Origin of the sequence: Pseudovibrio ascidiaceicola, assembly GCF_900114245.1 — a bacterium.
Lineage (GTDB): Bacteria > Pseudomonadota > Alphaproteobacteria > Rhizobiales > Stappiaceae > Pseudovibrio > Pseudovibrio ascidiaceicola.
The window spans coordinates 57,672-173,014 of record NZ_FOSK01000007.1; the positions used below are offsets into that span (position 1 = coordinate 57,672).

Sequence of the window (115,343 nt, forward strand, 5' to 3'; positions counted from 1 at the left end):
GGTCCGGCGCAAGGGCGATGATCCGCAAGTGGGCTTCTTCTCGCATTATTTCAAAGATGGTGCTGCCACGCGTGAGGCTTGGGAGGGTGACTGGTTCCATACAGGCGATATTGTTCGGCGAGATGAGGATGGTGACTTCTTCTTCGTTGATCGCAAGAAGAATGTGATCCGGCGTAGCGGCGAGAACATTGCAGCGGTGGATGTGGAGTCCGTCTTAATGCAGCATCCTGATATTGAGGCGGTTGCTGTTTGTCCTGTCCCAGACGCCATTCGCGGGGATGAGGTGTTTGCCTCTATTGTCTGGCGCGGCGAGAAGACGAAGGATGCCGCAGAAGCGATTGTGCGCTGGGGATTGGAGCGTATGGCCTATTACAAAGTGCCCGGTTACATCGCGTTTTGCAGCTCATTGAAGCTAACGGGAACGCAGAAGATCCAGCGAGCTGCGCAAAAACAGATGGCGCTGGAGCTGCTTGAAAAGTCAGAGGCATTCGACACCATCCACCTGAAGCGGAGGCAGTTGGTTTCATGATCAAGCCACGCAAACGCATGGGGTATGACGGGGTTGTCGTGGCAGCACCTGCCAGCACGCCCTATGAACGTTATTCAACAGAGACCGCGCATTGGTGGATTGCCAAAGCGCTGCGACAGTCAATCCAAGCTGCAGGACTTACACCACACGATATCGACGGGTTTTCTGTCGCCAGTTTTTCGCTGTTTCCCGACACAGCTGTGGGTTTGACGCAGCATTTGGGGCTTGTTCCGCGTTGGCTGGATCATATTCCGCAGGGCGGCGCCAGTGGGCCCAGTGCACTGCGCCGGGCTGCTCGTGCCGTGCAATGTGGAGATGCTTCTGTTGTGGCATGTGTAGCGGGGGATACCAACCACGTGGATAGTTTCCGGCGCATGCTTTCCAGCTTTTCACGGTTTGCTCAGGATGCCTCCTACCCTTATGGCGCTGGCGGGCCGAATGCCTGTTTTGCGCTATTAACCGACTATTACATGCGTGAATTTGGCGTGGGCCGTGAAGATTTTGGGCGGATCTGCGTTTCTCAGCGAGACAATGCTTTGCGCAATGAGAATGCGGTGATGAAGAAACCGCTCAGCATGGATGCGTATTTGGCGGGACGTGAGATCAGTGATCCAATCACCTTGTTTGACTGCGTGATGCCTGTGGCGGGTGCTGAAGCTTTTCTGGTGATGCGTGAAGAAGATGCCGTTGCTGCGGGTATACCGCATGCGCATATCAGCGCGACCATTGAGCGGCACAACGCCTTTGCCGAAGATCCCATTCAGATGCGCGGCGGCTGGGAGATGGATATTGATGAGCTTTATGGCATGGCAGGGCATGGGCCAGAGCGCGTGGATCTGCTGCAGACTTATGATGACTATCCGGTCATCGTAATGATGCAGTTGGAAGACCTTGGCTTTTGCGCGAAAGGCGAAGCAGCGCGGTTTATAGCGGACAAGGACCTGACAGTTTCCGGTGATTTTCCGCATAACACCTCTGGCGGGCAACTTTCTGCTGGTCAGGCCGGGGCAGCTGGTGGGTTTATCGGTCTGGTGGAGGCAATCCGGCAGGTGACGGGTACCGCAGGGGCAACGCAGGTGGAGAATGCCAAGCGAGCCTTGGTTTCCGGCTTCGGGGTGATCAACTACGACCGCGGCGTGTGCACCAGTGCCGCACTTTTAGAGGGGGTGAATTGATGGTGATACCGCTTCAAAAGCCACCGAGAAAGAACCCGCAAGTGCGCACCCGTGTGCCGACCTTGCCTTCGCATCATCGTAGCCGATCTGCGTTGTTTATGGCGGCGGCAGCGGCTGAAGGCAGATTTATGCTGCAGGTCTGTGCGGAGCCGGAGTGTTTGGCAGTTCAATATCCTGCGCGGGATGCTTGCAGTTCCTGTTTGTCGGACCGGTTGATCTGGCAGGATGTGTCTTCGCGCGGAAAACTGATTGCGACATCCACCGTGCGTACGAGCACCAATATCTACTTCAGAGAGCGCACGCCGTGGCGGCTTGGGACGGTGCATCTGGAGATTGGCCCCTCCGTAATGTGTCACCTTCACAGTGAGGTGACGGTGGGGGATGAGGTGCAGCTGATTAATCGGCTCGATAAATCCGGGCAAAGTGTTTTGCTTGCCTTGCCGATGGAGAAAGCCCCGTTGCAGGAGGATGATATGCAGCTTCGCGAGCTTACGTGCGATCCGAAGTTTCGGCGCATTCTGATTACGGATGCCCGCAATCCGAATGCCTATGCGCTGGCAAAGAGCCTGCTGGAGGCTGGAGCTTCTGCGGTGTTTATTGGAGAGGCTGAGAGTTGGCGTCCCTACCCTGACCGCTCCAAACTTGAGTCTCTTCAAGGTGTTGAGCTGGTTTCTTTAGATGTGACTGACACTTCCTCCGTTCAGGAGCTTGCAGGCGAGTTTGGCGGCAAGGTCGATATCCTGATCAACAACGCCCGCTTTGTACGCCCCGGTGGCATTCAGGGCCGCGGTGATGTTGGCTTTGCTATGGATGAAATGCAGGTCAACTATTTCGGCATGATGCGTCTTGCGCAGGCCTTTGCCCCAGCCATGGCAGGTCGCAGTGCAGATGGGGTGAACAGCGCTGTCGCGTGGGTGAATGTGCTCTCCGCTTATTCGTTGGTGAGCAACCCCGGCTTTGGCAGTTTCTCAGCCTCAAGTGCAGCAGCGCATTCGCTCTCACAGTGTTTGCGGGCGGAGATGGCGTCCTCTGGTGTGCGGGTGGTGAATGTTTATTGTGGGCCGACCGAGGATGAAGGGCATCAGCCGCTGCCTCCTCCCAAGGTTCCAGCTTCGACGCTGGCAAGGGAACTGGTGAAGGCGCTGCAAGCGGGACTGGAGGATGTTTATGTGGGCGACATTGCCAAGGACATCCGCCGCAAGTTCATGGAGAGCCCGAAGGTGCTTGAAAAAGAAATGACAAGTCTGGAGGCGCTGTAACCATGGAAGCCTTGAAAGAGAAATTGGAGAACCCGGTTGAGCTGCTGAGCTCTGCTTTGCTTTCCGGTGATGTGGAAGTGGTGGACCTGACGCATACGCTTGATCCGGATTTTCCGGTGATCGTGCTACCACCCGAGTTTGGGCAGTGCGCGCGCTTTCGCATGGAAGAAATCTCCGCCTATGATCATCGCGGTCCGGCGTGGAAGTGGAACACCTTCACTTGCTCTGAGCACACAGGTACGCATTTTGATGCGCCGATCCATTGGATTTCCGGACGGGATCTGCCCAATAACACGGTGGACTCCATTCCCCCTGAACACTTTGTTGGGCCAGTGGTGGTGATCGATTGCTCTGAAGGGTCGGCGCAGGATGATGATTTTGAACTGACACCGGAGATTATTGCTGCTTGGGAAGCTGAGCATGGGCGCATTCCGGCGGAAAGCTGGGTGTTTATGCGCACGGACTGGAGTAAGCGCCACGGGGCCGCTTATCTAAATATGCGCGATGACGGGCCGCATTCTCCCGGGCCAACGCCTGAGGCCGTTCGATTTCTGATTGAGAAACGCAACATTCGCGGGTTTGGCACTGAGACTGTGGGGACGGATGCGGGCCAAGGTGCGCATTATACGCCGCCCTATCCAGCACATTTTTATCTGCACGGGGCGGGCAAGTATGGCTTGCAGTGTATGTGCAATTTGGACCAGTTGCCTGCCACGGGAGCTATGATCTTATGTGCGCCGTTGAAGATTAAAAACGGGACAGGCAGCCCCTTGCGTGTTCTGGCGCTGGTGCCGAAGGGAGGTCGTTGATGTCTGGTAAATTCACAGCGGTCATTACAGGCGGCAACAAGGGCATTGGGGCTGCGCTTGCCAAGGAAATGCTGGAGGCTGGTTACACGGTCATTTGCCTTTCTCGCCGGGAACCGGAGTTTACGCATCCCAAACTGCATTTCCATCAGACGGACTTGCTGGATCAGGCGCAAGTGAGCGCTGCTGCTGAGGCGATTGCGACTGAGCATGAGGTGACGCATCTCATTCACAATGCGGGGCTTATCTTCCCCAACCTGATTGAGGATGCCGAGGCTGAGGATATTGCCGGACTTGCCCAACTTCATCTGGGATCAGCGCTGACGCTGCTCAAGGCCTTCTTGCCGAGCATGAAAGCCAATCAATTTGGACGAGTGTTGTTTAACGGCTCCCGTGCTGCTTTGGGCGCGAAGACACGGACGGCCTATAGTGCCTCGAAGGCCGGGATGATTGGGATGGCGCGGACGTGGGCGCTGGAGCTGGCGCAGCATCAGATTACGGTGAATGTGATAGCGCCTGGTCCGGTGAAAACAGATAACTTCTGGGGCATCATTCCCAAGGGCAGTGAGCAAGAGCAGAAACTGGCAGATGGCATTCCTGTTGGGCGCATTGGCGCGGTAGAAGACATCACCAATGCCTTCCTATTCTTTGCGGACCCGAAGTCCAGCTTCATCACCGGACAAACGCTGTTTGTCTGTGGTGGGATGAGTGTGGGGACTGCTCTACTATAACTGCGTGCAGTTGAAGTTCTGAATCAGATTCAGGTCATGCGCCTAGTTATTTGATGCCGCAGAGTCAGGCGTCTTCGGCGTGGGATTTACTGCGCCATCCCAACAGGTGGGCGCCTGCGCCCTGACTTTTCAGCTTATCTTCTGGGTTGAGGAGGTGGCAGTCTGTCATGGACAAGCAACCGCAGCCAATACATTCGTTGAGACCTTCGCGCAAGTCCTGCAGTTCAGCGATGCGTTTGTCCAGATCATCCTGCCACCACGTGGAGAGTTTGGCCCAATCCGCTGCTGAGATCTTTTTCTCGTTAGGCAGCTGATCCATGGCCGCTTTGATCTCTTTAAGCGGTACACCCAGTTTCTGCGCGGCTTTGATCACCGCAATCTTACGCAGGACAGCAGCGGAGTATCTTCTGTGGTTCGCGTTGTTGCGCCAGGAGCTGATGAGCCCTTTTTCTTCGTAAAAATGTACCGCTGAGACGGCGATGCCACTGCGCTCTGCGACCTGCCCGACGGTTAGTCCTTGCAAAGAGACCATTGTCATTCCTTTACTTTTCGCCTTGACCTCAACATTACTTGAGGAATTAGAAGAGATCATGGCAGTAATCAAGACCCAATAAGGAATGGCAGATGAACAAGATTTACGCGGACCTGTGGCAAGTCCCAATGGAAAAGCGGTTTGGAACACTCCTCTCGCATGCATATTTTCTGAAAACACCAGATCGAAACATCCTTATCTCAGCCTTTGAAAATTTGAGTGAGGCGGCTCAATTACGCGAGCTTGGAGGGATCGATGAGCATTACCTCACACATAATCACGAGATTAGTGAAGGTTTAAGTGAAATAAAACTCATCCTTGGTTCAACGCTGATCGGGCACGAGAACATCCAGAAGTTCTTTAGTGGTGACGTCCAGCCTGACTTGCTTTTGCAAGGTTCAAGGCCATTTGTGGGCGCAGACGGGTTTCAGGCGATCTATACACCGGGGCATACGGACAACAATCTGTGCTTCTATTATCCCTCGCCCGCTGGCAAAAATTACCTCTTCACCGGTGACACGATCTATTTGGATAACGGGCGTTTCAAAACACTGATCATGTCCAGTGATGGCGGTAACAAGCAAGAGCTTGCGGCCTCTTTGAGAAACCTGCGAGAGCTGCCGGTGGATGTGATCTTGTGCAGTGTTGCCATGGGGAACTATGAGATTGTCGAGGTCACTCAGCCAGAATGGCACGCTCTGATGGATGAGAAGATTGCAGAGCTGGAACGTTGATGCAAAAAAGCCGGAGTGTTTCCACCCCGGCTTTGAACTCGTGTTTTCCTGAGACTTACGCGATGCGCATTTCTGAGGAAGGATCAAATGGGATCGCTTTATCCATGTTGATCGCAAATGGCACATCCTGCCCGGCAACGACCTGTGCATCCGCACGCATGCGTGCGTTACAATCTTTGCCGCCGAGAGATGACATCACGTAGGTATCAGAACCAGCTGGCTCCGTTACGATGACGCGGTTTATGATCTGCTCGATGTGGTTTGCCTTACGATCAGCGCCTTCAGGATCGGTGATCGCTTCTGGGCGGATGCCCAGCACGATTTCCTTCTGATCAAAGCCTTTCAAAGCTTCGGTCGGATTGGAGAACTTGAGATTCACCTGATCACTGAGGCCCGTTGGAAGCTGTGCGAAGATGCCATCTCCATTCGCAACCACCTTAGCTGGAACAAGGTTCATGCTTGGAGAGCCCATGAAGCTGGCGACAAACAGGTTTGCCGGATTGTCATAGATCTCTTTTGGCGTACCCAGCTGCTGCACGTACCCGCCGTTCATGACAGCAATGCGCGTGGAAAGCGTCATTGCCTCAATCTGGTCGTGGGTCACGTAAACGATGGTCGTTCCAAGCTTCTGGTGCAGCTTCTTGATCTCTGTGCGCATATCAACGCGCAGTTTCGCATCAAGGTTGGAGAGCGGCTCATCGAACAGGAACACGTCCGGATCCCGCACAAGCGCCCGGCCCATGGCCACACGCTGACGCTGACCGCCGGAAAGCTGGCCTGGCTTGCGGTCCAGCAGCGGTTTGATCTGCAGCATCTCGGCAACGTCGCTCATTGCCTTTTCACGCTCAGGCTTAGCAACGCCATGCATTTCCAGACCAAACGTGATGTTCTGACCGACTGTCATGTTCGGATACAGAGCATAGGACTGGAACACCATAGCGATGTTGCGCTTGGACGGGTGAACCCCGTTCATGGTCTGCCTTTTGATGGCGATGGTGCCGGAGGTGATATCCTCCAGACCGGCAATCATGTTGAGCAGAGTGGATTTTCCGCAACCAGACGGCCCGACGAGCACGAGGAATTCCCCTTCCTGCACGTCGATATCGATGTTGTGAAGCACCTTGGTTGAGCCGTAAGACTTGGTCGCATTGTTGATTTTCAGAAAGCTCATAGGTCTTATCCCTTCACCGATCCGGCCATCAGGCCTCTTACGAAGTAGCGGCCAGCCACAATGTACACGAGCAGTGTCGGTAATGCGGCGAGGATCGCTCCGGCAAAATGAACGTTATATTCTTTGACGCCCGTTGAAGAACTGACGAGGTTGTTCAGCGCAACCGTCATTGGCTGGCTATCCAGATCAGCAAACGAGGCACCGAACAGGAAGTCGTTCCAGATGTTGGTGAACTGCCAGATGACAGAGACAACAATGATTGGACCGGAACTTGGCAGCATGATGCGCCAGAAGATGCGGAAGAACCCTGCCCCATCAATCTGAGCTGCACGGATCAGCTCTGTCGGGAACACCTGATAGTAGTTCCTGAAATACAGAGTGGTGAAGCCGAGGCCGTAAACCACATGTACCAGCACCAGACCCGGTGTTGACCCTGCGATACCAAGGAAGCCAAGCACACGTGCCATCGGGATCAAAACGATCTGGAATGGAATGAAGCAGGCAAACAGCATCAGACCGAACAGAATGGTATCACCCTTAAAGCGCCACTTGGTCAGCACATAACCATTCAAAGCACCCAGAACGGTTGAGATCGTGACTGCCGGGAACACCATTTTGAGGGAGTTCCAGAAGTACGGCTTCAGACCTGTTGGCTCTACGCCAATCTGTGCGCTGTTCCAGGCTTTAAACCAGGGTTCCAGCGTGAAGACCTGAGGCAGTGACATCATATTTCCGCCAGTGATCTCTGAAAGAGGCTTAACGGAGTTGAGTACCATAATGCCAAACGGCAACAGGTAGAATGTCGCGAACAGGATCAGCATCAGGTAAATGAATGCGCGGGTGATGCGCCCTGTGCTTATGGCATTATCTGTCGAGGCTACGGACATTATTTTTTCTCCCGCAGTTCGGCATAAAGGTAAGGCACCATAATCGCAGCGATGGTCATGAGCATGATAACAGCGGAGCTGGCGCCGATGCCCATCTGGTTGCGGGTAAAGGTGTAGGAATACATGAAGGTTGCCGGTACTTCCGTCGCTCTACCCGGTCCACCGCCCGTCAATGCCACGACAAGGTCGTAGGACTTAATTGCAAGGTGAGACAAGATCACGAACGCTGACAGGAAGGCTGGACGCAGTTGCGGGATAATGATCCGGCGATACATGTTCCAGTTGGATGCCCCGTCAATTTGAGCGGCCTTCAGGATTTCATTGTCAATGCCGCGCAGTCCGGCCAGGAACATGGCCATAACGAAGCCACTTGTTTGCCAGACAGCTGCAATCACAACCGTGTAGATGGCGAAGTTCCGGTCTTTGATCCAATTGAACTCAAAGCTCTCCCAGCCCCACAAATGCATTGTGTGCTCAAGGCCGATGCCCGGATCGAGAAACCACTTCCATGCCGTTCCCGTTACGATGAAGCTGAGCGCCATCGGATACAGGAAGATTGGACGCAAGAATCCTTCGCCGCGGATCTTCTGGTCCAGAAAAATCGCAAGACTCAAACCAATGGCTGTACAGATTGCGATATACAGACCTGCAAAAATGCCAAGGTTTTTGATGGCAATGGACCAATGCCGTAGCCGGAACAGCTTTTCATAGTTCTCCAGCCCGACCCAGTCATAGACTGGCAGAATACGGCTTCCCGTGAAGGAAAGGTATACGGAGAAAATGATAAATCCATAGACAAAGACCAAGATCAACGCCAACGAGGGTGATAACACCAGTTTTGGAATGAGATTTTGGAGTCTTGTCCGCAGGTCCGGTTTTACTGCCGTTGGCATCGCATAGTCAGCGGCCATGGCAACGGATGAGTTGGTCTGGTCGACCATGATCCCTGCCCCCAGATTTTATGTTGTTTTGGGAAAAATGGGGCCAACACATCGTCGGCCCCACTTAAAATTACTTAGCGATGGAGACAGCGTCTACCAGCTCATCAACAGCGGTAGCGGAATCGAACTCACCGTTAAAGTGTGCTGTTACAACGTCATAAATGGCGTTTTTAACAGATGCTGGTGCAGAGTGGCCGTGTGCCATGGAACCGTAAAGGTTGCCGCTTGCAGCAGCTGCAGCCAGATCTTTCATGCCCTGTTTTGCACATGCATCAAACGCTTCGTCGGAAACGTCGGTGCGTGCAGGAACGGAGCCCTTCACCACGTTGAAGGCAGACTGGAAGGCAGGAGACAGGATTGCGCTTGCAAGAGCTGCCTGCTCTTTAGACACTTCACCGCCCTGATCGAACATAGCGAACTGGTCAGCGTTGAAGGTTACCTTGTCCTGAGTACCAGGGAAACGGAAGCAGAGGAAGTCTTCGCCTGGCTTTTTGCCAGCACCGAGGAACTCACCTTTTGCCCAGTCACCCATCATCTGGAAGCCAGCTTCACCGTTGATGACCATTGCAGTTGCAAGGTTCCAGTCACGACCAGAGAAGTTGTCGTCTACGTTTGCGCGCAGAACAGACATGCGATCAAACGCTTCCTTCATGGTGTCGGAACCAAGAGCAGCTTCGTCCAGATCAATGAATGCAGCTTTATAGAAATCTGCACCACCGGTGGCCATGACGATTGCATCAAACAGAGTTGCGTCCTGCCAAGCCTGACCGCCGTGTGCGAGCGGCGTTACGCCAGCTGCTTTCAGCTTCTCAAGCGCTGCTGTGAACTCTTCCCAAGTGGTTGGTGTTGCAATGCCGTTTGCGTCCAGCACTGCTTTGTTTGCCCATACCCAGTTGGTTGAGTGTACGTTTACTGGCGCAGCAATCCACTTGCCATCGTACTTTGCAAAGCGCTGAAGCGCAGCAGGTACAACTTCGTCCCAGCCTTCTTTAGCTGCAACAGCGTTGAGGTCTGCCAGAGCGCCTTCTTTTGCCCAGTCCTGAATGTCGAAACCAAGCATCTGAACTGCAGTTGGCGCGTTACCAGCGGTTACGCGTGCACGCAAAACAGTCATTGCGCTTTCACCGCCGCCGCCAGCTACAGGCATATCTGCCCAGCCAATGCCCTGTGTTTCCAGATCCTGCTTGAGAACGTTAAGTGCAGCTGCCTCGCCGCCTGCTGTCCACCAATGCAGGACTTCCACGTCTGCTGCCAAAGATGGAGCAGCTGTTGCTGCCAACAGAGCCAGAGCCGATGTGGTTTTTACTAGTAGTTTGTGCATGTGTTGCCTCCCGATCACAACTTAAAATTTCTACACAAAAATACGACTAACATAGTACTTATAACGTTACAAATATCGGATCTGTCAATGCAAAAAGTGAACCCATTGACTTGAATGATCTTTTTTGTATCAAATGATACTCACCTATTTTGTTGTATCGTTATAACGAAGATCTAACTGATTTACGGGAGGTAACTGGCTTCACATGTCGACACAAAAACCGCCAAATTCCTCCACTCATTCCACCTCGAAACCTACGCAGAAGACAATTGCGGAGATCACCGGCCTTGCGGTGACAACTGTCTCGCGAGCGCTTCAGGGTGACGAAAAAATTGCACAGGCAACCCGGCTGCGCGTAAGTAAAGTTGCTGAAGAAATCGGCTATGTTCCTGACCGCGCGGCGCAGAGATTACGCACCGGAAAGACTAAAGTAATCTCACTGATTCTTGACCCCCATAACGAAATTCTGGGGTTTGGGAACTCGTTGATCACTGGTGTGGCTCATGCATTGGCCGGGACTGACTACCACCTGAACGTGACACCGCAGTTCCTTGGTGGTGATCCGATTGAGCCTGTTGAGTACATTGTTCGCAACAAGTTGGCGGATGGAATCATCTTCTCACGGACGCGGCCTTTTGATGAGCGGGTGCGTTTTTTGAGGGAGCGCAGCTTTCCGTTCACCACACATGGGCGCACTGAGTTCGGCTATCAACATTCCTTTGTGGATTATGACAACGAGAAATTCGCGTACGAATCTGTCTTGCGGCTGATGCAAAAAGGGCGGCGTAGGATTTGCGTTATTCTACCGCCCAACCATTTCACGTTCCATCAGCATCTGAATTACGGGTACATGCGTGCTATTCGGCAAGAAGGTTTGCAGTGCTACATTCCTGAGGGCATCAATCTTGATTCAGATATGCCGGAGATCTTTGAATGGGCGCAGACGATTGCCCGAACAAGCGATGCTCCTGACGGGTTTATCTGCCCAGGTGAAACCTCGTTCCTTGCGATTGCGAACGGGTATCGGCAGGCAGGAAAAGAGCGTGGGCGGGATTTTGATGCGGTTGTGAAATCAAGTTCACAAACGCTGCATCAGATTGATTCACAGATCGACAATATCAGTGAAGATATTCGGCAGGCCGGTGCTTTGCTGGGGGCAAATCTGCTGAAGACGATGCTGCACCCGGACGGTCCGTTTGAGCAGACCATCCAGGATCCAGATATCACATTCCCAGCTCTCAAATCCTATCAGGACTGAGTTCTCAAGACGCGACTTTCCGCGTTTCCTCTTCGATCCAGAGGTCATCGCCTTCTGGATAGGTAAAACCTGTTTCTGCGGCCAGCTGCTTTAGGAAGCCGATCATGTAGTCAGTGCGTTCGCGCGCGACTTCACGGCCTTCTTTGGTCTGCATGGTTTTATGCAGTTTGAGCAGTTTGAGCGCGAAATGATCGACACCAAATGTCTTGTCGTCGAGGTCGCGTTCGCTGGCGAAGAGGTCGCCACCATGGAACAGATTGGAGTTCATGGTTTTGGCGATATAGAAAGTGCGGGCAATGCCGATTGCGCCGAGTGATTCAAGGCGATCTGCGTCCTGAAGGATTTTAGCCTCAATGGTTTGCGGCTCGATTTCAGCAGAAAAGCTATGCGCTTCAATAGCGTGTTTGATTTTCTCGATGTTCTCGGCACAAACACCCAACTCGATCAGGATTGGCTCAGCTGCATCTGCTGAGAGCTTGGAAGCCTTTGCGCGATCCGGTGAGTTCTTGGGAACATTGACCAGATCATGCAGGTAGGCAGCTGCGATCAGCACCTCTTCATCGCCCTCACCGCGACGTTGCGCAATGTCCAGTGCTGCCAGTTTCACACGGCGCGCATGGTACAGGTCATGGCTGGCATCATCACTCTGATCATGCGCTTTCAGCGCCGCTTCCAAATTCTTCTCGAACTCAATCATCGGAACTCACAGTTATAAAATGAGCTCGAAACCTACGTCAGGTCAGTGTGCATTTCGAGGCAAAACTGATCTGAACCCCCGATAAAATTGCAAGGTCATTGGGCAAGGTCGTGGCTCGCTGCGCGCATGATACAAACAAGCATCACAGCGAGGCCACTGTACCAAATTAGCGCTCTTTCGCACTTGCTGCGTGGTTCATGACATTGAAGATGTAATTTTGCTCAACTGTGCCGTCAAACAGGTGTGCCCATGGGCCTCTTGCATAGACGGCGACATCCTCTCCTGAATGCGTTTCTGACGGGGTTGGAAGCAAGGATTGTTGTTTGAAATCAGGATCTGTTGCCTCTTCCTGTGACAGCACTGAACGGGTACCGAACCAGTTGTTTTCTTCTGTCAGGATTGAACCGGGACCGTTCAAATAACTGGCGACAGAATATGGTTTTCCATCCAGCATCAGGTGCATTTTATTGGTGTGTTTGACGCCGTTGTTGTCGATAGCCATGCACAGCCCGTTGATCGGCGTACCGCGTCCGCAATAGCCGTTGAACGACAGAGTGTGGGCGTGATCTGCTGTGACGATGATCAGAGTGTCCTGATCGCTTGTCATCTCTTTGGCCACGGCGACAGCTTCCGCAAACGCAACACCGTCAGTCAGGGCGCGATATAGGTTTCCGGCGTGATTGGCGTGATCGACACGACCACCTTCAACCGTGAGATAATAGCCGTTTTCATTATCTTGAAGTGCTTCAATGGTCCATTTCACCATATCAGCCAAGGAGGGTTGGTCTTTTCTATCATACTCATACTGCATATGACCTGCTGCAAAAACGCCAAGAACAAGCTTGTCAGCAGAGGGATCAAGGTTGTTGAAGGAGGCCTCATTCCAAGCGTAAGACACGCCAAGCGCCTTGGCTTCTTCGATCAGGTTGCGCCCATCTTTGCGATTGCCAGCGGTGCCCTCGATGGTTTTTCTGCTTTCAGGCAGCATATGGCGTTGCCCGCCTCCAAAGGCGACATCAATGGTGCCATTCTTGATCTGCTCAATCAGCTGTGCAGCGATGTCTGGCACATCGCACCCCTCAGGTAGATCAGAGTCGTCTTCGAACCTGCGACTGGCGACGTGGGCATAGGCTGAGGCTGGTGTTGCATCCGTGAGGCTTGCCGTTGAGATGATGCCGACCGCCTTGCCTTCTGCGGCCATCACTTCTGCAATGCTCGCGATACTGGCGCTTTCAACGGCTGAGCAGTCGCCAACATTCAGTGTTTCATCCACCCCGAGGACACCGGCTTTGGTCTTCACGCCTGAATGGAATGCTGTTCCGGTGCCTGCGGAGTCTGGTGTTTGCGCATTTACATTGTAGGTTTTGACCAAGGCGCTGTGAGGAAATGTTTCTTGTGGCAACACATTTTCTTCACCCAGCAATCCGTTCTGCTGGCCTTGGAATATCCGCGTTGCATAGTTTGTCGAAATTCCGTTGCCATCTGCAATCATCAAAATGATGTTTTTGGCCGGTTTCGTGATTGGCTGTTGAGCAAGTTTGCTCTCAATTTCCGCCTCTGCTGCCTCAAACCATCTGTTGTTTTTTTGAGGAAAATCAGTCTCTGCCCAAGCATAGGATGCGGAACAGGCCAGCAGGAGCGCAACAAGTGGCGTTTTCATTTCAAATCCTCAAAAGGTGATGTTTCGGGCGCAGTGTGTACTTTACAATTCTTAGGGTTCGATATGCTGAACAGGAAGAATTCGAGTTATTTTTCTTCTTGATTGCAATGGCCCCAGCTTCCGCTGCGACAATCCGGCGCAATACGTATTTTTGTGTAGATCAGCAGAGTTGTCTGCTTCACACTTGGCCTTTCTGGCTTGAAGACCAAGAGGGGCATGCTTTGGGTAAGGTTGACGATATGTTGGAAGAGGCATGCGCTGTGCAGCAACTTCCGGAACATCCACTACGCCAAGCCATTCTTGCTGAAGTTCATGCGCGTCCCTTCGTCCCCATGCACGGTGAATGGCAAATTCTGCAATACGCCTTCATGGTCGACCAAGATAAGAAGCAAGCAGAACAGCAAGCTCTGCTTAGGTTTACATCAGAGGAAACAAACCCGCCTTCTAGGACCTCAGAGCACTATCTCCATCAGACTTTCAAAGATTATTCTTTACGTTGGGAGCAACACAGCGAGTTTTCTACCTATGCCGTGGAACGGCCTTTACCCTCAAGCTTTCACGCACAAGATCTAACTCTCTTTACCAAGGGCCTGATTGATCCTCCTGGGGAGTTGATTGCAGCCGTTCAGTTAACGATAAAAGCCGCAGCTGAGCCGGAGGCTGGCGATCTGTCCGAAAAATTTGACCTTGCGAGCTTGAGTGTTTCCCAAATCATTGAAGGACGCGCAACGCTGGTCACCGACTTCAAAGCCGGTGATGATGGCATTGTTTCATTTCTTCTGCTCGATCATGGGCTGTCTCCTCTGGAACTGGGAGCGACCGTGCGACGTGTTCTGGAGCTTGAGACGTACAGAACCCTTTCGTTATTGGGGCTTTATGAAGCACGGAAGCAGCAAACCGTTGTAAGCCGTATTGAGCAGGAACTCATGGGCATTACGGCTCAACTGCGCAATTCAGGAGACGCAGAAGCGCATTCTTTATCGCACAATGAGGAACTGCTGGCAGACCTTTCTTCTCTTGCGGCAGATTTGGAAGCTTCTGCGATGGAAAGTCTTTTTCGGTTTGGAGCGACACGGGCCTATTCCGATATTGTCAGGCGGCGCCTGGATACTCTTGGGGAGAGTAAGGTCTCGGGTTATGACATGATCGGACGTTTCCTCAACCGGCGGCTGGCCCCCGCCATGCAGACATGCCGTGCTATTGAAGAGCGGCAAGCCAATCTATCACGAAAGCTGACACGGGCTGTTGGGCTTTTGCGCGCCCGGGTTGATGTGGAGCTTGAACGGCAGAACCGGGACTTGCTGAAGTCCATGGATCAGCGTGCGAAGTTTCAACTTCGACTGCAACAGACGGTGGAAGGGCTTTCGATTGCAGCGATTTCCTACTACGTCATCAGCCTGATCGGTTACGCTTTGAAAGGCGCGAAGGCCGTTGGCTCCCCACTTGATCCGGCTGTTGGTATGGCCGCGTCTGTTCCGCTGGTGGTTGGTGTGCTCTGGTACGCCCTGAGAAGGCTGAAAGCAGCACATTAAAGCATGATGGCGACGGCGCTATCGCCGCCATCATGAACACTTACAAATAAGCAGCAGAGACCAGCCGTTGTGTGTATTCGGTCTGAGGTCGATGCAGAACGTCCAGTGTATTGCCAGCTTCGACAACGTTTCCGTGCTGCATAACCATGACGTTGTGACAGAGTGTTTTGACCACCTTCAGATCATGACTGATGAAGAGATAACTCAGCTTTAGCTTCTCTCGCAGATCTTTCAGCAGCTCGATAATCTGTGCCTGAATGGAGAGATCCAAAGCAGACGTTGGCTCATCCAGTAAAATGAACTTAGGCTTTAAAACGATAGAGCGTGCGATCGCGATCCTCTGACGCTGACCACCTGAGAACTCATGAGGAAAGCGGTCCATAGTGCTGCGTGGCATCTGCACAGCGTCCAGCGCATCAGCCACCATGGCCTGCCGTTCTTTATGGCTTCCACCAATGCCGTTGACCTTGAGCCCCTCACCCACAATCTCGCCTACAACCATGCGAGGATTAAGCGAGGAGAACGGGTCTTGAAAAACAACCTGCAGGTCAGTCCTTAGAGGCTTCAATTCTTTTCTGGTGAGATTATCGATCCGGTTTCCGTCAAAGGTGATTGCTCCTGAATCTGCTTTCAAAAGCTGCAGAATAGACATGCCTAATGTGGATTTTCCGGAGCCAGATTCTCCGACTATACCAAGCGTTTCACCAGACCTGATGTTGAGGGAGATATCGTTGACGGCCACCAGCTCTTTGGTTTTGCGCCTGAACAAGCCACCATGTTTTGAAGTGAACGTGACACGGACCTTATCTGCATCCAACAGCTCGTAAAGGCCCTCCTCCAGTTTATCTGGCACACCGGACGGTTCACTTTCAATCAAGTGCCGGGTGTATGGATGAGATGGTGTCTCGAAGACCTCTTTTGTGCTTCCGGTTTCAACAATCTTTCCTGCGCGCATCACACAGACACGATCACTCACCTGCCGCACCACATTCAGATCATGTGTGATAAGAATAATCGCCATACGGTGACGTTCTTGCAGCTCTCGCATGAGTTTGAGGATTTCAGCCTGGACGGTCACGTCCAGCGCTGTGGTTGGCTCATCTGCAATGAGCAGGTCAGGCTCGTTTGCCAGTGCCATCGCAATCATGACACGCTGGCGCTGACCACCGGAAAGCTGGTGCGGATACTGGCTGAATCTGGCATCAGGGTCCGGAATTTTCACCTCTTCCAACAGCCGGAGCGTTTCTTTTTTAGCGTCTGCCTTGGAGATCTTGCGATGTGAGCGGATCATCTCAATGATCTGGTCTCCAATCCGATAAACCGGATTGAGGCTTGTCAGAGGCTCTTGGAAAATCATGGAGATGCGGTTGCCGCGGATCTTTTGCAGTTCCAGCTCACTCATGGCTGTCAGGTCACGATCCTCAAAGCGGATCTGCGAGCCGTTGGCCAGTGTCGCGTTTTCGGCGAGCATTCCCATGATTGCGCGGGCGGTAACCGATTTGCCGGAACCTGACTCCCCAACAATGGCCAGTGTTTCGCCTTTTGCCACCGCATAGCTCACCCCTTTCACTGCTTCCACGGTTCCGGTCACCGTTTTGAAGGTGACGGCCACATCGCGGATGGTGAGCAGGTCTTTGTGTTGTGATTGGTCGATACTAGGCATTGCTGTAGGGATCCATTGCATCACGAAGGCCATCGCCAGCGGCGTTGAAGGCGAGTACGGAAACGATGATCATTGCGACTGGCGCCATCATCCACGGTGCAGCGCTGAACGACTGGAAGTCGAGGATCTGGTTGAGCATGCTGCCCCAGGAGACCATCGGCTGCTGAATGCCCACGCCCAGGAACGACAGGAAGCTCTCCAGTAGAATGATCTCCGGCAGCTGGTAGGTTGCCCAGACAATGATGTGCGAAGATGTGTTGGGGACGATATGCGCACTGATGATGCGGCAGCTTGAGGCGCCAACGGCTTCTGCTGCGCGGACATATTCCAGATTGCGCATGGAGAAGACTTTGCCGCGCAACTCACGGCAGAGATCTGCCCATCTGAGCAAGACGAGGATGCAGGCGAACATGATAAAGATCGTCACCGGCTCCGCACGGCGTGGCAACAAGGCGACCAACGCCAGATAAAGCGGGAGGTCCGGGAAGGCCTTGATGAACTCGACCATTCTCTGAACAATGAGATCATACAGGCCGCCGAAATACCCGGAACTCACCCCAAGGATAATCCCGATCACACAGGCAGATCCCATCACCATGAGTGCCATGAGCAATGTTATGCGAGTGCCAAAGATCATGCGTGAGTAAACGTCACGGCCCAGATTATCGGTGCCAAGGATATGGAACTTACTTCCATCTGTTGTGCCAAACAGATGTGTTGTGAAGGTGAGACCCAGAAACTGCCAGGGTTCCCCTTCTACAAACAAAGCGACATGCGAGATTTTATCAAGATCAGGCACAAACGTGATCTCAAAGGTCTGCATGTTCATTTCTTCTTTGAAGCCCGTGACATACGGTGTCGTTAGGCTGCCATCTGGAGTGAATATATGCAGAGCTTGTGGGGGCGAGTATAATGCCGCCCGATTTGCTGTTTGCGCTCCGTATGGAGCGATGAAGCCAGCAAAGATTGCGGTCAGAAAGATCAGCATACAGGCGACAAAGCCAACCATGCCGTACTTGTTTCGCACAAAGCGGCGAACCACGAGCCCCCAGTAAGAAATGGAGGGGCGGTCTTGTGCCAGTTGCTGCGCGTCTACGCTGCCGTGTTCGATTGCGTCAGTGTCGATCTGGGTCATCACGCATTTCCTTCCATTGCAGCTTGGCGGACACGCGGGTCGATGAGAGCGAGCAGCAGGTCGGCAACCAGATTTCCGACAACCATTATGGTGGCGACCAACATGAAGATCGCAGCAACCACATACATATCGCGCTCGGCAACTGAGGAGAGGATCAGCGGACCAATGGTTGGAACGCCCAGTACGATTGCGATCTCGATCTCACCTTTGACCATGTACTCAAAGCGACTGCCGATGTTCATGATGACAGGGTGCAGCGCATTTGGAATGGCATGCACCAGAATGATGCGGCTGCGAGACAGGCCTTTGGCGCGAGCTGTTTCGATGTATTGAGATTTCATCACATCCAGCAGGTTGCCGCGCATCATACGCAAGGTATAGGCCTGCCCGGCCCAGATAGAGATGAGCAAGATTGGCCAGACGTGTTTGAAGAAATCCCAAAGCTTATCGAGCGACCAGTAGTCTTGCAGCAAATACTCGGGTGATTGCAGTGCTCCGATGTAAGGAGAATGCCAGACGAAGGCCAAATAATACAGGATGATCAGCGAGATAACGAATTTCGGAATAACAATGCCGAGGAAGGCAACGATTGTCGAAATGGTGTCGCCGAGCTTGTACTGGTTCATGGCTGCGTAAACACCAAGAGCACCGCCAATAAATTGAGCCAGTACCATTGCAGTGAAGGCCAGAGCGAGTGTGCGTGGCAGACGCAGGCCGATGACTTCTGTGACCGGCTTGGAGAAGAAGAACGAGTCTCCGAAATCGCCAGCGGTGACGATGCCAACAATCCATCGCCAATATTGCACGACAACGGGCTGATCTAACCCTAGCTGTGTGCGTAGCATTTCTGCCTGAGGTTCCAAAACTGCACGCGATTGTCCGGTTTGGGCGGCTGTTGTCGACATCCACATGTCAACATAATCGCCCGGAACGGCTTGTATGATCGCGAAGGAAACTATGGAGATCCCAATCAACAAGACCAGTGTTGCAGCTGCACGTTGCGCCAAAAAGCGTAACAAGCCCATTTATCTAGCCCTCCCAGCTATTGAGCATTTATTGCTTATTGTGTTGGAAGGCGGGCCAGAATTGACCCGCCTTGCCTGCCTTAGTACTCAGCGATCGTTCCTGGGAGGAGTTCTTTCAACTGCTGATCTTTTGGTGTCCAAAGACGCTCACGCACGACACCATCTTCTGCCCATTCGAACATGTTGACGGGTGTGCCCGGATGCGCGTTCCTGATGCGTTTGTTGACGAGAAGCGCAGCAGGAGCCTGAACGGTGCCAATGGTATAGGCATTTTCGGTCCACAGTCGTTGGATGGTTTTGGCTGCACCAGCTGCTTCAACCGCATCCCATGTCGACAGAATGGTCTGATAGGCCTCGACCATCTCGACCTCAAAATCCATCAGGTTTCGCGTACCATCTGAACCTGGAAGGTGCCGGTCAGGACAGCTGTTCGCGATTGGGAGGTGGAAACAGGTTTCGCGTGTTGGAAGCGCCCATTCTTTCCGGCGGATCAACATGTTGAAGTCGCCGTTCTTCGAGGCAGTATCAATTGTATCCACGTTGCGGATCAGCACACGAATGCCTGCTTCTGCCAGCATCAGAATGATCGCATCTGCCTGTTTTTTCTCAGTGACTTGCCTGCGATCTGTCATCATGTCGATTTCCAGATCAGCCCCTGTGCCCGGCATATTGCGAATGCCGTTGCCATCAGTGTCTTTGATGCCCAAAGCATCCAGCATGGCGTTGGCTTTTACTAAGTCATACGGATAGTAGACCGTGCTGTCGTAATCATAATACGGCGATCCGCTCGAGAAGCCGCCAGAATATGGGTACATGAACGGTCCGCGAGCCACTGATTGGCCGATCGCCTGACGGTCAAGCGCATGGCTGAGAGCGACGCGGAAGTCTTTTTGCCGAAAGAACTTGCGAAGTTCAGCATCCACTTCGTCCTGAACACCGTTTGTTTCCGAGAAGTTCAATTCCAGACGCCATGACAGAACGCGCGGGCCAAAGTTGGCTTTCACCGGCGCATCTGCGGACAGTGTTTGCTTGAGTGCTTCCACGAAGTTGCCCGGGTTCTCCATGTTGGAGAAGTCAGCCGTCCCGGCGACAGCTTGCGTGGTGCGGTCTGACCAAGTGGACAGTTTGAAGTGCATCTCGTTCAGATACGGCAGCTGATTGCCGGCTTCATCTGTTTTCCAATAATATGGATTGCGGCGCAAAATCACCAGTTCATCGGCCTTATGGCGCACTGGCACCCAGCCTCCGAGGACAACTGGTGGAACCGCATCTGCTGGCATTGCATTGCGGTAGTCTTCGTAACTTGCATCCTTATTGTACTTTGGATGTTTGGCTTTCAGTGTGTGTGCCGGTCCGGGGCAGCCTTGGATATATGCCAAGGATTTCAGGATTTCAGGCCCTTGTGCCTTAGCGAAAATGAACTTGAATGTGTAATTATCAATCACTTCAAGCTTCGTGCCATCACCAAGACCACCTTTTGGCAGGCGAGATGCAATGTTCTCATCCTGAACATTGTCTTCCCACCAGAAGCGGATGTCTTCGGTATCAAAGGGATCGCCATCAGACCATTTGATGCCTTCAACCAAATGCATGGTCAGCTCGGTTTTGTCGTCGCTCCATTCCCAGCTTTTGGCAAGATTTGGTAGCGGGCCAGACTGTTCCTCTGCCTTCACCTGCCAGAGCGGGCCGTTGCGCACCAGACATTCCTGAATGGCCATGTTGATGCCACCCCAGCCTTGATGTTGGCCAGCGAGCCAGTTCCAGCCTTCTGGGCGACCACCGATGACATGGCGAAACACACCGCCATAAACGCCGATACCTTCTGACATGGCTTTGGTTGACATAACCAGCGGCTCTGCTGGCAGTCGCTCACCAACAGGTGGCAACTTGCCTGCCTTGACCAGTTCGCTCAGGAACGGGGCTTCGCTATAGCCATCCAGTTTCTGATAGGTCCACAAATCACTGCGAGACAGCAGATCATATTCCAATGTGGACATGGACTGCTCAACCGGCATTTTGTCGGCCAGTGCTGAACTTGCCGCTAGAGCGCAGGCACTTACGCCTGCTGCTAAGCAAAGTTTGGACACAAGGTTTGTTGAAGACATCAATTCCTCCCCCATTTCGTTACTCCCAACACCATCATGGCCACCCGCGCCACTCATTTTCCTCCGGTTTTCTATTCATAAATTCCGATTTTCTTCGTAGATGCTTTTAAACTGCGTATTTCTCTATACTATACACATGGGAGAATATTGAGAGCCGAACTCTCGTATTAACATCGATTCATTCGGCTTTTTGAATATTGACGTAAGAGGAGGATGTATAATTGAGCATTAGTGATGACTTATATCGCCAATATTTGGATCAGAGTGTCATACCAACGACAGATAATTTTCTGATTATGCGCCATAAGCCTCACGTATTCTCAAAAAGACCATACCACCATCACGCCTCTATTGAAGTGAACTTCCTAATCAACTGTGAAATGGATTATTCCTTCTCAGGAAGTCATGTGACTGTTCATCCGGGCTACATGATTTGCTTCTGGGGTGCTGCACCACACGGTGTTGTGGACGTGCGCGGTGATGGCGATATGGTCAATCTCTACATCTCCTTTGCACAAATATTGCAATGGGGCTTGCCTACACGCATCACAGATGCACTCATTTCAGGAGATGTGATTTGCAACAAAGTGCCCTGCCCGATTGATGCGGTGCGCTTTGGCCATTGGGCGAGCGAGTTCAAAAGAGATGACATCAACTGGCGCAAACTGGTGCTGAGTGAGATTTCATCCCGCTTCACGCGCTTGGCACTGGATGGCTGGAACACGCTTCATCATGACTACCGTCAATCCAGTACTGTGGTTGGCCGCGGAAAATCCATGTTGCATGTGGAAGAGATGTTGCGGTTCATTTCTGAGAACCACACCTCGGACATTTCCGTCACTGATGTTGCTGAATGTGTTGGCTTATCGCCAAGCCACGCGATGACTTTGTTCAGGCGCATTGTGGGCCTGCCGATCAAGGAGCATTTGACGCGTGTCCGGCTTTCTCATGCACGCATGTTGCTTGCAGAATCTGAAATGAAGATCTTGTCTATCGCAATGGATGCCGGGTTCCGGTCGCTTTCCAGCTTTTATGAGGCGTTCCAGAACCACTTCAGCACCTCTCCTGCAGCGTTTCGCAAGCAGGCCCGCAACATCGGCAAGATATAGCGGGCAGCTGCCTACCCGCTATTTTAGCTTTAGCCTGTTACGACTACGCCGCCATCAATAACGAGCGCCTGACTTGTCATCATACGGCTGGCTTTAGATGCCAAAAACAATGTTGCATCAATGATATCGTCTGGATCCAGATGCTCTTTCAGGCACTGGCGCCCTAAGTGAGCCTTCAGGTCTTCCGGTGTCGCCCAGAGGTCTTTTTGGCGCTGAGTGAGGACCCAACCCGGCATCAGGGCGTTGACGCGAATGTTGTCTGGTCCCAGCTCACGTGCCAGTGCTCTGGTTAAGCCAGTGATGGCTGCTTTGGACGTTTCATAGGCCGGATAGCCTGCATTGCCCATCATGTAGGAAATGGAGGAGAAGTTGATGATCGATCCTCCGCCAGCTGCTTTCATGCCTGCTGCGGCGGCCTGCGCGGTGAAGAAATGCGGGCGCAAGTTAACGTGCATGGACGCATCCCATTGATCTACCGTGAACTCCTCAAGGGTATGACGGGTATCATTGGCTGCGTTGTTTACCAGAACTGTGACAGGTCCGTGCACCTTTTCAGCTTGTTTGACTGCGCCTTGCAAAGCTTCAACATCGGTGACATCGCATTTGATGAACAGAGGTGCTACACCATGCTTTTTCTTCATCTGCTCAGCAAATTCCGAAGCATCAGAGCGCTGCACAAAAGCGACTTTGGCACCTTGTTGCATAAAGCCATCAGTGAGACTTGCGCCGATCCCTGCCCCGCCGCCAGTGATGAACACACTTGCGTCTTTCAAATCATGAAAGGTGACGTTCCCAGACATTTATTCCCCCAAAGAGTGCTTAGCACCCATCTTTGATATATCAGAACATACATAAGCGGCAGCCTCGTTTCAGGCAACCGCTTATGTCATCGCATTTTTCTAATTGGCAGCGCTCTTGTTACGCAGTTTCAAGCACTTGCTTCTGCGTCCAGGCTGGCAACCAGTCTTTATGCGCTTCCAAAAGCTCATCTACCATGGCCCAGATTTGCTCCAGATCCAGCTCTGCTGCAGTGTGAGGATCAAGCATTGCAGCGTGGTAGATATGCTCACGGTTTTCGGTCATAAGCGCTTCAACAGTAAGCTCCTGAGGACCAATATTTGTGCGCATAAGTGCCGCCAATTGTGCTGGCAGTTTACCGATGTGCGTTGGTTGGATGCCGTTGCGATCAACAAGACAAGGCACTTCAACCGCACAATCACTTGGCAGTGAGGTGATGTAGCCTTTGTTTTGAACGTTGCCATAAATAACAGCAGGCTCACCTGTCCAGACAGAGTTCATGATGGTGGACGCATATTCCTGACTGCGCTCTACTTCGATGCTCTCTGCATTTTTGTAGTCTTCCACCTGAGACTTCCAGCGTTCAATCTGCTCTACGCAGCGCACTGGATACTCATCAAGCGGAATGGAGAACTTTTCCAGCAAGTCTGGACGATCACGTTTAATAAACCACGGAACATACTCAGCAAAATGCTCTGAACTCTCAGTTACAAAATGGCCAAGACGGGTCAACATCTCGTAGCGCACCACGTTTTGACAGCGAGGGTTCCATGTAGACGGCTTTGGATAGCGGCCTTCGCGGTAGCCTTCTATCAGTCTTGGATAGAGATCCTCAAATGTGCCGTCTTCCTTGACCTCTTCCAGATACTGGTAGAATGCCATGTGATTGATGCCTGCACATTTAAAGCGAATATTTGCAGGATCGATATCAAGGTCGTGAGCGAGCTCTTTGACAGTACCCTGAACAGAATGGCAGAGGCCTACCTGTTTGATTTGTGGGTACTTTTGAGCAATGGCCCAGGTGTTGATCGCCATTGGGTTCACGTACTGAAGCATGACCGCATCCGGGCATACTTTGAGTATATCTTCGCAGATGCTCCAGAGGTGTGGAACAGTGCGCAGACCGCGCATGATGCCGCCGATACCGAGAGTGTCGGCGATGGTCTGGCGGAGGCCGTATTTCTTCGGAATTTCGAAGTCGGTGACGGTGCAAGGCTCAAAGCCGCCGATCTGGAATGCGACAACTACAAAGTCAGTGGAATCAAGCGCTTCCATCTGATTGGTGTGCGTTGAAACTGTTGCGCTCACTCCCAGCGTCGAAATCAGTTTACGCGCCACAATCTCAGATTCACCAAGGCGTTCTTCGTTGATATCCATCAGAGCGACATGGGCGCCGGAGAGCGCTGGACGCTGCAGAATATCGCCGATGATGTTCTTCATGAACGTGGTGGAACCGGCGCCAATGAAGGTGATTTTGGGGTTTCGGGCCATGCTTTTCTCCCATTTTCTGAAGAGCTCGCCAGCGCTTCAGATTGCATAGTTCTTGAGGGGATAACCGGACAGCCTTGAGACGGATGTCCTAGAGCTCTCCTTTGATGAAAAACTATGGATCAACGCCTCATTTTTCTTCCCGTTTTCTATTCTAAATTTCCGGAAATCACGGCAATTTAGGCCCTGGTTTGCATTATTGACCTCCAGATCACAGGCAATGACTACATCATAGCGCTTGGTGCCGGAGCGAGCTGGGAAGAGATAAATCCGTTGTCCTCCAGCACTTTAGCTGTTCTGAAGAGGTGCTCTTCACCATGACGCGGGCCGACGAGCTGGATGCCGACAGGAATACCGTCGTGGGTATCATGAATGGGAATGCTCATAGCCGGGAGGTCAAGAAAGTTTATAGCACCGAGGTAGGTATTTGTTTTTGCTATCTCTTTAAGGCTCTCGACTGATTTGATATCTGCGCCTGCCGGGAATGCGTTTTTTGTGCAAACTGGTGAAAGGATTACGGGATATTTGCGTTGAAATTGGTCAATCAGGCGATGATAGTGCGATCTGGAAGCCAAAGCCTGTGCGTAGCCATGGTAATCCATCGGCGGTACCAACTGCGTGTAGTACTCAAAAATAGTCTTCAGTTGCTCAGATCCAAAACGCTCGATCACGCTCTCCTTCTGGAGTGCTACTTCGGTGATGAGGAGAGATGTGTAGCGTGTATAGACTTCTTCGATAAAATCGATGCTGGTGTTATGCACCTTGTATCCCTGCTGCGCCAGCACCTCGCCTGCTTGCTTCAGAGCTTCATTGATTTTTGGATCGGCGTCTGGTGGAGTGATGAGCGCGACGCTGTTTGGGAAGATCTTGTCCTCATCCATGTCCGGCAGTGACCATGTATCCAGATCGGAATAGCCCTTCATTACATCATAAGCGAGTTTGAGGTCGTTAACGGAGCGTGCGAGTGGTCCTTGTGCCGAGGAGAGTTGGATGGTGATTGGGCGTTCTGCAACTGCGGTCGCATTGTAAAACGGTATGCGGCCATGTGATGGTCGCAATCCCAGCACGCCGCAGCAGAAGGCTGGCAATCTGATTGAGCCGCTGAGATCTGAGCCATGGGCGATGTATCCGATACCAGCTGCCAGTGAGCTGCCTGCTCCGCCGCTTGAGCCGCCCGGTGTGCGGGATACGTTCCATGGATTGAGGGTCTGACCGAACAAGATGTTATCCGTATGAAAGCGCCATGACATTTCTGGCGTGTTTGTGCGCCCAATTGGGATTGCCCCTGCCTGTTTCAACCTCTGAATAAGGGGAGCATCCTGCTTAGCAATCAGGCCAGCAAATGCCTTCACGCCGTTGTTTGTGGAGGCGCCAGCCTGATCAATATTTTCTTTGATGGTGACGGGTACGCCGTGGAGCGGGCCTAACGGATCGCCGCGCTGCACCGCCTGATCTGCTTGCTCCGCTGCCTGACGGGCCTGATCATCAAAGCGAGTGGTGATGGCATTCAGATGTGCGGTTTCATCAATGCGTGCCAGATGCTGTTCAATCACCTCACTGCATGTAATCTGCCTGTCGCGGATTGCTTGAGAAACTTCGACTGCCGTCATTTTGAATATATCTTCAATCATTTACGGGTTCCTCAGCTTACAAAAAAGAGTGAGAGTTCAGGCAGAAAGGTGACGAGAAGCAGCACACAGAGCATAATCAGGACAAATGGAATGACTGATCTAGTGACAGTCCAAAAGCTTTCCTTGAAAGCCTGAGAGGCAACCACAAGATTGATGCCCACAGGTGGTGTCAGCAGGCCAATCTCCAGATTGATGATCATGATCACACCGAGATGCACTGGATTGATGCCGTAGATTGTTGCCACTGGGAGCAAAATGGGCGCCATGATCAAAAGAGCAGAGATGATTTCCATAAAGAACCCAACCATCAACAATAAGATGTTGAGGCCGATCAGGAACATCCACTTTTCTTCCACGTGGGAGGATAACCATTCAGCCAGCTGGCTTGGAACTTGTTCTGTGGTCAGCACCATGTTCAAGGTCGCGGCGATCGCAAGAATTGGGAGCAAGCCGCCAAGCATCTGGGTTGTGTGAATGACAGCCTCCCAGAGCTGGGCCAGTGTGAGCTCTTTATAGATGAACAGCTCAACAACAAGCGCATACGCCAAGGCGATGGCCGCACTCTCCGTTGCGGTAAAGTACCCGGAATAGATACCACCTAGCAGAATGACCGGCATGAGCAAGGACCAGATGCCATTGGCGATTGCGCCGCCAACAGCACCGACGTCAAAACCTGTGCGCGGCATCGTTTTATTGGCCCATGCAGAATAGATCGCCAAAGCGATGGTCAGCAAAAGACCCGGAATGACGCCTGCCAGAAACATATCGGTGATAGAGGTTTCGGTGACCAGACCGTAGATGATCATCGGAATGCTGGGCGGGATGACGACACCGAGCGTCCCTGCACTCGATAACGCTCCCAGAGAATAACTGGTGGAATATCCCTGCTCTCGCAGTGCTGGGTACAGCACAGATCCAACCGCGAGCAGCGTAACCATGGAGGAGCCCGAAATTGCAGCAAAGAAGGCGCAGGAGAGGATTGTTGCTACGCCGAGACCACCTGACAAAGACCCGGTCAATGCTTTGAGGACAGCAACGAGACGCTCAGCAATCGCACCGCGGCTCATGATGGAACCACACAGCAAAAAAACGGGAATGGACAGGAGTGCTTCACGATCCAGCGCAGCCCAGAAATCCTCAGCCATGAATACCAGCTCGCCATCGCTATAGAGCAGCTGGACCGCCCCACCGAGCAGCATCAGGATCACGATGAAGTTCTGCCGCAAGATCAGCATCACCAAAACGGCGAGTGTGAGAAGGAGCGCATAGGTCATTCCGCGTCTACCTCCTCTGGCCTCAACGAGGGCAACAGCATGAAGCCGAAATATCTGAGGGCGTTGGAGCAGAAGGCGTAGGGCATGATGGTCTGAAACCACCAGAGCGGCCAGTCCACCACGGGCACGAGGAATCCAATTTCATAAGACGAGCGTACCAACTCAAATGAGACATAGCCCGCGAGCAGGAAAAGTGCTCCGCTCAGGCCATCTCCCAGTCGCTGCAGAAGGTTTTTCCAGGCTTCTGGCAACAAATGGTCTGTGACCTTGGGGCGGATGTGGGTGCCGGATGCTGTTGCAAGGCCAAGGCCGAGCATGCCAGCAAAAATGGCGGCAAACAGAGCAATTTTGCTGCTGTGCATCAAGGAGAGATCGAAAAACTCTCGTGCAACGACATCTGCCAACATGGCCAACACCACGATGATGTAGGCCAGAGCAGCAAATGTCGCTTCAAATCGGTACAGCAGCTGGAAAAATCGCTTCATGCAAATTGAAAAGAGCCCTCAAAATACGGTGGGCTCTTCCTTTCACGTGTCATGGAATCAAAGCATACAGGCTTTCTTTGCCTCTAGAATCTTAGGCCAGACTTCTTGCGCCTGCCCGCCGATTGAGCTCACCAACTGCTCACGCAATGGCAGGACAGCTGTTTTCCATTCTTCGCGTTGTTCTGATGTAAGCTTATGGACTTGCCCGCCATTTTCCTGAAAACCTGCGAGCATGTCTTTAGCCATGGAGCGTACTTCTTCTCGCAGGCCCTGGACAGGCACCAGAGCATTGGTGATGCTGTCCTGTTCATTTTTACTCAGCTTCTTCCATGTGCGCATGCTCATGACCAATGCTCCAGACTGGTGAAGATGCGCGGAGAGCGTGAGGTGCGGTGCGAGTTTGCCCATGCCCATAGCTACATAGGTCATGGCTGGCAGTGTTCCGCCCTCAACCATTCCGGTTTGCAGCGCTGACGGTGTTTCAGCAAGGGGCAGAACAACTCCGTTTGCACCCATGCCTTGCCAGAAGTTGACTGAGTATTTTGCAGGTGCTGCGCGCACTTTCACGCCCTTCACATCACCTGGCGCAAGAAATGGTTTTTTGCCGAAGGTATGGATCCAGCCCAGCTCGTTCCACTGCAGGAACTTGAAACCCTTTTTCTCAAAAAGAGGTTCAAAAACAGGCGTGAGATGCTTATCCATTGCGCAGTCAATTTGCGCGTAACTGTCCCATAAAAAAGGCACTCCCATCAGTGCCATTTCCGGCACGACAGTGGAGAACGCAGTCATGGAACTGCCAAGAATATCAATGCGTCCGCGAATGGTTTTCTGCACCATCACCGGTTCTGTACCGAGTTGGCCTGCATGAAATAATTTCGCGCTTATTGCTCCATTGGAATTGAGAGAAATCTTATGCGCAATGGCTTCTACATGGTTTACCCATGGAGTACCCAAAGGCGCACTGGTTGCAAGTTTCAGCTCTTTGGCAGCCTGTGCACCACTCATAGATAATGTGAAAGATAGTGCCGCCCCCAGCAATAATTCGCGTAATTCCATAGCCCCCCCAATATGTTCCCAAATCACACATGCATTCTGCTATTATCAGTGGCCCCAAGCCAAGAGATGTTATAGTTTGGCAACACAATTATCATTATCAAAAACAGAACTTATCGTCTAGTTTGAGTGTAAAATGAAATCTTATAAGCCAAAACAAAAACGAGGCTATGAGGCGGAGCAGAATTTCCTGCAAGCTGCAAAAACGATTTTTGCCAAAGAGGGTGTGGCGCGGGCGCGGGTTTCAGACATAGTTCAACTTGCGGGTTCGTCTACGGGTAATTTCTACTTTCGCTTCAAGAACAAGGAAATGTTGTTCGAGCGCCTTTTTGAGATTTACGAGGAGCATGCTCAACGCCTTATTCAGGATCTGCAGGATCCCCTCGGCTCGCTTGAGAGCACCATCTATTTTGTGACAGCTTTAAACCACAAGCTGTTGCAGGAGAATGTTGGCCTGTATCGCGCTGCTCATGAGATCTCAGCGAAGGAGCCTGAGACCTGGAAACGCTTCCAGCAACTAACTGTGATGACAGCAGAGCGTATTCTTGAACTGAGCACCCCTTATAAGGACCAGATTCCGTTTGAGGACTGGGAGATGCAGGTGCGTCAGACAGTTCAGTTGATTACCGGGTTCACTGCCAATCAAGCCATTCGCAATGCCGGCCCTGCCCGTTTTGGGTCACAGGCGATGGTTGATATGCTTTTCATGGCAGCTATGGGTTCACTTGGCCTTGCTCCTCCTAAAGATTTTGAAGAGGAAAAGGGAAAAATCCATAAGATATTGAATGATGAACGATATTCCTAAAGCGTAAGCTGAAAGAATAATCTAATATACGCGTATAAGTTTTAATTTTGGGAGGAATTATGACTGATACACTTAGTGCTCCGGCATGGACACCTACTGTATTTACCAAGCCAATTGACGTGAACGGTTACAGGTCTGTCATCGAGATCTTTGACGAGGCCAATGGCCGGTTTGCAGATAACGTCGCTTTCACCAATTTTGGCCAGTCACTTACATTTAAAGATGTTGATGAAAAGTCTCGCGCGGTTGCTGCCTATTTGCAGAATGAGCTGGGCCTGAAGAAAGGCGACCGCGTCGCCATTATGCTGCCAAATATTCTGGCGTTCCCAGTCATCATGTTTGGCATATTGCGGGCCGGGCTGGTTCAAGTGAATGTCAATCCTCTGTACACTCCGCGTGAGCTGAAGCATCAGCTGAATGATGCAGACACCGAAACAATCTTCGTTTTCTCAGGCTCCAGTCCTACCTTGGCAGAGGTGGTTGCTGATACGCCGGTGAAAAACGTAGTGATTGCAAATGTGGGCGATGCATCTGGCGTCGACGTGCCCTCACCGCCTGCACACGAGATGTTTGCCGATTGTTTGACGGTGAATGACGTGCTTGCAAAAGGAGAGCAGCTGGAGTTCACGCCGCCGCAGATCAACCCGAGCGATTTGATTTACCTGCAATATACAGGCGGCACCACGGGCCTCTCCAAAGGCGCAGCGCTGAGCCATGGCAATCTGGTTGCCAATATCGCTCAGTTTGATGCAGCTACCGACGGGTTCATGCGTGCTGGGCAGGAGATCGTCATCACGGCTCTGCCGCTCTATCACATCTTTGCGTTGATGGTGAACTGCGTGTCGTTTTATTGGCTGGGCTCCAGAAACGTGCTGATCACAAATCCACGCGATATGCCGGGATTTGTGGAAGAGCTGAAGAAGTGGAAATTCAGCGTGATTACCGGGGTCAACACGCTGTTTAACGGCCTTTTACATACACCGGGTTTTGACGAGCTGGACTTCAGTAATTACAAATTTGCCATGGGTGGCGGCTCAGCTATTCAGCGTGCGATTTCGGATAAGTGGAAACAGGTGACCGGCCACCACATTATTGAAGGCTATGGCCTGAGTGAGACCTCACCAATCCTTTCGGTGAACCCGTTTGACAGCAAGGAGTTTACTGAAACCGTTGGGCAATCCATGCCGATGACGGAGATCAAACTACTGGATGCAGAGGACAATGAGGTTCCTCTTGGCCAACCCGGAGAGCTGTGCGCACGTGGACCGCAGATTATGCAGGGGTACTGGCGTAAACCGGAGGCAACCGCTGCAGTGATGACGCCGGACGGGTTCTTCCGCACTGGTGACATTGCAATCATGGACAAGCGCAACAACTTCAAGATTGTTGATCGCAAGAAAGACATGGTGCTTGTGTCCGGCTTCAACGTTTACCCCGCAGAGGTCGAGGCTGTGATTGCTGAGATCAAGGGTGTGGTTGAGGTTGCTGTTGCAGGTACGTCTGACGAGCGAACTGGCGAAGCAGTGAAAGCGTTTGTGGTACGCAACAGCGAAGAAGTTACGCCAGAGGCCGTGCAGGACTACTGCCACAAAGCGATGGCGGCTTACAAAGTGCCGAAATACGTGGAGTTTTTGGAAGAGCTTCCGAAATCAACCGTTGGCAAGATCTTGCGCCGGGAATTGCGAGAGAAGTAAGCCACTTGCTCAGAAGTCATAATAAAAGAGCCGCAGTTTGATCGCTGCGGCTTTTTTCGTTTCATCTGATGCAGGTGGGCGTTATGCGCCTTCCACAATGATGATATTGGCAATGCCTGCATTCTCTCGGTGCTTTTTGGCTGCCTGATACTCTTCGCTGTTGTAACAAGCCATCGCGGTTTCCATATCGGCAAACTCAATCACCACGTTGCGGGGATGGTTGGTGCCTTCCAGATCCTCAAACTTACCGCCGCGCGCCAGAACGTTGGCATTGTACTTTTTGAAAGCGGCAGAGGCACCCTCTGCGTAGAGTTTGTATGGCTCTGGATCTGTGACTGTGACGTGAGCGACCCAATAGGCTTTTGGCATTTTCTCTTCCTTTGAAACAGGAAGAAGCGGCGCATGATACGCCGCCCCTTCTTCTCGTTATTTATAGCGTGTCTGCCTGTTACTTGTTCAGGATTTTCGAAAGAACAAGGTAGGCGATGCCTGCGACGAACAGGCCGACGAACCATGCATAGGTGTAGATGGTTGCGAACAGTGGTGAGGCTGGACCGGAGAGACCTACACCTGCCAGGAAGCCGGGAAGGTTTGGCAGGATACCGATGATCAGCGCAAGCACGCCTGCCCAGTTCCAGCCGTTTGAGCCGGAATAGATGCCATTGTGCTTGAACAGGTCTTCCACGTTGAGTTTGGTTTTGCGCAGCAGGTAGTAGTCTGCCAGCATAATTCCCGCGATCGGACCCAGCAGAGCTGAGTAGGCAATCAACCAGCCAATGATGTGGTTCACGAGGATCCACGGGAACATCACCAGACCGATAGCTGCTGTGATGTAGCCGCCTGTACGCAGGTTGATGGACTTAGGTGCCAGGTTGGAGAACCCATGTGCCGGAGCCACAACGTTAGCCGCCAGGTTGGTGGTGAGCGTTGCAACGATGAGTGCGAACAGAGCGATGATAATGCTCATACCACCCATTTTCTCAGCCAGGACAATTGGGTCCCAGATTGGTTCACCGAAGATCACCACAGTTGCGGAGGTTACCGCAGAGGCGATGAACGCAAACAACGCCATTGGGATTGGAAGGCCAACAGCCTGCCCCATGAACTGATCTTTCTGGCTTTTTGCATAGCGCGTAAAGTCCGGAATGTTCAGTGCAAGGGTTGCCCAGAAGCCGACCATACCTGTGAGGCTTGGCCAGAAGACGGACCAGAACTGGCCTTCTTTGGGCTGACCTTCAGCAAACTGGCTTGGAGTGGAGAGCATCGCGCCAAACCCACCCGCATTGACATAAGCCCATGCCAGCAGAGCCAGACCCATTGCAAGCAGGAATGGTGCTGCATAGGTTTCCAGCCAACGGATGGATTCCGTACCGTTTTTAATGAAATACAGATGCAGTGCCCAGAACGCCATGAAACAGGCAAACTGGCCTGCATTGATGCCCAGAATTGGGAGCGGATCACCTGCCAGTGCTCCACTCATGAGCGTGTTCAAGATCACGTAGATCGCGGAACCGCCGACCCAGGTCTGAATACCAAACCAACCGCAGGCTACGATACCACGCGCAACAGCTGGAAATTTAGCACCCGCTGGACCAAAGGACGAGCGCAGCAGAACCGGGAACGGAATGCCGTACTTGGTGCCTGCATGGCCGATCAGAACCATTGGAATAAGAACGATCGCGTTGGCGAGCAGGATCGTCATGACTGCCTGATCCCAGCTCATGCCTGCGCCAATCAGATAGGACGCGAGCAGATAAGTTGGGATACAGACCACCATACCAACCCAGAGCGCGGAGATGGAAACCCAGTTCCATGTTCGCGCGATTGGAGCGGTTGGCAGCTGATCTTCATTGTAAAGATCACCGTCGATTCCGACGAGTTCCTGATGGATAATACCAAACTCGTCCGGGACGACATTCCCGGTTGAGCCTAGAGATGAATCCGACATCGAGTAATTCCCCCTCAGATTAAAAGCAGCAGATCCCCTCTAAAAATACTACTGCGTTTAATGACCAGCCCGCGTACCCCACGCGGACCTGATGGCATATCGCAATGCTCTGAAGCTCCGCGACATACTCTAAATTGCTGTTTTCAGGCGCATCCTTATCCAAAAGCCAGTGCCCTCTTTTCGGGGATGCGCTGTTAGCTCTGCAGGCAGGCTTAAACGCCAGCTGGCATCAGTTCAGGCCGGCGCTCAATTTTGCGCGGCGCTGTGATTTCCTTCCACTTGGACAGAGCGGCGCCGACCGGAGCATTCGGCTCGCGACCAACGAATTCACCGTGACCTGGCTCGGTTTTGACTGTGCTTTCCTCAATCGCGACTTTGCCGCGGGTGAGCGTGAAGCGCGGCAAACCGACCACCTCTCTGCCTTCGAACACGTTGTATTCGACGCAGGACTGCTGATTTGCAGCAGTGATTGTTTTTGAGCGGTTTGGATCCCAGACAACAATGTCTGCGTCCGCCCCTTCAAGAATTGCACCTTTTTTAGGATACATATTCAGGATCTTGGCGATATTGGTGGAAGTGACAGCTACGAACTCGTTCATGGTCAGGCGACCTGTGCGCACACCGGTTGACCAGAGCATTGGCATGCGATCTTCCAAGCCACCGGTGCCGTTCGGAATTTTTGTGAAGTCACCTACACCGAAGCGTTTCTGCTCCAGTGTGAAGGCGCAGTGGTCTGTTGCGACCACTTGCAATGAGCCGGACTGCAAGCCTGCCCAAAGGCTATCCTGATGCTGTTTGTTACGGAATGGAGGTGACATAACGCGCTGTGCGGCGTGGTCCCAGTTCGGGTTGGCATATTCGCTGTCATCCAATGTGAGATGCTGAATGAGCGGTTCCCCATAAACGCGCATGCCTTTCTGGCGGGCACGACGGATCGCTTCATGAGCCTGCTCACAGCTTGTATGCACGATGTAGAGCGGCACACCTGCCATATCGGCAATCATGATTGCACGGTTGGCAGCTTCACCTTCCACTTCCGGCGGACGGGAGTAGGAATGTGCTTCGGGGCCATTGTTGCCTTCTGCGAGCAGTTTTTGCTGCATGGTGGCGACTACATCGCCGTTTTCGGCGTGCACAAGCGGCATAGCACCCAAGGCAGCACACCGCTGGAAGGATGCGAACATTTCGTCATCATCCACCATCAATGCACCTTTGTAGGCCATGAAGTGTTTGAAGGTGTTGATGCCGCGATCAACTACTTCCTGCATCTCATTGAAGACCTGCTCGCCCCACCATGTGACAGCCATGTGATAGGAGTAATCCGAGCATGCTGCGCCCGACTTCTGCTGCCAGATGGCTAGCGCTTCCAGCATGGACTGGCCGGGAGATGGCAGACAGAAGTCCACCACCATGGTTGTGCCGCCAGCAAGGCCTGCCCTTGTACCAATCTCGAAGTTGTCTGCAGAATGCGTTCCCATGAACGGCATTTCCAGATGCACGTGCGGGTCAATCCCGCCCGGCATGACATAACAACCAGTAGCATCCAACGTTTCATCACCGGAGAGGTTCTCACCGATCTCGATGATCTTGCCACCGTCAACCAGCACATCAGACTTGTAGGTTCTATCGGCAGTTACAATCGTGCCGCCTTTGATAACTTTAGACATATTACAGTCCTCAACTCTTTCAAATCTATGGGTTATTCGGCTGGCTCGGTGGTATCCTGCTCAATTTCTGCATACTCAAGTACTGCATGGAACAGCACGTCAGTACCTGCAGTTGCCCACTCTCTTGAAATCTCTTCATCTTCGTTGTGGCTCAAACCATCCACGCATGGGCACATGATCATGGCAGTTGGCGCTACACGGTTGATCCAGCAAGCATCGTGGCCTGCACCGGAGATGATGTTGCGATGGGAATAGCTCAGACGCTCTGCTGCATTGCGCACGGCAGAGACACAGCCTTCATCGAAGGTGACCGGATCAAAGTGGCCAACCGATTCAATCTCAATGCCCAGACCAAGTTCCTCTGCAATCTTAGGCGCTTCGGCTTCCAACTTGGCTTTCATGCCATCCAGTACATCCTGATGCGGGGAGCGGAAATCGATGGTGAAGACGGTTTTGCCCGGGATCACGTTGCGGCTGTTTGGATAGACGTCGCAATGGCCTATCGCGCCAACGGCTTCTGGTTGATTTTCCATGGCAATCTGGTGCACCAGCTCTGTAATGCGTGCCATGCCGAGACCTGCATTTTTGCGCATTGGCATTGGAGTTGAGCCGGTGTGGCTGTCTTTTCCTGTAAGGGTGACCTGCAGCCACCAGAGCCCCTGACCGTGGGTGACAACACCGATGTCTTTTTCCTCGATTTCGAGGATCGGTCCCTGCTCAATGTGGAGTTCAAACATGGCGTGGAGTTTGCGCGCGCCGACTGGCTCTTCGCCCACATAGCCGATGCGCTTCAGCTCATCGCCAAACTTTTTGCCTTCTGCATCTTCGCGGTCATAGGCCCAGTCCTGCGTGTGCATGCCAGCAAACACGCCAGAGGCCAGCATGGCCGGTGCGAAACGGGTGCCCTCTTCGTTGGTCCAGTTGACCACTTCAATTGGGCGTTTGGTTTTGATGCCACGCTCACGAATTGAGCGGATCACTTCCAGACCTGCAAGTACACCAAGCACACCATCATACTTGCCACCGGTTGGCTGCGTATCCAAATGAGAGCCGATCATGATCGGATCAAGGCTAGGATCTTCCCCTTCCAGCCGGGCAAACATATTGCCCATGGTATCGATGTGCATTGACATGCCTTCAGCCTCACACCAGTTGGTGAAAAGCTTGCGGCCCTCGGCATCTTCGTCTGTGAGCGTTTGCCTGTTGTTGCCGCCACGAACACCGGGTCCGATCTGGGCCATATCCATCAGGCTACGCCACAGTCTGTCACCATTAATACGATGATTTGAGCCAAGTTTACTCATAAGTCTCTCCGATAACGCTTTTACAACGTCGTTTTATTCAACTTACCCACGCTCTATTCTTTAAAAACGCAACGGGCTCGCCATAGTTATCTGGTCTCCCGAAGGAGTATAAAACTGATAAAACCGATGAGGACTTTCGCAGGATTCAAGCTGTATATCTCTTTTTGACAAAACGGACGGATTGCAACCGCACATAAACAGGTTGCAGGCAAAATATGTCAAAAATTCAATCTACTAGATTTCCCGCAGGGTTATTTTTCCCATTTGGAACAGATAGATGTAGTTTGCAGAGGCGGATCCCTCATACAATAGCTTAGCTCAGCTTAAATCTTGGATATTCCCCTCCCAAAACTTGGGGTAAATTGGACCAAACAGTCAATTATCTGTCAACCCACCTCCAAAAATGGATCAATTTCACCAGCCAACTTCAAAAATTCCCCTGATATTCCAATAGGTAAATCACTTAGAAGCACCGTTCAAACTGCGAGATAAACGTGTAGCAGGCAAGAAAACTCCACAGCTTACTAAGTTTTTTTGATGATTTTTTCAAATTTATCGGAATCGAAGTTTCCCTATCTACTTATCAAGGGAAATAACGCGCTGGAAAGGTGGATATTTATGCATGTACTGCTAAATTTTTGCACAAACAAGATTTTGGCAGTTCAATGTTGCAAAGCACCTTTACAAAAACCATTATAAAATAAAGCTTTCCATTGCTCAGACTGACTTCTGAAACTGCTTGTTTTATTTGCATTGCAGCATATTTATTCTACCCGAGAGATAATTCTCACTTGACTAACTATTAGTTGCAGATATTTTTTTGACCGAGAGGTAAAAAATTATGCTGACTGCTGACCAAGCGCGATACCTGGGGGAAGTGCAAGGCTCAGATCTTCGGGATCTGATGCAACAGGCTGCTACAGTAAAGCTTCAGTATTGGGGCGACACTGTCACCTACTCCCGTAAAGTTTTTGTACCACTGACAAACATGTGCAGGGATACATGCACGTATTGCACATTTGTAAAACACCCTAGCTCGCCCGAAGCCAACATCATGACACCGGAACAAGTGATGCGCACAGCGCGTCAGGGTGAAAAGACCGGATGCAAGGAGCTGCTGTTCAGTTTGGGGGAGAAGCCTGAACTGCGCTACGAGCAGGCAAAAGCGGCACTGGCGACGCTTGGCTACAGTTCCATGGTCAGCTATCTGGCAGATGCTTGTGAGATGGTGCTGCAGGAAACAACTCTCTTGCCCCACGTGAATGCGGGTACGCTGAGTGATGAAGAGATTGATCAGCTTCGTCCCTATGCAGCCTCTATGGGCATGATGCTTGAGACGACCAGCCGCCGCTTGATGAAAGAAGGGCAACCGCACTACGGGTGTCCGGATAAGGCTCCTGTCCAGCGCTTGCGTACGCTGGAGCGGGCTGGCCAGAAGAAGATCCCCTTCACCACTGGACTGCTGATTGGTATTGGCGAGACATGGGAGGAGCGAATTGAAGCGCTGGAAGCGATCAACGAAAGTCATGCTCGCCACGGCCATGTTCAGGAAGTGATCATCCAGAACTTCCAGCGCAAACCGGGTATTGGGATGGAGAACCACCCGGAACCGACGCTGGATGACATGCTACGAACACTCGCCGTTGCACGGTTGATCCTTTCACCCGAGATCAGCCTTCAAGCGCCACCAAATCTGAGTGAACGGCATATGGAATACCTGAGTGCGGGTATCAATGACTGGGGTGGCATTTCGCCGGTCACCATTGATTTCATCAACCCACAGCACCGCTGGCCGGTGATTGACGAGCTTGCAAAATCTACCCTGTTGGCAGGGCAGGAACTGGAAGAGCGCCTGACCGTCTACCCAAGTTATCTGCGCGATAAAACCGACTTTGTCGATCCTGCCGTGCTTTCAAAATCTCAAGGGCTTTGGGAACAGATGGGTTCCTCTGCCTCGCTTCAGTCAGGAGGCTCCCTATGATCCTTCATAGTTTCCCGCAGCGTACGAATGATACACCAGGGTTTCACGCTGTCAGCGCCTCAGTTCGTGATATTCTGAGCAAGGCACTGGCTGGTAATGAAGTTTCTCAAGCTGAAGGTGAGTGCCTGTTTCGTGCCTCTGCAGAGGACTTTCCAGCTATTGCTTATGTGGCAGATACGCTTCGGCAGCGGAGCAATGGCGATAAAGTTGGTTTTGTAGTCAACCGGAACATCAACTTCACCAATGTCTGCTATATGGGTTGCAAGTTCTGCGGGTTTGCCAAGCGAACCGAAGATCCGGGTGCTGAATGGCTGGTGCCTGAACAAGTTGTGGCACGGGCGCAAGAGGCATGGGACCGCGGAGCGACTGAGGTCTGCATTCAGGGTGGGCTACACCCGAAAATGGAAGGTACTTATTACCGTGAGCTCGTGCTGGCGATTAAAAAAGCGCTGCCGGATATGCACATTCACGCATTCTCGCCATTTGAAGTTTGGTATGGCGCGGCCAAAACCAAGCAATCTTACACGGATTTTCTGCAGGACCTGAAGGATTGCGGACTGGGTTCTCTACCCGGCACAGCGGCTGAAATTCTGGATACGGATATTCGCCAACAGCTGACCCGCAACAAGCTGAGCACTGAGAAGTGGGTGGAAATCATCAAAGCGGCCCATGAGGTTGGAATTCCCACCACCGCAACGATCATGTACGGCCATATTGACGGGCCGGAGCACTGGGCAGCTCACATCGCCTTGCTGCGCGATATCCAGAAGGAAACCGGAGGCTTTACCGAACTGGTGCCTTTGAGCTTCGTGCATTCTGAGAGCCCACTTTATACGGCAGATCCGAAGAACGTGCGCCCCGGCCCGACTGATCTGGAAGTACGCAAGATGCATGCAGTTTCGCGGATTATGCTGCATGGCTGGATCGACAATATTCAGGTCTCCTGGACCAAGCTTGGAGCTGAGTTTGCCTCTGATCTTTTACAATGCGGCGTGAATGATCTGGGCGGCACTTTGATGAACGAGAGCATTTCTCGTTCTGCTGGCGCGGCCCATGGGCAGGAGATCACAGCCTATGAGATGTGCCAGATCATTCAGGAGGCAGGCCGAGTGCCTGTTCAACGCAACACCATTTATGGCGTTATCAATGACTTTGCTGATGGATTACCAGAGCAACAAGCGCCACTGGTTGCACGCGCAAACTCTGGATTATTGAACTTCCTGACTGAGGCTGATGGTGCGCCTGTACAAGCGGTTGGAGGTGCTGGATGACGCAAAGTGCACCTATCAAAGTGACGTTGATCGCAGGAGGAGTCGGCGGCGCCAAAATGGCAGAAGGCCTCTATCATCTGGAGAATGTAGAACTTTCCATCATCGGCAATATTGCAGATGATGAAGCGTTCCACGGCCTTTGGGTTTCGCCGGACATTGATACCCTCACCTACACGCTTGCCGATGTGATTGATCGGCAGCAAGGTTGGGGGGTGGCGAATGAAGGCCACCGCGCGTTAGACACGCTCTCTAAACTGGGTGACGATACATGGATGTCACTGGGAGACCGTGATTTTGGTCTGCACATCTACCGCACACATCGACGGCGCCAGGGGGATCGCCCGACGCACATTGCACGTGATATCGCCAAGAGTTTTGGTCTTGAGTGTGAGATGATCCTGCCGACGGACGACACGGTTCAAACGCGTGTGAGGACGGAGGCTGGTTGGCTGAGTTTTCAGGAATATTTCGTCAAAGAGCGCTGTGCGCCAGAGGTTCGGGAGCTGCATTACGATCATATCGAGGATGCACATACCACAGAGGAAGCCTTGAACGCACTTGCTGAGGCAGACTTGATTGTGGTTGCGCCGAGCAATCCTCTCGTCAGCATTCTGCCAATCCTGAAAGTTCCCGGTATTCTGGAAGCGGTGAAGGCCTCCAAGGCTCCGAAGATTGGTGTTTCGCCGATCATCAATGGCGGCGTCGTGAAAGGCCCTGCGGACCGGATGCTGTCTTCTCTTGGTTATGAAGCATCAGCCTTCGGCGTAGCCCAGATCTATGCGGACTTTCTGGATTTCTTTGTGATTGACCACGCAGATGAGCAGCATGTGACTGCCATCAACGGTCTTGGTTTGCGTACCTCTTTGGACACGATCCTTATGAAGACCCGCGATGACAAAGTTCGTCTGGCAGCGGCGTTACTCGCAGTTTCTCGTGTTGGGAGCAAAAAAGCTTCCGAGGCTCAGGAGCTGAGTGCATGACGGAAACCACTTTCAAAACGCTTGTTGTTGTTCCGGTAAAGGATTTTGCGAGAGCCAAATCGCGTCTTGGGCCGGATCTTGATGCCAGAGAACGGGCCACCGTGGCTGCAAACTTATTTGCGCAGACCGTTGCCTTCCTGCAGGACGCCCAGGCACGCAGCAGCACGCCCTTTGAGATTGCAATGGTCACAAGTTCAGCGGATGTCGCAAAAACCGTGACTGATCATCGCCTTCACCTGATCCTGGAGGGGAAGGAAGACGGATTAAACTCTGCGCTGACGACCGCTGCCCTTTGGGCAAAAGCGCATGATTACGAGACACTTTGCGTTTTGCCTGCCGATATCGCAGCACCTGACTTTGGTGAGTTTGAGCGGCTTCTGGGGCTTGCTGGTTCGCCGAATTCACTGGTTTTGTGTCCGGCACATGACTACGGCACCAATGTGCTGATTGTAACGCCGCCGGATGCCATTTCGTTCACCTATGGCAGTTCATCCTTCCTGAAGCATCAGGCCCAAGCGGCAGAGCGTGGTTTGAACTGCGTGATCGCCCCGTCCTCCTCCTTTTCCAGAGATATCGACTATATGGAAGATTTGAGCGCACATCAGCCCCGGCTTCTTGCAAAACGTTCTGACCGGAGAGCTGTTTGATGCATACACTTTCCCTACATGCGATCCCGAACATTCCCGAGATCAATCCCGGTGATGATCTCGCTGCTATTTTGGGCGATGCCATTGAGGCAGCAGGGCTTTCCTTACAAGACGGAGACGTCCTGACATCTGCGCATAAGATCTTCTCCAAAGCGGAAGGCCGCATTGTGAGGCTGGCAGATGTCACGCCTTCTGAAGGCGCCCAGACCTATGCGGATGAGCTGAACAAAGACCCGCGCAAGGTTGAGGTGATCCTGCAGGAAAGCACCCGCGTGGTTCGTCATTTCAAGCGTCCGACGCAAAATGAAGGGACGATGATTTGTGAGCACCGTCTGGGATTCATTTCCGCCAATGCTGCGGTGGATGAATCCAACAGCGGCACAGATGAGACACTCATTTTGCTGCCTGAAGACCCGGATGCCAGTGCAGCGCGGATGCAGGCGGCGCTTTCCAAACGCTTTAACGCTGAGATCGGCTTTGCCATCACGGACACATTTGGACGGCCGTGGCGACTTGGTCAGGTGAACGTGGCCGTGGGCCTTGCCGGTGTTCCGGCAACAATCAAAGAACAAGGCAACTCGGATGCACATGGGCGCTTGCTCAGTGTAACCGAACCCGCCTTTGCAGATGAGTTAGCCGCGGCTTCCGGTCTGGTGATCAGCAAAGCCGGGCAGACACCTGTTGTGCTGTTCCGCGGACTGAACTGGACGCAGGAAGCGAGCTCGGCACAGGATTTACTAAGATCTAAGAAGGAGGACATGTTCCGATGACATTAGCGATTATCGGAGGAACCGGGCCACAGGGTCAGGGGCTTGCACTCAGGTTTGCTCGCGCGGGCGTTTCCGTTGCGCTTGGCTCTCGTGATGCAGCTCGCGGTAAGGAAATTGCCGATGAGTTGATGACCAAGCTCCCAGAAGGTTCTGCGCAGATCGACGGCATGGGCAATGAGGATGCAGTGGCAGCAGCTGGTGAGTGTGTGATGCTTGCTGTGCCTTATGCAGCACACGATGCAACGCTTAACGCCTTGAAGCCGCACCTTGCTGGTAAGACCTTGATCGACATTGTTGTTCCGCTGGCACCAGGTGACCCAAAGACCGTTGAAATGCCGCCAGAAGGGTCAGCTACTGAGGCTGCACAAGCTTTGCTCGGGCCTGACATTCCTGTTGTGGGCGCGTTGCACAACGTTTCGGCCACAACGCTGAACAATCTGGATTGGCCGATCAACTGCGACATCCTCGTGTGCGGTGACAGCCTTGCCGCCCGCAAGGTGGTGATGGAGCTGGTGAACAAGCTGGATGTGAAAACCTACAATAGCGGCAATGCAAAAGCAGCACGTTGCATTGAGGCGATCACCCCAATCCTCATTCGTCAGAACATTTCAAAAGCTGTGCCGTTCACGCATGCGGGCATCCGCATCTGGGCACCAGATCACTAAGACTTTTTCGGACGTATCCTTCTTCGAAAGCCAACTGCCGTTTTTCGAGGATACGTTTTGAACAACACCTTACTATTTGTGGAGGAGACACACATGGACTTTGGTATTTGCTTTAAAGGGTTTGTAGAACCAGAGCGTGCTAAGGCACTGGTTCGTCAGGCAGAAAATGCAGGTTTCAAATATTGCTGGTTCTACGACAGTCACATTTTGTGGCGTGAGAGCTTCGTGGCTATGGCAATGTGCATGGAACACACCAAAAACATGCGTTTTGGGCCATGCGTGACCAATCCGAATACCCGTGACTGGTCTCATGCAGCCAGCTTGTTTGGTTCGCTTGCCAAACAGTCCGGTGGTCGTTTTGACATTGGTCTGGGGCGCGGCGACAGTGCTGTGCGCGTGATGGGCAAGAAGCCTGCTCCGCTGAAGCGCCTTGAAGAGTTCACTCACACTGTTAAGGCTCTGATCCGTGGTGAAGAAGCACAGTATGGCGAATGCCCTGAACCAGTGAAGTTCCCATGGGCTGATGGTTATGAGCTCCCTGTCTGGGTTGCTGCATATGGGCCAAAAGCGTTGAGCTCTGCTGGTCGCGTAGGTGATGGCCTCATTCTGCAGATTGCAGAGCCTGGCATTTGTAAATGGCTTGGCGATCAGGCTGTTGCTGCTGGTGAGGAAGCTGGCCGTGACATGAGCAACTTCGGTATTATGGCAGCTGCGCCTGCGCACACTGGCACTCTGGAAGAAGGCATTGAAAAGACCAAGTGGTTCCCTGCTATGGTGGGTAACCACGTAGCGGATATCGTTGAGAAGTATGGCTCAAACACTGATCAGGTGCCTGCGTCCCTGACGTCTTACATTGAGAATCGTCGCGGCTATGACTACTCCAAGCACGGTCAGAGCGATAATCCGTTCCTCGACTTCATTACCGATGATATTGTTGAAAGCTTTGCGGTTCTCGGCCCACCTGAAAACCACATTGAAAAGCTTAACAAGCTAAAAGATGCAGGCATCACTCAGTTCAACATCTATCTGGACAGTGGTGATGAAGAGAAGATCATCGCAGATTACGGCGAAAAGATTATTCCGGCTTTTAATGCGGACAACGCAAAAACACCGGAAGCAGTCAGCTAAGTAAACACGGGCCGGGTCCTATATGAACCCGGCCTTTTCTCTATCTATTGCAGAAAAACAACAATACCTTGGGTGAGCTGCCTCATCACGACTTTTCTACCAGTGTTTAGCTTGATATGAGCACTTTGTTTTCGTAGGTGCTAACCTACTCATATACCGAACGAGTATTTCTAGGTTCGGTGCTTAAGCAATTTGGAAAAGAGTATGGCTAAGGCTTCTGAAGCAAAAGGCAAAACACGAATTCAAATCGAGAAGACTGAGAAGATCCTCGCAGCTGCGCTGGATGTGTTCTCAACCTATGGATTTCGTGGATCTACGATCGATCAGGTCGCTCAGCAAGCTGGTTTGTCCAAGCCGAACCTTTTTTATTATTACGACAGCAAAGATGCCATTCATGCAGAGCTGATTGAACGGTTGCTGTACATTTGGCTTGATCCTTTGCATCAGCTCAATCCTGAAGGTGAGCCCATTGAAGAAATTTGCGCGTATGTACGCCGCAAATTGGAGATGGCGCGGGATTACCCGCGGGAAAGCCGCCTGTTCGCCAACGAGATCTTGCAGGGTGCACCGCGCATCAAATCTCTGATTGCAGGGCCCCTGAAGTCACTGGTGGATGAGAAGACCGTCGTCATTCAAGGCTGGATGAATGAGGGCAAGGTAGCCGACACGGATCCTTACCATTTGCTGTTTTCAATCTGGTCTACTACCCAGCATTACGCTGACTTTGACAGCCAAGTACAAACGTTGCTTCCGGCAGATAAGTCTAAAGACCGCTTTAAAGAGGCGGCTGCGTACCTTGATCGCATGTTCCGTAAAAGCCTTGCTCCGGAATAATCGAAGAGCTTCTTACAGACGGGTTGTGGGGGTGATTACAGGCCCCTGCTCCGTTTGCAGAATATGGGCTTTGACGCGGTAGACATCCTGCACGCGCTCTTCGGTCAGCACCTCTTTCGGTGTACCATACGCAACCAGCTTTCCTTCTTTTAACATCGCGATCCGCGTGCACAGGCGGGCAGCGTATGTCCAGTCATGCAGGCTGACAAGCATTGATGTGCCTTGTTGTTGTAGCTTCTGAAAGATTTCCTGAAGCTCCAACTGATGTTCCGGATCAAGTCCTGCTGTTGGTTCATCTGCAATAATCAGCGGTGTTTTTTGCATCAAAGCTCTTCCGAGCAGTGCGCGTGCTTTTTCACCGCCAGACACCTGCAGGATAGAGGCTTTTCTGATCGCCTCCAGCCCCAAGCTCGCAATCGTATCTTCCAGTTCTGCCTTGTGTTTAGGCATACGTACGGAGCCACCGATTGCCTCACAGCCCAGTGCCAAAATGCGTTCTACAGACAAATCCCAAGCTACATCACGCTCCTGCGCCATGTAAGCAACATACTTGGAGAGTTGCTTGGCAGAGATGCTTTTGAGTGGCTGGTTGTCATAGCTGATGTTTCCATGAGACGGGATTAAGCCGACCATGGCTTTCATCAGTGTGGATTTGCCCGAGCCATTGGGGCCGATCAAGCCAACGATCTCACCTTTACCAATCTCCAGATTGATTGAGGACAGGATGTTCTTGGGGCCATAGTTTACGGAAAGGTCTTTGAGTTGAAGCAACATCAGATCAAAGCCCTGCGTTGTTTGATGATCAGCCAAAGAAAGAACGGTGCGCCGACAATCGCCGTTAGCACTCCGAGCTTGAGGTTCGATTGTGGGCCAAACAGCTTCACAGTGATATCAGCAAGCGTAAGCAAGCAAGCCCCAGCAATGGCACTTGGTAGCAAAAGACGCTGAGGTTCTCCGCCTACCATTTTGCGCAGCAGATGAGGCACGATGAGGCCGATGAACCCAATTGTGCCCGTCACGGCTGTCACGGCACCGACACTGGCTGCAGTTCCCGCAATGGCGCAAAACCGCAGACGTGGCAGTGACACGCCCATGGTATGAGCGGTTTCCTCACCCAAAGACAATGCATTGAGGCCTTTGCCCGTGATGAGCAGAAGGCTCCAGCCGATGAGAATGAACGGTGCAATGATGTACAAATGTTGCATGGACCTGTCGTTCAGCGAGCCGAGCATCCAAAAGACGATTTCCATGGCAGCGAACGGGTTTGGTGACAGATTGAGCGCCAATGAGGTGAGTGCGGTTGCGATGCTTGAGATCGCTACGCCTGCAAGGATCAGTGTCAGCGTCTGACCTCTACCACCTGCCAGCATGGGCAACAAAACTGCTGCAATCGCTGCGCCAAGCAATGCAAACGCTGGCAGCGCGAAAGGCATGGTGATTGTCAGCCCGGTGTAAATTGCGATAACTGCACCCAGACTTGCGGAGGAGCTGACGCCGATCAGACCAGGCTCCGCCAACGGATTGCGCAGGAGGCCCTGTAGTACTGCGCCAGATAGACCAAGCGTTGCGCCCGTGATCAAGCCCAGCAATGCGCGCGGCACGCGGATTTCCCAGAAAACAATGGAAACGGGCGTTTTTTCTGCGGCGAATGCTGCTTTAATCAGCTGCATGAATGTCAAGTCAGCAGCGCCGATCATAAGCGAGGTTACAAACAAGACAGCAGCGATCAGGCATAGTGCCATAATCAACGGAGCATCCGGATGCTTTGTCATTCGGCTTGCGCTCCTAATTTGGTGGCTTGGTTGGCCAGTTTACCAATAGCTTGCGTCACAAACGGCAGACCACAAATGGTGTATTTGTCTTCAACCATGACGCGGCCACTGTTGCCGAGTGTTCGCTTCAACGCCGGGTGAGCGAGGAGTTCAAAAGCCAGTGCTGGTTTATCTGAGAACTGGGTGCCCTCAACAAGCAATTGCGGGTCTTCGAGGATCAGCAGCTCCAGAGGTAGCTTGCTCGTGCCCTTCAAACCCAGATTATTGGCGATGTTCTGGAGGCCTGCCGTTGTGATCAACTCATTGACGAGGCTACCATCTCCCGCCGTGTACCCATTGGCGTAGTAGACCCCTGCCCGTGCCTGTTCATCTGGCTGGGCGTCGATTAACTGTTGGATTTCAGAGGTGAACTGCTGTGCAAGCGCTTCAGCTTGTTGTTCACGTCCCAATACCTTACCGAGACGTCGCAGCTCTTTGGCGATGTCGGAGATAGTCCGAACGGGTGGCACCTGGACCACTGTAATCCCGAGACCACGCAGCATCTGGACTGTGGTTTGATTTGTGTATGTCCCTGCAATCACCAGATCCGGGTTCATCAGAAAGATTTCTTCTGCGCCACCAAAGTTGACCGGATAGGCCTTTGCCTCTTCGCTCATTACGGAGAGCGTTGGGTCAGACGCTAATCTGGAGACTGATATCAGTTGCTCCTTGTCTGCGAGCAGCATGGAGAACTGGTCGGTGCACAGGTTCATGGAGACAACTCGTCTAGGTGCATCAGCCTCATTCTGATCAGCGCGTGCAACAGCAGGACTGATCACCAGACCCACCAGAAACGCCATTTGCATGATCTTTTTGATCTTATTTCGCATTTCGACCTTTTGAGAGGCGTACATAAATTGGAAGCCAACCCAAGCAGAGCTTTCTCCTGCAAGATGCCGCTCAGCTTTCACCGAGCGGCATACTTACTCAGAAACTGGCAGTAAGACCAGCGTAAACGGAAAGACCTGGTGTCTGATAGTCTCTGATCCGCTCATAATCCTGATCCAGCAGATTTTCACCACGGACATGGAACGTCAGGTTCTCGGTGTACTGATAGGCAGCCTTGGCATTGACCAGAACGAAGTCGTCGAGATCGCCTTTGTCTTCAATGCCAGAGACATAACTGGTGTTGAGGTTGAGAGATAGTACATCCACCGGCTTATAAGTCGCCCCTACATTCACGTCATGCAGTGGCACACGGCGCAAACGTTTTTTATCCGGCCCAACAGCCCATGTGTAAGTGTAGGCAGCATTGAAGCTCAGATTGTCGAGAACATCCCAGTTAGCAGAAAGCTCCGCACCTTGGCTACGAGACAAGCCGTCAATCTGCTCGTACTTGCTGGTATAGTCGATAAGGTCTTCAGTCATAATATGGAAGTAAGTTGCGCCAAACCGTAGTTTACCGTCGAAAAACTCCTGATCGACACCAACATCAAAGCTCACGCTCGTTTCTGGCTTCAAATCAGGATTTGCTCCCCATTTGCCAAAAAGCTCATTCAGCGATGGCGCACGGAAGCCATTGCCAAAGCTTGAGCGAAGACGTGTCCCTTCAATAATTCGGTAGGACGTTGTAGCGCGACCAGACCAGTAGGTTCCAAAACGAGAATGATGATCCAGACGTGACGAGACGGAGAGACTTAGCTCATCTGATGGGTCAACCATAGCTTCAACAAAGCCACCAAAGATCCGGCTGCTTCCGTATTCTGCATAATCCTCATGCATCCAATCACCGCCAAAGTTCAGCGTGATTTCATCTGTTGCTTCAAAAGTGTTGAGGACATCAAACTTGTAGCGATCGCCTTTGTAAGTTCCTGGATTGTCACCGTAATACTTGCGTGTTGTATCAACTATCTGGAATGAGGCGTCAGTTGTCATCCTATCATCCAACCACGCAAAATTTGCACCCAACTTGCCTATATGCTGACGGTAGTCCTGCTCATCACGCCCATCTGGATCAGATCCCCCATCAAACTCGCTGTGACCATCTGTGCCTCGAGCAACAAAATATAGGTTCAGAGCCTCTGTGACATCGACTGAACCTTTTGCAGAAAAGGTCAGGTTCTCATAACCATCTTCATCTGCTGTGTCACTTTTTGGGGTTTGCGCACTAAATCCATCGGTATGGTAGCGCTGCACGTTCACTGCGATATCTGCTGTTTCAGTCGCCGCTTGAAATCCATAGGACGCGTTGACAGTTCCATAGCTGCCACCCTCAATGGCGACATTATGCTTCACGGTACCCGGCGCAGCGCGTTTGGTGATGATATTGATAACACCTCCAACCGCTTGGCCGCCATATAATGCACTATGCGAGCCTTTTAGGATTTCGATACGTTCAACATCATTAAGTAGGACATGCTCAAGGCGAGCTTCAACTTGCGTACCAGACGGGTCAGCAATATCGACACCATCCAGCAAAATTTTTGTGTAATAGCCACTCATACCTCGAATGCGTAGAGAGCTTGTTTTTCCCGCGCCACCATTTTGCGAAAATGAAATTCCCGGGAGTTTTGTCAGGTATTCGGAGACAAACGTAGCACCGTCGTTTTTCAAGTCTTCTTCGGTCACGACATGTGTTGTGGAGCCGACTTTGCCGGCTTCGGTTTCCGTTCTGTTGGCGATGACGATGATGTCATCGAGCTCTGTCTCGTTTGCGGATGAGATAAGAGTTGAGCTGAAGAGTGCTGAGAGGGCTACGCCGGACTTGAGGGTAGCTGCGATCCAAGATGTGTTACGCACGAGTTTGGTCCATCATTCACAGCATCCATGTCGGATGCCATGCTGTTGATTGCATTGTGCGCCTTTGAAGAAACTTGGTTCTAACCCGTTGAAACAAAGTCAGATTCATCACCACTCAGACGCACTGTGAATGTCACCTGAACGGAATACCGCCCCTTAGCACGCCCCGTACCGTGGGTGAGTGACTGCATCTGGCAGGTCTCCTGGCTTGCGCGTCCTTATTGTTGCTCCGCCTTCCCAACACTGCTTTAAACAGCTGCATCAGTGGCATGTGTGAGCAACAACTCTACGCTTACAGTTGCGGGGGCAGCCACGGCTTTTCCAAATGGACCGTGTTCCCTTTTCATTTTCATCTGATCGACAAAAATACCAAATGCCCGGCTATTGATCAGATTTCAGGGGCTTCCGTCAACTGGCTGAGCGAGGAACTTGATAAAATTCGACCAATTGCCAGCTAAACTCACAGAATTTGCTGGAGAGAGCACATCACCATATCTTGCGGTGCGACCACTTAAGGCCGCACCTGCTAGGGATGCTTAGGCCGCATCGCTGCTTTCTCGTTTGTTTAGCTCATGAAAATCAAAGCACAGCCGAGAATGACGAGGAGTGCGCCGATCCATGCTCCAATGGCAGGGAACTCTTTGGTTTGCCACCATAAAACAGGTAGCATCATGGCTGGTGTGGTTGCTGACAAGGTAGAAACAATGCCAACTTCGCCACCGCTGAGTGCATAGAGGATCAACGTCATGCCGATACCCATGCCGAGCATGCCAGACAAGGAGGCCAGCGCTACAATCTCTTTGTTGATTGGGTTCGCTAGCCTAAACGGACGGCCTGGTAGGTAAAACAACACCAGCAACCCAAATGCCGCAATGGTGCAGCGCATAAGTGAAATCGCAACTGGATCTGCTCCACTTTCCATAACAGGGCGAATGATGATCGAGCCGACCGACTGGGAAAGCGCTGCCAAGGTGCCGAAGAGGACACCGATGGCGACAGGCCCTCTAATCGCCTCCCATTTATGAAGCTGGTCTTTGCGCTTCCCAAACGCAATGGCGAGAATAACGCCGACCAGAACGAACGAGATACCGACAAGTGCCTGAAATGAAAGTTCTTCTGACAGAAACAGCCAACCTAGAAGCGCTGACATAGGCGCATTCATGGAAAAAAGGATAGCTGTGCGGCGCGGCCCCATACGGTTGAGCGTGAGGAACAGCAATGTGTCCCCCATGAAGATGCCGACAAAGCCAGAGAGAAAAATGAGAGAGGCGTGGCTTGAGTCAACCGTACTCCAAGTACCTGTCGCAAAGACATAGATACCCAAAAACACCACAACAAACCACATGCGCACGCAGTTGAAGCCAATGGCTCCAAGATGCGCAGCAGGTTTTGCAGAAATGAGACCACCGATAGCCCAGGTGGCAGCGGCACCGAGCGCGGCAACTTCAAATAAAAACATGGGGTGACCTAACCGACGAATCTACGGCATTGGCGTAGATTGTGTACAAAACCCAACCAGCTCTAATGCTCTTGGATTTACCGCGCAAGCTCAGTCTGGTGATATTTAGAACAGACCAACAGCTATTCAGGCAATAATATTTCTCATCTCAGCAAAAACACACATGAATGCCGTTAACTAAGTTAGTTGCAAGTCCCCCTACTCAATCTTGAAGTTTACAGGTGCATTCGATAGAGATTCTACGTAGAGACTATATTGCTGTTCCTGCCTGATTTGCGTTTCTTACGCTCTCTCCGGCTCGTTTGATTACCCGTTCTAATCTGGAGTTTTTCCATGAAAGATATTGAAATTGCCCGCGCAGCAGATATGAAACCCATTGCGCGCATCGCTCAACATCTGAAGATCCCGGAGGACGCTCTTGAACCTTATGGCCGGTTTAAAGCCAAGGTTAATCTGGATGAGATGCCTGAGCTGAGCAGTAATCCATATGGAAAACTCATACTTGTCACAGCAGTCTCTCCAACTCCGGCTGGAGAAGGCAAAACCACGACAACCGTAGGACTTGGTGATGCTCTCAACCGCATTGGGTTAAAAACAACCATCTGTCTGCGCGAACCTTCTCTTGGCCCGTGCTTTGGCATGAAGGGCGGCGCTGCAGGCGGCGGATACGCGCAAGTGGTGCCCATGGAGGACATCAACCTCCACTTCACAGGCGACCTGCACGCAATCACTGCCGCGCATAACCTGCTTTCTGCGATGATTGATAACCACATTTATTGGGGCAATGCGGAGGGTATTGATCAACGCCGCATTGTCTGGCGCCGGGTTGTTGACATCAATGACCGCTCATTGCGCTCCGTTACAACTGGTCTTGGCGGTGTAAGCAATGGGTTCCCGAGTGAATCTGGCTTTGACATTACCGTGGCTTCTGAAGTGATGGCCGTGCTTTGCCTTGCTGAAAACCTGCAGGACCTTCAGAACCGCTTGGGCCGCCTGTTGATTGGGTATCGTAAAGACAAGACACCTGTTTACTGCCGGGATATCAAAGCTGATGGTGCGATGACCGCGCTGCTTAAAGATGCCTTTCGCCCCAATCTGGTTCAAACCCTTGAGAACAATCCTGCCTTTATTCATGGCGGCCCGTTTGCCAACATCGCGCATGGCTGTAACTCGGTGATTGCGACGAAAACAGCGCTGCGTCTTTCTGATTATGTGGTGACAGAAGCAGGCTTTGGTGCTGATCTTGGAGCAGAAAAATTCTTCAACATCAAATGCCGTCAAGCTGGTTTGACACCGAATGCCGTTGTTGTTGTAGCCACTGTTCGTGCACTCAAGATGCATGGCGGTGTTGCCAAGAATGATCTGACAGTGGAGAACATCCCTGCGCTTGAAAAAGGTATGAGCAATCTGGAACGTCACGTCAAAAACTGTCAGCGTTATGGTGTTCCTGTCATTGTGGCCATCAACCGGTACGGTCCTGATACAGATCAGGAAATTGACGTGATCATGACTCGGATGGAGAAGCTTGGCGTTAAAGCCGTGCCCTGCACGCATTGGGCTAATGGCTCAGCAGGCACTGAGGAGCTGGCGACATCCGTCTCTGAAATTCTTCAGACAACCCAGTCGGACTTCAAACACCTTTATGAGGATGATCTAGCTCTTTGGAAGAAAATTCGCCGGATTTGCAAAAAGATTTACGGCGCCTCCAAAGTCACCTGCGAACCGGCTGTCAAAGATCAACTCAAATCCTATGAGGAACAGGGATACGGCCATCTTTCGGTTTGCATGGCAAAGACGCCTTATTCCTTCTCAACTGATCCGGCTTTGCTTGGGGCACCATCTGACTACAGTATCCATGTACGTGCGGTTCGCCTGTCCGCGGGGGCTGGATTTATCGTGGCGCTGACTGGCGACATCATGGTGATGCCGGGTTTACCACGCCATCCGGCAGCGGAAACCATTGGGCTTGATGAAAACAGTCAGATTGAAGGCTTGTTCTAGTCTACATCAGAACGGTGCGGGCCGCGGCGAAAGCGGTCCAGATACACTGTTGACTGTAAGTCGTCACGATCGTAATCCCGGTAATGCCCGAACTTGAAATATTGGGTGTTACCGGCAAACTCGTCATTGCCGATATATCCTGTAACGCGTGCAATAAATCTGTTATTGGCCCAGATCTCGATAATCCCCTGCCCGACACGACTTCCTTTGACGCGGTAGCGCATATCCACCCATCCGGTTGTTGGGTCCGGAAGCACAGGGTCATCTGATAGCTCAATCTGAATACCTGGATAGTCTGAATAGGTTTGCGGGTCTGCCAGAAACGGGAACTTGGACGTGTCCTGCGTTTCAATCGCTTTTCTGAGCTCCGGTAGTGAAAGGCCACTTCCAAGGAACTCATCTGAGGTGCGACTGGCATCATTTCTATTACGAAAGCCTTGCCGGTCCAAACTCAGCATTTGCTGGAACTCGCGCGAAAAGCCCTTGAAATCCTGCTGATAGCTGCCTTCGGCTTGGGCAACCAGCTTGCGGATGTCATTGTGTTGAACGGTGATGTGAAAGACACCGTTGTCAAACCGTTGCGCCAGAAACGGACTTCCGCCAGAATCTTCTTTCCATTGACCAATAACCCAGCGCGTGGAGCCGGCAGGCCAGACAGTGCCATCTATTTTGAAGCTGAAGGAGTACCAGACTTCATCCCCAAAATCGCAACGCTTTTGACGCGCCTCCCAAAGTTCATTTTTCAGATTGCCCTCTGAATCCAGTTCATCATCACCAAATACAGTGATTGCAAGCGCGTGCCCACCATCGCGTACCACATCACTTTCAATCTGGAAGTTTTCCGGCTTGCTCATGCGGTGAACATCCCAATTGCTTGCGCTGGGATATTCGTCAAAGTCATCAATGATGATGGCACATTTTGTTTGCCGCATTTCATCGATGTGAACACCTCCATCTTGCTGGGGCGTCACGATGACATCCGTTTTATCCGCAGATTTTTCCTTGGGGGCAAGATCATCCGCAAACGAGGATTGAGAGTTCACCAACAGACAGAGGCCCGCAAGCACAGGGATGATAAAACCGTATTTTCTGAAAGTGTCGTGTAGATCTGAACCCGGCATCTTTTCTCCCAAAGGCACGGTGCTGGATTAACTGCAGATCAGACCAATCTAGAGAAGAATTATTGCCGCGCTCCCAAGAGGCTTTCGGGATTTTTCAGAGGATTTGACGAAAAGCCTCAGGATACAGGTCCATAGATGATGTCTTCAGCCTCTTCCAAGGTCATATCGATGATCTTTTGAGCGAGCGAGTATGGGAATCCTGAACGGATCAAACTGCCGAGTTCTTTGTCTCGTCGCTCTTCCTTAGGCTTTGTCCGCCAAGGGCCAAGCCGTCTGCGTTTGGCATAGGCGATTGCAGCGCGCTGGTCGTCATGGTTTTCATCCTCAAAAGCTGTCTGAATGTCTTCTCCAGACACACCTTTGGAGTTCAGCTCCAGCTTAATGCGGGATTTGGATTTGCCTTTGACTGTCGCAGATCTGATCTTGCTTTGTGCAAACTGAAGATCATCGACAAACTTGTGATCACGACAGAACGTGACCACAGGTTCAATCAGCTCGTAGAACTCATGGGGATCTTCATCTGCTTCTCTGGCACGTTTGTCTATTTTGCGCTTCAGCACTCGTCGCAAACTGTCTTCCGAAGCACTGTATCTGTTCAGATAATGTAGCGCTGCCCGGCGCAGATATTCAGATGAAACTTTCTTGCCCACGTGACCTCATCTCCAAAACAATAGAGATGAGCTATCACATATTGCGTTGTGGGTTAGCCCACGAATGCACGTTCAACAACAAAATCACCTGGATGGTTGTTGGCGCCCTCACTGAACCCGCGCTGTTCCAACAATGTCTTGGTATCAGCAATCATGTGCATGGAACCGCAGATCATGGCGCGATCTTCTGCAACGTTTAGGACTGGAACTGACAGATCGTCAAAGAGCTTGCCACTTTCAATAAGGTGCGTGATGCGCCCTTCCCGCTTGAAACGTTCGCGGGTGACGGAGTTGTAAAGGTGCAATTTTCCAGCTGCAACTTCCCCAATCAGCGGATCATTGCTGATGTCTGCCACAAGCTCTTCTCCGTAGCGAAGCTCAGAGATTTCGCGCGTGGTGTGGGTCAGGATCACTTCATCGAATTTTTCATAGGTCTCAGGATCACGAATTAGGCTGGCAAATGGAGCGATGCCGGTTCCAGATGAGAACATATAAAGACGTTTTGCCGGAGACAGAGCATCAAGTACCAGCGTCCCGGTGGACTTTTTCTTCAGAAGGATATGGTCACCTTCCTTGATCTTCTGTAGGTGCTGGGTCAATGGGCCGTCTGGAACCTTGATAGAGAAGAACTCCAGTTCCTCATCCCAGGACGGGCTGGCAATGGAGTACGCCCGGAACAGCGGCTTTCCGTCAATCATCAAACCGATCATGACAAACTCGCCAGAGCGGAATCTGAAGCTTGCAGGACGCGTGATTTTGAACCGGAAAAGACGGTCCGTGAAATGGGTCACTTCCGTTACTGTTTCTACAAAGACATTTGCAGGAACTGCGCTCTCCAATTCCGCACCCTTTATGATCTGGTTCATCGTTCGCCTTGCTCCGATTAATGAGGTTGGCAAAGGCTAACCCAAGCTGAAGGCTGTGCTGAGGCACATGCAGCTAATAAACCGCGTGCGAGTGAATATTTCTTTTCCAGTTGCTTCTTTCCGTAGAATACTGTCTTTCGCCTCCCTTTCCTGAGCTTTTGGGAGATAGCTAAGGCCGTTAGAAAGTGCGGTGAAGCAGGTTACCAACCGTACGCCTTATATAATTATGGAATATATTTATATTATTCAACGTAGTGCAGCAAGTTATGCGCATGGCGGCATGATTGATGCCCGCCAGAGGCCATAGTTCTGAGCCGTGTCGAAATGGAGGTAAGTTGAGTTAGTCGACGTCGTTTTGAGAAACGATCTGATCCAGAGCTTCATCAGAAGCTTGCTTCTTCTCTTCAAGCACCTTCACCGGATTACGTCTATCTGTGAAGATGTCCTCCGCGAACTCAAGGTATTTGCGGGCAGGCAATGGTTTGGAGAAGATGTACCCCTGCGCAGAAGACACTCCGAGTTCGCGTAGAAGTACGATTTGCTCATACTTCTCAACGCCCTCTGCAATAATGCCCATGTTCATTGTGTCTGCGAGTTCGGCTATGGCATCGACAAGACGGAAGGCATTCTCTTCGCTGCCTAATGGGTCGATAAACATCTTATCGATCTTGACGATGTCCATACCCAGCTTTTGCAAGTAAGCCAGACCGCCATGACCTGTTCCCACATCATCAAGCGCGACACGAATGCCATGGGCCTGCAGCTCTGCGATGATCTTTCTCGCCAGTTCAATGTCTTCGAGAGGCTGACGCTCTGTCACCTCCATAACCACCTGGTTGAGCGCAATTGGAGAGTCTTCGTAGATGTCCAACAGATCGTCTACAATGGATCGATCATTAAAATGGCCTGCGAAGAGGTTGACCGAGAGCTTTAGTTCCGGATGCTGAGAATAAAGTTCTCCCAGATCATCAATGGACTGACGCATGATGCTGCGGGTCATTTCAAAAATATGGCCCGATGTTTCAGCGTAGGTCATGAACTGGCCCGGAGAGACCATTTTACCGTTGGGGAGTTGCCATCTCATCAGCATCTCACAGCCCTGTAGCTCACCAGTTACGATGTCCACAACAGGCTGATAATACGGTATGAACTCATTGTTACGGATGGAAGCAACAAAGTCGTCTTCTGCATCTTTTTCTGGCTTCCAGGAAAGCCAGACGCCCAAGGCAATCAGGAAAATAGCAATACCTGAACAGGCGATCACAGCCACGATCTTAAGTTCGCCCACTAGACTCATGATCGCATTGCGATCGCTTCGGATCCGCACATTAATCGGGTAGATCGTTGATGCTGCAAACTCTTCAATGAAGTTACTGCCCATAATGACAGGAACATTACTGTTGTTTGTTGGGTTTACCCAGACATGATCCCGCCCTAACCGAACTTCGATTTCAGAGGCATGACGCAGATAGTCTGGCCCCGGTTCAATCGCGAGTACAGTTGGGGAAATATTGGCAACCAGACGCCAGCCGTTTCTGAGCTTCCAGGAGACCAGCGCCGTACGGATGCCCTGATACTCCATCCAGGACATACCAATTCCAACGCGCGGAGCATCTGGCTTGAGTGCCGGGAGAATGCTGTTGCCACGGCGAACCTGAGCCGGCACGTAACACATAGGGACGCCGCGGTGATCGACGATGCCAATTGCGTTGATAATGACGTTTTCTGAGAGGGTCTTTTCAAACTCACCCTGATTTTGGCGTGTACAGGATGTCAGGCCCTTCACTTGCATTTGGCGCAGTATTTCTACAGCACCGGAAATTGCGGCCTCGCTTCTTGAGATGTAACGATCTGCGATCGCGTTCATTTCATTTCGCGCCTGGTGCATCGCGAAGTTCTCAAGGATCATATTGCCAATAAGCAATGGCAAGAGCGCCAATCCCAAAGCAACCAAAATTGCGCGGACAAATACGAAATAATGGCGAGACACAACCACGACCTTAAAAATGCAAAATACGGCTCCCTATTTCTATGATTAAGGCTTACTTAAAACTGTAAAAATCATCCAAACACCCTAAACGATCCCCAGATGCTTTCCAAAATTGCTGTGAAATGCAGGGTTCCACCATGTTTTCTCTTAGAGTGGTTTGACTTTTTGCAGTGATATACACGCCCCCCTAACTCTCAATATGCAAGTTTAGAACCCAAATGCCTCTTAGCGGTCAATCTGGAGCCGAGCTATGCGCAGTTCTGAGTTACGTCGCCACCGTACCTTCCTGATGTTCTTCTTTGCCCTCTTCTTCAGCAGCTGTATCGCCCTGACGGCATCAGCGCAGGTTGATACTGACAATGCTGTCGCGAAAGCCTTTCTCCAAAACCTTCAGGACCGTGGCTTGACTCTGACACATGTGGGACCGGTTACAGTCGACAATGATGTACTTTCGATTGGCGGCCTTGAAGGTTATCCCAATGTGGACCCGACCAAGCGTTTCAAGATTGGCGATTTGGCGCTGGCTCAGGCATCCGTAGAGAGTGATGGACGAGTTTTTGTCGGTGCGTTTGCTGCTTCAAAGTTCGAGGTTGATGAACCAGACTTCAACTTCACCGCAGACAGGATCGCTATTACGGATCTTTACCTTCCCAATGCTGATGATCTGAGTAATCCAGCATCAAATCTCCCAACTTCGCTCTATTCTACTGTAGAGGTTATGGGGCTGTTGTTTCAGGATCGCTCAACTGGCCAATCCATGCCTATAGAGCGGATCAGTATCGACTTTGACGTCAACAATGGCGGTTTCCCTATCATCGCCAGTGTCCAAGTGGCCAATATTGTTTTGAGCCGATCCATGTTTGCACCACCGCAACAGCAGTTGCTGGATGAGTTGGGCTTGCCGCAAGTGAATGCAGATATTGACTTTGAAGGTGAGTGGAATGGCGACACGGGGGAAATCAACATTCCAAGTGCCGCTGTTGTGCTGAAAGATCTTTTCTCTGTGCAGGTCTCCCTTAAGCTAGAAGGCCTTACAGATACGGTTGTTGAGCAGATCACCGAGCTTGCGACCAAAGATAACGTCATTGCGCTAGATTTATTGCAGAGCGCAGCAGTTTCCAGTTTCAATCTGTCGCTTATCAATGAGGGCAGTCTGGATGACATGCTTGAACGACAAGCTCACCGACATGGTCAATCACGTTCCACATATGTCAAGCAATTGACGGAAAAAGCTGAAAAGCAGTTTGCGATAATTCCTGACCGCGCGAAGCAGCTGGAGTTCACGGAAGCGATTTATAGTTTTCTGCAAAATCCGCAGAGTATCACGCTGAGTGCTAACCCTAAGGCACCGATAAGCGTAACACAAATTCTTGGGGTATCTGCGATTTCCCCCGCTTCCATCATTTCTTTGCTTGGCATCGCCCTTCAAGCAAATGTAAACTAGCTGGGAACCCTCCTACTAGCCATAAAAGGTTTATTTAATGCCTTTCCAAAATTTTAAACGGCAGGGATTTTTTGCTGTTTCAATCACTGTATTAGGTTTATCCGCCCAGCCTGCTCTTTCCAGTCCTGCATCAGACCTCATTGATAAGTACAATGACTGGTTCCTTGCAAATGGCGCAGAAACTGCAACATATGCGAAGGCGGTAGAAGACGGATCAAAGACGGAAATCCTGGATCATAAGATCGAAGGAATGTTCTCTCTATCCCTCGATGAAGACAAGCCTAATCTTGGTGTTTACTATATCATAAAGACGCCAAAAGCCGTTTATGACGGTTCTTCTCGTGATGGTGATACGTTCAGCTTTGATAACGTAACAACCGACAAGATGCAGCTTGAGTTCGGCTTCTTTGAAAAAGCCGAGAATTTCAAGAGCGTAGCAGAGGCTCAAGCCTCCAAGGATGCCATTAAAGTCGTTGCTGACGCCAAAGATTATGTCATTTCCGGATATTCTGTGAACTGGGTTGACCTTCCCGTTCTGTCAGATGGCGTTACAGCAGAAGAGTTTCAGCAGTTGCTCGCCGCTACTACCGGTGTTTCTTATGACCGCAGTAGCTTTGCTGAAGTTGTCGCTGACATGGCAATGGCTGACGCACTTACGGGGACATACACCATTAAGAACGGCGTTTATTCCGGCGCAGAAAATGGTGTTGTGGCTTCGATCTCAATTGAAGAAATTGAATATAAAACAAAGACTTCACTTAAGACAGATGGCCGAGACGTCTCAACTGTTTCTGAAACGGTATACAACGACTTTTCTGTAAAAGATCAAGACATCCGCCCTCTTCTGGCGCTTCTTGGTGCAGGAGAAGCTCCTTCTGATCAGCTGTTGAGCGAATATCGCGTGGGTAGTTTCTCAACCACTATGAAAACCGAGGGAGGCAGTGCCTCTGAGCCATTCGGTTTTATTGAAGTGAGTGGAGGTGAAACTACCACCAAAGATATGCGCATGTCAGGTGGTGATGCTGCTAAGCTTTGGGCTGCGTTTGAGAGCCTCAAAGACAAGCCAGAGGAAGAAGACGCCGTTGATCAGATTTTCGCTATGCTTGATGCGCTTGGCTCATACTACGTCGCATATTCAGACGTAAGTGACATCGTCATCAAAGCGTGGGATCCAATCCGCGCACGTATGAAAGACAGCGAAGCACCAAGTTTTGAAGCAACACTGAAGCATTTCTCAACCACAGACTTTACAGCAAACAGTCTTGGTCAGCTGAAATTTAAAGGTCTGCATGGTGCGGTCGAAGGCGACGATGCAGTGTTCGATCTGGAAACCTTTGAGCTAGCGGACCTTGCATGGCCTAGCCTGCGTACCATGGTTGAGAGCACTCTTGCGGCAGAAGCTGACCCTGCTGCAGCGATGAAGGCTATTCCAACGATTGGCCGCGTGTCTCTTGCTGGCCTGAACATGCAGGCAAAAGACTTGCCGACACCAGTCTCCCTCAATGAACTCACCATTGAGATGGGCAATCACATCGGGCCGATCCCAACAAGCCTGTCTGAAGTCATTGGTGGTCTGAGCTTTGATGCTGCACTCCTGCAAGAGCCGATGGTTCTGGGTGTGCTTGATCGTCTTGGCATTGAACGTGTTAACCTCACACAGGACTTCAAGATTGCGTGGGATGAGAACACTCAGGATCTGACGCTGGAGAAGTTCGAGTTTGAGCTTGAAAACGGCATTAAACTACGTGCTGATATTCAGCTTGGTGGGATTCCACGTTCTCTCTTTGAGAACCCACATGAGGCGGAAGCTGTTGTTGCTCTGGCGACCTTCAAAGGTGCACAGATTGAAGTGATGGATTCTCCACTTATCAGTGAACTCCTCGCAACTCAGGCGGAACAAGCAGGTCTGCCTGCTGAACTGCTGGCATCCATGATGATTGACGGCACGCTCCAGCAGGCTGGTCCACTGGCTGAAACTGAGTTTGCTCTGGAACTAGCGAAAGCAGCTAAGAGCTTTGCTGCTAAGCCGACCAACATCCGCGTGACACTTGCTCCGCAGAAAGCAGTTCCAATCATGCAGCTCGGAGGTATTGCGGCTCTTGCACCTCAACAGCTCCCTGAAATGCTGGGCGCAACTGTGAGCTACACCGAGTAAGCTCAGACAGGATAAAACTAAAAAGGCCGCTGTGATATCACCTATCACAGCGGCCTTTTTTTACAGTCTGGACGTGTCTTGCTAAAGCGCGTCGGCGCTTCTAGTCGGCCATATCAAGCCTCCGGAGAAGCTTCCTGAGTTACTTGATTGCTATTGGTGAACTGGAGTTCACACAGATGCCTGTAGTAACCATCCATCTCATACAACTGATCATGTGTGCCGCTCTCCAGGAGTTTGCCATGCGACAACACATGGATGGTATCTGCGTCACGAACGGTTGAAAGACGGTGCGCAATGACGAGTGTCGTACGCCCCTTCATCAGCCGTGCAAGCGCGGTTTGCACTTTATTTTCAGATTCAGCATCCAATGCTGATGTCGCTTCATCCAGCAATAGGATGGGTGCATCAGAAAGCATTGCTCGTGCAATCGCCAAGCGCTGGCGCTGGCCACCGGAAAGACGCGCGCCGCCCTCACCTGCGTTGCTGTTGTAGCCCTTTTCCATCTTCTCGATGAACTCGTGGGCATTCGCATTCTTTGCGGCCTCAATCACTTCCTCATCAGTGGCGTCAGGACGGCCGATAAGGATGTTCTCCCTGATCGTACGATCAAACAGGAACGTATCCTGTGTCACGATTGCGATATTGCTGCGCAGACTTTCCATGTTGAAGTCGCGAATGTCCTGATCATCGATCAGAATTTCACCCTTATCGATTTCATAGAAACGCTCAATCAACGAGAAGACTGTTGATTTACCTGCTCCAGACGCACCAACGAGGGCTGTCACTTCACCTGAGTTTGCGACCATATTCAGGCCATTCAGCGCTTTCGTTTCACCATAATCGAACTCGACTTGCTTGAATTCGATACGTCCTTTGGTGACCTTCATGTCAGGCTTATCCAAGGTTCTCTGATTTTCCTCTGGCATATCCAGAAGTTCGTACATCAGGCGCACACCCACAAGCTTTGTATTCAGATTAACCTGAAAGCGAGCGAGGCGTTTGATTGGCTCATATGCGAGCAAAAGCGCTGTGATGAAGGCAAAGAATGCTCCCGGATCCTGATCCAAGGCAATCACACTATACCCGCCATACAGGATAATGATCCCGATCGCGATACCGCCCAAAGTTTCCATCAGCGGTGAAGTTCTGGCAGTCAGCTTCGCAATCTTGTTGGACTGCTGTTCAACACTGGTGACCGCGCTGTCCATCGCCGCATGCATATTTGCTTCGTAGTTAAACGACTTCACAACGCGAATGCCCAGAGCCATTTCCTTTACCAAGGAAAGGATGATTGTTTGAGAAACAAACTGGCTCTTCGCAATCTTCTTCACACGGCGAACAAGTTTGGAAACAGCATAGACAGCTGGAGGCATTATGCCCAGTGAGATGAGTGAGAGCAGCGGATTCTGCCAGACCATAACAGTGACCAGACCGATCACGGACATAACATCCCGTCCAGCGGAAAGGATAATCAGATCCATAACACCGCGTGCAGCGCTTGTGTTGTGGCCAAATCGCGTGGCTAGGTCACCAAATGTCGTATGATCGAAATAGCTGACCCCCAATCGGGTCACTTTCTCAAACATGTCACGCTGGAGCTTGGCAACAATTGAATTACCGATCCTGCTCAGTACAACAGTCTGACCGTAGGTTGCTATACCCTTGGTCAGGAAAATGGTCATCACAACACCGGAGATGATGTAGACCATAGTGATGTCACGATCGATAAAGACCTGATTGATCACGTTTTTCATAATGGCTGCACTGCCAGCACCAGCACCGGCAGCTACAATCATGAAGGCAAACGCAATCATGTATTGGAACTTGTATTTCCCGAAATTTTCTCGGAGAAGGCGGCGAATAAGGCTGGGAGCGCCCTCTTCATCCGCAAACAGCTTTTTGCTTATGGCGTCGAACACCTAAAACCCTCAGCTTTTCCAGCGAAATTAAGTATGACGGCTTAATTTGCTGCCGGTAGAAGATGAAAAGGCGACCGTAGATCTACGACCGCCCTTCCATGAGATTTATAACATTATGACGTGAACCGCCATACCTGCTTTTCTGCCAGCGGCTCTTATGCTTCTGGCAGGTTCAGGCGAATGTGCAGATCGCGCAGCTGTGCCGGGAACACATCGCCCGGAGCACCCATCATCAGATCCTGTGCCTGCTGGTTCATTGGGAACAAGGTGACCTCACGCAAGTTCTTTGCGCCAACGAGCAGCATAACAATGCGATCAACGCCAGCAGCCATACCACCATGCGGAGGTGCGCCGTACTGGAATGCGCGGAACATGCCACCGAACTTTTCTTCGAGCAGGCTTTCATCGTAACCAGCAATTTCGAAGGCTTTCTTCATGACTTCGACCTGGTGGTTACGGATCGCACCTGAGCCGATTTCATAACCGTTACAGACAACGTCGTACTGATAAGCGTTCAGTTCGAGAGGCTCAACGTTGTTGAGGCCGTCCATTCCACCTTCCGGCATGGAGAATGGGTTGTGACAGAAGTCAACTTTCTTGTTTTCTTCGTCCCATTCGTACATTGGGAAGTCAACAATCCAACACAGTGCGAACTGGTCTTCGTCAATCAGGTTCAGTTCTTCTGCTGCACGGGTGCGTGCTTTACCAGCGAAGTCTGCGAACTTTTTAGGATCGCCAGCTGCAAAGAACACTGCATCGCCTTCATCCAGACCAAGCTGGTTGCGGACTGCTTCGGTGCGTTCTGCGCCGATGTTTTTCGCAATTGGGCCAGCACCGGCGATTGCGTCTTCTTCTTTACGGAAGAAGATATAACCAAGACCTGGCTGACCTTCGCTCTGCGCCCATGAGTTCATGCGGTCACAGAATGCACGGGAACCGCCTTTAGGTGCTGGGATTGCCCAGACCTGAACCTTTGGATCGCTCTCGATCATGCGTGCGAACACTTTGAAGCCGGAGCCCGCGAAATGTTCGGTCACTTCCTGCATTTCAATCGGGTTACGCAGATCTGGCTTATCAGAGCCGTATTTGCGGATCGCTTCTGCGTAAGGAATGCGAGGGAATTCTTTGGTAACTGGCTTACCTTCAGCGAACTCATCAAACACACCACGGATAACTGGTTCCATAGTGGTCAGCACGTCTTCCTGTGTCACGAAGCTCATTTCCACGTCGAGCTGGTAGAACTCGCCTGGCAGACGGTCAGCGCGTGGATCTTCATCGCGGAAGCAAGGTGCAATCTGGAAGTATTTGTCGAAGCCAGACATCATAAGCAGCTGTTTGAACTGCTGAGGAGCCTGTGGCAGCGCGTAAAATTTACCTGGGTGAATGCGAGAAGGCACCAAGAAGTCGCGCGCACCTTCAGGAGAAGACGCCGTCAGAATTGGTGTCTGGAATTCGTTGAACTCAGCCTCATTCATGCGGCGACGCATGGAGTTGATGATCTTGGTCCGTGTCATCAGGTTTGCGTGCAGAGTATCGCGACGCAGATCGAGGAAACGGTATTTCAGACGAATATCTTCTGGGTATTCCAACTCACCGAATACTGGCAGTGGTAGCTCTTGAGAGTCACCCAAAACTTCCATATCACGGATGAAAATTTCGATTTCGCCGGTGCCAAGGCCCTTATTGACGGTGTCGTCAGAGCGCTTCTTAATGTCACCATCGATGCGGATGCACCATTCGGAACGTACGGTTTCAGCCAGTTTAAATGCTGGGGAGTCCGGATCGACAACACACTGCGTAAGACCGTAATGGTCACGCAAGTCGATGAACAGCAGGCCGCCGTGATCGCGTACACGGTGCACCCAGCCAGAAAGGCGAGTGGTTTCACCTACATTATTCGCCCGCAGCTCTCCGCAGGTATGGCTTCGATAACGATGCATAGCGTCCTCAGTGGTAATCTAGTGAATCATAAAATTCAGAAACTGGTTGACCTCGTCAAAAGGTCATCCGGCTGGAAAAGACATGTCAGCATCCTAAAGTCAAGTAAGTCTGTAACTTTGGCGCCGTTTCTTGCGGACATTTCCCGAGTTTCCTCTACCTACGTGGTTTTCGCGAGGCTCTGGCTGCGACCCTTTGGTTCGGAGAGAGCAAAAATCGACATTTACAACCACTTGATGAGAAAACGAGAAACTTAGATAGGGACAAGCCCGTTCGCTTACGCTATAGACTTTGACACCATGAAGATGATCACAACTACAGAAGAGCTTGCGCAAGCGTGTGCCAAGCTTGCTAATTCAGATTTCGTAACAGTTGATACCGAGTTTTTGCGGGAAACGACCTTCTGGCCAAAACTCTGCGTCATTCAAATTGCCAATCCAGATAATGCTGTGTTGGTTGATGCTCTGGCTGAAGGTCTGGATCTTGAACCTTTTTTTGCATTGATGCGCAATACGGACATCGTGAAGGTGTTCCATGCAGCACGGCAAGATATTGAAATAATCTACCATCTGGGTGGCTTTGTGCCCTCACCTCTATTCGACAGTCAGGTCGCAGCCATGGTGTGTGGCTTTGGGGATTCAGTTTCCTACGACCAACTGGTTTCGAAAGTGACAGGTGAGCGGATCGACAAATCATCCCGATTTACAGATTGGTCCCGGCGTCCTTTGACGAACAAACAGCTTGCTTATGCGTTGGCTGATGTAACGCACTTGCGCGACGTCTACCAGTTCCTGAAAAAGCAGCTGGAACAGAAGGGTCGCAACCACTGGGTCGAAGATGAGATGGCAACGCTGTCTTCCATCGATACCTATCGCAGTGATCCTGCGAAAGCGTGGCAGCGCATGAAACTGCGCGTGCGGAAGCCACGCGATCTGGCAGTCTTGAAAGAACTGGCTTTCTGGCGTGAGCAGGAAGCGCAAAAGCGTGACATTCCTCGTAACCGCGTTATCAAAGATGATGCAATTTTTGAGGTTGCAACGCAGAAGCCACAGACATCTGAAGCTTTGGGGCACTTGCGCACAATCCCACGTGGTTTTGAGCGCTCCAGACATGCTGAGGACATTCTCAACGCAGTTAAACGCGCCATGGAGATCTCCGAGGACGATCTGCCGGAAGTTCCAAAAGGACGTCCTTCTCCAGACGGAGCGTCTGCAGCTGTTGATTTGCTGAAGGTGCTTTTGAAGATGAAGAGCGAGAGCTTTGGTGTAGCACCGAAAGTTATCGCGACAGTCGATGATTTGGACAAGATTGCATCAGGTGGAGATGTGCAGGTTCAAGCCCTTTCTGGCTGGCGCCGAGAGCTTTTTGGTGAGGATGCGCTGCGCTTGAAAAAAGGTGAAATTGGGCTTGCTTTTAATGGCCGTCAGGTCGTCATTTGCGAGCAAGGTGAACCGATTGAGCGTGTTGAAAATAGCTCTCGCCGTCGTGGCGGCAACAAGAACAACAAGCCAAAATCTGATTAAGATTTTGAATCCGCTAGTTATTGTAACTCACTGATAAATAAGAAAAGCCCCGGCAAGATTTGTCGGGGCTTTCTTGCATCTATCTCGAGTTTGTCTAGAGCACTCTGACTTCAGCTTCCAGATCCATGACACGCCCAAGCTGGTTCAGACGTTTGGTTAAACGATCCCCTTGCATATCTGCAAGTTCGGCTGGAAGAGCCAGCACAAGTTTATCATTCACGAGCGACAACTTGCTCTTGAGCAATACGCCATTCATGGAAGCGCTGATCAACGCTGCAACACGTAGCGTCGCACCAAGCATACGCGCTAGTTTCATAAGTCGCGGATTGCTCAGGCTGCGAATGGCAGGCGACAGCGCATCATCCATCAGGCCTTCGTAACGATAGAATACAGTCAGTGCCAGATAGGCCCTGCCGGCGTGATCAATGCCCACAAAACCGCCGTTAGAAATAATATTCAGCGATTGCTGACCACGATAGTCCGGGTGAGCACGCCAGCCAATATCCGTTAGCTGACAAGCTGCTATGCGCAAGCGGCGTTCGCCTTCGCTCTCATCCACACCAGCAACTCGCATAGCCTGCTCGCTCCACTCAACCACTTCAGCGGAGTAAGATGGATCGCGAGCGCGCAGTACGCCCAATTCATGGGCTGCAGTGATTAATGGATCTTGCTTTTTGCCATCTTCATCAAGCTGGTCATACAAGTACCCTTCCCGCACGCCGAGCGCAGAAAAGACGACTTGATCTGCCTGACAATGCAACAAGGTCTGCCGCATCACCGTTGCACCGTATGGCAGCAAACTACGTCGCGCTTTTGAGATCACCTGAATGCTTGGCTCGTTGCTCAGGTCATCCCGCATGAGCTGCTCGCAAAAATCAATCATGACTTCAGCAGGCACGGTATAATCATGCATCACGTGCAGCGGGTAGCCTTGTTGATACAGATGCAAGCGCCCCAGTGAGCGCCATGTTCCGCCGATCGCATAGAAATTGCGGTCTTTAGCCTTGCCAAGCCAGTCTGCTTTTTCCAGCTCTGCACGCGCTATCTCATTGGCCAGTGCCAGATCTTTTTCTGAGGATTCCTGCAAGCGAATTCCGCCAAGCGGGAATGTGCGTCCGTCACCGATGCCGTGCGCACTTATGTCGACCAATTCCAATGATCCGCCGCCCAAATCCCCGACAAGGCCATCTGCCCGCCAGAAACCAGAGAAAACGCCCATTGCTGAATAAAATGCCTCATCACGGCCAGACAGGATCTGAACGTTGGCACGGCAAATATTCTCTACTTTGGCAATGAACTCAGCGCCGTTTTCAGCTTCACGAGCTGCTGCTGTTGCCAGAATGTGCAGTTTGATGACACCGACATGATCGCATACACGGCGAAACCGCACCAAGGCACGCAGTGCGGTGGCAACATTTTCTTCGCCCAGACGACCAGTTGCGCCTACGCCGCGCCCTAGTCCTGCCAGGATCTTTTCATTGAACAACGCTGTCGGGTTACGCGCCAGTCTTTCATAAATTACAAGACGGACAGAGTTGGAACCAATATCAATGATTGCTATTGGTCCCGGGTCTGTAAATCGTCCTCGAGGCTCATCACTCGTCGAGATATCTGTCACTATTTGGCCGTTCTACAAAAAGTTTCGGGCTATCACCCTGTAGCGAGCTACCACGACCAGACAGAGATGGGTTCGTCATAAAGAATTTGTGTGCGTTGAACGGATCTTCATCTGGTTCAGCAACAATACGTTCATGACTACCGTCTGGAAGCAGACGCCAGCTTTGTTGATTATCTTCTAGATTTGCAACCATGATCTGATCAAGAATCTGCTTGTGTACTGTTGGCGTCTTAACAGGAACAAGGGTCTCGACCCGACGATCCAGATTGCGCGGCATCATATCCGCAGATGAGATATAGACATGGGCTTCATCGGAGGGCAACCCGTGACCATTGCCAAAGCAGAAGATACGGCTGTGCTCAAGAAATCTTCCCACAATTGATTTAGCACGGATGTTGTCAGAGAGCCCCGGAACGCCTGCACGCAAGCAGCAGATACCACGCACGACCAGATCAATTTGTACCCCTGCCTGACTGGCGCGGTACAACGCATCAATGACACCTGGATCGACAAGGGAGTTCATCTTCATCCAAATCTGACCCGGACGGCCCGCTTTGGTATGAGCGATTTCTTCTTCGGTGTGCTGAATAATGCGGGCACGCAGGCTCATTGGAGAGACGGCGAGACGCTCCAGTTCACCTGGCTCAGCATAACCAGTTATGTAATTGAACACCTTGGCTGCATCGCGGGCCATGGCTGGCTCAGCCGTGAAGTAAGATAGGTCGGTGTAAATGCGCGCGGTGATTGGATGGTAGTTGCCTGTGCCGAAGTGGCAGTAGGTTTTCAAACCGCCCTGCTCGCGGCGCACGACCATGGAGACTTTTGCGTGGGTTTTCAGCTCCAGGAAGCCGAAGACCACCTGAACGCCAGCGCGTTCCAGATCTCGGGCCCAACGGATGTTGGCTTCTTCGTCAAAGCGGGCTTTGAGCTCAACGAGCGCGGTGACAGATTTGCCAGCTTCGGCAGCTTCTGCAAGGGCTTTGACGATCGGCGAATTGTTGGATGTGCGGTACAGCGTTTGCTTGATTGCGACGACATCCGGGTCCTGAGCGGCTTGGCGGAGGAATTGGACGACGACATCGAAGCTCTCGTAGGGATGGTGAATCAGGATGTCTTTTTGTTGGATAGCCGCAAAACAATCCCCGCCGTGTTCGCGGATGCGTTCCGGGTAACGCGGGGTGTATGGCGGGAACTTGAGGTCGTCGCGTTTGACGTTCACAGCCTGAGACAGGTCATTCAGCGCCAAAAGGCCGTTAGCAAGGAAGGTTTCCTCTTCGGTGACTTCAAGCTCATTTGCAACGAAGGCTCTCAGGCTCTGAGGTGTGCTTTCCTCGATTTCCATGCGGATCACAGATCCGCGGCGGCGGCGTTTCAGGGCGGTTTCAAAAACCCGCACCAGATCTTCCGCTTCTTCCTCGATTTCCAGATCGGAGTCGCGCAGTACGCGGAACGCGCCTTTGCCGCAGACTTCATAACCCGGGAAGAGGTTGCCGATGAACAACGAGATGATGGTTTCAATCGGAATGAAACGTGTTGCTTTTGGCCCGGCATCACGCGGTGTTGGCAGAACAACAAAACGACCAATCTGGCTTGGCATGCGCAGCAGCGCAGTCATGCCAGCGCCTCCATCCACCGGGCGCAGGTCCAGGATCAGCGAAAAGCCCAAATTCGGGATAAACGGGAAAGGATGAGCCGGATCAATGGCCAGAGGTGTCAGAACCGGGAAAATATGCTGAAGGAAATAGTCTTCCAGCCAATCCGTTTCAGCCTGGCTCATGTTCTGTGCTTCAACGATGAAGATGCCTTCATCTGCCAGCTCAGAGCGCAGTTGGCGGAAGCGAGCTTGCTGCTCACTTTGAAGCTTGCTTACCTCAACAGAGATTTGCTCCAACTGTTCCGTCGAGGTCAATCCATCATCGGAAATGGTTGTCACATCCGCCCGCTGCTGACCGCGCAGGCCGGCAACACGCACCATGAAGAACTCATCAAGGTTGTTAGCAGAGATGGACAGGAACCGGAGACGCTCCAAAAGCGGATGGCTCGGGTTCATGGATTCTTCCAGAACGCGGCGGTTGAACTGCAACCACGAGAGTTCACGGTTTACAAAGCGCTCCGGTTTTTGCATCAGAGCCAGCCCTGCACTCACCTCGAAATCTGCGGTGTCAGTGGTCTCATCTTCCAAAGCGTTCATTTCCGTAAACTCATTCATTCCATGTACCTCCGCAGCCCGTGGACCGGGTCACCTGTATGGGCGCACCTCGCCCTCAGATTATCTGGCGATTGCGCTAACCGTTGTATGATTCTGGTCATTTAGACCACACATTTTTGACGGGATAATAAAGCTTAGAGCATGTTGCGTTCCTGCAGCAAGCTCTCAGCGTTATTAACAGGCGTATCTACACCCAAAAGCAGATAACCACTTTCCGCAGATACGCTTTTTCTAGTGGCGTATCTTGAGTCGAAAACCGGCAACCACTTTTCGGAGATACGCCTGGTACCTACTCGCCCATGCTCTCCAGAATTTTGGAGGCCATGACACGAGAAATCTTACGCCCCTTCGCCAATGCGTGTCTGTCCAGCATGTCTACAACGTTGCGCGCTGCATCCAGTGACCGTTCAATTCTTATCACGAGGTAATCTATCACACTGGAGTCAACAGTTACCTGACGATCTGAAAAATGTTTGGTCATGACCATTGCGAGCAACATGTCATCGGGTTCATCCACCTGCACCGGGGTCGCTGCCCGAAAACGGGACGCCAGATCTTTGGTTTTCAGGTCAAATGTGCTTGGCCACTCGCGGGTAGTCATCAACATGTTGCCGCCCGTCAGACGCACTGCGTTGAACAGATGGAACAAAGATGCCTCATCAAAACCTGCATGCAGATCTTCAACCGCGACTGGGCCGGCTTCCGCCAACGCTGTCAGGTCGAGATATTCCAGTTCATCTCCGCCCACGATCTGTGCACCGCTGAGCTCTTGCCACGCGTTGACCAGATGCGTTTTACCCGAACCAATCGGCCCTTGAAGGGTCACGATCGGAGATGGCCATTCCGGCCAGTTGGTGATTAGATTGAATGCAGCCTGATTTGACGTTGAAACCAGATAATCATCAACCCCCAAAGCCTCCTCATGGGGCAAGACCAAAGGCAATTGTTGTGGCCCTGTCGATCCTGTCATTCCAGTCCTTCCGTCTTATTGGTATTTTTGTAGTGACCTGCATATAGCGAACTTGCAAGATATTGCCTGAGAGCAAATCTTGCTAGTACCCCAACCACTGCTGCAGCTGGAATTGCTATCAACATCCCCACAAATCCCATTAAAGAACCAAAAGCGAACAGTGCAAACATGAGCCAGACAGGGTGAAGACCGACACTTCCACCTAAAAGTTTGGGCTGAAGGACATTTCCTTCCAGAAACTGACCCACAACAAATACGCCCAGCACTGCTCCGATCATAAAATAATCAGGCCAGAACTGGACCAAAGCAACACCAATTGACAGACCAAAACCGACAATTGCACCGACATAAGGAATGAAGCTGATCAGACCAGCTGTGAGACCGATCAGGAGACCAAATTTGAGACCAACAAGTAACAGTGCGACAGCGTAGAACGTGCCCAGTATCAGGCACATCATCACCTGACCGCGGACAAATCCGGCCACCACTGAATCCATGTCACTTGCAAGTGTGCGGATGGTTTGCTGGTAGTCTCTTGGTAGCCAGCTGTCGATGCGTTCAATCATATTGTCCCAGTCGAGCAGGAGATAGAACGCGACAACCGGTGTGACAACAGCAAGACCGATGATGGAAATGAGCGCTTGCCCGCCGCTCCAGATGGACGACAGCAGTCCGCCAACGAAGTTTGCAGCCTGGCCGACGAAGGCGCCCCAGTCGATTTTATTGGTTTGCCCTGACAGATTGGCAAGTCTGTCCATTTGCGGCCCAAGGCTTTCCCGCAGTAGAGCTTCCAGATTTCCGGCCAGTTCTGGCAGATACTCCAGGAATGCGATCAGCTGTTTGCCAAGAATTGGCAGGAGGATCAGCAGCGCTGCGGTAAACACAATCAGGAATATCAGCAGGATCGTGACAGTTGCCCAGATACGACCAAACCCATGATTTTCTAAATAATCCGCGATTGGATCGAGAAGGTAGGCCAAGGCCATGCCTGCGACAAACGGCAGAAGGATGCTTTGAAACACCGACAAGAACAAGATGAAGGCCGTAAAAGCCAGCAACCAGAAGAATAACCGTTTGTTTGTACTCATAAACTATCTCCAGATGGAGGCATGGAGCCCATCAACTTGCCGGTTATCCGGTAGCGCGGTCGCTCGCAGAGGCATCTTTGAAATTTAAGTTGGTTGTAGTTTCCATAGGTTGATTACGTCAAGTCGCAGCATCAGGTTTGCCAGAGTAGCTACTCCACCTTTTCGCCCGCTTAATTTCGGAGAAGCTTTGAGAGAAGTGAAAAACTTTCCCTCAAATGAAGAGTTTTTCAAAGCCGCATTAATTTGCAAAAGCTTAGCTGGTTCTGCACAGATCTGCGTTTTTCTGAGATACCAGCGTGGTTTCCTTCCCCTTTCGGCCTTGCAATTCCCTGCAGTTTTGTTTTTATGCCGCCAAATTACATAGGCGGTCATGCCGCTACACTCTTGACGATGCGGAGCAGTATCTATGAGCCAGGACCAGAACGGTAAAAACGGCCTTACCTACTCACAAGCGGGGGTCGATATCGACGCCGGGAACGCACTGGTCAAGCGGATCAGCCCATTGGTTAAAGCAACGCGTCGCCCGGGTGCTGACAGTGACATTGGCGGTTTCGGCGGTCTTTTCGATCTAAAAGGCGCCGGGTTTAAAGACCCAGTTCTTGTGGCGGCCAATGATGGCGTGGGCACCAAGCTGAAGATTGCAATCGACACCAACGTGCATAGCGGTGTGGGGATAGATCTGGTGGCCATGTGTGTGAACGACCTTGTTGTGCAAGGTGCTGAGCCGCTGTTCTTCCTTGATTATTTTGCCACTGGCGCGCTGGATGTGGACATGGCGACCGACGTTGTTGCGGGGATTGCAGAGGGCTGCAAGATCTCCGGTGCAGCGCTGATCGGTGGTGAAACGGCGGAAATGCCGGGCATGTATGCGGCTGGCGATTATGATCTGGCTGGTTTTTCTGTTGGCGCGGCTGAGCGCGGAACGCTGCTGCCGTCCAAGGATATTGGCGAAGGTGATGTCCTGCTTGGACTGGCTTCTTCCGGTGTTCACTCCAACGGCTTTTCTCTGGTTCGCAAGATCGTTGAAGTCTCCGGGCTGACATGGGCTGACAAAGCGCCGTTTGATGCTGACAAGACGCTTGGCGAAGCGCTGATGGAGCCGACTCGCATTTATGTAAAGCCACTGCTGGCCGCGATTAAAGAAACCAATGGCATCAAGGCCTTGGCACACATCACTGGTGGTGGTCTTCCTGAGAACCTGCCACGCGTTCTTCCAGATGGGCTTGCTGCGCGGATTGATCTTTCTACAATCTCCTCTCCTGCTGTTTTTGGCTGGTTGGCTGAAACGGGCGGCATTGAGCAGTTTGAGATGCTGCGCACCTTTAACTGTGGTGTTGGCATGGTGGTAGCAGTTGCTGCTGACAAAGCGGATGCTGTTCGCGAAGTGCTTGAGCGTGAAGGCGAAACTGTTGTGACGCTTGGCAAATTGGAAGCTGCTCAGGATGGCGGCGAGCAGGTTGTGTTTGATGGCTCGCTAGGTTTTGCCAAATGAGCACGCAGCCTAAAAAACGCGTTGGTGTTTTGATTTCAGGGCGGGGCTCCAACATGCTGTCTCTTATTGAGGCAGCAAAAGCCCCTGATTATCCAGCGGAAATCGTTGTGGTTGGATCTAATCGGCCAGACGCAAAAGGGTTGGAACGTGCCACTGATGAAGGCTTTGCGACCTTTGCGCTGGACCACAAGCTTTATGGCAAGGACCGTGAAGCTTTTGAGCGTGACCTGCATGCCAAGCTGTTAGAGAACAATGTTGAACTGCTTGTTTTAGCTGGCTTTTTACGCTTGCTAACACCGTGGTTTGTGAGCCAGTGGCAAGGCCGGATGATCAACATCCACCCTGCTCTGCTGCCGAGCTTCCCTGGACTGCATACTCATGAGCGGGCGTTGAAGGAAGGCGTTCGCATTCATGGTGCGACCGTGCACTTTGTTACGGCGGAAATGGATGTGGGTCCGATCATTGCGCAAGGTGCTGTCCCTGTTCTGGACGGGGATAACCCGGATGGCCTTGCTGCGCGTGTGCTGGCGGTTGAGCATGAGATCTATCCGAAGGCGCTGGAAGCGGTGGCCAGTGGCAAAGCTGTTATTGATGGCTTTCGCGTGAAGATTGAAGGCACTAAGCAGGATAATAAAAGCCTTATTTGTTAATGAGATAAGGATCTTTTTAAAGAGACACACAAAAGGCCGCAGACGCATCTGTCTCCGGCCTTTTTTTCGTTTGCGTTGCTATGTGCGTTCGTTTGCGCGATTTGCGTTTTTTCTGCGTTCAAAGCGGAGTTGGTACCAAGCTACCGCAGTCAAAAACGTCAGATCAGAACTTCACCTTCCTGCAGAACCAAATCTTCGAGTTTCACCATCTTGGACTGGTCCTTTACGCTGCGCTCAGTCTGAACGTCTGGCTGCTCGATAGCATCTTCGTCAGGTGCTGTTTCCAGATCAGCATAGTTGACATTGGACTCTGCTGGCGGCGTTACCTGCTGAGATGTCTGAGGTGCTGGCCTGTTGAACTGAGCGAAATATGATTCGAAGGTTTTGAACTCTCCTGTCGTCTGCAACTGAGCCATGTAGCCGTCGATGTAGATGTCCTTCCCTTCCATGAATTTATTTAGCTCATCCAGGCTTTGGAAGTTAGTTCCGAAGTTGCGGTTCGTGATTTCCAGAGTACGCCGTGCGGAGTAGCTTTCCGTGTTCTCACCCAAGCTTTTCGCTTCCACGTTCTGTAAGACGGTGCCGGTGTGCACTTCATCATATGTTGGGGCCGCAGTCGCCTTTGGCTCCAGATGATCGTAGACCCGCGGAGTATCGTAGTGATGCGGTTGCGGGCGCGGGGTATCATACAAAGGCTGCGCCGGTATACGCGGGGTATCGTATAGAGGTTGCGCCGGCACACGTGGACTGTCGTAAGGCGGCGTTTGCTGTACGCCAGAGCCTGAGACCTCAGCGGTTCGGGTGCTGCTTGCGTAGCCCAAAATGCGCCCCTGAGCGCTGGAGACAGCAGCATCCAAAGCTTTCAGGCTGCGGATATCAACCTTGGCTACATCTGCGAGTTTGCGATGAGATCCATCATGCTCATTATACTCGATCCCTTCAAACACGCTGGCCTTAATACCGCCCATCATTGCTTGAAGGTCAACGACAGGTTCAGCCTTGGTGGACGCCTGCTTTATTGTCTGAGCGATCGTCTGCTCTGCCAGCTCCATGAAAGGCACCCAGTTGTCTTTCGCCTGTTCCGGAGAGCTTTGGGTTCGTCCTAAGAAATGACCGATACTTCTCGACGCTTCTGATAGAGACTGCTTAACGTTGGCAAATTGACCGTGTGACAGAGCGCTTGCAGCAGATTTGAGATTATCTCCAAGCCCACGTCTGTGCTGTGGCAGATCAACCTGGACAGAATAGATCCGCTCCCCAGTCTTTGGATCCCCTTCCCGACGGCCAAAAGAAACGATCAGATCATCCGTATCTACATTTAGCTGGGTCGCATGCTCAACACGGGCGCGATTTACAAGACTTTCGACAGCACCGTGAAAGTTACTTGAACCACTAATACTTAATCCACTCATCATAACACCCTTCACTACGTCAGACTAACGCTGAGTCATAAAACTCAATCAGAACCCTTTAAGTAAAAATACCTTAGGTCACCTGATGAAGTTCGGAGTGTCGCTTAATACTATGAGGGCCCTTTTTCGTTCACATATGCGTTCAATTTTTGTGAACTGAGGAAAACATCACTCTCGCATATTGAAAGAGCGGGATCACCGCTCCCAATATGTCAATGATGCCTGCTTTATGCTTTGCGTACCGCGATGTGGATGTCGTGGAAGGCGGCGCCGCCGAAGGGGGCGGTTTGGTCGGCGCTGGTGAGGGTGTTGATGCCGTTGCCACCTTCGTGTGCTGCATTGGGCCAGATGCCTTCTGCGATGAGTGTGCCCTTTTGAGGACGATCCCCCACGGAGGCGTGCAGGATGACTTCTCCGCGGTGATTGGAGAGGATGATCTTGTCGCCCTCCTCCACGCCCAGCGCAGCAGCGTCGTCAGCGTGCAGTATGGCTGTTGGACGGCCTTCCTTCTTCACGGAGCTTGGTGTCTCGTTGAACGTGGAGTTCAGGAACGAGCGAGACGGTGATGTGGCAAGACGGAACGGATAGTCCCTGGTCGGCAGCTCATTGATGTCCCAGTGATCCGGCAGGGCTGGCATTTGTTGCCATGGGCCCATTGGGCCGTTGTTTGGTGCGGGCACTTTTGCCCAATCCGGTTTAAAGCGGAACTTGCCGTCTTCGTAGCCGAAACCATTGATGTAGTGAGCTTCCTCAAAGTCTGGCTGGCAATCAAGCCAGCGCTTTTCTTCCAGCTCGCTCAAGCCACCCGGATATTTGGAGTTTTTGAGCATCCAGTCGATGTGCTCGCGGGAGGTCATCTTGTGAGCTTCATGATCTTCGCCGCCAAGGCGCTCAATGAGTTCGTTCAGCACATAAAGGTTTGGTTTGGCTTCGCCTGGGGCATCAACAAGTTTCGGACCGAACAGCAGGTTCTGGTGTCCGCCGCCTTTGTAGATGTCGTCATGTTCCAGAAACTGAGTTGCTGGCAGGACGATATCGGCCATGAGCGCGGTTTCAGTCATGAACTGCTCGTGGACCACGGTGAACAGGTCTTCGCGGGCAAAGCCTTCTTTCACGAAGGTCTGCTCAGGAGCCACTGATACCGGATTGGTGTTCTGAATCAGCATGGCGGTGACTGGAGGGCCATCCATGAGCGCTGCGCTGTCGCCGGTGAGCACGCGGCCTACTTGAGACATGTCGAGTTTGCGGATGGAGCTGTCGTGGAGCGAGTGGGCTTCGACCATAGCCATGTTGAGACCGTAGATGGCGCCGTTGTTGTGGAACGCGCCGCCGCCCTCGTATTGGTAGTGACCACCGACAACCGCAATGCAGCTGGCAGCGTGCATGGAGACCACGCCGTTGCGCTGGCGGGTAAAGCCGTAACCAAGACGGAAATAAGTTTTCTTGGTTTCGCCAATCAGCTTTGCGAGTTCTTCGATTTGCTCTACGGAAAGACCTGTGATCTCACTGGCCCATTGTGGGCTGCGGGTCTTCAGGTGCTCTTCCAACTCGGCAGGTGCGTCGGCGTATTTTTCCATGTAGGCGCGGTCAGCATAGCCATCGCGGAACAGGACGTGCATGACAGCACAGGCAAGCGCGGCATCGGAGCCCGGTTTCAGGACAAGACCGATGTCTGCCTGTTTCATGGTCTCGGTCTTATAGACGTCGATGACAACGATCTTGGCTTTACGGGTCTTGCGAGCTTTAATGGCGTGGGTCATGACGTTGACCTGTGTCGCCACCGGGTTTGTTCCCCAGATCACCACAGCGTCGGCAAGAGCCATTTCGCGCGGGTCCGGCCCAGCGAGCTTGCCGGTGCCTGCGATATAGCCCGTCCAGGCCATGTTGGTGCAGAAGGTCTGGTACATGCCGGAGTAGCTTTTGGCGTTGCGCAGGCGGTTGATGCTGTCACGCTGAACAAGGCCCATGGTGCCCGCGAAGAAATATGGCCACACGGTTTGCGGGCCGTGCTTCTTTTCAGCCTCCAAGAATTTCTCAGAGACTTCCTGTAGTGCCTCTTCCCAGCTGATCTCTTCGAACTGACCGGAGCCTTTGGGGCCTGTGCGGCGCAGAGGCTTGGTCAGGCGGTCCGGGTGATGGAGGCGCTCGGAATAGCGGGCGACTTTGGCGCAGATGACGCCAGCGGTGTAATCGTTGTCACGCGTACCATGAATACGGCCTACACGCCCATCTGCATGTACTTCGACCTCGATTGCACAGGTGGATGGGCAATCGTGAGGACATGCGGAGGCAAACCTTTGTGGTTTTTCGGGCTTAGACATGCGTGGCGTACTCAATAAAACTGGTGTTCTAGACTTGTTCTCGTTGCACAGACAGATCGCGGGTAACGCTCAAATTGTCAAGAAAGCGCGGGCAAAAAATTCTTGAATTGACGATTTCGTGAGGCTCCGCATGCTCTTTGCCGCGCCCCTCTGTTTCCTAATGCTTGCAAGAGGTGCTGTTTCTGGTCTTTCATGGGGTATGGTTTGAAGTTTGAGGCAGTCCATGTTGCAGGATATCGACGTTATTGCATGGGATTTTGACGGGGTTCTCAATCGTAACATTGTCAATGACCGTTTCATCTGGGTGCAGCAGTTTGAAGAAGATCTCGGCATCTCATGGCACACCTTTGCTCAGGAGATGTTTACGGATGACTTTAAAGAGGTTCTGGTTGGGCACGTAGACTTAAGAGACCTCCTCTCCCGTTGGGCAGATAAGACAGACTATACCGGCGATCTTGATCATTTCCTGCTGTACTGGTTTGAAAAGGACGCCCACCCGGACTTTGATCTACTGGCTTTAATGCGAAGGCTTTCCAACACCCATGTGCGGCAAGTGATTGCGACCAACAACGGGGCACGGCGGACACGCTATATTGAAGAACAGATGGGTTACAAGGACCGCGTGGAGACGGTGTTTGCCTCCGGGCGTATGGGCGTGGCCAAGCCCAGCGCTGAGTTTTTCCTGCATGTCACCAATGCCCTTAAGGTTCCCGCCAACAGGATGCTTTTGATTGATGACCGGGAAGACAACATCATGTCCGCGTTGGACATGGGGTGGCGGGCGCTGCATTTTACTCCCAACACCCGCGAGCAGATCATCAAGGTACTGGGATCATTTTAAGGCTTGCTGGCAGGCCTCTTACTTCTTAACCGCTTCCCATGCCATTTTCACCAGAAAGGCTCTGTCTTTATCTGAGACAACCCGCTCTGTGCTCAAAAGCGTGTAGGCCGGCCCCACGATAAGCGCAGAGGCCACTGACCACGGTATGGGTTTGACAGCTCCCAGCACTTGCCACGTGGCGTAGAGTGCCTCCCCCTGCAAATGAACGTTCTCCATCTGTTGTTTGATCGTTCCGAACTCTTCTTCCGTCTGGGCTTTGACCTTCAGTTCTTCGAAGAGGCGAAACAGGTCAGGATTGGCACTGCCCCAGCGTAACAAGCCATTGACGGAGGCCTTAATGGTATCTTCAGCGCTTGCGGTTTGAGGTGTGTTGCGTGTTTCTCTGGTCCACCCAGCGACAGCCTGATCCCACAGTGCGACGGCTATATCCGGTTTTCCCTTGAAGAAGTGATAGATGCTGCCAGTGGTCGCTCCGCTTTTATTGCGGATCTGCGCAATTGAGGTGCTTGTGTAGCCTTGTGCTAAGAACAGCTCCAGCGCCGCATCCAGTATGGATTGATATCTGTTGTTTTCATTGGCCACTAGAACACCATTCCAATTCCGACTAGAACAACGTTCTTATAGATGCTAGAACGTTGTTCTAATATATAGGGAGGCCGCTATGTCTGCAAACGAGAACCTCGCCAGTGCAAAGAGATTTTTAAAGACACTGGAAGAATTTGATATTGAAGCGCTGAAAAGCCTCTTTACCGAGGATGCAGAACAGAGTGAACTGCCGAACCAGCTCAAAGCACAGGGTGATCATCGAAAGATTGATCAACTGGCCGCTGACTTCGAGCGCTCCCGGCACATTCTCAGGAAACAAAGGTATCAGATCACCAACGAACTGGCTTCAGATGACCGGGTCATGCTTGAGTTCATCTGGGAGGGTGAGCTTGCGATTGCAATCGGAAAGCTATCACCTGGCGATATCATGCGCTCTCATAGTGTTGTGTGCATGGACTTTAAGGGTGGTTTGATACACCGCCAGCGCAACTATGATTGCTTTGAGGCGTTTTAGAAGTTGATGCCTTTTTTCAGGTGATTGGCGAGCACTTCCAGGCTCAGGTTTGCCATGCTGTAAAGGTCTTCGTGGGACATGCCATGCTGTACCATAATGGACAGGCCTTCAAAGACCGTTGCGTAAAACTTGGCCAGTGCTGTGGCCTCATCATCAGTGTTAAGCTCGCCTTTGCACTGAGTGAACTTGAAGATGAAGTGCTCCATGCCTTCGAGCTTCATCTTCCGCAGCTCCTCCGACAAGTCCGGGTCAAGCTCGACGATATCCATGAGGGTGTGGAAGCGCATGGCGGTTCCGGCATCATATTGCTCTCGGGAGAGTTCAATAAACTCGTAAAGCACAGCCTCAACTGCCGGATACAGCTCTGAGTGAAGTGCGAGAACGGACCTGAGCTGGCGATAGAACTTGGAGAAGTACCAACGCATTGCAGCAGCGCAGAACTGCTCCTTGGTGGCAAAATGCTTCTCGATAAAGTCTCTTGATGTTCCGCTTGCGACAGCGAGGTCTTCCAGTGTGGAATGCTGAAACCCTTGCAACATAAAAACCTTTACGCAGGAATCTAAGGCGGTTTCGAGTTCAGGTGATAACTCACCATCGCGTATGGGATCTAATGAGGACATGGTGCCACTATACGTTTTGAGTGGGGGGCAGCAATCTCGTTCTCCCGCTATGGGAAACGAGTACAAAAGAGGCTTCTCCCGTCTTGGTGGATTTCTTTCATCTTCTGTAAAGAGCTAAGGCAGTGAACGGAGGGAAGGCAGCGGAATTCACTTTGATTTCTTTTTGGAGCCCTTCTTTTTCTTGGGCTGTCCGTTCTTCATATGCAACTCCAGAACACCGAGACTCTCTATGGCAACCTTGTACATCAGGTCACACGGGGTTCCGTATTTGATCATTTCGTAAAGGCCTTCAATCACTGTCAGGAAATAGTGCGCCAATACCTCTATATCCGCATCATCCTTCAGCTCCAGCTGGCACTGTTTGAACTTGTCGAGAACCTGATGTTCCCAATCATCTTGCAGTTCCTTGAAGGATTCTTTGACGAAGTCATCCACGTTGGAGATGTCAATGAACGTGCGGACAAACAGTCCCTTGTTGGCGTGGACCTGATCGCAACTGATTTCGATGAAGGCAAACAGCACCGCTTCCATGGCCGAGTAAATGTCCTGGTGCATGGCCATTTCTGTGCGCATGTGGCGGCTGTACTTGATGTAGTACCAGCGCATGGCTGCAGCGGCGAGTTCCTGCTTGGAGGAGAAGTGTTCCTTCACGCAGTCACCCGAGCATCCGGCGGCTTTACCGATATCGTCCAGAGTGCAGGCTTCGTAGCCTTTGAGGAGGAAGACTTTGACGCATTGGTCGAAGAGTCTTTCTGCTTCTGGAGATACGTTTCCGGCTTCTATCTTATCGCACGGTTTCATGACCGCGAGTATATGATGTCAGTGCGTCTCCTCAACGCTGTTTTGGGCACATGGAAAACAACAGTGCAAAGACATAGGGCTTACTGCGCCTATAGTTTTCATGTTCTGTAAAGGAATTGTCAAACTGAGCGGTTTGCTCACTTTTGAGGGCTTGGCAAATGTTTCAAAATGCCAAATGTTCTTATTATGTTCTCACCGATATGCATTACGGATGCGTTTTGTATTTCTGTTAATTGATGCGGTAGGAATCCAAGACCTTCATACTCATATCAACCACGCGATAGAGCTGCTCTTTCTTGGCGCCGTCCTTACATTGACTGGCAAGCCCCTGCAGGGTTGCGGCATAAAAGCGGGCGAGCGTTTCGATATCAGTGCCAGCTTTGAGGCTTTCCTTGCAATCGGTGAGTTTGCGCGTAATTGCGGCGACCATGGTGTTGCGCAGATCGGTGATCTCTCTGGTCAGTATGCTGTCCTGGGTGGAGATTTCCAGCAAGCCTGAGGACAGCAAGCACCCATCTGACTCCGTTTTATCGCAGAGTACATCAACGCATTCGTAAAGAGCCACGCGAATGGCATCGCAGCAGTTGGAATGCATGGCAAAGCCAGAAAGCAACCTGCGGCCATAATTTTGCAGGTACCATCTTGTGGCAGCTGCATAGAGTTCTTCTTTATTGGAAAACGCCCCTTCTACAAACTCCTGAGGGACTCCCATTGCATCTACGACATCATCTAGGGAAGTGGACTCGTAGCCACGCTTCCAAAACATTTTGACAGAGGCTTCCAACATGGCCTCTATGTCCGGAGATATTGTTTCCACGTGCATTTCATCCTTTATAGGCATAAGTACATATTACGCGGCCCCAGATAAAGAACAACCGATTATTAACACTAGGAAAATTACGCTTAAGGCGAGCTGGATGAGATCAGAACAAATTGAGAAAATTGCTATGGGGAAGCCAGCATTTTTATCGTCTGCGCAGGGTTGATTTGACTAGAAAGGCGGGCTGACATTGAGGGGTGTCAGTCCGCCTTGTTTTGAATTTTTTGCTCACACGCCCTAGTGTATGACAGGCTGGTTTTCCAGTCTTTCAAGGCTGGCATCAGCGAGATTGTAAAGAGCTGTCCGGTCCACTCCATCACATGCCTGCTTAATCAGAATGGCCATGACTTCGGTATAAAACTCTGCGAGCTCATTTGGGTTGAAGCCGGAGGTGAAGCGCTGTTTGCAGTTCTCCAGCTTCTGGAAGATGCGTCCGTGCACCTGCTGCTTCAGATGCGCCATCTCCTTGGCAATGACGCCATCGGTGTCTGAGATTTCCATCAGCTCAACAGAGAGCAAGCTGCCATGAGGGCAATCATCTTCGCAAAACAGTTCAATGCATTCGTAAAGGGCAATGCGGATGGCTTCGACAGGATTGGAATGCATGGCAAAGCCAGAAAGGATCTGATGCTCGTATCTGGTCAAGTACCATTTGACCACATTGGAGAACAGATTGGCCGTGTCATGAAAGGTTTTGGATAAACGCTCTGTTGGCACGCCCGTCGCTGTGCTGATCTGTGCAAGCGACGTGGCTTCCACCCCGAAATTTGAGAACTCGTGGATAGAGGCTTCAAAGGTCTTTGTTAAACTGATCGGGGTCGGTCGGTTCGTCTTAACGGTCTCGATTTGCATCGAAAATCTCCCGTATCTTTATTGAACGAGTATTCAATCTTAGGCCCTTTTACGTATACAACAACGTACCCTCAGGCGAACGAAACTCATCCTTAACAAAGGGATGCCTGACCTCTCAGATTTAGGGAAAATTGGTGTAATCAAATGTTGTCATGTTATATTATTACGATATATTTTATCGATTCTGCATTCTGCTAAAGGTGTATGACCTAACGTCTGCTGTCATCGATTGTGGCGAGATTTCGATGGATTGTCGCAGCAAAATAGAAGCCTGTTACAAAAGTAATCAGGGCAATTGCGTGTCGAGATTAAAGCCGCGTGCCTGGGCTGGCCTTTATTCCCTATCCCAAACCCTCAGCTCAAAAAGCCTTGCGAAAAAATACAACTCAAGGGAAGCAAAAGTTGACAGGCACCCTCACCTAAAAAAAAGAGCCTGACAGATGCTTATTTCTGTCAGGCTCTTGGGTGGGAGTGTGCTGGACCTATTCATTTTCGGTAGGCTTCCAGAAGCTCCAGGCTTAAATCTGCCACGCGGTAGAGTTCATCACTTGGGATACCGTCTGCGGCCTGGCTGGCAAGGCCTCTGAGCGTTGTGATGTAGAAGCGCGCCAGTACGGGGATGTCCGCTCTATCCTGCAAGTGGGTCTTGTTGCTGTTCAGCTTCATCAAGATGGTAGCGTAGACCTTGCGGCGCAGAGACAACAGCTCAGAGATCAGGATACGATCGCTGTTGTTGACGGCGGCTAGTGCGTAAGACAACAGCTTGGCGTGCTCACACTGCTTGTTGCAGAACAATCCGATACATTCATAGAGCGCACCGCGAATGGCTTCTGTTGGATTGGAGTGAAGCGCAAACTCTGACAGGAGTTGCCGTCCGTACTGATCCAGGTACCACATCACCGCTGTGCGATAGAGGTGTTCTTTACTCTCAAAGTTCTCATTGAGGAAATGATAGGAAACACCGGACTGGCGGCACACATCATCAATGGACGTGCGGTGGACACCGAGGCGCCAGAACACTTTGAGGGATGCTTTGAGTGCTTCCTGCATTGACTGCGGGAACGTCTCGGTGAAGTTAATGGTATCAATATCCATCATCGGCCTCCCTTGGCGTTGGACAATCCATACGAAAAGCATAGGTGACGGGAGGTTTGGAACAACAAACTCAAGAGTGCATGGGAAACACCCTTAACATTTTCATTCGCGATGCTCTGATATATTATGTAAATGACATTCTTTAGTTTGCGTAATATTGCAAAATAAAAAAGGTGTGATTGCGTAATTTTATTAGCAAACCACACCCTAAAACACACTTCAGATCCGTATTTTCCCCTAAAAGCGGCGACAGGCCTGCAAAACACTCAAACTGTGATCTGCGATTTTATGCAGTTCTGTCGGGCAGTTAACGTCTCTTGCCTGAACTGCCATGCCTTGAATTGTGGCACCAAAGAAGCTGGCAAGGGCCTGAAGGTCAGTTCCTTCAACAAACTGCGTTTCACAGGCTTTGAACTTATCTGCGATGATCTTGATGGTTTGCTGGCGCAGATCCGCCAATTTGCGTGCCAATGCGCCTTGAGCATTAGAACTTTCGACCAATCCAGTGGCGATCATACAACCAGAAGGATGGTCTCCACCGACGAAAACCTCCACACATTCGTAAAGAACGGTCCGGATCGCCTCATAAACACAGGAATGCAAAGCAAGGCCAGACAACATTTGCCGGCCATAGCTTGCCGAATATCTGTCGATAGAAGCAAGGTACAGTTCCTCCTTGGAGGAATACGCTGCATACAGACTTGGTGGTGTAATACCCATTGCCGTGACTAGCTCATTTATCGAAGTCGCTTCATAGCCCTGTTGCCAGAACAGGATACTTGCGATCTCCAGTATTTTATCTTTATCCAACCGACGGGGTCGACCGCGGGGGGCTTTTTCCATTTCCATAGCGATCACTATATATATATTGATTGAAATTTTAATCAATCATAGTTTTACCAAGGGTATTCCTTGGGTTTCCGGCATTATATCACTGCCCTCACCCACACATTACTGATGCATATCAAACTGTTATGCAAAAGCCCGTAGCTCATTTTGCGGTGTTTTCACGCCTGTCTCTCCGGCTAAGGTATAATGACAGATTGTCGCAACCCCTTGCGATCTGCAGAGGCGTTCCCCAACACCACAGAGATAACGAGATCCAGTGTTCAGCTTCCACCATCACGTATGAAATCAGGAAATCTCCTGCCTCGCCCCACAAAAAAAGAGCGGCACTGAGGCCGCTCTTGATGTTGCTTTTGCTTTGTGGTGTAGCGTTGGTTACGCCTTAACAGCCGCAGAGAGGCCCAGCAGGCTTTTGGAATCGAGCACGTTGTCCAGGTTGGCCTGAACTTTAAACATTCCACCTTCACCGACCTTATAACCAGCAACGCCGGTGCAGGCTTTTTGTACGGTCTTACCGCCCATCACTTCAGAGGACAGGCTCATCAGAGCGTTTTGTGCTTCAGTCCGCTGGCCGTAGATCTGAGGTACAAGAGACTTCTCATTTTCTGCGCGCCCTGCATTCAGGCTCTCTACTTCCATGAGACGCGCTTTGACGGCGGCATCCAGATAACCTGTGCGATCCTTACCAGACATGCAGTTGATTGCTGGAACAGCTCCGGTTTCATTGGCAATCAGGTTTACCAGCACAGCGACACCGTATGCATTGCCTGCGGAACGGCGCTGCTTGCCATCATTGACCGCTTCATGCAGCTGGGTGCTGTAACTCTCAAGACGGGCAACTTTACCTGGATCGTTGGCCCCTATTGCATCGGCTTTAGCCTGCTCCACCATTTCGTCCAGTTTACCAATGAGCGGTTCGTTGTGGTTGTCAGCCCATTTCCAGCCGGTGAGACGATCCCCCAGATGTTTGCCGATGCTCCCAGAGAACAGTCCCAGTTTCGCGAAACCATTGACACCCATGCTAAATGGCAGCACTTCAACATCTACATTGACTTCAGTAATGCCCTCATCCGGCAGATCAACCATAATGGTTTGCTCCCCCTGGGCTCGGCCCCACGCTTCTTGCTGGCCGGTCTCGTAGGTTTTTGCTTTGGCCGCTGCAGTCAGTAATGACGTTGAAACAATCTTCAGCGGAAATGGTTCACCCGGGTGGTTTGTACGCCACTGGACAATATCAGAGGCCTTTGTAGACGCCGCCGCTGTTACCACTTCCTGAGTTCGGGTGTCCGCGCCCTCTTTAGCCAGCTCAGCATCATGTTTGACGCCAAATGGGTAGTTCACACCGTGGCGAACTGCAGCATAGGATGTAGATTCACCTTTCAGCTCACTGACCCAGAGATTGACAGCGTGATCTGTCTCTGATGTTGCCGTGGAGCTGATGCCGTGCTTTTCACTGGTCTGATAACCAACCTCCAACGCACCCAGTTTTGCGGCAGGTGTGGTGGTAGCTGTGAACGAGCGCTCCGTCGGTGTGGCATCACCAGAAGCGCCCAGTTCTCTTTGAGTTGCGGCATCCAGTTTGACGGTCTCCGTGGTGGTTTGCCAGTTGGCCTTTGTCGTGTTCAGAGTCTGAGTGATGTGTGCGGACAAGTGCTGCTGAAACTCTTTCTTCAGCGTTTTGATATCACTCTTGGATAGTGTTGTCCCCTCAGCAGAAGCTGCCAGTTTGTAAGCTGAGATGACTTCCTTCTGGATGTCTTTGTTCAGCGCTTTGGACGCCTTGGCAACACTCTTGATGTCACTCGGATTCTCATCAATTTTCGCTTGCAGCCGATCAAACGCTTCGTTGATGCCTCCGTTTGCTTTGATCTCGAAGACGAACCTGTCGCCACGTACCTCGGCTCCCAGCAGTTGTTCAACTGCGTGCTTTGCAGCTGGTCTTACATGGGTTTCGGCCCGTTCCTTGATGTTATCAACGGATGTCGCAAGGCTCTTGTTGTTTTCGGTAAACTGAGCTGTTTTTGTGTTAACCAACTGCTTGGTGGCACCCGCTGCAGCCGGAGCGGTTTCCGCTTGGGATGCACGTGAACTGCCGGTAAAAAACGCCTTAATGCGTGTCAGGACGCTCTGGGTCTCTCTGCCCTCTGCCGGGGTATTTACACGTGCTGCCAAGCTGTGGTGGGGAGCGCCTGAGAGTTTTTCTCTGACATATGCAACAATTTTATACAGGCCGCCATCATGGCTCCGCACTTCAGTCGATTTTACGGCTGTGTTTTCAGCAGCATTGGTATTTGCCTGATTTACAGATGTAGTTTCAATAGGTTGGACAGTTGTCGATGCCGCGACCGTCGGAATTCCCATGCCTAGTTCCCTTAGTTTTGTCTTTTAGCGGCGCTTTGAGCGCGTTCTTGAGACAAAGCATATGGAAAGCTGAGAGGCGTGATGTGCCCTTTGGCACGCCTGTGGGTTGATTGTCTCTGTTAGACAGAGTTCAAATCAAACATCCCGTTTAAAGGAGCACCCGTGTCGAACTTTCAAACAGCCGCTAATGAATTTCTGGAAAGCATTGATTTAAGCCCGATGCTGGAGGATGACCTTGACGGCGAACTCGTGCTTGAAATTAATCAGAATTTTTCTCTGGTATTCGGCTTTGATCAGACTACTGAAACGTGCGTGCTCCGCATTCTCTTCAATGACTTACCGACTGATACCCGCGTTCTCACCGAGCTGCTGCAAAACAGCAATACGCTTGATGTGGCTGGTTATAATCTGACCTTTGGCCTTGAGGTTGCTCATTCCTCAGCCTATGGCGAAATCCGCATCCCAGACAGCGATATCGACGTTACGCATCTGAAGCAGGTCTTCCCGGTCTTCCTTCAGGTCTCAGAATGGTATGCAGAAGTTAAAGCTGGTGCGGCGCCTGAGCTGTCGAGCCAGGACCACCCGCAAATGTGGATGTAACTCCTGAGACTGGCCTCGTGCTTTTGAGCCAGAGATAGCGCAAAAACAAAGCCAGCTCCGCACAAACGGAGCTGGCTTTGCTAAATTCACCCGGTTTGCTGAGATCAGCGCATGGCTTCTACAGCTGCCTTTGCGCAGGCTGCGTCATTTTCCATGGAGCTGCCCGCAACACCGATCGCGCCAACCAGAGCGCTTTCGCCCTTGATGATCGGCAGACCGCCAGCAATGCCCAGAATGCCCGGGAACTGTTTGAAGACCGGTGCCTTCTCCAGAACTTCGTTCACCTGCTCTGTTGGCATGCCCCAGGACAAAGATGTGTTTGCCTTGAGCGTTGCGCCTTTGTAGCTGGCAGGCAGAGCCTCATCCATGCGTGCAGACGCCACAACATCCTCTCCCCGATCCAGAACAACGATGGACATGTTCCAACCGTTTTCCTTCGCCAGAGTCACACAAGCGCTTACGCCTTTGCCTGCTGCATCAAGGCTCAAATAAGGACGAGTATGGTCCTGAGCGGTTGCCGCGCTTGCCACCAGTGCCAGAGATGCCCCTAAGAGAAGCGATTTTGCATTAATATTCATGAATTTATCTCGCGTTCCATTTTCTCACGTGCGCGCGGACTTAATTTTAAAATTGTGTCCGAAGCAAGGGAGCCCAGCGCAAACCTGAGTTTATCCAGTAACTTTTATGAATTGTCTGCCGACATAACGGAATCTTTGACAAGAAAAGACCCGCCTGACGCAATCAAGCGTCAAGCGGGCCTTTTTTGAATTCAGCAGACAGCTGAAATCGATGAGCTAAATTAGCCTACGACTTCGGTGCCGGAGAACCAGTAAGCGATTTCTTCAGCAGCTGTTTCAGGAGCGTCAGAACCGTGTACGGAGTTTTCGCCGATGGACAGAGCGAATTCCTTACGGATGGTGCCTTCAGCAGCATCTGCAGGGTTGGTTGCGCCCATAACTTCACGATTTTTCGCGATTGCGTTTTCGCCTTCCAGAACCTGAACGATGGTTGGAGCGGAAGACATGAATTCTGTCAGTTCACCAAAGAAAGGACGCTCTTTGTGTACTGCATAGAAACCTTCAGCTTCACGCAGGGACATCCAAACGCGCTTGGATGCAACAACGCGGAGGCCAGCTTCTTCGAGCTTAGCGGTGATAGCACCGGTCAGGTTGCGTTTGGTTGCGTCCGGCTTGATCATGGAAAACGTGCGTTCAATCGCCATCGTTATTACCTGCAGTTTGTCACGAGCTTCCGAAGGGCAGCTCTCATTAAAAATCTTTTTCCTGTAGCGCCTTAAAGAAGCACCACAAAGGTTCGCGCGAGATATACTTAAACTCTCCCTTAAAAAGCAAGAGGGTATATCCGTATTCCCACGTTGTCCTGCGTGAAAACTGCAGAAAACAGGCGATTATGACTCATTGATGACGGTTGTAGCGCTGTTGCCTGCCCCAAGCTGAGGCAACCCTCCCGTCTCTTCCGTATGGGCCCCTTTGATTTTGGGGGAGGTTATCCCAAGGACACAATGACGCAAACGCGGGCTTTTGGCGAAAAGAGTTGAGGTTCCAACACGTTCTGGCTCTGCATGGGTCAGATACGTCTTTCGGGTTGCGACTACACGTCTCCCCCTGCTGCTGGTTTTGTTTGAGGTGGGTCAATTTATAGAGGTTCAAAGGCGTGCATTGTTCCTACAACAGACATAGCAAGAGGACACCCCTATGAAAGCAGCATTTGTAATGTATGCCTCCTATAACAAGTGGGCCAACGATCTATTGCTTCAGGAATGCGACCAGATCCCCTCGGAAGAGTACCACCGTGATCTTGGCGTTTATTTCAATTCCATTCATGGCACCATGGATCACCAGTATGTGGCAGATAAGGTCTGGCTCTACCGCTTTACCGGCCAGGGCGACCCGATTGACAGCCTTGACGAACAGTTGACCGGTGACCTTGCAACCTTGAAGGAAAAGCGCCGTCTGCTGGACGACCGTATCTGCTCCGTGATTGATCAGATGCAGGAGAAAGACTTCCTGCGCACGATTATCTATCGCACTGTGCGCAAGCCGCTGGTGATGCAGCAGCCCCTTGGCGCGGCGCTGTTCCACTTCTTCAACCACCAAACCCACCACCGCGGACAGGTGCACGCCATGCTGACCCAGTTGGGCCGCACTCCAGCGGCGCTGGACATGATCTACTTCCAACGTGAGACCGGTCAATGGATGGCGAAAGAAGAGGACATGATTACCGCCTGATCGATCCTTCCCCCGGTTCAGTGGAGGTCCTCTTGTCTCTCCCTGAATGCAAAACATAAAGCAGTTTGCCGTTCTCACTGAACAGGCAAACTGCTTTTTTTGTCAGCCCGCATATACGCTCAGTGAGAGCGCCAGCGTGATCAACACAAATAGCATGATCACCAACGGCATACAGAAGCGCAGCCATGTATGGTAAGGCACGCGCCCAATCGCCAGACCGCCCATCACCACAGCAAAAGTTGGGTTGAACAGGTTCAGCAACCCGCTGGCTGATTGAAAGGCTGTCACGACAAACTCCGCCCCTACATTTGAGAAACCTGCAAGCGGCGCCATGATGGGCATGGAGAGAACGGCCAGCCCTGATGAGGATGGGACGAAGAACGACAACATCAGCTCCAGCCAAAAGACCACGTTGATGAAAGCAACTTTGCTCAGTCCGCTCAGGACTTGCTCTGACCAGTGGAGCACGGTGTCCGTAATTGAGCCTGCGTCCATGACCACAACAATACCACGTGCCACACCGATAATGAGCGCGACGCCCAGAAGATCCTTCGCACCATCAAGGAAGTTGTCTATATAGGCGTGCTCTCCCATACGGGTGATGAAGGCAATCAAGATAGATGAACCGAGAAACAAGGTCGACATTTCGGCCATCCACCAGCCCAGCGCGGACACGCCATAGACCAGCATGCCGAATGAAGCCGCAAAGATGACCAGCACTCTGGCGTGTGTGTGGGTGAACTGCGGCAGTTCATCTATGGTCACCCCATGCAGGAAGTGCTTTTCGTTGTCTTTTTGCATATCCGCAGTCAGGGACCTGGAGTGGTCCGCTTTGACCTTGGCAGCGTAACGCATGACCCAAAACACGCAAAAGCCCCAGCCTATCGCAAGGATCATGAGCCTTAGGCCAATGCCCTTGGTAAACGGGATGCCTGCCGCATCAGAGGCTATGGCGGTGGCGAAGGGGTTGATGGTTGAGCCCAGAGTCCCCATGCCCGCACCTAGCATGATCACGGCGACGCCAGTGAGAGAATCGTACCCTGCCCGGATCATGATGGAAATCACAAGGGCATAGAAGGCCAGCGTTTCCTCTGCCATGCCATCAACTGTGCCACCTAAAGCGAACAGGGCCATCAAAATGGGGATCATCAATCTTTCCCGCCCTTTTAGTGCAAGCATGACATGAGCTATTCCGGCATCGATTGCTCCGGTACGCTTGACCACCATGAGATAACCGCCGATGACCAGCACAAAGACGGCAACATTGATGGCATTGGCCTGTCCGGTCTTGGGGTTATAGAGGCCTGCGATCGGCGCCATGAGAACATCTATGGGGCCTTGCGGGTTTCTTGCCACTTCATGATAGCTGCCTGGCACCGGCACTTCCTTGCCCAGCTCTGCGTTCAACGTGCGATCATATGTGCCCGCCGGTATGAACCAGGTTGCTATTGCAACCAGAATCGTTAGCGTGAACAAAATTGTAAACGCGGTGGGGAATCTGGATTTTGACATGAGAAGCGCCCGAATGATGGTGGTGACCGTCCTTTGCGTTGCTTGTGATTAAAGCTGCGAATTCTGCTGTTTGGCACTCCCCTTTTCAAGGGGAGAACAAAGCGCTTTTCTCCGTTGCATCTGGCCTAATTTCTGGGGTGGTTTTATGGGCTCTTCAAAGAAGATCATTGTGGAGATTGATGGGGCGTCTCTTCCAGAGGATGTTGCTGCCACCTTTAGTGCTTATCCGGAGGACAAACGCATGCGCCTACTGGAGCTGCGTTCTTTGATTATTGACTGCGCCCAGCGTCTCTTTGGCCCTTCCTCTTTCACCGAGACCCTGAAATGGGGCGAGCCATCCTACCGTCCTTTGCCCAAACACGGCGGCAGCAGCGTACGCCTGCATTGGAAGCCCAAGTTTGGCAATCGGGTCGGGCTGTTCGTTCATTGCCAGACAACGCTCATCGCCGACATGCGCACGCTTTATGGCGATATGCTCTCATTTGAGGGAAATCGGTGTTTGTGGGTGCCCTCGAAAGACGATTATCCGCGTGATGCGGTTGAGCATTTTGTGGCTGAGGCGTTCAGGTATGGGAAGAAGGCTTAAGCCTGAGAACCGCTTACCTTGCCAAATCAGGACAAATCCGCATAGTTGTTGCCTTAGCTTTTCTAAGTCGCTTTTCAGTATTCACTGGGAGGCTTTTCATCTCATCAAGTGTTCCAGTAGCTGTGACGGAAATGCTTCCGGCTCGCCAACGTCACTTCTCGCTTAGCAGATAATCGAGGCAGCGGATTGTGCTGCCTGATAATTGGTGCGTTATGACGAACGATCAAATTGGCATTTCCATGCGCATTGGCGCGACAGTTTTCTTCACCCTGATGGTGTTGTGTGTGAAGCTGACTTCTGGAACAATCCCACTTGGACAGGTGGTTTTCTTCCGCAGTGTGATTGCCTTGATCCCACTGGTCCTCTTCTTGCGGCTCACAGATGACTTTCCCGGCGGGCTCAGTACCAAGCGGCCTTTTGGGCATGTTACGCGCTGTTTATTTGGGGCGGCGGCGATGTTCGCCTCGTTTGCAACCATCCGGTACCTTCCTATCGCAGAAGCAACGATCATTGGGTATGTGACGCCTATCTTCACGATGATATTGGCGCGTATCGTTTTGGCGGAACAGGTGACTGCAACGCGTTGGATCGGCGTAGCACTCGGCTTTTCCGGCATTTTGACACTGGTCCTGCCAGACCTGACGGGTACTAAGGCCAATGAAGAGTATCTCATTGGTGTTTCGCTTGGCTTCATCACGGCGATGCTTACGTCAGTGGCTATGATACAAGTTCGTAGCCTAACCAAGACTGAGAATGCTGGCGCGATTGCTTTTTACTTCGCCTTCACCTGTGCGGTGCTCGGAGCTGCGACTTTTCCTTTGGGATGGTCTGCACCAAGCATGGAGGAATATGCCTTGCTTGTTGGAGCAGGTTTTGCTGGTGGCATTGCGCATATTCTGATGACACTGGGTTACAAGTACAGTGAAGCCTCCAAGCTGGCTCCCTTTGAGTATCTTTCCCTTGTGTTTGCTGTGCTGGCGGACTTGATGATCTTCGACATTGTTCCAGCCAGCAATTTTTATGTGGCCGCTGCCTTTATCTTCACATCTGTGAGTTTTGTGGCTTTAAAAGACCGGCGAAAACCTAAGCCAGCACAGACCTGACAATCCTCATAGATCCAGGGGACCGTTGCCTATGTGCCGAGTGCATGTACAAATTTGCGCGCAGCGGTGTTTCTCCCCTTGCTAAACAAGAGGTTTGCGGGCAAACAGCGTGGCATGCTTCAGGTTTCTAATCTTACATATCGCATTGCCGGGCGTCTTTTGATCGACAATGCCTCCGTTACTATTCCAAGTGGTGCGAAAACCGGTCTGGTTGGGCGCAACGGCGTGGGCAAGTCTACGCTGTTTAAGCTGCTGTGCGGTGAGTTGTCCGTTGAGAGCGGCAGTGTGCATATGCCACAAAAGGCGCGCGTGGGTCAGGTGGCTCAGGAAGCGCCGGGCACGCAGGAATCGCTTTTGGAAGTGGTTTTGGCAGCTGATACGGAACGCACGGCTCTTTTGGCTGAAGCCGAAACAGCTGAGGATGCGCACCGGATTGCAGAAATTCATACGCGTTTGGTCGATATTGAGAGCCACAGCGCTGAAGCGCGGGCCTCAGCTATTCTGAGCGGATTGGGCTTTTCTTACGATGAGCAGCAGCAGCCATGCGCAAACTTCTCCGGTGGTTGGCGTATGCGTGTTGCGCTTGCAGCCCTGTTGTTTTCCAAACCAGACTTGATGCTGCTTGATGAACCTACCAACTACCTGGACCTTGAAGGCACCATGTGGCTGGAGAACTTCATTGCGCGCTACCCGTACCAAGTTGTTTTGATCAGCCATGATCGCGACTTGCTCAACAATGCGGTTGATAGCATCGTGCATATGGATGCAGGCAAGCTCACCTTCTATCGCGGTGGCTATGACAGTTTTGACCGTCAGCGCCGCGAAACCATTTTGCTGCAGAAGAAGGCGGCTGATAAGCAGGAAAAGGCGCGCAAGCACATTCAGAGCTTCGTTGACCGTTTCCGCGCGAAGGCCACCAAAGCAAAGCAGGCGCAGTCCCGCATCAAGATGCTTGAGAAGATGCAGCCGATTTCCGTGTTGGATGAAGGATCAGGGCTGGAGCTGCACATTCCACAGCCTGAAGCCAAGCTTTCTCCGCCGATCATTAAGCTGGAACAGGCTTCTGTTGGCTATGATGACACGGTGATCCTGAAAAACCTGACGCTGAATATTGACCATGATGACCGTATTGCTCTTCTTGGTGCCAATGGTAACGGTAAGTCGACCTTCGCCAAGCTGATTGCAGGGCGTCTTGGTTTGATGTCTGGTGATATGACCAAGGCCACCAAGCTGAGCACTGCGTTTTTTGCGCAACATCAGCTGGATGACCTGATGCCGGAGAGCAATCCGATTGAGCATGTGCGGCCACTGATGCCGGGCGCGTTGGAATCCAAAATCCGCGCTCGTGTGGACCGGTTTGGTTTGCCGACAGACCGGATGCTGACCCCTGCCAAGGATCTTTCCGGTGGGGAGAAAGCCCGGTTGCTGTTGGGTCTTGCCACGTTCCACGGCCCGAACCTTGTAATCCTCGATGAGCCGACCAACCACCTTGATATCGACAGCCGCGAAGCCCTTGTGCACGCGATCAACGATTATGATGGTGCGGTCATTCTGATCAGCCATGACAGGCATCTAGTAGAGGCCTGTGCAGACCGGCTGTGGCTGGTTGCCGATGGTGGTGTTAGAAACTTTGACGGCGACATGGCGGAGTACCGCAAATTGATCCTAAAGGGCGACACTGGCTCCAAGTCCAAGGTCGCAGTCGATGAGGACAGCGAGAAAGCGAATGCGCAGGCTCGCCGTAAGGAAGCAGCTGAGCGCCGCGCCAAAACCGCTCCGTTGAAGAAGAATATTGAAGCTGCGGAAAAAGAGATCTCCAAGTACCAGAAGTACATCAAAAAGCTTGATGCCCTACTGGCTGATCCTCGCATCTACACCGAGGCACCGGACAAAGCAAAACAACACGCCATCCGCCGTGCCGCCTATGTAAAGGTGCTGGAAGAGACCGAAGAGAACTGGCTGAAGATGTCTGCCGAACTGGAAGAGCTGACAGGCAGGTGAGGCTTTGGCCTCGCTAGAGTTTTATGGAGTTGAAAAGGTGTTCTATTTGTGGAACGACAACCCTCATTGAGATCACCTGATTAAAGTTTCCACCGTGACCAATGCTATTGCGCTTCTCTAGATATTTTCGAGTTCGCGTTTCCACCTGACTGTTTTGAGGAAATATCCATCGGACTTTCTCCATAAAATGGGCTTCTTTTAGTTCTGGCTTCTGTTTTTGAACTTTTTCGTTTATTCGCCCCTCTAAGCGCGTAAACAGATATAAAAAGTACGCCTGATCATTGTGGATCTTCTTCTGATTACAGATTTCAGCCGTTCCCGATTCTTTGCTTTGCACAGCTGCCATGTGCTGCGTTGCTAAGAAATCACTCAGCTCACTGTAAAGATCTTTCAACTCAGAAAATGTAGGGGACATTAAGAAAGCAACCGTTCGACAACCTCATGGTCAAAAGGTTTAGCCTCCCAGCTCCCCGGGGCAAATACCTGCCAATTGGGGGGCTGTCCAACTTCAGCCTCATCAATCAACTCATAGGCTCCATTATGCGTAAGGATATCCATCCGACCATTGGCGCCTAATACCCATAAACCAATGGGTTGAAAGGAAACAATCAGGCCCTTACCTCTACCCACGTTGAGTACGGGCAGCATGACAGGCTCTAGACCCGCGTCATGCATGGGCTTTTCAAAGAGCTTCGCAGTCATATTTTCTGATAGCCACAACTCTGAGTGCTTTTCTGCGCACTCTGCGATGTGTGCATATAAATCACTTATTCGTTGCTGCCAGTCTTCAATACGCGAGGCAATTTCTTTTTGATGATCCTGCGGCATTTCAACCTTCGGTCGTTCAAGTACTGCTGCAGCAACCATACTATGAGCTCCCTAAAAACAGGCGTAGAAACAGGTTCAAATTCATCTAACCACATTAATCCGTCTGGCGCGTAAATGTTAGTCCTGCAATTTTGACAGAATCTCACATCACACAACAAGCCTGAAAAAAAATAAAAATCGATAAAATTAGATAGTAATACCTTTTAAGTATCAGCACCTTACAGAGACATTCTAGCAAATAGTTTCACCAGCTTCACAAACTGATTCAAGTGAAACGCTCACACCATGTTAGGCCTCGGAAACGAGTTTTGACAGGGCTTTCACTCGGTCGCTCCTCGAACCTGTCAGCTCCACCGTTTCGGGCAGGACATCCAGCAATCCGAGCGCATCGTCGCGGAGGATTTCCTTCAGGCAGATGTCGGTTTGCTTCCGGAGTTTAGGATATTCGATAGTGGTGGTGATCTCATCTGGTGAGGTGAGCGGAAGGAAGACGATCAGGTCCAGTGTGGTGACGGCTTGTTCGATTTGTCTCAGGAGTTGGCCTGAAGGTTCCCATTCATCACCTTCTTGTTCACTCAACACGTCCAGATAGGCGATGAAGTCCAGCGGGCAGCGGTCAAAGATTATGTTTTGCTCTGCGCTGGCAGTAAGGATCGTTTTCAGGTTGTGGCTCAGCTGCTCTGTGAAATCTTCGATGGAAGGCTCAGCCGAGAGTGCAACGCCCTGTTCTGCCAGCTCCCAATAGGGTTCCTGAACGGCTTCATAGTTCCGATGTTGATCGACAAAATCTTCTATGAGTGTCGTTTTGCCGATGCCGTGGGTTCCTGTGATTGCGACCCTCATGTTGCCCCCTTAAAGACAAAAGCGCCTCTCTCCATACCCGGAGTGAAGCGCTTGATTATCTGGTTGTTATTTGCAGGCGCGATATCTTAGGTGCTGCGTTTTAGTTCCAGCCAGATGTGTGGGATCTTGCGGCCATCATCTTTGTGTTGGACGAAGGTTTTTCTCGCAGCCTCTTCGAAGTCGTCACCGTAATATTCAGCGATCTCTTCGTCGGTCAGCGGCCATGGCGGGCCTGAGCGTTCGCCGGTGCCATCATAGTACCGCCCGAGGATAATCAGCGTGCCGCCGGGGGCGACGAGGCTTTTGAGTGGCTTTACCACATCACCGCGCATTTCAATTCCGATGGCCTGCAGGGTAAAGCATTCGTAGACCAGATCAAACTTGCCAACCCAATCTGCAGGTGGGTTGAACAGATCCGCACAACGAAACTCGATTTCACCAGTTGGGAAGCGCTTTTGCGCCCATTCTATTGCCGTGGGCGCTACGTCGAAGGCGGAGGTTTTCCAGCCTGCCTCATACAAAGCATTGGCGTTGTCGCCCAACCCGCAGCCCACATCCAGTGCGGTGCGTCCCTCGCCCTTGTTATGTTCCAGCCATTCCACCAATGGTGCTTTTGGCTTCAGCTCGGCCCACGGGATCTCGTTGGTGTCGCCATCGGCAGTGGTGTAGACCTGCTCAAACCAGCTTTTGCGGTTTTCCCAGCCTCTACCATTTGCGCCTTCCAGCGTATCCAGACGCGCGCGTAGTTGTTTTCGATGGTCTGTGTCGTCAGTGGTCATGCTTTACGATCCCATCCGCCATTGTCGGTCTGCGCCCAGTATGTGAGTTCATGGTCGCCGTTTTTGACCTCCAGCCAACGCTGCCGGGCCTCTTGCAGGGCATCCTGATCGTTGCCGTCAAACATGTAAACGACGCGCTTGTACTGCGCCGGATCTGGCAGAGGCGCGCGGTCTACCAGAAAGCGGACAATTGCCTCATTGGGATTGTCGTTTTCTGTTGTCAGGTAGATGGGCTGAAATTCCGGATGGCCTTCCTTTTTGGTGCCGTGAGGCAGGAAAGCATCGTCAGAATAAGTCCAGAGATAAGAATCAATGGCATCACACCGTGCTTCCGTTCCAAACTGGATGGTGACAACCCATTCTCTCTCCAAACACTTTTCAAGGAGAGTGGGCAATGCCCGTTCCAGCGGAAATTTAGAGAGCTGGTAGAACAGCACTTCACTCATATTCTGGTTTCCCGTTTATCCGGCAGGCTTTTTGCGTCCTGCAGCCCGATACGTCGTGCGTCGCATGCTGCATCAGGCTGCGCATGGAATATGTAAAGCCCAAATCACAGTGTTTCTCAATTGACCACATTTTATCCTAAAAATTGTCGTGAATGATCCCAATTACATCGGGATATTCATAGGAATCGTTGATAAACCCAACCCAGACGCTTTAAAGGGCTAGACTTAACCTCATTCCTGGGGAATTTCGGTGTGGTGTTAAGCTTAGCGAAACCGACGCCAAATTATGGAGGGTGAAATGCTCTTATCTCTGTGGTGTTGTGGGACCGCAGGCATTGTATATTTAGGAAACGACCAAATGGCAGCGCGTATTGTATTGTTTTTTGCTCTTGTATCCGGTCTTGTTGGCGTAACTGCTGCAGTGGGTGCAATGCTTCCAGAAGCCTCCAGCTCCTGTACTCATTATCAGACCTGCTGATTGACTGGAAAGACAACTAATTCTTTCAAATATAAAATTTTCTTTGAATATTGCGCTTAGCGCGTTGAACTCTTTTAAGATCTAGAATGCCCCTCTTCAATTTGAAGTGGGGTTCTTTTTTTGCCGTCATAGAGAAGTCGCTGTAGTCTCAGTGATGAGCAGTAAAAAAGGCCAGCCACAGCTTCTGTGACCGGCCTTTTTTCATTTAATTAAGCGCAGGCATTTTGCTGCCTGATGCAGGGCTTAGCCTTCGTAATGATCTTTGATCATGCGGTTCAATGCGCGCACGCCGAAGCCAGATGCCCAGCCCTGAGAGATTGTGTTTTTCTTGGAGCCCATTGCTGTGCCGGCCACATCGATGTGTGCCCACTTGGCCTCATTCGTGTGACGCTGCAGATAAACAGCTGCAGTGCTTGCACCACCCCAACGGCTGCCGCCAGTGTTGCGCATGTCTGCATTTGGAGTGTCGACCATCTTGTCGTACTCATCACCCAATGGAAGACGCCACATTTTTTCAGCAGTGGTTTCACCAGCTTCGCAGATCTGCGCAGCCAGCTCATCATCAGCAGAGAAGACACCTGCGCGGTGGCCGCCCAGAGCAACCAGACAAGCGCCAGTCAGGGTTGCGAGGTCTACCATGAACTTCGGTTCAAAACGGCTTTGCGTGTACCAAAGCGCATCACCCAGCACCAAGCGGCCTTCTGCATCGGTGTTGAGGATTTCAACGGTCTGACCAGACATGGTTTTGACGATGTCGCCCGGACGGATCGCGTTGCCATCTGGCATATTTTCCACCAGACCCAGCACGCAGATTGCGTTGACTGCAGCTTTACGGCCAGCAAGAGCTTTCATGAGACCGATGACAGCTGCCGCGCCGCCCATGTCACCCTTCATGTCTTCCATACCAGCGCCCGGCTTCAGGGAAATACCACCTGTATCAAACACAACGCCTTTACCAACGAATGCGATTGGAGCTTCGCCTTCCTTGCCACCATTCCATTTCATGATAGCCAAACGGGAAGGACGAACAGACCCCTGACCAACGGCCAGTAGCGCATTCATGCCCAGTTCCTGCATCTCGGCTTCGTCAAGGATCTCAACTTCCACGCCGAATTCAGAGAGCTGTTGTGCTTTTGCGGCGAACTCAACCGGGCCAAGCGTGTTGGCAGGTTCATCAACGAGAGTACGTGCTAGGAGTGTACCTTCTGCAACAGCTTCAGCCTCTGCCCAGAGAGGCTCAACAGCTGTGGCATCTTTCACCTTCAGCGTGATTTCGCAGGCTTTGTCGCCGTCTGCTTCTTTCTTAACAGTGCGGTAGGTGTCGAACTTGTAGCCACGCAGCAAAGCGCCCTGCGCAAAATCTGCTGCCTGCTGAGCAGTTGCTGCTGCAGGGAAGGTTACTTCTGCACCTTCTGCTTTGAGCGCTAGCAATTTGCCCGCAACTTCACCGCCCAGATTAACCCAGTCCTGCTCTTTCAGATCGTCAACTTTGCCAAGGCCTGCAACGATCAAGCGGTCTGCATCCATACCTTCTGGAGCGAGCAAGTGCATGATGCCGGACTTCTTACCTGTGAAATCAGCAGTTTTTGCAGCGCGCTCAACAGTCTTTCCAGCAGAGCCCATCACACCCTCAGCTTCTGCTGCAAAGCTGAGTTCTTCACCTGCAAAGACGACCTGAACGGGTGCGGTTGCATCAGAATACTGCGCGATCTTAATGGATGTGAATTGCGTCATTATGTCGTTTCTTTCCTCGGGATGACCTGCGATAGGCAATTTCTAGCAGAATATGCTAGCGACCACAGGCGGACGCGTGGTCCAGCTACTCTTAAAATTCATGGCAGAACATGGCGCGATAATGGTCCCGTTTCAAGGCTATGTGAAGAAACTTGCGAGTTTATTCATTAAAAGATCCGGTGATCCGGCTTTCTGCCGTATTCCGTGTTATTGAGTGGACTTGAATCATTTTGCGGCTTGGCCTCTCCCATAACGAACAAGAAAAGGTTCTGTTGCACGGCACAATGAAAACTATTGAACGCTACATCGTCAAACGCAGCTTTACCGCCTTTATTGTGACACTGGCCGCCATGACTGGCGTCGTCTGGTCCACGCAGGCGCTGCGCCAATTGGATCTGGTCACCTCAAAAGGCCAGACCCTTCTGCAGTTTGGTTACATCACTGCACTGGCTCTGCCTTTCCTCATCCTGATAGTTGCCCCCTTCGCAATGATGCTGGCGTTTATAATCGTGCTTAACAGCATGTCCCGCGACAGTGAGCTTATCGTCATCAACGCTTCGGGCGCTTCCAAGTCGCTTGTTCTTCGGCCAATCTTGGTGTTCTCGCTGATGATCACGGGCCTGATGTATTTCCTGTCCATATATCTATCCCCGGCAGGCTTGGCAGAGCTGCGCAATGAGGTGACACGTGTGCGTGTTGATCTGGTCGCCAACATCATCAAGCCCGGGCGTTTCATTCCGATTGAAGAGAATCTGACCTTCCATATCCGTAACAGAAGCGGCGATGGGGTCCTTGAAGGCCTTTTGCTGGATGATGCCCGCGATCCGGAGACCTCATTTACCTACACGGCTGAAACTGGGCGGATTATCGAGGCTGCGGACAAAACCCTGCTTGTCATGATTGATGGGACGATCCAACGCCGCCCGAAAGGTGGGCAGGATATGTCCATCGTCAGCTTTGAGAGTTATGGCTTCGATCTGTCCTCGATGATTCCCGAAGCTCGGGAGCCAACATTCAAGGCAAGTGAGCGTCCAACCTTCGAATTGCTGAGTGCAAGCCCTGATGATTCTTACGCTGCAAAGCACTGGGACAAGCTAGTTGTGGAATTCCACGACCGTTTAAGTGTTCCGCTTTACCCCCTTGCCTTTGGCCTGATCATCTATGCTTTCCTGGGTTCACCCAAGACCACTCGTCAGGACCAAGGCCTTGCAATAACAACAACAATTGCAGTTGTGACTTTGCTGAGAACGGCAGGTTTTGGCGCAACGCTCATCGTGAGTTCGGCTCCAGATATGTTCCCATTGCTCTACGCAATCCCAATAATCGCAATTGCGCTTGCTGCGTGGTCCATTAGCCTGAACAGAAGACCTTGGTTTGTTCAGCGTCTGGTCGATGGAACACAAAGCCTCTTTAATGGCATTGGTCGTGTGTTCTCCAAATTGGTAGGCCGCAAGAACCAAGGGACAGCAGGACTGTAATGACCGGAAGAACGCTTAGTCTTTACATATCCAAACGGTTTTTGAAGTCGATTCTGGCCCTCTTTCTGTTTGCCGCAGTGTTGATCCTATTGTTTGACGTGCTTGAGCTTGTTCGTCGGGGTGGCGATCGTGAGGGTTTCTCCCTTCTGCGCATTGCTGCAATCTCTGCCTTGCGTGTCCCACTTCTGCTTGAACAGGTTATTCCGTTTGCCGTCCTTTTTGGCTCAATCTGGGCGTTTGTCACGCTCTCCAGAAGCCTTGAACTCGTAGTTGCACGAGCAGCTGGTATTTCGGTCTGGCAGTTTACTGCCCCTGCTCTTCTGACAGGCCTGTTCATCGGTATTGCTGCTGTGATTGGCTATAATCCTGGCGCGGTTTATCTGCAGCAGAAGTCCGATGAAGTGGCCGAAGGCTTGTTCAGTGTGGAGCAAACTTATTTGCTGGAAGGATCTGGCGAGGTTTGGCTGAGGCAGAATGGCACTGATGGTGAATCAGTTCTTCACGCACGCCATACCAGCGGGCAAGGCGCAACACTCAATGGCGTCACGATCTTCTCATTTGATCGGCAAGGCCAGTTTTCAGAGAGAATCGAAGCACGGCGAGCCGTCCTAGCTGAGGGCATGTGGCGGCTCACTGATGCCGTTGTCTATGCTGTCGACACTGATCCACAGCATTATGGGAACTACTCTGTCAGCACTTTTTTGACCCCAACCGAGGTCAAAGAGAGCATAGGGTCGCCGGAATCTATTAGTTTTTGGAGTCTTCCACGCTTTATTGAGTTATCCCAAAGGGCTGGACTACCCGCGTATAGGTATTCTTTACAATATCAGACTCTTCTAGCCAAACCCCTGTTACTTGTGGCAATGATTGTGATTGCTGCTGCTGTTTCGCTGCGTGTATCGCGTTTTGGGGGGATTGGCCGCTTGATCGTTTGGGGCATTGTTGCTGGTTTCGTGCTTTATGCCGTTTCTGAAGTCTCGAAGGATCTGGGCGGTGCTGGAATCGTTCCCACAACGGTTGCAGCATGGGCACCTGGCGTATTTGGGGTTCTTATGGGTTTTACTATTCTGTTGAATCAGGAGGATGGTTGATGGGTTCGGCCTTGATCCTGAAACAGAAAATCAAGCGAGTTGGTGCTGGCTGCGTATCGCCAGAACACCTTCGCACTGTCTCTGCAGTTGCTCTGCTTTGCGGCGCTGGCCTTGCGGTCCTCAGCGCGCCTGTTGCTGCGCAGATCGACCTTTCACAGTCTGCCCAGCAGGCTGTTGACACGTCTCAACCAATGTTGCTTGAAGCTAAAGAGCTTCGCTATGATTTTGACAATGACGTCATTATCGCAACCGGAAGTGTTGAGATCTACTTTGACAATTACACATTGCTCGCAGATCGTGTGACTTACAATCGTAAGGACGGTAAATTTTCTGCACACGGCAATGTGGAAATGACAGAGCCTGATGGCAATCTCATTCTTGCAGACAATCTGACTTTGAGTGACGATTTCTCTGAGGGCTTCGTCAATGCTTTGCAGATTGATACTCCTCAGTTTACGCATTTCGTTGCCGAGAGCGCCGAGCGCTCTAATGACAACGTCACCACACTGAGGAATGGTACTTATTCTGTCTATAAGAAGGCGCCCAAGCCTCCGTTATGGCGGATCAAGTCAACAACGATCATCCACAATCAGCAAAAGCAACGCATCTATTTTGAGGGTGCTTCTATTGAGCTGTTCGGAAATACGATCGCTAAGATCCCTTACTTCTCAATTGCTGACCCATCAGTCGGCCGGAAATCTGGCTTCCTTCTTCCGCGTTTTGTCACCAAGAACCGCCTTGGTTTTGGTGCAGCGATTCCATATTACTGGTCTCTTTCACCGACTTACGACCTGACCGTCACGCTCTCTCCGCTTTCGCAACAGGGTGTTTTAGGCCAGTTGGATTGGCGTCAAAAGCTTGAGACTGGATCTTATAATGTGTCATTAGGTGGGATATCACAAGCGGACCCAAGCGCCTTTAGTGGCTCAAGCGGTGATGTGCGCGGACGGTTTATCGTCAATACGAACGGTAGCTTTGATCTGAGTAGCCGATGGGATGCTGGGTGGAATATAACCTATGCGACTGACCGAGCATTTCGTCAAGACTACGGTTTTGCCAAATTTGGTAGTGCACAAGAGGTATCTCGGCTCTATCTAAGCGGGGAGACTAAACGCAATCTCTTTGATGCAAATGCGTACGCCTTCCAGATTTCACAGGAAGACAATCCGAGTCCAACACAACCGATGAATCCGATCGGACCATTCTCTCAGGTCAACGCTGACTTGCAAGAGAAGCAGCCTTTTGTTCATCCTGTCATCGACAACGCTATCTATTTCGAGAAATCAGTGATTGGTGGCCAGTTGAGTTATGATGGCAATTTAACGAGTCTGACACGCGAAACAACTGATGCGTTCTCTGTGAATGGCCAGAATCGTTTTCGTGGTGTGGAAGGAACGTTTACTCGTCTAAGCGCAAATCTGACCTGGCAGCGTACACTTATCGATCCTATCGGGCAGGTGTTCACACCATTTGCCTATGCGAAGACCAACCTGTATTTCCTCGCAAATGCAGATGATAATGTGACCGCTCTTTCAGATGAATCTGTTGTTTTCCGCGGGATGCCTGCAGTTGGTTTGGAATACCGTTATCCATTCCTTGCTACATTTAACGGCGGCAATCAGGTTATCGAGCCGATCGCACAGATCATTGTTCGCCCCAATGAAGCAGCAATCGGAGAGCTGCCAAACGAAGATGCACAGTCCATCGTGTTTGATGCTTCTACTCTGTTCGAGTGGGATAAATTCTCAGGGTTTGACCGTAACGAGGGTGGCACTCGTGCAAACTTAGGTTTGCAGTATAAGCTGCAGTTTGACAAAGGTTCGTTCATCAGTGGTTTGTTTGGGCGTTCTTTCCAGCTTGCTGGACGGAATTCCTATTCTGTCCCGGGCATTCTGGATTCGACTGGCGACTCTGGTCTGCAGACTGCCGGATCTGATTACGTTACAAGCCTATACTTCGACACCAACACTGGTTTCCGAGTTGGTGGTAACGCACGCTTTAGCGAGCACGACTTTGGTGTCGAGCGAGCAGAAGTCAGCGCGAGTGGTCGTTATGGTCCTGCTTCGACAGTCCTGTCCTACGCCTATTTGGCGGAACGTCCAGATGCTGGGATTGATGAACAGCGCTCTGAGCTTGTTGGCGCTTTGAATCTGAACTTGCAGGAAAACTGGCGTGTCTTTGGTTCACTGCGTTATGACATGATCAACGAGAACATTGTTCAGGACACTGTTGGCCTTGGTTATGATGACGAAGGATTCTCCGCTTCACTCTCCTACGGCGAGGACAGGAGCCGGAACAATGGCGAGCCAGTTGAGCGGATCTTCTTCTTCCGATTCGGCCTCAGAACAATTGGTGATACGAGCCTTTCGACCTCAACTTCTGACTCATCCCCAAATGATTGAGTAGGTATATGAGCTTAAACCTCTGGCTGTGCACAGGAAATAGCCAGAGGCATGACAGAATGTCGCCTACATTTGTTATTATTAGTTTGAATAAATTTTTCCGGGCTGCACCCTTCTAATTTGAGTCAAGCTGTGCCAAATATGCACCAGTGCTATCTAGGGAGCGTCCATTGAGGGCAGTCGCCTTTGGGACGGAGAGCTTAACAAAATGAAACTTACTCGCTTCTGTGCTTCGCTTGTTGTTGCTGCCAGCATGCTGGCGCCACTTGGTCCGATGCTTACTTCTGCGGAAGCCGCAAGTAAAATCGTTGCTGTCGTCAATGGCCGTCCGATTACCAGTTATGAACTGCAACAGCGGTCAAAGCTTATCACGCTTACCACGCGGGCACCGTCCGGCGTTGCCAAAAGAAAAGCTAAGGATGAGCTGATTGACGAAGCGCTGAAGCTTGAAGAAGCAAAGCGGGTCGGAGTTTCAATCGCTGACAAGAAAGTAGATGATGCTTTTGCAACGATCGCACAGCGCGTTAAACTCTCCCCTTCTCAATTCAAGCAAGCCCTTTCTCAGAGCGGCGTAAATCCGCGCACATTGAAAAATCGTTTGCGTGCTGAAATTTCCTGGTCTGAAGTTGTCATGCAGCGTTTTCGCGCGACCGTTCGGATTAATGAATCAGATGTGATTGCTGCGCTTCAGGGCAAAGAAAGCAAAGATGACAATGGCTCAACCAGCGTTGAATACGATCTGCAACGCATCATTTTTGTCGTTCCTAAGAAATCCAGCAAGTCCTTCAAAAACAAGCGTGTCTCCGAAATGAAGAAGCTTAGGGCCCGCTTCACTTCTTGTGAAGAAGGTACGCGTATTGCGTCAGGCTTGAATGAAGTCATCGTGCGTCCAATCGGCAAACGTCTTGAAACTGATCTGCCCGCTGCCTTCGTGCAAAAGCTGAATAAGATCTCTATTGGCCGCGTCACAGCGCCTACCCCTGTAGACTCCGGATTTGAGATGATTGCTCTTTGTGGTAAAGAGACAATCAACAGTGATGCGACTGCGCGAAGCACTATCGAGGGCGAGTTGCGGAATAAAAAAGGTCAACAGCTTTCTCGCCGTTACCTTCGTGACCTACGCTCCAATGCTGTAATCGAGCAGCGCTGATCGCCTGATCAGCAGCAGGAGATGTTTTTTTATTATGCGCAGAGTGAAATTGGCGCTCGCCCTGACGATGGGCGAGCCTGCAGGTATTGGACCTGATATCACGCTTAAAACGTGGAAAGTTCGCTTTGAACAAGCTGTTCAGCCGTTCTACGTCCTATGCGATCCAGAGCTTCTCAAAGCTCGCGCAAAGCATCTCGGATTGAAAATTCCAATCAAAGTGGTGGAACCAGAAGCAGCCTGTGACTGCTTTGATGAAGCACTCCCTGTGGTTCCGCTTTCTGGTCCGGTGCAGGTTAGTCCTGGGGCCCCGTCTGGAACGAATGCTGCCCTTGTCATTGAATCCATCGAGACTGCGGTGCGGCATGTGAAGGATGGCAGAGCTTCTGCCGTCGTTACCAACCCAATTTCCAAGAAGATCCTTTATGATTCGGGTTTCCATCACCCTGGTCATACCGAGTTTCTCGGCGATTTGGCAAAGACCTACTGGGATAAAGAGGTAGACCCTATCATGTTGCTGGCAGGCCCAGAACTGATGGCTGTTCCGCTTACCGTCCATGTTCCATTTGTGGATGTGCCAAAGCTGGTAACAAAAAACCTCATCATCACTCGCTGCCGAGCGATCAACAAAGACATGATTGAACGGTTTGGCATCTCCGCGCCGCGTATTGCTATTGCAGGTCTCAATCCTCACGCTGGTGAAGGCGGTTCTATGGGTACGGAAGAGATCGAAACGATTTCTCCAGCTATTGCCCAACTGCGCAGTGAGGGCATAGATGCACGCGGTCCATTGCCTGCCGACACCATGTTCCACAGTGAAGCGCTGGATACCTACGATGTGGCTGTGGCCATGTATCATGACCAAGCGCTTATACCAGTCAAAACTCTGGCCTTTGATGAAGCTGTGAATGTGACACTCGGCCTCCCCTATGTGCGCACATCACCTGATCACGGGACCGCATTTTCTATTGCGGGAACGAATAAGGCCTCTCCAAACAGCTTGATGGCTTCCCTGCGCCTTGCAGCAGCCCTCGCACAACCTGAGCTCGTTTAATGGCACAAATTGATGATCTGCCACCTCTGCGTGAGGTGATTGCAGAGCATGGGCTCGATGCCCGCAAGTCCCTTGGTCAGAATTTTCTTCTGGACCTCAACCTTACCTCGCGCATTGCCCGCAATGCTGGGGATCTGAGCAACTGTACCGTTATTGAGGTTGGTCCAGGCCCTGGCGGTTTGACCCGCGCTTTGCTCGCAGCTGGTGCCAAGAAGGTTATTGCGATTGAGAAAGATACGCGATGTCTGCCTGCCCTTTCTCAGATTTCAGAGCATTATAAAGGGACACTTGAGGTGATTGAGGGTGATGCCCTCAAGTACAATCCTGCTGACCTTGCTGACGGCCCAATCAAGATTATCGCCAACCTGCCTTACAATGTCGGCACGCAGCTGCTGCTTGGATGGCTGACAACCGATGAATGGCCACCATTTTGGGACTCTCTGACCTTGATGTTCCAGAAAGAAGTCGGGCAACGCATTGTTGCTGAAACTGGCGATAAGGCCTATGGGCGCCTTGGTGTTTTGGCAAACTGGCGATGTCATACGGACATACTGTTTGACCTAAATCCAAAGGCCTTCACCCCGCCACCAAAGGTGACATCCGCTGTGGTGCAACTACATCCACGCGAGAAGCCTCTTGAATGCCCACTGAAGGCGTTGGAACGCGTGACGGCTCATGCCTTTGGTCAACGTCGCAAGATGCTCAGAGCCAGCTTAAAAGGCCTTAAACCTGACGCAGAATCTCGCATCGAAGCCGCAGGCCTGAAACCCACCGCGCGTGCAGAAGAAATTGATGTCACTGGCTTCATTGCCCTGGCACATGCTTTTGACAAGGACTAGAGCCAACGTGCTTAATTGCTAACATGACAAAGCCCTGAGACCTTGTCTGGTCTCAGGGCTTTGTCATGTTAGGCCTGCAGCGATGGTTTATTCCACGCGCATGAAGGCAGTCATGCCGCTTTCCTGGTGTTCTATGATGTGGCAGTGCATGAGCCAGTCGCCCTCGTAGTCCGGGCGCACGGCGACTTGTACGCGTTCGTCTGGCAGCACGAGTGCGGTGTCGGTCCACCATGGAGCGAGTTGGCGTTTGTTGCTTTTGAGGAGTTTGAAGGTCATGCCGTGGATATGGATTGGGTGCGTGTGCGGTGTCCGGTTGATAAACTCGAACACATAAGACTTGTCGCGTTTGAGAACTTCCACTGGATCCAGCGGGCCGCGCTCTGCGCCTTGCCATGCCTCTTTGTTGACCGCCCAGAATGAAAAGCCCAGACTACCGCAAATTGGGTTGGCAGGCCGTTTTTCGGCTGTGGCTGAGAATTCCAGTGGGATGTATTCCACGTTTTTCAAATCAGGCAGCGGGATCGGATTGACTGGCAATGGTTTGATCTCGCGCAGGTCGCGGTTCAAGGTTTGTCCAATCGCCCGCAGTGACAATACCGGCCATGGAGAGGACGAGGAGAAGTTGGTCAGCTCAATCTGTTCCCCTTCTCCATCCGGAATGCGCATCGCTATATCTGCACGCTGCCCTGGTCCCAGTGCAAGCTTGTTGACAGCAAATGGCTCGACCGGATTGCCGTCCATGGCAATGACTTTTGCATCCGTGCCTTGTGGGAAGGACAGTTTGTAGATGCGGGTTACGTCAGTCACGCATAGACGCAGGCGGACAAGGGAGCCTGCTTTTACATCCATTACTGGTGCTGATAGCCAGTTAGAGGTGCGGAGCGTTCCAAACGTCCCTGCTCTCGCAGATTTGCGTGGCTGGAACAGTTTGACGAACTGGCCATCACTGCCAAGGCGGAAATCGCGCAGGTTTACCGGGATGTCATGATCAAAGCCAGGATCTTCATCCTCCTCGACAATCATCAAGCCTGTCATGCCGTAAGACAGTTGCTCTAACGAGTTGCAATGCGGATGATACCAGAACGTACCTGCATCATGCGGTGTGAAGCGATAGTCGAAGTGATCATCGGTGTAGACATAATGCTGGGTCAGGAACGCAACGCCATCCATATCATTGGGCAGGCGCATACCATGCCAGTGGATGGTTGTTGGCTCTTCCAGCTTGTTAATGAGACGACTATGGAACGGCTGGCCCTGCTTTACGCGCAAGGTTGGTGGCATGGCGTCGCCAAACGTAAACATGTTTTTTGTGGCAGGCGCACCGTTCATCAATTGATGATCGATGTTTCTTGCAATCATATCATGCCGTTTTGGAACAGCCCACAGACTGGAGGCACCCGCCAAGCCGCCAGCAACAGCGGCCCCTCCAAACAAAGCGCCTTTCAGCGCCTGACGTCGTGTGATCATCGCTCTTTGTCCTCAAGTTCAGCCCGTCTCTGTACTTGGCTGGTCAATGGCTATTCACTCACGACGGCTGCTGTTTTGCAGGGCACCTGCTCTTGCAGATAATGCCCTGCTTGTATCTGGCTCACAATTCGATTCAAGTAGCTAATAGTTTGAATCACAAAACCACGTCAACATTCTGAATTTACAAGATTTTACAATTTTCTTGTCTGATTACTCAGCAATGGTGGACTTCAGGTCGGCAATCATACCTTCCATCTTTCCGGAGAGTTTAGGCAGGCGAACCCGTTTCAGGCGTTCGCTTGCGATGATTGACTGTACTGTTGCGACGGCCTTGTCCAAATCGTCATTTACGATGATATAGTCGAACTCCTGCCAGCCGGAGACCTCATCAATTGCTGTCTTCATGCGGCGTTTGATGGCAGCGTCATCATCATCTCCGCGACCTGTCAGGCGAGCATGCATTTCTGCGATAGATGGCGGTAATACGAAGATCGCAACAACATCTTCACCGGCTTGCTCCTGCAGTTGGCGTACGCCTGCAATATCGATATCAAACAGGATGTCCTTACCAGCGTTCAGGCTGGCATCAACAGGCTCACGCGGGGTGCCGTAATAGTTGTCGTGAACTTTAGCCCATTCCAACAGTTCGTTGGCTTTGATTTTGCGTTCGAAGTCATCAGTTTCGAGAAAGTAGTAGTGAACGCCATGCTCTTCGGCTGCACGGCGTTGACGGGTCGTTGCTGACACAGAAAGCGCCAGCTTGTCATCGTCCGCCAACAGCTTGTTTGCGATCGTTCCCTTTCCAGCTCCGGAGGGCGCAGCTAACACTAGCATGAAGCCGCGGCGCGCCTCTTCGATATCCTGAGCTGATACGGTTGTCCCATCTCGTTTTTTAGAGGTCATATTGGTTTTGTCTTCTTTTGCTTATTTGCACTTCAAGCGTTTGTCTTCATGTTCTGCTGCGAAAACCGATCCCAGACTTTCCCAGCACCGCTTCACTCGATGTTTTGAGTTTGCTCGCGGAGCTGGTCGATCACTGTTTTCAGTTCCAACCCAATGGCCGTCAGCTCGACGCTGTTGGACTTTGAACAGAGCGTATTTGCTTCGCGGTTAAATTCCTGTGCTAGGAAATCGAGGCGACGACCGATGGCTCCACCTTTGACGAGCAAGTCACCAACAGCTTCTACATGTGCGTAGAGCCGGTCCAGCTCCTCTCGAATGTCTGCCTTGGTGGCAAGGACTGCTGCTTCCTGATGCAAGCGCTGAGGATCTAGCTGGCTACTTGCCTGAAGCAGCTCGTTGACCTGAGCTTCAAGGCGGGCACGAATGGCCTCTGGGCTACGGGAAGGCAGTTCTTCAGCCTGTTTGGCCAAAGCCTCAATGGTGTCGACCTGGCCTTTCAGCAGAGTAGCAATGGCGTTGCCCTCGCTTCTGCGCATTTCAACAAGCTCATTCAACGCTTCATCGAAAGATGACAGGAGAGCTGCGATCTGGGCATTCTTTTCTTCTTCGCTCTCTTCAGCCTCTTCAAACTCCAAAACGCCTTTGTAGCCCAGAATACCGTCGAGTGATGGTTCTGGCGCATCAGGAAGGCGATTGCGGAGAATGGAGATGGCCTTGAGCACCTGCTCCAGAGCTTCTTCATTCACAACCAGAGCTGTATCAGATTGTGAACGTTGCATCTGCAGGCCTACAGAGACGTTGCCGCGTTTTAGTTTCGCAGCGAGGCGCTTACGAACTTCCGCTTCAACGCCGTCCAGCCCCTGAGGCAGACGCAAGCGTGCATCCATGCCTTTGCCATTGACGGAACGAAGTTCCCATACCCAGCGCGTTTCTTCATAGCTGCTTTCCACGCGGGCAAAGCCGGTCATGCTCGCCAGTGCCATTCCTTGAAACTCCTCATCTGAACACCGTCTGTCCGTTGGCGTTCTCATTCACTATTTGCTGGCCCTGAGCTTACCCATGAAATTGGCTCCTGCCCATGAGATATGTCGTTGCCCTGGCCTTTACGCATTGCCTAATCTGAAACTCAGTGTCCATGCCTCAGGCAAAGGGCTTGCTTTCAGCAAAAAACCTGCCCGGTTTATGAACTGGGCAGGTTTTTCTCATTTTATCCTGCAAGGTTTGCAGATCAGTTCTCTTTCTTTTCCGCAGCCTGTCTTGCGCGGATCTCTTTTTCAACCTTACGCCAGTTAGCGACATTCCGCTGATGCTGCTTGTAACTCTCGGCGAAAGCATGGCCACCAGTTCCGTCAGCCACAAAGTAAAGATCCTTTGTACGGGCCGGATTTGCGACAGCTTCCAGAGCAGCAGCACTTGGGTTGCCGATTGGCCCCGGAGGCAATGCTTTGATCTGGTAGGTGTTGTAAGGGTTCTTTTCCTTGAGCATGGAGCGCGTGATCGCCGAGCGATCTTTCGTCCAGGCATCTCCACCGAACAAGCCATAAAGAATGGTCGGATCAGATTGCAGCGGCATGCCCTTGCGCAGGCGATTGACGAAGACAGAGGCAACGCGCGGATGCTCATCCACCTTGGAGGTTTCCTTCTCCACGATAGAAGCAAGGATCACGAGTTGTTCTGGAGTATCGATCGGCAAACCCTGAGAGCGCTTTTCCCAGATGCGAGCGATGTGATCATTCATCGCCTTTTCCATCTGCTCGATTATGCGCGCCTTCGTGGTTCCGCGAGTGAATGTATAGGTTTCTGGCAGCAGTGAGCCTTCTGCGGGGATTGCAGAGATTTCACCGGTCAGGATCTTGTTTGCATTCAGGCGGTTGATGATCTGGGCGCTGCTCCAGCCTTCCGGGAAGGTCACAGAGTGGTACACCGCACGGCCACCAACAAGATCTTCCATGACAGTCTTCATGGAGATCCCTACCGGAAACTCGTACTCACCTGCTTTGATCTTGTTCTCGTTTTTGAACAAGCGGGTGCCAGCTTCAAACACGAGCGAATTGGTAATAACGCCTTCATCTTCCAGTTTGGCAGCAATCTGCGGCAGGCTCATGCCACTCGCGACAATGAAGATTTTCTCTTCTGTCAGCGGACCGGTGGCGTCAAACTCTCCTTTACCCCAATAAAGCGCAGCGCCAGCGACGATAATGCCGAGTACAGCCATGGAGAGCAGAAAGTTGATGGTTATGACGACAGGATTGCGTGCATGACGGGAACGCGGCGGAGGTGGTGGTGCAGCTTCTGGCTGAATAGCGCGGCTGGGACTCCGCGGAGCAGATTGCCCACCCGGTTGAATATGAAGATCGGACGGATCTTGAGGCCCATTTGAGTTGTCTTCAGGCGATTGAGCCATTGTAACCCTCTATACGGGAGCACTTACAGTGCTCCATTACTAGCGTATCCTTAGCGAAAACCGATGCCCACTTTTCGCAGATACGCTTTAAATACTCATTACAGAGCCTAACCCATTCGGGAGCCGCAATATAAAAGGCCAGATTCCGCCATGCGGAGTCTGGCCCTATTATTTCTTGATCAAAAGAGCGAGTTATGACTCGACTTTTTTGAGAACCAGAGACGCGTTTGTGCCGCCAAAGCCAAATGAGTTAGACAGAGCATAATTAATCTCCATCTTCTTGGCTTTATTAGGGACCAAGTCAATCTCAGTTTCAACTGATGGATTTTCAAGGTTGATCGTTGGTGGAGCAATCTGATCACGGATCGCCAAAGCGGTGAAGATTGCCTCTACTGCGCCAGCTGCACCCAACAGGTGGCCGGTTGCAGATTTGGTGGATGACATGGTCAAAGACCCGGCATCATCACCAGCCAAACGCTCAACTGCACCCAGCTCAATCTCATCACCCAGAGGTGTCGAGGTGCCGTGTGCGTTGACGTAATCAACATCACCGAGAGAAATGCCAGCACGTTTCAGCGCAGCTTTCATACAACGGTAGCCACCGTCGCCGTCGGATGCTGGTGCAGTGATGTGGTATGCATCACCGGAAAGACCATAGCCAACAACTTCAGCGTAGATTTTCGCGCCGCGCGCGACAGCGTGCTCGTATTCTTCCAGAACAACAACGCCAGAACCGTCGCCCATGACAAAGCCATCACGGTCTTTATCGTAGGGACGAGAGCCTTTTTCCGGCTCATCGTTGTAGCCCGTAGACAGGGCTTTACAGGCGTTAAACCCGGCAATGCCCAAACGGCAGATTGTGCTCTCAGTGCCGCCAGCAACCATCACGTCTGCATCATCCAATGCGATCAGACGGGCAGCATCGCCAATAGCGTGCGCACCAGTGGAACAAGCTGTAACCACTGAGTGGTTCGGGCCTTTGAGTTTGTGCTTGATGGACACATAACCACTTGCAAGGTTGATCAAGCGGCCTGGAATAAAGAACGGGCTAACACGACGTGGGCCCTTCTCTTCCATCATAATAGCTGTTTCAGCGATACCTTGAAGGCCGCCGATACCAGACCCAATCAAGGTGCCGGAACGGTTCTGCTCTTCTTCGGTTTCCGGATTCCAGCCAGAATCTGCAATTGCCTGATCGGCAGCTGCTACAGCATAGATGATGAAGTCATCAACTTTACGCTGTTCTTTTGGGAGCATGAAATCATCTGGATTGAAGGTTCCATCGGTTCCATCGCCAAGTGGGACCTGACAAGCGATTTTGGTTTGAAGGTCTTCTGTTTCGAAGCCCTCGATGCGCCGTGCACCGCTCTTACCTTCAAGAATTCGCTGCCAAGAGATTTCTGCACTGCTGCCCAGTGGGCTAACCATGCCAATGCCTGTGATAACGACTCGACGCATATTTCCTGCACTTTAATTAGATTGGCGCTGCCAGCCCTTTGTGTCGTACTGGAAGACGTAAGCGTCATTCTCTGCGACAGGCATGCAACTGAAAAGGAAACAGGCGCGGCGAGCGCAAACGACCCACCGCGTGCCTAGCTTTTTGAAACAGGATTAGCCCTGTTTGGATTCGATGAACTTTACAGCATCGCCAACGGACTGAATGGTTTCAGCAGCATCGTCCGGGATTTCAACGCCAAATGCTTCTTCGAAAGCCATTACCAGTTCAACGGTGTCCAGGCTGTCTGCACCCAGATCGTCGATGAAGCTTGCAGATTCAACGACCTTGTCAGCCTCTACGCCGAGGTGTTCGACAACGATCTTCTTTACCTGCTCTGCAACATTGCTCATTTTAAGTCCTCAATTGGTTTTCAAGGTAGTGTTTCGGTCCGCTTCGCGGGGCCTTGTTTCACTCGGCTCCCGTGTTGCATACTCTGGTTCTTTTGAAAAGACGCAACGGCCCATATGTTAAGCCGCTTCCAAAGAAAACCGCAGCTTTTCCGTTCCTCTTTCCAAGAGGTCACTTCTAATCGGCGG

General features: G+C 51.6%; 101 protein-coding genes and 1 riboswitch (1 of these 102 only partly in view). Of the genes, 39 read left to right on the forward strand and 62 right to left on the reverse strand.

Translation table 11 applies throughout. The annotated features are described in order from the left end of the window. The 5 genes in view from BM231_RS14105 to BM231_RS14125 are tightly spaced (at most 2 nt apart) and all read left to right on the forward strand, a layout consistent with a single transcriptional unit that may run on beyond the window. Positions 1-529, forward strand: partial view of an AMP-binding protein gene (locus tag BM231_RS14105; RefSeq protein WP_093520346.1) — the final stretch only. It extends 1,091 nt beyond the left edge of the window; only the last 529 of its 1,620 coding nucleotides appear in the window; its start codon lies off the left edge, out of view; the stop codon is at positions 527-529. After that, positions 526-1,704, forward strand: a complete 1,179-nt coding sequence (locus tag BM231_RS14110) for a thiolase family protein (protein ID WP_093520348.1) — start codon at positions 526-528, stop codon at positions 1,702-1,704. Before BM231_RS14105 ends, BM231_RS14110 begins: the two co-directional genes overlap by 4 nt. After that, a complete protein-coding gene (locus BM231_RS14115; protein WP_093520350.1) occupies positions 1,704-2,963 on the forward strand; it encodes an SDR family NAD(P)-dependent oxidoreductase in 1,260 nt (419 codons plus the stop codon). Before BM231_RS14110 ends, BM231_RS14115 begins: the two co-directional genes overlap by 1 nt. Positions 2,964-2,965: 2 nt before the next feature. Beyond that, complete coding sequence (locus BM231_RS14120; RefSeq protein ID WP_093520352.1) at positions 2,966-3,772, forward strand: cyclase family protein; 807 nt, start codon at positions 2,966-2,968, stop codon at positions 3,770-3,772. Next, positions 3,772-4,500, forward strand: coding sequence for an SDR family NAD(P)-dependent oxidoreductase (locus BM231_RS14125; protein WP_093520354.1), 729 nt, complete (start codon positions 3,772-3,774; stop codon positions 4,498-4,500). Before BM231_RS14120 ends, BM231_RS14125 begins: the two co-directional genes overlap by 1 nt. A 64-nt stretch (positions 4,501-4,564) precedes the next feature. On the opposite strand, the gene soxR is transcribed toward BM231_RS14125, so the two are convergent. Then, positions 4,565-5,032: a redox-sensitive transcriptional activator SoxR gene (soxR, locus tag BM231_RS14130; RefSeq protein WP_093520717.1), complete on the reverse strand. Its 468-nt coding sequence runs from the start codon at positions 5,030-5,032 to the stop codon at positions 4,565-4,567. Between the two features lie 92 nt (positions 5,033-5,124). Here soxR and BM231_RS14135 point away from each other — a divergent pair, with 92 nt between their 5' ends. Then, positions 5,125-5,766, forward strand: coding sequence for an MBL fold metallo-hydrolase (locus BM231_RS14135; RefSeq protein WP_093520356.1), 642 nt, complete (start codon positions 5,125-5,127; stop codon positions 5,764-5,766). Between the two features lie 55 nt (positions 5,767-5,821). On the opposite strand, the gene BM231_RS14140 is transcribed toward BM231_RS14135, so the two are convergent. The 4 genes from BM231_RS14140 to BM231_RS14155 all read right to left on the reverse strand — a co-directional run bounded on the left by BM231_RS14140 (position 5,822) and on the right by BM231_RS14155 (position 10,086). After that, positions 5,822-6,937, reverse strand: a complete 1,116-nt coding sequence (locus tag BM231_RS14140) for an ABC transporter ATP-binding protein (RefSeq protein ID WP_093520358.1) — start codon at positions 6,935-6,937, stop codon at positions 5,822-5,824. A gap of 5 nt (positions 6,938-6,942) precedes the next feature. Continuing rightward, positions 6,943-7,824 carry a carbohydrate ABC transporter permease gene (locus BM231_RS14145; protein ID WP_057465290.1) on the reverse strand — a complete coding sequence of 294 codons (882 nt, stop codon included), beginning with the start codon at positions 7,822-7,824 and terminating at the stop codon, positions 6,943-6,945. Further along, the gene (locus BM231_RS14150) at positions 7,824-8,717 is read right to left on the reverse strand and encodes a carbohydrate ABC transporter permease (protein ID WP_063311069.1); all 894 of its coding nucleotides are present in this window, start codon (positions 8,715-8,717) and stop codon (positions 7,824-7,826) included. The genes BM231_RS14145 and BM231_RS14150 overlap by 1 nt, the downstream gene beginning before the upstream one ends. Before the next feature lie 118 nt (positions 8,718-8,835). Further along, positions 8,836-10,086: an ABC transporter substrate-binding protein gene (locus BM231_RS14155; RefSeq protein WP_057465291.1), complete on the reverse strand. Its 1,251-nt coding sequence runs from the start codon at positions 10,084-10,086 to the stop codon at positions 8,836-8,838. A 205-nt stretch (positions 10,087-10,291) separates the two neighbouring features. Here BM231_RS14155 and BM231_RS14160 point away from each other — a divergent pair, with 205 nt between their 5' ends. Next, on the forward strand, positions 10,292-11,344 hold the full coding sequence (locus BM231_RS14160) for a LacI family transcriptional regulator (RefSeq protein ID WP_093520360.1): 1,053 nt from the start codon (positions 10,292-10,294) through the stop codon (positions 11,342-11,344). Between the two features lie 4 nt (positions 11,345-11,348). Here the strand turns inward: BM231_RS14160 and BM231_RS14165 are convergent, their stop codons facing one another. Together BM231_RS14165 and BM231_RS14170 are read right to left on the reverse strand one after the other, a co-directional pair. Beyond that, positions 11,349-12,041, reverse strand: a complete 693-nt coding sequence (locus BM231_RS14165) for an HD domain-containing protein (RefSeq protein WP_093520362.1) — start codon at positions 12,039-12,041, stop codon at positions 11,349-11,351. A 166-nt stretch (positions 12,042-12,207) separates the two neighbouring features. Next, entirely contained in the window at positions 12,208-13,701 is a 1,494-nt protein-coding gene (locus BM231_RS14170; protein ID WP_093520364.1) for an alkaline phosphatase, read from the reverse strand. 221 nt (positions 13,702-13,922) lie between these two features. On the opposite strand from BM231_RS14170, the gene BM231_RS14175 reads away from it, so the two are divergent. After that, positions 13,923-15,233: a DUF3422 family protein gene (locus tag BM231_RS14175; RefSeq protein WP_244527174.1), complete on the forward strand. Its 1,311-nt coding sequence runs from the start codon at positions 13,923-13,925 to the stop codon at positions 15,231-15,233. 40 nt (positions 15,234-15,273) lie between these two features. Here BM231_RS14175 and BM231_RS14180 read toward each other — a convergent pair whose 3' ends face one another. From BM231_RS14180 to BM231_RS14195, 4 genes are all read right to left on the reverse strand, one after another. Then, positions 15,274-16,896 (reverse strand): ABC transporter ATP-binding protein, encoded by a 1,623-nt coding sequence (locus BM231_RS14180; RefSeq protein WP_093520721.1) that lies wholly within the window; start codon positions 16,894-16,896, stop codon positions 15,274-15,276. Further along, positions 16,889-18,031 (reverse strand): ABC transporter permease, encoded by a 1,143-nt coding sequence (locus BM231_RS14185; RefSeq protein ID WP_093520366.1) that lies wholly within the window; start codon positions 18,029-18,031, stop codon positions 16,889-16,891. Before BM231_RS14185 ends, BM231_RS14180 begins: the two co-directional genes overlap by 8 nt. Beyond that, positions 18,031-19,056, reverse strand: coding sequence for an ABC transporter permease (locus tag BM231_RS14190; protein ID WP_063310934.1), 1,026 nt, complete (start codon positions 19,054-19,056; stop codon positions 18,031-18,033). The genes BM231_RS14185 and BM231_RS14190 overlap by 1 nt, the downstream gene beginning before the upstream one ends. A gap of 80 nt (positions 19,057-19,136) precedes the next feature. Continuing rightward, a complete protein-coding gene (locus BM231_RS14195) occupies positions 19,137-21,161 on the reverse strand; it encodes an ABC transporter substrate-binding protein (RefSeq protein WP_093520723.1) in 2,025 nt (674 codons plus the stop codon). Positions 21,162-21,568: 407 nt separating this feature from the next. On the opposite strand from BM231_RS14195, the gene BM231_RS14200 reads away from it, so the two are divergent. Then, positions 21,569-22,270: a helix-turn-helix domain-containing protein gene (locus BM231_RS14200; protein WP_208860373.1), complete on the forward strand. Its 702-nt coding sequence runs from the start codon at positions 21,569-21,571 to the stop codon at positions 22,268-22,270. Positions 22,271-22,299: 29 nt separating this feature from the next. On the opposite strand, the gene BM231_RS14205 is transcribed toward BM231_RS14200, so the two are convergent. The 6 genes from BM231_RS14205 to dctP form a co-directional block, all read right to left on the reverse strand. After that, positions 22,300-23,070, reverse strand: coding sequence for an SDR family NAD(P)-dependent oxidoreductase (locus BM231_RS14205; RefSeq protein ID WP_093520370.1), 771 nt, complete (start codon positions 23,068-23,070; stop codon positions 22,300-22,302). Between the two features lie 118 nt (positions 23,071-23,188). Further along, the gene (gene melA, locus BM231_RS14210; protein WP_063296590.1) at positions 23,189-24,559 is read right to left on the reverse strand and encodes an alpha-glucosidase/alpha-galactosidase; all 1,371 of its coding nucleotides are present in this window, start codon (positions 24,557-24,559) and stop codon (positions 23,189-23,191) included. A 221-nt stretch (positions 24,560-24,780) separates the two neighbouring features. Further along, positions 24,781-26,187: an amidase gene (locus tag BM231_RS14215; RefSeq protein ID WP_093520372.1), complete on the reverse strand. Its 1,407-nt coding sequence runs from the start codon at positions 26,185-26,187 to the stop codon at positions 24,781-24,783. A gap of 11 nt (positions 26,188-26,198) precedes the next feature. Continuing rightward, a complete protein-coding gene (locus BM231_RS14220; protein WP_093520374.1) occupies positions 26,199-27,461 on the reverse strand; it encodes a TRAP transporter large permease in 1,263 nt (420 codons plus the stop codon). Next, complete coding sequence (locus tag BM231_RS14225) at positions 27,458-27,946, reverse strand: TRAP transporter small permease (protein WP_093520376.1); 489 nt, start codon at positions 27,944-27,946, stop codon at positions 27,458-27,460. The genes BM231_RS14220 and BM231_RS14225 overlap by 4 nt, the downstream gene beginning before the upstream one ends. A 57-nt stretch (positions 27,947-28,003) precedes the next feature. Beyond that, positions 28,004-29,002 (reverse strand): TRAP transporter substrate-binding protein DctP, encoded by a 999-nt coding sequence (gene dctP, locus BM231_RS14230; protein WP_093520378.1) that lies wholly within the window; start codon positions 29,000-29,002, stop codon positions 28,004-28,006. A gap of 133 nt (positions 29,003-29,135) precedes the next feature. Between dctP and BM231_RS14235 the strand changes: the two genes are divergently transcribed. Beyond that, the gene (locus BM231_RS14235) at positions 29,136-29,804 is read left to right on the forward strand and encodes a TetR/AcrR family transcriptional regulator (protein WP_063310926.1); all 669 of its coding nucleotides are present in this window, start codon (positions 29,136-29,138) and stop codon (positions 29,802-29,804) included. Positions 29,805-29,863: 59 nt separating this feature from the next. Further along, entirely contained in the window at positions 29,864-31,498 is a 1,635-nt protein-coding gene (locus tag BM231_RS14240; RefSeq protein WP_093520380.1) for an AMP-binding protein, read from the forward strand. Positions 31,499-31,579: 81 nt separating this feature from the next. On the opposite strand, the gene BM231_RS14245 is transcribed toward BM231_RS14240, so the two are convergent. The 4 genes from BM231_RS14245 to BM231_RS14260 all read right to left on the reverse strand — a co-directional run bounded on the left by BM231_RS14245 (position 31,580) and on the right by BM231_RS14260 (position 36,417). Next, on the reverse strand, positions 31,580-31,867 hold the full coding sequence (locus tag BM231_RS14245) for a DUF1330 domain-containing protein (RefSeq protein ID WP_093520382.1): 288 nt from the start codon (positions 31,865-31,867) through the stop codon (positions 31,580-31,582). A gap of 79 nt (positions 31,868-31,946) precedes the next feature. Further along, entirely contained in the window at positions 31,947-33,446 is a 1,500-nt protein-coding gene (locus BM231_RS14250) for an NCS1 family nucleobase:cation symporter-1 (protein WP_093520384.1), read from the reverse strand. A gap of 212 nt (positions 33,447-33,658) precedes the next feature. Further along, positions 33,659-35,113 carry a dihydropyrimidinase gene (gene hydA / locus BM231_RS14255; protein ID WP_093520386.1) on the reverse strand — a complete coding sequence of 485 codons (1,455 nt, stop codon included), beginning with the start codon at positions 35,111-35,113 and terminating at the stop codon, positions 33,659-33,661. 32 nt (positions 35,114-35,145) lie between these two features. After that, entirely contained in the window at positions 35,146-36,417 is a 1,272-nt protein-coding gene (locus BM231_RS14260; RefSeq protein ID WP_093520388.1) for a Zn-dependent hydrolase, read from the reverse strand. 841 nt (positions 36,418-37,258) lie between these two features. Here BM231_RS14260 and cofG point away from each other — a divergent pair. From cofG to BM231_RS14300, 8 genes are all read left to right on the forward strand, one after another. After that, positions 37,259-38,398: a 7,8-didemethyl-8-hydroxy-5-deazariboflavin synthase CofG gene (cofG, locus tag BM231_RS14265; protein ID WP_208860374.1), complete on the forward strand. Its 1,140-nt coding sequence runs from the start codon at positions 37,259-37,261 to the stop codon at positions 38,396-38,398. Continuing rightward, positions 38,395-39,669 carry a 5-amino-6-(D-ribitylamino)uracil--L-tyrosine 4-hydroxyphenyl transferase CofH gene (cofH, locus tag BM231_RS14270; RefSeq protein WP_093520390.1) on the forward strand — a complete coding sequence of 425 codons (1,275 nt, stop codon included), beginning with the start codon at positions 38,395-38,397 and terminating at the stop codon, positions 39,667-39,669. The genes cofG and cofH overlap by 4 nt, the downstream gene beginning before the upstream one ends. Beyond that, positions 39,666-40,649: a 2-phospho-L-lactate transferase gene (gene cofD, locus BM231_RS14275; protein WP_093520392.1), complete on the forward strand. Its 984-nt coding sequence runs from the start codon at positions 39,666-39,668 to the stop codon at positions 40,647-40,649. Before cofH ends, cofD begins: the two co-directional genes overlap by 4 nt. After that, positions 40,646-41,296 carry a 2-phospho-L-lactate guanylyltransferase gene (cofC, locus tag BM231_RS14280; RefSeq protein WP_093520394.1) on the forward strand — a complete coding sequence of 217 codons (651 nt, stop codon included), beginning with the start codon at positions 40,646-40,648 and terminating at the stop codon, positions 41,294-41,296. The genes cofD and cofC overlap by 4 nt, the downstream gene beginning before the upstream one ends. Then, a complete protein-coding gene (gene cofE / locus BM231_RS14285; RefSeq protein WP_093520396.1) occupies positions 41,296-42,066 on the forward strand; it encodes a coenzyme F420-0:L-glutamate ligase in 771 nt (256 codons plus the stop codon). Before cofC ends, cofE begins: the two co-directional genes overlap by 1 nt. Continuing rightward, entirely contained in the window at positions 42,063-42,731 is a 669-nt protein-coding gene (gene npdG, locus BM231_RS14290; RefSeq protein WP_093520398.1) for an NADPH-dependent F420 reductase, read from the forward strand. Before cofE ends, npdG begins: the two co-directional genes overlap by 4 nt. A 93-nt stretch (positions 42,732-42,824) precedes the next feature. Beyond that, a complete protein-coding gene (locus BM231_RS14295; RefSeq protein ID WP_063296576.1) occupies positions 42,825-43,859 on the forward strand; it encodes a TIGR03842 family LLM class F420-dependent oxidoreductase in 1,035 nt (344 codons plus the stop codon). A gap of 204 nt (positions 43,860-44,063) precedes the next feature. Further along, complete coding sequence (locus tag BM231_RS14300) at positions 44,064-44,693, forward strand: TetR family transcriptional regulator C-terminal domain-containing protein (protein WP_063310898.1); 630 nt, start codon at positions 44,064-44,066, stop codon at positions 44,691-44,693. A 12-nt stretch (positions 44,694-44,705) separates the two neighbouring features. Here BM231_RS14300 and BM231_RS14305 read toward each other — a convergent pair whose 3' ends face one another. The 5 genes from BM231_RS14305 to BM231_RS14325 form a co-directional block, all read right to left on the reverse strand. Continuing rightward, positions 44,706-45,467 (reverse strand): ABC transporter ATP-binding protein, encoded by a 762-nt coding sequence (locus tag BM231_RS14305; RefSeq protein ID WP_093520400.1) that lies wholly within the window; start codon positions 45,465-45,467, stop codon positions 44,706-44,708. Then, the gene (locus tag BM231_RS14310; protein ID WP_093520402.1) at positions 45,467-46,465 is read right to left on the reverse strand and encodes a FecCD family ABC transporter permease; all 999 of its coding nucleotides are present in this window, start codon (positions 46,463-46,465) and stop codon (positions 45,467-45,469) included. Before BM231_RS14310 ends, BM231_RS14305 begins: the two co-directional genes overlap by 1 nt. Beyond that, positions 46,462-47,334 carry an ABC transporter substrate-binding protein gene (locus BM231_RS14315; RefSeq protein ID WP_093520727.1) on the reverse strand — a complete coding sequence of 291 codons (873 nt, stop codon included), beginning with the start codon at positions 47,332-47,334 and terminating at the stop codon, positions 46,462-46,464. The genes BM231_RS14310 and BM231_RS14315 overlap by 4 nt, the downstream gene beginning before the upstream one ends. 97 nt (positions 47,335-47,431) lie before the next feature. Continuing rightward, positions 47,432-49,243: a TonB-dependent receptor plug domain-containing protein gene (locus BM231_RS14320; protein ID WP_093520404.1), complete on the reverse strand. Its 1,812-nt coding sequence runs from the start codon at positions 49,241-49,243 to the stop codon at positions 47,432-47,434. Positions 49,244-49,419: 176 nt separating this feature from the next. Then, positions 49,420-49,632, reverse strand: a riboswitch (cobalamin riboswitch). A 176-nt stretch (positions 49,633-49,808) separates the two neighbouring features. Further along, positions 49,809-50,702, reverse strand: coding sequence for a DMT family transporter (locus BM231_RS14325; protein ID WP_093520406.1), 894 nt, complete (start codon positions 50,700-50,702; stop codon positions 49,809-49,811). A 333-nt stretch (positions 50,703-51,035) separates the two neighbouring features. Between BM231_RS14325 and BM231_RS14330 the strand changes: the two genes are divergently transcribed. After that, the gene (locus BM231_RS14330) at positions 51,036-52,703 is read left to right on the forward strand and encodes a formate--tetrahydrofolate ligase (RefSeq protein ID WP_093520408.1); all 1,668 of its coding nucleotides are present in this window, start codon (positions 51,036-51,038) and stop codon (positions 52,701-52,703) included. Here the strand turns inward: BM231_RS14330 and BM231_RS14335 are convergent. The 4 genes from BM231_RS14335 to BM231_RS14350 all read right to left on the reverse strand — a co-directional run bounded on the left by BM231_RS14335 (position 52,700) and on the right by BM231_RS14350 (position 57,330). Next, the gene (locus tag BM231_RS14335) at positions 52,700-53,824 is read right to left on the reverse strand and encodes a heparin lyase I family protein (protein WP_093520410.1); all 1,125 of its coding nucleotides are present in this window, start codon (positions 53,822-53,824) and stop codon (positions 52,700-52,702) included. The two genes, BM231_RS14330 and BM231_RS14335, sit on opposite strands and share 4 nt — an antisense overlap. 116 nt (positions 53,825-53,940) lie before the next feature. Then, positions 53,941-54,474 carry a regulatory protein RecX gene (locus BM231_RS14340; RefSeq protein ID WP_063310890.1) on the reverse strand — a complete coding sequence of 178 codons (534 nt, stop codon included), beginning with the start codon at positions 54,472-54,474 and terminating at the stop codon, positions 53,941-53,943. Between the two features lie 53 nt (positions 54,475-54,527). Further along, positions 54,528-55,340 (reverse strand): ferredoxin--NADP reductase, encoded by an 813-nt coding sequence (locus tag BM231_RS14345; RefSeq protein WP_093520412.1) that lies wholly within the window; start codon positions 55,338-55,340, stop codon positions 54,528-54,530. A gap of 340 nt (positions 55,341-55,680) precedes the next feature. Next, complete coding sequence (locus tag BM231_RS14350) at positions 55,681-57,330, reverse strand: EAL domain-containing protein (protein ID WP_093520414.1); 1,650 nt, start codon at positions 57,328-57,330, stop codon at positions 55,681-55,683. Positions 57,331-57,580: 250 nt separating this feature from the next. Here BM231_RS14350 and BM231_RS14355 point away from each other — a divergent pair, with 250 nt between their 5' ends. Together BM231_RS14355 and BM231_RS14360 are read left to right on the forward strand one after the other, a co-directional pair. Next, positions 57,581-58,774, forward strand: a complete 1,194-nt coding sequence (locus tag BM231_RS14355) for a hypothetical protein (protein WP_093520416.1) — start codon at positions 57,581-57,583, stop codon at positions 58,772-58,774. A 37-nt stretch (positions 58,775-58,811) separates the two neighbouring features. Next, positions 58,812-60,929 carry a hypothetical protein gene (locus BM231_RS14360; protein WP_093520418.1) on the forward strand — a complete coding sequence of 706 codons (2,118 nt, stop codon included), beginning with the start codon at positions 58,812-58,814 and terminating at the stop codon, positions 60,927-60,929. Positions 60,930-61,042: 113 nt separating this feature from the next. Here BM231_RS14360 and BM231_RS14365 read toward each other — a convergent pair whose 3' ends face one another. Continuing rightward, entirely contained in the window at positions 61,043-62,848 is a 1,806-nt protein-coding gene (locus tag BM231_RS14365; RefSeq protein ID WP_093520420.1) for an ABC transporter ATP-binding protein, read from the reverse strand. Between the two features lie 155 nt (positions 62,849-63,003). Beyond that, positions 63,004-64,788 carry an aspartate--tRNA ligase gene (gene aspS, locus BM231_RS14370; RefSeq protein WP_093520422.1) on the reverse strand — a complete coding sequence of 595 codons (1,785 nt, stop codon included), beginning with the start codon at positions 64,786-64,788 and terminating at the stop codon, positions 63,004-63,006. Positions 64,789-65,085: 297 nt separating this feature from the next. Here aspS and rnd point away from each other — a divergent pair, with 297 nt between their 5' ends. Further along, positions 65,086-66,309: a ribonuclease D gene (gene rnd, locus BM231_RS14375; protein WP_093520424.1), complete on the forward strand. Its 1,224-nt coding sequence runs from the start codon at positions 65,086-65,088 to the stop codon at positions 66,307-66,309. A 94-nt stretch (positions 66,310-66,403) separates the two neighbouring features. Here the strand turns inward: rnd and BM231_RS14380 are convergent, their stop codons facing one another. The 5 genes from BM231_RS14380 to BM231_RS14400 form a co-directional block, all read right to left on the reverse strand. Continuing rightward, positions 66,404-67,927: a Ppx/GppA phosphatase family protein gene (locus tag BM231_RS14380; protein WP_093520426.1), complete on the reverse strand. Its 1,524-nt coding sequence runs from the start codon at positions 67,925-67,927 to the stop codon at positions 66,404-66,406. Then, positions 67,905-70,118 (reverse strand): RNA degradosome polyphosphate kinase, encoded by a 2,214-nt coding sequence (locus tag BM231_RS14385; RefSeq protein ID WP_208860407.1) that lies wholly within the window; start codon positions 70,116-70,118, stop codon positions 67,905-67,907. Before BM231_RS14385 ends, BM231_RS14380 begins: the two co-directional genes overlap by 23 nt. 307 nt (positions 70,119-70,425) lie before the next feature. After that, the gene (locus BM231_RS14390) at positions 70,426-71,106 is read right to left on the reverse strand and encodes a P-loop NTPase family protein (RefSeq protein WP_063310881.1); all 681 of its coding nucleotides are present in this window, start codon (positions 71,104-71,106) and stop codon (positions 70,426-70,428) included. Next, on the reverse strand, positions 71,103-72,194 hold the full coding sequence (locus BM231_RS14395; RefSeq protein ID WP_063310880.1) for an AI-2E family transporter: 1,092 nt from the start codon (positions 72,192-72,194) through the stop codon (positions 71,103-71,105). Before BM231_RS14395 ends, BM231_RS14390 begins: the two co-directional genes overlap by 4 nt. Before the next feature lie 84 nt (positions 72,195-72,278). Then, the gene (locus BM231_RS14400) at positions 72,279-72,566 is read right to left on the reverse strand and encodes a hypothetical protein (RefSeq protein ID WP_093520430.1); all 288 of its coding nucleotides are present in this window, start codon (positions 72,564-72,566) and stop codon (positions 72,279-72,281) included. 34 nt (positions 72,567-72,600) lie between these two features. Between BM231_RS14400 and purM the strand changes: the two genes are divergently transcribed. Further along, positions 72,601-73,686: a phosphoribosylformylglycinamidine cyclo-ligase gene (gene purM, locus BM231_RS14405; RefSeq protein WP_093520432.1), complete on the forward strand. Its 1,086-nt coding sequence runs from the start codon at positions 72,601-72,603 to the stop codon at positions 73,684-73,686. Continuing rightward, complete coding sequence (gene purN, locus BM231_RS14410; RefSeq protein WP_093520434.1) at positions 73,683-74,336, forward strand: phosphoribosylglycinamide formyltransferase; 654 nt, start codon at positions 73,683-73,685, stop codon at positions 74,334-74,336. The genes purM and purN overlap by 4 nt, the downstream gene beginning before the upstream one ends. Positions 74,337-74,494: 158 nt before the next feature. Here the strand turns inward: purN and BM231_RS14415 are convergent, their stop codons facing one another. Continuing rightward, entirely contained in the window at positions 74,495-75,748 is a 1,254-nt protein-coding gene (locus tag BM231_RS14415; protein ID WP_093520729.1) for a hypothetical protein, read from the reverse strand. Positions 75,749-75,975: 227 nt separating this feature from the next. Next, positions 75,976-78,069 carry a molybdopterin-containing oxidoreductase family protein gene (locus BM231_RS14420; RefSeq protein WP_093520436.1) on the reverse strand — a complete coding sequence of 698 codons (2,094 nt, stop codon included), beginning with the start codon at positions 78,067-78,069 and terminating at the stop codon, positions 75,976-75,978. 223 nt (positions 78,070-78,292) lie between these two features. Here BM231_RS14420 and BM231_RS14425 point away from each other — a divergent pair, with 223 nt between their 5' ends. Beyond that, the gene (locus tag BM231_RS14425) at positions 78,293-78,910 is read left to right on the forward strand and encodes an HAD family hydrolase (RefSeq protein WP_093520438.1); all 618 of its coding nucleotides are present in this window, start codon (positions 78,293-78,295) and stop codon (positions 78,908-78,910) included. Between the two features lie 18 nt (positions 78,911-78,928). Here BM231_RS14425 and BM231_RS14430 read toward each other — a convergent pair whose 3' ends face one another. Beyond that, complete coding sequence (locus tag BM231_RS14430; RefSeq protein WP_093520439.1) at positions 78,929-79,492, reverse strand: TetR/AcrR family transcriptional regulator; 564 nt, start codon at positions 79,490-79,492, stop codon at positions 78,929-78,931. A gap of 79 nt (positions 79,493-79,571) precedes the next feature. Between BM231_RS14430 and BM231_RS14435 the strand changes: the two genes are divergently transcribed. Continuing rightward, positions 79,572-79,970: a nuclear transport factor 2 family protein gene (locus tag BM231_RS14435; protein WP_093520441.1), complete on the forward strand. Its 399-nt coding sequence runs from the start codon at positions 79,572-79,574 to the stop codon at positions 79,968-79,970. Here BM231_RS14435 and BM231_RS14440 read toward each other — a convergent pair. Both BM231_RS14440 and BM231_RS14445 read right to left on the reverse strand, forming a co-directional pair. Beyond that, the gene (locus BM231_RS14440) at positions 79,967-80,509 is read right to left on the reverse strand and encodes a TetR/AcrR family transcriptional regulator (protein ID WP_208860375.1); all 543 of its coding nucleotides are present in this window, start codon (positions 80,507-80,509) and stop codon (positions 79,967-79,969) included. The two genes, BM231_RS14435 and BM231_RS14440, sit on opposite strands and share 4 nt — an antisense overlap. 228 nt (positions 80,510-80,737) lie before the next feature. Next, the gene (locus tag BM231_RS14445; RefSeq protein WP_244527179.1) at positions 80,738-81,283 is read right to left on the reverse strand and encodes a TetR/AcrR family transcriptional regulator; all 546 of its coding nucleotides are present in this window, start codon (positions 81,281-81,283) and stop codon (positions 80,738-80,740) included. Between BM231_RS14445 and BM231_RS27355 the strand changes: the two genes are divergently transcribed. After that, entirely contained in the window at positions 81,230-81,502 is a 273-nt protein-coding gene (locus BM231_RS27355) for a hypothetical protein (protein WP_244527181.1), read from the forward strand. The genes BM231_RS14445 and BM231_RS27355 overlap by 54 nt on opposite strands. 118 nt (positions 81,503-81,620) lie before the next feature. Here the strand turns inward: BM231_RS27355 and BM231_RS14450 are convergent, their stop codons facing one another. From BM231_RS14450 to BM231_RS14470, 5 genes are all read right to left on the reverse strand, one after another. Further along, positions 81,621-82,214 carry a TetR/AcrR family transcriptional regulator gene (locus tag BM231_RS14450; protein WP_244527175.1) on the reverse strand — a complete coding sequence of 198 codons (594 nt, stop codon included), beginning with the start codon at positions 82,212-82,214 and terminating at the stop codon, positions 81,621-81,623. A gap of 234 nt (positions 82,215-82,448) precedes the next feature. After that, positions 82,449-83,063 carry a TetR/AcrR family transcriptional regulator gene (locus BM231_RS14455; protein WP_093520447.1) on the reverse strand — a complete coding sequence of 205 codons (615 nt, stop codon included), beginning with the start codon at positions 83,061-83,063 and terminating at the stop codon, positions 82,449-82,451. A gap of 486 nt (positions 83,064-83,549) precedes the next feature. Next, entirely contained in the window at positions 83,550-84,158 is a 609-nt protein-coding gene (locus BM231_RS14460; RefSeq protein WP_093520449.1) for a TetR/AcrR family transcriptional regulator, read from the reverse strand. 237 nt (positions 84,159-84,395) lie between these two features. Beyond that, positions 84,396-85,001: a TetR/AcrR family transcriptional regulator gene (locus BM231_RS14465; RefSeq protein WP_208860376.1), complete on the reverse strand. Its 606-nt coding sequence runs from the start codon at positions 84,999-85,001 to the stop codon at positions 84,396-84,398. A gap of 378 nt (positions 85,002-85,379) precedes the next feature. After that, positions 85,380-87,365: an inositol phosphate phosphatase SopB gene (locus BM231_RS14470; RefSeq protein WP_093520453.1), complete on the reverse strand. Its 1,986-nt coding sequence runs from the start codon at positions 87,363-87,365 to the stop codon at positions 85,380-85,382. 162 nt (positions 87,366-87,527) lie between these two features. On the opposite strand from BM231_RS14470, the gene BM231_RS14475 reads away from it, so the two are divergent. Continuing rightward, positions 87,528-87,965 carry a hypothetical protein gene (locus BM231_RS14475; protein ID WP_093520455.1) on the forward strand — a complete coding sequence of 146 codons (438 nt, stop codon included), beginning with the start codon at positions 87,528-87,530 and terminating at the stop codon, positions 87,963-87,965. A gap of 104 nt (positions 87,966-88,069) precedes the next feature. Here BM231_RS14475 and BM231_RS14480 read toward each other — a convergent pair whose 3' ends face one another. Then, complete coding sequence (locus BM231_RS14480) at positions 88,070-88,543, reverse strand: GlcG/HbpS family heme-binding protein (RefSeq protein WP_093520457.1); 474 nt, start codon at positions 88,541-88,543, stop codon at positions 88,070-88,072. Positions 88,544-88,764: 221 nt separating this feature from the next. Further along, on the reverse strand, positions 88,765-89,187 hold the full coding sequence (gene ndk, locus BM231_RS14485; RefSeq protein ID WP_057465350.1) for a nucleoside-diphosphate kinase: 423 nt from the start codon (positions 89,185-89,187) through the stop codon (positions 88,765-88,767). 511 nt (positions 89,188-89,698) lie between these two features. On the opposite strand from ndk, the gene BM231_RS14490 reads away from it, so the two are divergent. Beyond that, positions 89,699-90,214: a DinB family protein gene (locus BM231_RS14490; RefSeq protein ID WP_208860377.1), complete on the forward strand. Its 516-nt coding sequence runs from the start codon at positions 89,699-89,701 to the stop codon at positions 90,212-90,214. Positions 90,215-90,316: 102 nt separating this feature from the next. Here BM231_RS14490 and BM231_RS14495 read toward each other — a convergent pair whose 3' ends face one another. Continuing rightward, entirely contained in the window at positions 90,317-91,726 is a 1,410-nt protein-coding gene (locus tag BM231_RS14495) for a YfcC family protein (protein ID WP_093520461.1), read from the reverse strand. Between the two features lie 145 nt (positions 91,727-91,871). Between BM231_RS14495 and BM231_RS14500 the strand changes: the two genes are divergently transcribed. The 3 genes from BM231_RS14500 (at position 91,872) to BM231_RS14510 (ending at position 95,416) form a co-directional block, all read left to right on the forward strand. Continuing rightward, positions 91,872-92,312, forward strand: coding sequence for a DUF1801 domain-containing protein (locus BM231_RS14500; RefSeq protein WP_093520463.1), 441 nt, complete (start codon positions 91,872-91,874; stop codon positions 92,310-92,312). Positions 92,313-92,524: 212 nt separating this feature from the next. Next, complete coding sequence (locus tag BM231_RS14505; protein WP_093520465.1) at positions 92,525-93,415, forward strand: DMT family transporter; 891 nt, start codon at positions 92,525-92,527, stop codon at positions 93,413-93,415. Positions 93,416-93,529: 114 nt separating this feature from the next. Continuing rightward, positions 93,530-95,416, forward strand: coding sequence for an ABC-F family ATP-binding cassette domain-containing protein (locus BM231_RS14510; RefSeq protein ID WP_167550304.1), 1,887 nt, complete (start codon positions 93,530-93,532; stop codon positions 95,414-95,416). Between the two features lie 13 nt (positions 95,417-95,429). Here the strand turns inward: BM231_RS14510 and BM231_RS26960 are convergent, their stop codons facing one another. From BM231_RS26960 to BM231_RS14540, 6 genes are all read right to left on the reverse strand, one after another. After that, positions 95,430-95,831 carry a hypothetical protein gene (locus tag BM231_RS26960; protein ID WP_093520469.1) on the reverse strand — a complete coding sequence of 134 codons (402 nt, stop codon included), beginning with the start codon at positions 95,829-95,831 and terminating at the stop codon, positions 95,430-95,432. Then, complete coding sequence (locus tag BM231_RS14520; protein ID WP_093520471.1) at positions 95,831-96,283, reverse strand: hypothetical protein; 453 nt, start codon at positions 96,281-96,283, stop codon at positions 95,831-95,833. The genes BM231_RS26960 and BM231_RS14520 overlap by 1 nt, the downstream gene beginning before the upstream one ends. 249 nt (positions 96,284-96,532) lie before the next feature. Next, positions 96,533-97,087 (reverse strand): AAA family ATPase, encoded by a 555-nt coding sequence (locus BM231_RS14525; protein WP_093520473.1) that lies wholly within the window; start codon positions 97,085-97,087, stop codon positions 96,533-96,535. A gap of 86 nt (positions 97,088-97,173) precedes the next feature. Then, complete coding sequence (locus BM231_RS14530; protein WP_093520475.1) at positions 97,174-97,866, reverse strand: class I SAM-dependent methyltransferase; 693 nt, start codon at positions 97,864-97,866, stop codon at positions 97,174-97,176. Then, complete coding sequence (locus BM231_RS14535) at positions 97,863-98,312, reverse strand: DNA polymerase III subunit chi (RefSeq protein ID WP_093520477.1); 450 nt, start codon at positions 98,310-98,312, stop codon at positions 97,863-97,865. The genes BM231_RS14530 and BM231_RS14535 overlap by 4 nt, the downstream gene beginning before the upstream one ends. 721 nt (positions 98,313-99,033) lie before the next feature. Next, positions 99,034-100,524, reverse strand: coding sequence for a leucyl aminopeptidase (locus tag BM231_RS14540; RefSeq protein ID WP_093520478.1), 1,491 nt, complete (start codon positions 100,522-100,524; stop codon positions 99,034-99,036). A gap of 284 nt (positions 100,525-100,808) precedes the next feature. On the opposite strand from BM231_RS14540, the gene lptF reads away from it, so the two are divergent. From lptF to rsmA, 6 genes are all read left to right on the forward strand, one after another. Then, positions 100,809-102,002 (forward strand): LPS export ABC transporter permease LptF, encoded by a 1,194-nt coding sequence (lptF, locus tag BM231_RS14545; protein WP_208860378.1) that lies wholly within the window; start codon positions 100,809-100,811, stop codon positions 102,000-102,002. Next, positions 102,002-103,093: an LPS export ABC transporter permease LptG gene (gene lptG / locus BM231_RS14550; RefSeq protein ID WP_063299402.1), complete on the forward strand. Its 1,092-nt coding sequence runs from the start codon at positions 102,002-102,004 to the stop codon at positions 103,091-103,093. The genes lptF and lptG overlap by 1 nt, the downstream gene beginning before the upstream one ends. Next, positions 103,093-105,495, forward strand: a complete 2,403-nt coding sequence (locus BM231_RS14555) for an LPS-assembly protein LptD (RefSeq protein ID WP_093520481.1) — start codon at positions 103,093-103,095, stop codon at positions 105,493-105,495. The genes lptG and BM231_RS14555 overlap by 1 nt, the downstream gene beginning before the upstream one ends. A 208-nt stretch (positions 105,496-105,703) precedes the next feature. Beyond that, positions 105,704-106,645 (forward strand): SurA N-terminal domain-containing protein, encoded by a 942-nt coding sequence (locus BM231_RS14560; protein WP_093520483.1) that lies wholly within the window; start codon positions 105,704-105,706, stop codon positions 106,643-106,645. Positions 106,646-106,679: 34 nt separating this feature from the next. Beyond that, positions 106,680-107,696 (forward strand): 4-hydroxythreonine-4-phosphate dehydrogenase PdxA, encoded by a 1,017-nt coding sequence (gene pdxA / locus BM231_RS14565; protein WP_093520484.1) that lies wholly within the window; start codon positions 106,680-106,682, stop codon positions 107,694-107,696. Next, on the forward strand, positions 107,696-108,535 hold the full coding sequence (rsmA, locus tag BM231_RS14570; protein ID WP_093520486.1) for a 16S rRNA (adenine(1518)-N(6)/adenine(1519)-N(6))-dimethyltransferase RsmA: 840 nt from the start codon (positions 107,696-107,698) through the stop codon (positions 108,533-108,535). Before pdxA ends, rsmA begins: the two co-directional genes overlap by 1 nt. 87 nt (positions 108,536-108,622) lie before the next feature. On the opposite strand, the gene BM231_RS14575 is transcribed toward rsmA, so the two are convergent. The 6 genes from BM231_RS14575 to BM231_RS14600 form a co-directional block, all read right to left on the reverse strand. Beyond that, on the reverse strand, positions 108,623-110,002 hold the full coding sequence (locus BM231_RS14575) for a multicopper oxidase family protein (protein WP_093520488.1): 1,380 nt from the start codon (positions 110,000-110,002) through the stop codon (positions 108,623-108,625). 210 nt (positions 110,003-110,212) lie between these two features. Beyond that, on the reverse strand, positions 110,213-110,905 hold the full coding sequence (gmk, locus tag BM231_RS14580) for a guanylate kinase (protein WP_093520490.1): 693 nt from the start codon (positions 110,903-110,905) through the stop codon (positions 110,213-110,215). Between the two features lie 92 nt (positions 110,906-110,997). Continuing rightward, the gene (locus tag BM231_RS14585; protein ID WP_093520492.1) at positions 110,998-111,888 is read right to left on the reverse strand and encodes a YicC/YloC family endoribonuclease; all 891 of its coding nucleotides are present in this window, start codon (positions 111,886-111,888) and stop codon (positions 110,998-111,000) included. Between the two features lie 245 nt (positions 111,889-112,133). Further along, positions 112,134-113,309 carry an endolytic transglycosylase MltG gene (gene mltG, locus BM231_RS14590; RefSeq protein ID WP_093520494.1) on the reverse strand — a complete coding sequence of 392 codons (1,176 nt, stop codon included), beginning with the start codon at positions 113,307-113,309 and terminating at the stop codon, positions 112,134-112,136. 192 nt (positions 113,310-113,501) lie between these two features. Further along, complete coding sequence (gene fabF, locus BM231_RS14595; protein ID WP_093520496.1) at positions 113,502-114,767, reverse strand: beta-ketoacyl-ACP synthase II; 1,266 nt, start codon at positions 114,765-114,767, stop codon at positions 113,502-113,504. Positions 114,768-114,920: 153 nt separating this feature from the next. Continuing rightward, positions 114,921-115,157 (reverse strand): acyl carrier protein, encoded by a 237-nt coding sequence (locus BM231_RS14600; protein WP_008551920.1) that lies wholly within the window; start codon positions 115,155-115,157, stop codon positions 114,921-114,923. Positions 115,158-115,343 lie beyond the last annotated feature (186 nt).

What these genes read in the sequence shown, in the direction of transcription:
- hydA (WP_093520386.1), bottom strand. Translation starts at nt 35,113, where the DNA reads ATGTCTAAAGTTATCAAAGGCGGCACGATTGTAACTGCCGATAGAACC.
- BM231_RS14260 (WP_093520388.1), bottom strand. Translation starts at nt 36,417, where the DNA reads ATGAGTAAACTTGGCTCAAATCATCGTATTAATGGTGACAGACTGTGG.
- rnd (WP_093520424.1), top strand. Translation starts at nt 65,086, where the DNA reads ATGAAGATGATCACAACTACAGAAGAGCTTGCGCAAGCGTGTGCCAAG.
- BM231_RS14295 (WP_063296576.1), top strand. Translation starts at nt 42,825, where the DNA reads ATGGACTTTGGTATTTGCTTTAAAGGGTTTGTAGAACCAGAGCGTGCT.
- fabF (WP_093520496.1), bottom strand. Translation starts at nt 114,767, where the DNA reads ATGCGTCGAGTCGTTATCACAGGCATTGGCATGGTTAGCCCACTGGGC.
- dctP (WP_093520378.1), bottom strand. Translation starts at nt 29,002, where the DNA reads ATGGAATTACGCGAATTATTGCTGGGGGCGGCACTATCTTTCACATTA.
- BM231_RS14145 (WP_057465290.1), bottom strand. Translation starts at nt 7,824, where the DNA reads ATGTCCGTAGCCTCGACAGATAATGCCATAAGCACAGGGCGCATCACC.
- BM231_RS14185 (WP_093520366.1), bottom strand. Translation starts at nt 18,031, where the DNA reads ATGACCCAGATCGACACTGACGCAATCGAACACGGCAGCGTAGACGCG.
- BM231_RS14510 (WP_167550304.1), top strand. Translation starts at nt 93,530, where the DNA reads ATGCTTCAGGTTTCTAATCTTACATATCGCATTGCCGGGCGTCTTTTG.
- BM231_RS14305 (WP_093520400.1), bottom strand. Translation starts at nt 45,467, where the DNA reads ATGTTGCTTCAACTCAAAGACCTTTCCGTAAACTATGGCCCCAAGAAC.
- BM231_RS14165 (WP_093520362.1), bottom strand. Translation starts at nt 12,041, where the DNA reads ATGATTGAGTTCGAGAAGAATTTGGAAGCGGCGCTGAAAGCGCATGAT.
- BM231_RS14425 (WP_093520438.1), top strand. Translation starts at nt 78,293, where the DNA reads ATGTTGCAGGATATCGACGTTATTGCATGGGATTTTGACGGGGTTCTC.
- BM231_RS14135 (WP_093520356.1), top strand. Translation starts at nt 5,125, where the DNA reads ATGAACAAGATTTACGCGGACCTGTGGCAAGTCCCAATGGAAAAGCGG.
- BM231_RS14220 (WP_093520374.1), bottom strand. Translation starts at nt 27,461, where the DNA reads ATGACCTATGCGCTCCTTCTCACACTCGCCGTTTTGGTGATGCTGATC.
- BM231_RS14310 (WP_093520402.1), bottom strand. Translation starts at nt 46,465, where the DNA reads ATGACAAAGCATCCGGATGCTCCGTTGATTATGGCACTATGCCTGATC.
- lptG (WP_063299402.1), top strand. Translation starts at nt 102,002, where the DNA reads ATGACCGGAAGAACGCTTAGTCTTTACATATCCAAACGGTTTTTGAAG.
- BM231_RS14400 (WP_093520430.1), bottom strand. Translation starts at nt 72,566, where the DNA reads ATGACCGCCTATGTAATTTGGCGGCATAAAAACAAAACTGCAGGGAAT.
- BM231_RS14470 (WP_093520453.1), bottom strand. Translation starts at nt 87,365, where the DNA reads ATGGGAATTCCGACGGTCGCGGCATCGACAACTGTCCAACCTATTGAA.
- lptF (WP_208860378.1), top strand. Translation starts at nt 100,809, where the DNA reads ATGAAAACTATTGAACGCTACATCGTCAAACGCAGCTTTACCGCCTTT.
- ndk (WP_057465350.1), bottom strand. Translation starts at nt 89,187, where the DNA reads ATGGCGATTGAACGCACGTTTTCCATGATCAAGCCGGACGCAACCAAA.
- BM231_RS14450 (WP_244527175.1), bottom strand. Translation starts at nt 82,214, where the DNA reads ATGCACGTGGAAACAATATCTCCGGACATAGAGGCCATGTTGGAAGCC.
- soxR (WP_093520717.1), bottom strand. Translation starts at nt 5,032, where the DNA reads ATGGTCTCTTTGCAAGGACTAACCGTCGGGCAGGTCGCAGAGCGCAGT.
- BM231_RS14555 (WP_093520481.1), top strand. Translation starts at nt 103,093, where the DNA reads ATGGGTTCGGCCTTGATCCTGAAACAGAAAATCAAGCGAGTTGGTGCT.
- BM231_RS14440 (WP_208860375.1), bottom strand. Translation starts at nt 80,509, where the DNA reads ATGTTGCAAGGGTTTCAGCATTCCACACTGGAAGACCTCGCTGTCGCA.
- BM231_RS14250 (WP_093520384.1), bottom strand. Translation starts at nt 33,446, where the DNA reads ATGTCGGATTCATCTCTAGGCTCAACCGGGAATGTCGTCCCGGACGAG.
- BM231_RS14160 (WP_093520360.1), top strand. Translation starts at nt 10,292, where the DNA reads ATGTCGACACAAAAACCGCCAAATTCCTCCACTCATTCCACCTCGAAA.
- BM231_RS14115 (WP_093520350.1), top strand. Translation starts at nt 1,704, where the DNA reads ATGGTGATACCGCTTCAAAAGCCACCGAGAAAGAACCCGCAAGTGCGC.
- BM231_RS14225 (WP_093520376.1), bottom strand. Translation starts at nt 27,946, where the DNA reads ATGAAGCGATTTTTCCAGCTGCTGTACCGATTTGAAGCGACATTTGCT.
- BM231_RS14535 (WP_093520477.1), bottom strand. Translation starts at nt 98,312, where the DNA reads ATGAGTGAAGTGCTGTTCTACCAGCTCTCTAAATTTCCGCTGGAACGG.
- cofH (WP_093520390.1), top strand. Translation starts at nt 38,395, where the DNA reads ATGATCCTTCATAGTTTCCCGCAGCGTACGAATGATACACCAGGGTTT.
- cofG (WP_208860374.1), top strand. Translation starts at nt 37,259, where the DNA reads ATGCTGACTGCTGACCAAGCGCGATACCTGGGGGAAGTGCAAGGCTCA.
- BM231_RS14315 (WP_093520727.1), bottom strand. Translation starts at nt 47,334, where the DNA reads ATGCGAAATAAGATCAAAAAGATCATGCAAATGGCGTTTCTGGTGGGT.
- BM231_RS14120 (WP_093520352.1), top strand. Translation starts at nt 2,966, where the DNA reads ATGGAAGCCTTGAAAGAGAAATTGGAGAACCCGGTTGAGCTGCTGAGC.
- BM231_RS14420 (WP_093520436.1), bottom strand. Translation starts at nt 78,069, where the DNA reads ATGTCTAAGCCCGAAAAACCACAAAGGTTTGCCTCCGCATGTCCTCAC.
- pdxA (WP_093520484.1), top strand. Translation starts at nt 106,680, where the DNA reads ATGCGCAGAGTGAAATTGGCGCTCGCCCTGACGATGGGCGAGCCTGCA.
- BM231_RS14505 (WP_093520465.1), top strand. Translation starts at nt 92,525, where the DNA reads ATGACGAACGATCAAATTGGCATTTCCATGCGCATTGGCGCGACAGTT.
- npdG (WP_093520398.1), top strand. Translation starts at nt 42,063, where the DNA reads ATGACATTAGCGATTATCGGAGGAACCGGGCCACAGGGTCAGGGGCTT.
- BM231_RS14390 (WP_063310881.1), bottom strand. Translation starts at nt 71,106, where the DNA reads ATGACAGGATCGACAGGGCCACAACAATTGCCTTTGGTCTTGCCCCAT.
- BM231_RS14465 (WP_208860376.1), bottom strand. Translation starts at nt 85,001, where the DNA reads ATGGAAAAAGCCCCCCGCGGTCGACCCCGTCGGTTGGATAAAGATAAA.
- BM231_RS14455 (WP_093520447.1), bottom strand. Translation starts at nt 83,063, where the DNA reads ATGCAAATCGAGACCGTTAAGACGAACCGACCGACCCCGATCAGTTTA.
- BM231_RS14325 (WP_093520406.1), bottom strand. Translation starts at nt 50,702, where the DNA reads ATGTTTTTATTTGAAGTTGCCGCGCTCGGTGCCGCTGCCACCTGGGCT.
- purM (WP_093520432.1), top strand. Translation starts at nt 72,601, where the DNA reads ATGAGCCAGGACCAGAACGGTAAAAACGGCCTTACCTACTCACAAGCG.
- BM231_RS14215 (WP_093520372.1), bottom strand. Translation starts at nt 26,187, where the DNA reads ATGATTGAAGATATATTCAAAATGACGGCAGTCGAAGTTTCTCAAGCA.
- BM231_RS14540 (WP_093520478.1), bottom strand. Translation starts at nt 100,524, where the DNA reads ATGACGCAATTCACATCCATTAAGATCGCGCAGTATTCTGATGCAACC.
- BM231_RS14300 (WP_063310898.1), top strand. Translation starts at nt 44,064, where the DNA reads ATGGCTAAGGCTTCTGAAGCAAAAGGCAAAACACGAATTCAAATCGAG.
- BM231_RS14110 (WP_093520348.1), top strand. Translation starts at nt 526, where the DNA reads ATGATCAAGCCACGCAAACGCATGGGGTATGACGGGGTTGTCGTGGCA.
- BM231_RS14490 (WP_208860377.1), top strand. Translation starts at nt 89,699, where the DNA reads ATGTATGCCTCCTATAACAAGTGGGCCAACGATCTATTGCTTCAGGAA.
- BM231_RS14560 (WP_093520483.1), top strand. Translation starts at nt 105,704, where the DNA reads ATGAAACTTACTCGCTTCTGTGCTTCGCTTGTTGTTGCTGCCAGCATG.
- BM231_RS14435 (WP_093520441.1), top strand. Translation starts at nt 79,572, where the DNA reads ATGTCTGCAAACGAGAACCTCGCCAGTGCAAAGAGATTTTTAAAGACA.
- cofE (WP_093520396.1), top strand. Translation starts at nt 41,296, where the DNA reads ATGCATACACTTTCCCTACATGCGATCCCGAACATTCCCGAGATCAAT.
- BM231_RS14585 (WP_093520492.1), bottom strand. Translation starts at nt 111,888, where the DNA reads ATGGCACTGGCGAGCATGACCGGCTTTGCCCGCGTGGAAAGCAGCTAT.
- rsmA (WP_093520486.1), top strand. Translation starts at nt 107,696, where the DNA reads ATGGCACAAATTGATGATCTGCCACCTCTGCGTGAGGTGATTGCAGAG.
- cofD (WP_093520392.1), top strand. Translation starts at nt 39,666, where the DNA reads ATGACGCAAAGTGCACCTATCAAAGTGACGTTGATCGCAGGAGGAGTC.
- BM231_RS14530 (WP_093520475.1), bottom strand. Translation starts at nt 97,866, where the DNA reads ATGACCACTGACGACACAGACCATCGAAAACAACTACGCGCGCGTCTG.
- BM231_RS14245 (WP_093520382.1), bottom strand. Translation starts at nt 31,867, where the DNA reads ATGCCAAAAGCCTATTGGGTCGCTCACGTCACAGTCACAGATCCAGAG.
- BM231_RS14330 (WP_093520408.1), top strand. Translation starts at nt 51,036, where the DNA reads ATGAAAGATATTGAAATTGCCCGCGCAGCAGATATGAAACCCATTGCG.
- BM231_RS14520 (WP_093520471.1), bottom strand. Translation starts at nt 96,283, where the DNA reads ATGGTTGCTGCAGCAGTACTTGAACGACCGAAGGTTGAAATGCCGCAG.
- BM231_RS14480 (WP_093520457.1), bottom strand. Translation starts at nt 88,543, where the DNA reads ATGAATATTAATGCAAAATCGCTTCTCTTAGGGGCATCTCTGGCACTG.
- gmk (WP_093520490.1), bottom strand. Translation starts at nt 110,905, where the DNA reads ATGACCTCTAAAAAACGAGATGGGACAACCGTATCAGCTCAGGATATC.
- BM231_RS14385 (WP_208860407.1), bottom strand. Translation starts at nt 70,118, where the DNA reads ATGAACGCTTTGGAAGATGAGACCACTGACACCGCAGATTTCGAGGTG.
- BM231_RS14500 (WP_093520463.1), top strand. Translation starts at nt 91,872, where the DNA reads ATGGGCTCTTCAAAGAAGATCATTGTGGAGATTGATGGGGCGTCTCTT.
- BM231_RS14180 (WP_093520721.1), bottom strand. Translation starts at nt 16,896, where the DNA reads ATGCCTAGTATCGACCAATCACAACACAAAGACCTGCTCACCATCCGC.
- BM231_RS14140 (WP_093520358.1), bottom strand. Translation starts at nt 6,937, where the DNA reads ATGAGCTTTCTGAAAATCAACAATGCGACCAAGTCTTACGGCTCAACC.
- BM231_RS14195 (WP_093520723.1), bottom strand. Translation starts at nt 21,161, where the DNA reads ATGTCTTCAACAAACCTTGTGTCCAAACTTTGCTTAGCAGCAGGCGTA.
- BM231_RS14360 (WP_093520418.1), top strand. Translation starts at nt 58,812, where the DNA reads ATGCCTTTCCAAAATTTTAAACGGCAGGGATTTTTTGCTGTTTCAATC.
- BM231_RS14235 (WP_063310926.1), top strand. Translation starts at nt 29,136, where the DNA reads ATGAAATCTTATAAGCCAAAACAAAAACGAGGCTATGAGGCGGAGCAG.
- BM231_RS14415 (WP_093520729.1), bottom strand. Translation starts at nt 75,748, where the DNA reads ATGAGTGGATTAAGTATTAGTGGTTCAAGTAACTTTCACGGTGCTGTC.
- BM231_RS14575 (WP_093520488.1), bottom strand. Translation starts at nt 110,002, where the DNA reads ATGATCACACGACGTCAGGCGCTGAAAGGCGCTTTGTTTGGAGGGGCC.
- purN (WP_093520434.1), top strand. Translation starts at nt 73,683, where the DNA reads ATGAGCACGCAGCCTAAAAAACGCGTTGGTGTTTTGATTTCAGGGCGG.
- BM231_RS14125 (WP_093520354.1), top strand. Translation starts at nt 3,772, where the DNA reads ATGTCTGGTAAATTCACAGCGGTCATTACAGGCGGCAACAAGGGCATT.
- BM231_RS14150 (WP_063311069.1), bottom strand. Translation starts at nt 8,717, where the DNA reads ATGCCAACGGCAGTAAAACCGGACCTGCGGACAAGACTCCAAAATCTC.
- BM231_RS14240 (WP_093520380.1), top strand. Translation starts at nt 29,864, where the DNA reads ATGACTGATACACTTAGTGCTCCGGCATGGACACCTACTGTATTTACC.
- BM231_RS14190 (WP_063310934.1), bottom strand. Translation starts at nt 19,056, where the DNA reads ATGGGCTTGTTACGCTTTTTGGCGCAACGTGCAGCTGCAACACTGGTC.
- BM231_RS14495 (WP_093520461.1), bottom strand. Translation starts at nt 91,726, where the DNA reads ATGTCAAAATCCAGATTCCCCACCGCGTTTACAATTTTGTTCACGCTA.
- BM231_RS14155 (WP_057465291.1), bottom strand. Translation starts at nt 10,086, where the DNA reads ATGCACAAACTACTAGTAAAAACCACATCGGCTCTGGCTCTGTTGGCA.
- mltG (WP_093520494.1), bottom strand. Translation starts at nt 113,309, where the DNA reads ATGGCTCAATCGCCTGAAGACAACTCAAATGGGCCTCAAGATCCGTCC.
- BM231_RS14460 (WP_093520449.1), bottom strand. Translation starts at nt 84,158, where the DNA reads ATGGATATTGATACCATTAACTTCACCGAGACGTTCCCGCAGTCAATG.
- BM231_RS14395 (WP_063310880.1), bottom strand. Translation starts at nt 72,194, where the DNA reads ATGAGTACAAACAAACGGTTATTCTTCTGGTTGCTGGCTTTTACGGCC.
- BM231_RS14600 (WP_008551920.1), bottom strand. Translation starts at nt 115,157, where the DNA reads ATGAGCAATGTTGCAGAGCAGGTAAAGAAGATCGTTGTCGAACACCTC.
- BM231_RS14355 (WP_093520416.1), top strand. Translation starts at nt 57,581, where the DNA reads ATGCGCAGTTCTGAGTTACGTCGCCACCGTACCTTCCTGATGTTCTTC.
- melA (WP_063296590.1), bottom strand. Translation starts at nt 24,559, where the DNA reads ATGGCCCGAAACCCCAAAATCACCTTCATTGGCGCCGGTTCCACCACG.
- BM231_RS14170 (WP_093520364.1), bottom strand. Translation starts at nt 13,701, where the DNA reads ATGAAAACGCCACTTGTTGCGCTCCTGCTGGCCTGTTCCGCATCCTAT.
- BM231_RS26960 (WP_093520469.1), bottom strand. Translation starts at nt 95,831, where the DNA reads ATGTCCCCTACATTTTCTGAGTTGAAAGATCTTTACAGTGAGCTGAGT.
- BM231_RS14335 (WP_093520410.1), bottom strand. Translation starts at nt 53,824, where the DNA reads ATGCCGGGTTCAGATCTACACGACACTTTCAGAAAATACGGTTTTATC.
- aspS (WP_093520422.1), bottom strand. Translation starts at nt 64,788, where the DNA reads ATGCATCGTTATCGAAGCCATACCTGCGGAGAGCTGCGGGCGAATAAT.
- BM231_RS14525 (WP_093520473.1), bottom strand. Translation starts at nt 97,087, where the DNA reads ATGAGGGTCGCAATCACAGGAACCCACGGCATCGGCAAAACGACACTC.
- cofC (WP_093520394.1), top strand. Translation starts at nt 40,646, where the DNA reads ATGACGGAAACCACTTTCAAAACGCTTGTTGTTGTTCCGGTAAAGGAT.
- BM231_RS14205 (WP_093520370.1), bottom strand. Translation starts at nt 23,070, where the DNA reads ATGTCTGGGAACGTCACCTTTCATGATTTGAAAGACGCAAGTGTGTTC.
- BM231_RS14345 (WP_093520412.1), bottom strand. Translation starts at nt 55,340, where the DNA reads ATGAACCAGATCATAAAGGGTGCGGAATTGGAGAGCGCAGTTCCTGCA.